This is a genomic window from Anaerovorax sp. IOR16, from assembly GCF_017168145.1.
In the GTDB taxonomy this organism is placed as follows: domain Bacteria; phylum Bacillota; class Clostridia; order Peptostreptococcales; family Anaerovoracaceae; genus IOR16.
This window is the reverse complement of the sequence record NZ_JADQTL010000012.1, coordinates 1-115,343: the sequence shown is the minus strand read 5'-3', so window position 1 is coordinate 115,343 and position 115,343 is coordinate 1. Positions and strand designations below refer to the sequence as shown.

Sequence of the window (115,343 nt, the reverse complement as noted above, 5' to 3'; positions counted from 1 at the left end):
ACCAGGCTTATTTGAGGGATTCGGTTCTCCTGGTAAAACTAACGGAGAATTTGGTGAAGGCATTGGTACATTTGGCATAGGTTCTTGGGCTTTTGTTACAAAACCGAATTCGTCATAATCATTATACATTTATAATACTCCTTATATTATTTAATTAATTGAAGAATTAAATATTAATAATATATGTTTAATATTACAGAATGTGTTTTAAATCCTTTCGGGTTCGAGTCCCTTTAATTATTAAAAAGAAAAACACACCTTATAGGTGTGTTTCAGACTGTAGACAAAATACCTTGCTAAATTTATATTCTTATAATTTCTGCAAGGTATTTTCTATTTTTTCTATAAAGCTTTTAAAAAAAGAAAAAATAAAAGGATATCTCTATGCCATTTGATTCCTTCTTTCAGATTTATGAATCCATGTTGCTAGTTTTTTTAGATTCATGGACGCAAAAAGAAGATTCAGTTCCATTTCTATCTTCTGAATCCCTCGATATTGTGTATAACGCATATTATGTTTTTCTTTTGCATCTGCAAAGACTCGCTCAATGGTTTGACTCCGTAGTTTGTAAAGATCTCGATACTTTGGAGTATGACGAATGTCCTCACATTGCTCTATGTAGTTTTCCCATATATGACGTGTGACTACTTTTACATGGTCCTTACTTGCTGTGCATTCTGATAAGGAAGGGCAACTCTTGCAAATTTCTCCTTTACTCTTATATTCCCGATACCCTTCTCTATTTGTTGTAGTATAGTTTAACACTTGGTTTTCTGGGCATACAAAGCAATCATAGTATTCATCATAAGCATATTCGTGTTTTTTAAAATAACCATTTTTTGTCATAGGTCGTTTGTATGGTAGGATAGGAATTCGTTTATCTTTGAGTATTTCTCTAGCAATTGCAGGTGTTTTATATCCGGAATCCATTACAATATTTTTTACACCTTTATATCTTTTTACTTTTTCATAAATCTTTGGGAATGCAACTGAGTCATGTACATTTCCTGGATTTGTATGAAAAGCAAGTATGTAATTGTTTCGATCGCAAGCTACATTTGCAGCATAAGCAAATACTACCTTATGCTTTCCTTTATGAAATACACCGCAATCCGGATCTACGGTACTTTTCTTGATTACTTTTGTCTTTTCTTTGGCTTCCGTTTTTTTTTACAAGCTTGTTTTCCTCGTTCAATGCGATCTTCGTTAATTTCTTTCATTAGTTCTTTTTCATAGTATTTAACGGATTCCAAAACGGTTTCTTTTTCACTGTTATGGTTATTTGCACTTGCTTTAATATGTGTACCGTCAATGAAAATGCTTTCTGAATTAATGAATTCATATTCCATAATTTCAGCAATGACTCTTTGAAAGATTTGTTCGAATAAGTCAGTATTTTGAAACCGACGAGAGTAGTTTTTACCAAAGGTAGAAAAGTGAGGAATTTCTTCCTCTAAACTATAACCAAGATACCATCGATAAGCTACATTCGTTTGAATTTCTTTAATGGTCTGCCTCATGGATCGAATACCAAAGGTATATTGAATGAGGGTAATTTTAATTAAGACGACAGGGTCGATGCTTTCTTTTCCCACATCAGAATACAAATCTTTTACAAGGTCATAAATGAAAGAGAGATTAATCGCAGTATCTATCTTACGAATAATATGATCTTGTGGAACAAGAGAATTCAAGGTTACCATTTGAAATTGATCACGACCTAATAAATCTTTCTTACCCATCATAAAGCAAATACCTCCATGTATTTATACATATATTTTACCATAAATACAATAAAATGTATTACATTATGTAAAAAAAACTGTAGGCAAAGATAGAGATATCCTTGTCTACAGTCTGAAACACACCTTATTGGTGTGTTTTTTGGTGAGGCATGAGGGACTCGAACCCCCAACCTGCAGATTCGAAGTCTGAGACTCTATCCATTGAGCTAATGCCCCAAGTTGCTTTTCGGCTGGTGGGCAGTATTGGACTCGAACCAACGGCCTCTTGCTTGTCGAGCAAGCGCTCTAACCAGCTGAGCTAACCGCCCACAACTGTAATAATTATAACAGATTTGTCAAAAAAATCAACAGAAAATATTCTATTTTCTATCCGTTATTTATTACATTTCTGGCAGTAAATATTATATATTCTATTTTTTACAACAACAGCTTGTAGAGGATTTTAATGAATCATCTTCGAAAGTGTTATTATTAATAGTTTCAGTAATTTGATTTATTAATGAATCAATGGTTTTTTGGTAGTGAAATAAGGTGTTTTTCCAATTTAAGAGGCAAGATTTTCCTTCCTCAGTAATGGAATATATTTTTCTTTTCTGTGAGTCGTTATCTACAGAATCCCATTCAGAATTTAATAAACCGCTTGTCTCCATTTTTTTTAAGGTACGATAAAATCCTGTTGGATCAATAGAATCAATCGTATCTGGATTTCTATCCATGATACGTTTAAAAATAAGAGAACCGTATGCAGGCTCTTCATAGAGACAAAGCAAGACGGAAGGTTGAATAAATTTATCTAGAAAAGAACCTTTACAGGCACATTTTGCAGAATTCATATTAAATCTCCTTTCATTTGCCAACAATAAATTTCATTATTTTACAATAGTATAACATAAATTGATTGAAAATAGGTAGCATTGTCTGTTAACATGATTGTGAGGTGAGTATAATGAATCAACAGATAATTTCTTTTGCAACCAATGATGCAATTGATAAAGCTAGAAACTATTTTATTCAGACGTGTGGATTAAATTTTGACCAAAATAAACATGTAAGAATGATGCAAATTGCTGAGTCTATTTTAAAAGAGGGAGTTGGAGACATACATATGCAGGCTTTGATTTCTGAATTTGGAAATGAGGTACTGAAAGAAGATTCGATGACTATCGATAAAGTTGTTTTTCAGTGCAATGCTTTTTCCAGATTAGAGCATGATAAAGTATTGGCCATTTTTCCTTATATTTTAACAGTAGGTGAAGTCTTTACAAAAAGCGAAAGTATTTCAGATCAACTTTTTGCAGATATTTGGGGTACATCTTTTGTGGATACCGCTAGGGATTTATTGCAAAGAAAAATAGAAGAATATGTGAACAAAAAATGGAATCGTACAGACATTGTAGTCTCCTCATCCTTTGGACCAGGATTTTACGGAATGGATGTAACGATGATGAGAAATTTTTTTGAAGTTTTAGATGGTGATAAAATTAGTGTGCAACTTAAAGGAAATAGTCTTTTGGTTCCATTAAAATCTTGTGCGGGATTTTATGTTGCTGTAGAGGATGAGTGGGTACTTCCACCAGCAGATTGTCAAAACTGCATAGGAAATTCTGGCGGTTGTCACTTTTGTAAAAATAATCCAAAGAAGCTATCTCAAATGAATCAGGCATAAAATATATAAAAAGGGAGCAAAGTTTATTCGAGTGATGATTACTCATAGGAATAATATCTTGCTCCTTTGATATTGGATTTATTATTTTTGATGTAACTTTCTGTAATCTTTTGGTGTACAGTTTTCAAATTTTCGGAACACTTTTGTAAAATAACTTTGATCTTCAAAGCCGGATTGCAAGGAAACATCAACCATACTAAGATTTGTTTTTAATAAAAGATGCTTTGCTTTGTTTACCCGTATTTTACTCAAATATTCCGAAAAGGTCATATGCAGTTCTTGTTTAAATAACATAGACAGATAGGATGGATTTACATGAAGCTCTTCAGCAATGTTCTGAAGAGCAATTTTTTTTGTAAAGTTCTGGTTTACATATTGCAGCGATTTTAAAATTAATGCTGAGTTACCATCGTAAATAAAATTTTGAGCTTTTCTGCAGCAGAATCGAATAAAGCTGGCAGCAACTTCAACGAGTTCCTTAAAATTGTTTACATGATTCAATTCGTGCATATCCTCATAATCTAATTCAACCGTTTCATGGAAGTTTGCATCCTGCTCCGACAGGGTACGAGAAAGTACGGCATAAATTCCAAGAAATTTAGTACGAATGGCATTTAGATCACCGGATTCTAAGATTGAAATACGGTCAAGTAAAGTGCTTAAAATTTCAATTGCACCTTCAGCATCGCCGTTTTTTGTTTTTTGGATTAGTTCGTTTTCCATATCAAACGGATACTCCATTGGAGAGTTTTGTTTTTTATAATTTTGTAATTCCTGCGCAATTCGAAGCTGCTCTTTATATTGTTGATTCATTTTTGCATAGTCAGTATGCGTACCAATGGAAGCAAGTACACAATTATTTAATAGTAATGCAAGATGATTGATTTCCTTTGGTGCGTATGATTTCATTTCTTTTAAAAATAACATGAGCTTTAATGCCTGTTGTTCTTCTACCTCATTTAATTGAAGTAAGGTAGATAGTGTACTTTCGCGTAGGGTTCCCATAATGATAGGACCTGCGATAAAACAGCCAAGGGGTTTTCCTTCTACTATTAGTGATACTGCAATTTGAATCAGACCGATACGACATATGCTTATGTAAGGCTCACCTAGCTTTGCCGCAAAATTAGCGCATGAGATGAGGTTTTTACGACAAATCGTATCGGACATAGAATACAAATTGGAATAATTACAAAGTTTCCATTCCGGACAGCATTCCCATAAAATGTTACCTTCATTATTATAAAAGGTAACCGGCATTCTTGAAATTTGGCAAAAAGACGTAATGGAATCTTTCAAATAGTCAGAAAGATCGGGAAGCGTTGGTTTTGTAAGGGATGGAGCAACATAGTGTTTCAAAAAAGGCACCTCCGAACTATAATTTGTACTAAAAATTATAACTAATCTTATGTTTATTGTACGGGAAATGGAAATGGTTTTCAATAAAAAATTGACAAAATCAAAGTAAAATACCAAAACTACTTATAAAACTAATATATCTTTTATATAAAAGAATCTAGAATTAAATTGTAAGGGAATACAAAATGAAAATTTTGAATCATTTGAATCAATTAAATATGGAAAGGTTAAGGAGGTTATGTATGGGTAAGGAATTAATTTTTAAAACTCTAAGGCATGAAAAAACGGATGCAGTTCCTTGGGTTCCTTTTGCTGGGGTACACGCTGGTAAATTGAAGAACTATACTGCAGAAGAAGTTTTGAGAGATGGCGATAAGTTATTTGAAGCACTTATGGAAGTATATAAACTTTATGTGCCAGATGGAATGACAACGTTATTTGATCTTCAGGTAGAGGCTGAAATTTTAGGTTGCGATCTGCTTTGGGCAGAAAACAATCCTCCTTCAGTTAAATCACACCCTTTGAGCGGAGAAAAGGCAATTCCGTGCAAATGCAAGATTCCTAATGAAGAATCCGGAAGAATCCCAATGATTCTAGACGTTATGCGTCGAGTGAAAGCGGAAATTGGTGATGATGTTGCACTTTATGGATTGATTTGTGGACCATTTACCTTAGCTTCTCATTTAAGAGGAAGCGAAATCTTTATGGATATGATTTCCGATCCGGCATATGTTACAGAACTGCTTGAATTTTGTGGTGAAGTAGCATGCAAAATGTCGGAAATGTATATCGATGCTGGAATGGATGTAATTGCAGTTGTTGACCCGTTGGTAAGTCAGATTTCTCCAAAACATATTGAAAAGCTTTTGACACCAAGCTTTACAGCTGTATTTGATTTCGTTCGTAGCAAGGGTGCATATTCTAGCTTCTTTGTATGTGGAAATGCAACAAAGCAGATTGAAGCTATGTGCAAGATGAATCCGGATGGAGTTTCCGTTGACGAAAATGTAGATATGGTAACTGCGAAAAAGGTTACAGATCAATACAACATTGCAATTGGTGGTAACATTCCACTTACCACAACAATGCTTTATGGAACTCAGCAAGATAACATGAAATGTGTAATTGATTTGATGGATAGCATGGATCATCATAACTTAATCATCAGCCCAGGCTGTGATATGCCGTATGATACACCAATTGAAAATACAATTGCAGTTGCACAGGCGGTAAAGACACCGGATGCAGTTCGTGAGATGGTTGCAAATTACGAAGGCGGCGGCTTTGATGACATAGAAATAGAAATTCCGGATTATGCTAATTTGGATAAAGTACTAATTGAGTTATTTACTTTAGATCCGGAGCAGTGTGCTGCTTGTACTTATATGGTAAATATTGTTGCAGACAACTATGATGAGATTAAAGACATTGCTGACTATGTCGTATATAAATATTGCATCAAAGAAGACATTGCAAGAACAATGAAGATGGGATTAACTAATCTTCCAACTATGTGCATTAATGGAGAGCCAAAGTATATTTCCATTATTCCAAGTAAGGAAGAGTTGATTGCAGAAGTAAAAAAGTATGCAAAAAAATAAACTAAGTTACCTATTTTAATTAAATATAAATTAAATTAGTAATCTGCCGGTTCTGGCATGTGAGCCGGCAGAAAAGGAAAAGGATTGAGGAGGAATTTATAATGAGTAAAGAAGCAGTTTTAGAAGCAGCAAAACAGTCCATCATGGAAGCGGACGAAGATTTGGCGATGCAGGCACTAAAAGATGCAGAAGCAGAAAAAATCGATGCAGTTGAGCTTTTAAGCAATGGTTACAGTGCTGGTATGAAGGAATTAGGAGATCAGTTTGGAAGAGGAGAAATCTTTTTACCTGAATTGATTTTCGCAACAGAAGTAATGAAAACAGTAACTGCAGAAATCGAATCTAAAATGGATGTAGCAGATACTCAGGCTAAGGGTGTTATGGTAATTGGTACCGTTGCTGGAGACGTACATGATATCGGAAAAGGTATTGTAGCATCTCTTGTAAAGACAAATGGTGTTGAAGTACATGACTTAGGAAGAGAAGTTCCGGCTGAAGTATTTATTGAAAAAGTAAAAGAAGTAAATGCAAATTTCGTTGGAAGCAGTGCTCTACTTACTACAACTATGACAGAACAAAAGAAAATTGAAGAACTTCTTGTAAAAGAAGGCTTAAGAGATAAAGTAAAGACAATGGTTGGCGGTGCTCCTGTAACGAAACGTTGGGCAGAAAAAATTGGTGCAGATGCTTACTGTGAAGATGCATCTGATACTGTAAACTTCATCTTGAACTGGATTGAACAGATGTAATTTATTATTCCTAATGTTTCAACAATAAAGGGAGGCTGAACGATGGGTAAATTTACTCATGAAGACGATATTTACGGGTATTGTATACTCCGTAACGAGGACTTAGATGCACTCCATGAAGCAACGTTAGATCTTATGGAAGATTATGGCTTGCAGATTCATGGGAAAGAAGCTTTAGAGATATATAGTGCTGCTGGTTGTGATGTCGATATGGCAAACGATCGTGTTAAGTTCCCTAGAAATTTAGTAAATGATAGTATAGAATCGTGTCCAGCAGAGTTTAAACTTTGTGGACGTGATCCAAAGAATGATACCTTAGTAGGTGGCAAGAACGTAGCTTATAAGAATTTCGGAACAGGTGTTTTTATTGTAGACCCTTATACAGGCAAAATTCGTGAGACTACGAAAGAAGATTTAGGAAATGTAGCAAGATTTGTAGATTCAATGGATGCTGCTGATGTATTCTCAATCGCAGTAAAAGCTGGAGATGTAGATCAGAGAGTGGCAACCTTACATGAAGCAGAAGTCGTATTCAATAATTTGACAAAAAACTTTGCTCACGATTTAGAAGGTATTAAGAATACACAAAGATTCATTGATATGGCAGCCATTATTATGGGAGGTTACGATAAGTTAAGAGAAAGACCAATCATAACAATGGGAGCTTGTCCAAACAGCCCGTTGGAAATCAATGAAAACGAGACTGACATTATTATGTTATCAGCAAGACATGGATTGCCGATTGATATTTTATCCATGGGTCTTTGCGGAGGAACTACTCCTGCTACATTAGCTGGAACCTTGGTAACAACAAATGCAGAAATTCTTGGAGGAATCGTCCTTTCCCAGATTATTAACAAAGGAAATCCGATCCTTTATGGAAGTTCCACAACAATCATGGATATGAAGTCAGCAACATCCCCTGTAGGCGCACCGGAACATGCAATGTGCGGTGCAGCTGTTGGTCAGATTGGCCACTACTATGGAATTCCTACAAATGTAGGCGGAACATAGGGCGACAGCAAATGTCTTGACGAACAGTTGGCTCATGAAAAGACCATGACTTCCATGCTACCAGCATTGACAGGGAGCAATGTTATTTACGGCATGGGAATGTTGGAAATGGGTATGACAATGAGTTACGAGCAACTTCTTATTGACCAGGAAATCGTACATATGACTCGCAGAATTTTGCAAGGAATTCCTGTTAATAAGGAAACAATCGCTTTGGATGTAATTAAAGCAGTAGGACCTTGTGGAAATTACTTATCTCAGAGACATACACTGAAATACATGAGAAAAGAATTGTCTACAACCAATTTGATCAATCGTAAGATGAGAGATAATTGGGAAAATGCCGGATCGAAAGATATGGTAGCAGTTGCAAGAGAAAAGGCAATTGATATTCTTGAAAATTACAAAGTAACTCCACTTCCAGATGATGTTAAGAAAAAGATTCACGACATCGTAGAAGAAGGAGAAGCAGAAGTAAAAGAGCTAGCAGAGTTTGAAGCAAAACAAAAATAAACTGTTATAGCCGTCTGCTTTCTTGCAGGCGGCATTTATAACATAAATAAATGAAGAAAGGAAGGATGGCATGAAAGACGAACAGAAAAAATTCATGAGTCGTATGGGCGATGGATCCATTGTTTATATGACAGAAGAAGAAATTCGTGCTGACATCGAAGCCGGTGTACAGGATGCTGTTGTTAGAGGTAAAATTGATCCTTTGACAGAAGAAGAAAAGGAACATCTATATACCATCGTTACCATGCCGGGAAGTATAGTTGGTGTTGAGCCTGGAAAGCAAATTGTTATGACAAACGATTCCGGTGCATACAAAATCAACATTAAGAGTCAGATCCCGGTTGTTAAAGAAACAGAAGTTCTGATTTATGAAAGGGTATTAGGATGCGATTCCGTTGATGTTGGTAACTCCGATTACAACTATAAGACAGTTAAGGGTGTTGCTAAACGTGAAGCAAGTGCATTAAAACAAGCTTTAAACATGAGCACAATGCCTTTATTCTATGGCGCAATGACAAATTTAGGTTTCTATACGAAGCCTGATGGTCCGGTAGATAACTGGGCAGTATTGTTGCCAGAAGGAAAGATTAAGGAAGCATTGGTGGCACAGGAGGAAGCAGTAGAGCATGCAGTAAGAGACATCGTTTACTGTGCAGAGCAAATGTATGAAGCTGGTGCTGACGGATTCCAGTTGGATACTTCCGGTGCGGCTGGTGATGCTGACTTCTTAGCAGCATTAAAAGCTACCGAAGTCATTTCTGAGAAATTCCCTGGAATGGGTGTTGAACTTGGTATGGCTGGTGAATTCGTACTTGGTATGCATGGTAAGCTAAAGTATGATGACACACGTTTGGCTGGTCTTTATCCACATAAGCAGGTTAAGCTAGTTGAAAAAGCTGGTGCAAGTATATTTGGTGCAGTAGTTAATACAAACTGTAACATGACATTCCCATGGAATATCGCAAGAGTATGTACATTCATTAAAGCTTGTACAGATGTTGCTGAAATTCCAGTACATGCAAACGTTGGAATGGGCGTATGCGGAGTTCCAATGGTTGAAATGATGCCGAGTGATATGATTTCCAGAGCGGATAAGGCTCTTGTAGAAATCGGTAAAGTAGACGGCTTCTAGGTAGGCGTAGGTGACCCTGTAGGAGCTGAAGCTACACATAACATTTCCGCTGGAATGGGCGGTGTACGTACTGCTGGAGATCTAGTTTTACGTATGCAGATTGCCGAAAAGATGAAAATCGACGAAGCGAAAGCGTATGTGGCTGAAAAATTAGGCGTAACTCTTGAAGAACTTCATGACGTTGTTACAATGACAGACAAGAGAGAAGCTTTACGTATTGGTTTAACACACGTAGAGCCATGCGCTGAAGAAAATAACGGAATGGCTGCAAAGGTTAGAATTGCAGAAGTTCTCGGAATTAAGATTAATTCAGTTGAAAGATTCAAGGAAAGAGCTGGTTTAAAATAATCTTGCAAGGAGTAAGATTATTTGAATCTAAAGTTCCACGAGTCTGAAGACAAAATAGGAATATATTAAGAATACAACAAGAACACAACAAGAAATAAGATAAAATACAGCCAAGCAGCACGATTCTTCTATTATATCGGTGCTGTTTGGTTGCATAAAAGAAACGGTTAAATAAACCGCCTTATAATCTTATCAGTAAACTTTTGTTTTTTCAATATGCGAGTAGAAAATAATAAAAACGAAGATTACAAACTGGAGAATAAGGCCCTATTTCAAAAATCCAATTCAAATTTCCAAACAGAGGTTTGGTTGTATAACTTACGTGTATCGCACTTAAGAATAGGAGGAAAATATGGGTAAAAGAATTCCTTTATGGCAAATTTTAATGGTATTGGTATTTATGGTAACCTTGTTAATGTATACAATTGTAGTTGTAGAAGGTTACATACACATTGCGCTTATTATTTCCGGCGCTTTTGCGGCAATTGTGGCCATTGCAAATGGATATAAATGGTCATATCTAGAAAAAGGAATCATCAATAACATCACAAACTCAATGCAAGCACTATTGATACTTCTCACAGTAGGTATGTTGATTGGTACTTGGATTGCAGGCGGTATCATTCAAACAATGATTTATTATGGATTAATGATATTAAATCCAAACATTTTCTTGGTTGCAACAGTACTCATTTGTTGCGTAGTATCATTATCGACAGGAAGCGCTTGGACTACAGCTGGAACAGTAGGAATTGCGCTTATTGGAATTGGAACAGCACTCGACATTTCTTTACCGATGACAGCAGGCGCAATCATTTCTGGTGCGTACTTCGGAGATAAAATGTCACCACTGTCTGATTCTACTAATCTAGCTGCAGCTATGGCAGGAGCTAATTTGTTCGATCACGTAAAGCACATGGTTTACTCAGTGGTTCCATCGCTTTGTATCTCTCTAGTTATTTATGGAATTTTAAGTATGGGGCACAGTGGTTCAGCTAACGTAGACATGAGCGATGTAACCTTATTAATGAACGGACTAAAAGATAATTTTTATATTTCACCAATTCTTCTAATCCCACCACTATTCGTAATTTTAATGGTTATATTTAAAATTCCTGCAATGCCGGGTCTTTTTGCCGGTGCGTTGCTTGGAGTTGTATTTGCAGTACTATTCCAGGGTGGAGATTTGGGACAGTTGATTGGTATTACGATGTATGATGGCTATGTATCCGAAACAGGAATTGAATTCTTAGATGCCCTTCTTACTAGAGGCGGACTTTCTTCCATGTTCTATTCTTCTGTATTGGTATTATGTGCAATGGTTATCGGTGGTGTACTGGATGCCAGTGATATGTTGAAAATTATCTGTGAAAAACTGTTACGTTTCTCAAAGAGCACAGGATCTTTAGTACTTATTGTTTTATCAACATGTATTGCTTGCAATATTATTGCTGCGGATCAGTATGTTGCTATCGTACTTCCTGGAAGAATGTTCAAACAAGAATTTGAAGATCGTAGATTAAAGCATAAAAATTTATCTCGTTGCTTAGAAGATGCAGGTACTGTTACGTCAGCACTTGTTCCATGGACCACTTGCGGAGCATATATGTCTTCTACTTTAGGTGTAGCTACACTGGCTTATTTACCATATAGCTTCTTGAACTTAATGAATCCGTTTATTTCATTGTTCTATGGTTTCACTGGAATTACTATGGAAAAGATGACGGAAGAAGAATATCAAGCAATTCTTAAGCAAAGAGAATTGGATGCAGCATTAGCAGCTGCTTAATTATAAAAAATAACAGCAAGATACTTTTAATACTTTTAATACTTTATAAAGAGCGAGAGCATAGTTCTCGCTCTTCACATCTAAAAAATACAGCAGGGGCGATAGGAGGCTATGATGACTACGTTACAAAAGAATTTTCCTGTGGTTGAAGTAAATTTAAAGAAATTGCGACAAAACATTGATGAAGTGGTAAGTCGATGCAATGAAAAGGGAATCATGGTTGCAGGTGTCGTAAAAGGTTTTAATGGAATTGTAGAAGCGACACGACAGTTTGAAGAGTCAAACTGTAGTTTTATTGGAAGTTCTAGATTAGAACATTTAAAAGAAGCAAAAGATGCAGGAATGAAGGGCCCATTTATGGTTGTGCGAATTCCAATGCTCAGTGAAGTACCTGATTTAGTGAAATTTGCTGATATCAGTCTTAACAGCGAGATTGAAGTGATCAAAGAAATCAATGCAGAATGTGCTAGACAAGGAAAAAAACATAGTGTTATATTAATGGCAGATTTGGGTGACCTTAGGGAAGGCTTCTGGGATAAAGAAGCTATGGCTAAAACTGCAGTGTATATTGAAAAAAATCTTGAAAATGTAACACTTGCAGGTGTTGGTACAAATTTAGGCTGTTATGGTTCCATCAATCCAACGATAGAAAATATGAATCAGTTGATTGCCATTGCAGAAACCATTGAAAAAGAAATCGGAAGAACGTTGTCAATTATTTCCGGAGGAGGAACGACTTCTTTACCGTTAGTTTTAGATGGAACAATGCCTGAGAGAATTAACCATCTGCGTATAGGAGAAGGAATTTCTTTGGGTAAAGATTTACAGGACCTTTGGGGTTTAGATATGAGCTATCTGCATCCTGATGTATTTACAGCAAAGGCTGAAATTATTGAAGTAAAAGATAAGCCAAGTTATCCAGTTGGAGAAATCTTCGTTGATTGCTTTGGAAACAAGGGAGAATATGTTGACCGCGGCATACGTAAAAGAGCACTTTTAGGATTGGGCAAGTTGGATTTTGCTATGAGCGATATGTTGATTCCTAGAGAAAAAGGCATTGAAGTTCTTGGAGGCAGCAGCGATCACCTTATTGTAGATATTGAAGAATACCAAGGCGAATTAAAAGTAGGAGATTTTTTAGAATTTGATGTTCGTTATGCAACAATGATGTATCTTACTGCTTCAAAATATGTTCGCATTGAATGTAAATAAAATGTATTTTTGGAAAGACGAATATAATTATACAGTAGATTTACTGGACAGTATAACGAATATTCGTTATACTAATATATATGCAGACTTTTGAATCAAAAAAGGAGAACTATGATAAAATTAATTTTGTTAACCGGTTTCTTGGGAACGGGAAAAACCACTTTAATGAAATCACTGTTAAAAGCTTTCAAAGAAGAAAAGATTGGCGTGATCGTTAATGAATTCGGAGAAGTGAATATTGATGCTGTATTGATGAAACAAGATGGAATTGAAATGGCAGAGTTATCAAATGGTTCGATTTTTTGTGCCTGCATTAAAGATTATTTTTTAGATAGCTTGGTGGAAATGTCCAAGCAGGACATTTCCTATTTATTCATAGAGGCTTCTGGTTTAGCAGATCCTGCGAATATGCAGCAAATATTAAATACAATTGATGCAGATACACAAAGAACATATGATTATTTAGGCTCAATATGTGTAGTTGATGCAGAAACGTTTTTAGATCTTTATGATTTACTTCCGGCTTTGCATCATCAGATTGAATACAGCAATACTGTGATTATCAATAAAGCAGATTTGGTTGATGAAAATCGCATTGCAGAAGTAAGCAATCAGATTTCTGAAGTCAATGAAGAAGCTCAACAATGTGTTACCTCATTCTGTAAGGTAGATATAAAAGATTTGGTTAAGGATTTAAAGCCAGTATTGAAAGAAGCAAAAGAAAGCACCAATACGAGGGAAAACCGACCAAAATCCTTTGTGTTAAAGTCGGTGGAGCCTGTTTCTAAAACACAATTGCAGGAATTACTGGAGAAGCTTGCACCGTCTGCATATCGAATCAAAGGGTTTGCAATGACAGATGCTGGGATTGTTGAAGTAAGTGCTGTAAAAGAACATATTTATATCATGCCTTGGGATAACAATGCATTCAAACCAGAACTTGAAATTGTAGTTATTTCTTCAGTAGGAATTCGAATGATGAGTTTAATTACAGAAGCAATCAGTGGATCAATAAAAGGAAGTATTTTACTATAGCTTTTGAAAGTTAAGTCATTATAATAGGGGATGAAACTATGAAAATTACTTTTAAGCCATCAGGCGTAGAATATGAATTAAATGAATCGTTAAATTTACTTAAAATTGCAGAGCTTGCAGGTGTATTAATTGATGGAAGCTGTGCAGGAAAAGGCACTTGTGGTAAATGTAAGGTGCAAATTTTGCAGGGTGATACCGGAGCTTTGACGGAAGCAGAAGTCGCTGCACTGACTGACTGGGAAAAAGAAGAAGGATATCGACTGGCTTGTTGTACAAAGCCAAATTCTGATTTGGTTGTTTTTGTTCCGAGTATTCATGGTGGCTCCACTAGAAAAAAGGATATGACCTATTTACCGGAAGATTTTAAAGTAGAAAAAACCGTTGTAAAAACAGCGTTACATATAAAAAAAGCATCGCTTGAATATCAAAAAAGTGATGTTGACCGTATTTTAGAAGCGTTACAACAGAAAGAGGAGAATTTTGCAGGAGTTTCCTTAGAATTTCATAAAGATCTCTTACAGAAAGTTTCAAATATTTTAGAGGAACAAGATGGGCTCATTACTTTAGTCATTCGCGATGGGATGGTGCTTGATGTGGAGCCTGGAGACACGCAAAGTCATTGTTATGGAGTTGCATTCGATATTGGGACAACAACAGTAGTAGGGATGCTTTGGGATTTAAATAAAGGGGAGATTGTAGAAGTAGCTGCCCGAACGAATCCACAGAGTGTTTTCGGTTCTGATGTTATTTCACGTATACATTATAGCAATGCTTCCTCAGATCATATTAAGGAAATGCAGAAAAAAGTATGCAATTGCTTTAGAGATATCATTGCGGAATTTGAAGCGAGAGTTAATGTTTTACGCAGCCAAATTTATGAATTAACTGTAGTTGGTAATACTACGATGAGTCATTTGTTTTTAGGAGTTAATCCGGCATCTTTGGCAAGAGCACCTTTTGCACCTGTATTTTGCAGATCTGTGAATACCTTTGCGGAGCAGTTGGGCATTGATGTAAATCCAAAAGCAAACGTACATCTTTTACCGAATATTGCTGGACATGTTGGATCTGATATTGTGGCAGTATTATTAGCATCAAGATTAAAAGAGAAAAAAGGCTGTAATCTAGCAATTGATATTGGAACAAATGGAGAGATTCTGTTTGCTCGAGATGGTAAAATTGTTGCATGTTCTACTGCTGCAGGACCTGCTTTTGAGGGGGCAGCGATTTATCAAGGAATGCGTGCGGCAGCTGGAGCTATTGAAAGAGTAACCATTGAAGACGGAGAAGTGAAATTATCTGTTATTGATCATGAGGAGCCTGTAGGGATTTGCGGTTCAGGACTTATTGATGCCATAGCGCAAATGTTAGATGCAGGAATTTTGGATAAAAAAGGACGAGTTGTCAGTGCAGAAGCAGCAAGAAAAGCTGGTATGTCCGAAAATCTTATTGAGCGATTATACAGTGATGACGAAGGCGGCGGCTTTATTTTATATAGAAGAAAAGAAGGAGAAAACATCGTATTAACACAAAAGGATGTTCGTGAAGTACAATTAGCGAAAGGCGCTATTTTTGCAGGCATTAAAATTATGATGTGTGAATTAGGTGTTAAGCCGGAAGAACTTGATACGGTAATTTTAGCAGGTGCTTTTGGTAATTACATAAAAAAAGAAAGTGCATTAAGAATTGGTTTGTTCCCTAAAGTAGGACTTGAAAATGTAATTTCGATTGGAAATGCTGCTGGTGCGGGAGCTTGCATGGCACTGCTTTCAGACAAAGAGAGAGAACTTGCTGGCCGTTTTGCAAAGGAAACGGATCATATCGAGTTAGCTTCACATCCGGATTTTCAAACAGAGTTCTTAAAAGCAATGTATTTTATGAAATAAATTATGAAAGGTATAAAGGTATAATAAAATGACAGAAACATTGACCGTAACTCAAAAGCATCGTTTGACAGAGTTAAATGCAAGCCAAGAAGATTTAGATATGACTTTTGAAAATACAGGTCAAAGGGATGCATTTTATAAGGAAAAAGAAAAATTCTACGTAAAAATAAATCGTGATAAAATCTTGGATTGTATCCATAGGAAACACAAACCACTATTGATCGAAGTACAAAATAAACTAGCACAATGGCTTTGTGAAGAGGAAGGCTTTACTCAGGTAGCAACGCCTTTGATGATTACAGAGTCTATGTTGTCGAAGATGACAATTACGAAAGAGCATCCATTGACAAATCAGGTATTTTGGTTGGATCAAAAACGATGTTTGCGTCCTATGTTGGCACCAAATCTTTATGAGATGATGCGTGACATTCAAAAAGTTGCAAAAGAGCCTGTTCGTATTTTTGAAGTAGGCTCTTGCTTCCGTAAAGAAAGTCAAGGGGCACAACATTTAAATGAGTTTACTATGTTGAACTTTGTAGAACTTGCAGGTGTTAAAGAAGGCGAACAAATGGATCGTCTCAAAGATTTGGCAATTAGAGCAATGAAAACATTGGGAATTGAGGATTACGAGTTAGTAATCGAGAAATCGGAAGTATACGGCGAAACATTAGACATTATGGTTGGAGATGTTGAACTCGCTTCTGGGGCATATGGACCACACTTTTTAGACAGCAAATGGGGTATTTTTGATACTTGGGTTGGCATTGGATTTGGAATCGAACGAATCGCCATGCTCATGGGGAATTATCAAAATATCAAGCGAGTCGGAAGAGGCTTGGCATACTTGGATGGAGCTAGATTGAACGTGTAGTATAGAGGAAGGTGGTTTTGTTGAATCATGAAGAAGTAAAGAAGACCGCAGCTGAGTCTATTATTGATGCAGATGAAGCAAAGGCTTTTGGCTTGATTGATCAAATCCTAAAATTAGAAGATAAAGAATGGATTACGATTTTATGCGAGGGATTCAGTGACGGTAATCGACTGGTAGGAGAGACCTTTGAAAAAGGGAACATTTCACTTCCAGAATTGATTTATTGTAGTGAAGTAATGAAAAACGTTATGGATCGTATTATAAAAAGAGTCGATTCAATTCCCGTAGAGACCACCGGTAAAATATTAATAGCAACTGTTGAGGGAGATGTTCATGATATTGGAAAAGGTATTGTTGCATCGGCATTGAAATTAGCTGGTTTTGAGGTAATTGATCTTGGCCGTGAAGTACCGGTTCAAACAATTGTTGAGGCAGCGGAGCGTTGCGGGGCAGATATTATTGGATCAAGTGCCTTACTTACATCAACACTTTCGGAGCAGAAAAAGTTGGAGATGCTTTTGCGGGATCTAGGGATTCGCCAAAAATATAAAACAATGGTTGGCGGAGCACCTTGTACTGCAAGATGGGCAAAAAAAATCGGTGCAGATGCTTACAGTGAAGATGCAATTGAAGCAGTAAGAATAGCAAAGGAGCTGCTGAAAAAGAAATGAGTAATGAAAAGAAACGATACTATCGGAAGTATGTAGAGTTATATCCTCTAATCAATAAAATGAAGCTTTGGCCTTCCAGAAGCGGCAGATTGCACGGTGTAAGACAAGTGGAGCTTAAAGGAGATTTCATTGAGATTACAACTCATTGCGGCAAATTCTTTCGAGTATATAATTCAAAAACTTCGAGAGCAGCGCGCTGGATTCGAAATAAGTGGGCTGTGGAACCATGCAAAGATTGTAAGGTTCCACAATGGAAATTAGATAAATATTCGAAAACATTTTTTTCACAACACTATGGAAAAGAGCTTAAGAAAGATGATATAATAGAGTAACACATGATTAATAAGGTGGGATGCAATATGACGCGTTTAAGAGAAGAATGGATTTGCGACATGGAAGCGACAATGGCTTCCTATGAAAAAGAATTGAAAGCAAAGATTGCCTTAGATTTTGCGGGTTTGGCTGCTGCTGCTAACGATATCTCAAAAGATGTTGTTTTAGAAACTGCCAAGGAAGAAACCGTTGCAGTGGTTCCCATTACTACTGGGATGGGTATCATTGGTACTTTTGCGGAGTCTGTGGCGGCAATCATTCGTCAGGCAGGATTTACTGTGTTCGTTACGAATGCTTGTGATGTAGATGGAATGTATGAAGCGCATCTACGTAATGCCAGCATACTTTTTATGGCAGACGATACACGTTATATTGGAATGCATTTACATAAGAATCGAATGAGTGATAATAATATTGGTACTGCGAGAGGTTATGTTAAGGCTTTAGAGCAAGCTTGTGGCTCATTAAGCGGAAAAGAAGTTTTAGTTCTCGGTTGTGGTGTTGTTGGCACAGAAATCGGGAAATGTTTACAACAAAAAGATGCAAGACCTGTTTTTTATGATTATAATGAATCATTGCTTCAAAAGGTTTCGTTTGAGCTGGGAGCCGATTTTCTCTCGGATTACAGTAAGATTAAGGAGTTTCCTTTGGTGTTGGATGCTACCTGTGAAGGAGAGTGGATTCATGAAGGAATGCTGCATGAAGAAGCATGGATTTCCACACCGGGAGTTCCTCTTTCTTTGGATGAAACGATGAAATTAAAATATAAGGCACATACCATACATGATTGGCTGCAAATTGGTACTTTAGCAATGTTGGGTGAGCTTTGTAAATAAATATGGACATGGGGGGCGGATCGTATGGATCACATAGACTCTAAATCTATGTAGCCGAGTGAGACTCTCGGGCTCCTCGCCAAGAATGTAAGCCCCTAATTTTAGGGGCTTATAAATTATATCCAAGAAGCATAAGAAAAAGAAATGAGGGTTACCATGAAAGAAATTGAGAAAGCAATTAGGGGAGAGGTATTGACCAAAGAGGAGATTGTAACACTATTATCCATTACTGATAAAAATGAGATGGAAGAGCTTTTCGCGGCTGCAAGACAGGTCAGGGAAAAAACCTTTGGAAAGAAAATTTTTATGTATGGCTTTGTCTATTTCTCAACTTGGTGTAGAAATAATTGTAATTTCTGTTATTACAGAAAATCGAATAACATTGAACGGTATCGTAAGGATCCGAAAGAAGTGGTTGAATTAGCAGTTCGTTTGGCAGAATCCGGTGTGCATCTTTTGGATTTAACGATGGGAGAAGATCCAACTTATCATAAAGAGAATTTTGCATCAGTGCTTAAGATAGCGGAAGACATTAAAAAAGAAACCGGGCTTCCAGTTATGCTTTCACCCGGTGTGATTAGCGATGAGTTGATTGATTCCTTCGCAGAATTAGGTGTAGAATGGTTTGCATTGTATCAGGAAACTCACAACCGTGAGATCTTTAAAAATTTACGTATTAATCAGGATTATGATGAGAGAATGCATGCTAAGCTTTATGCGAAAGAAAAAGGAATATTAATAGAGGAAGGCTTATTGGCAGGTATTGGTGAAAATTATGAGGATATTGCAGAATCCATTTTAGAAATGAAAAAAATTGGAGCTAGTCAGGTTCGTGTGATGAGCTTTATTCCGCAAAAAGGAAGTCCTATGGAGTCAGTTCATACACCGGGAAGAGAATTAGAATTGAAAATCATTGCTTTACTTCGTCTTGTTCATCCAAAGGCGCTGATACCAGCTTCTCTTGATGTGGATGGAATTGAAGGATTGCAATGTAGAATTGATTCCGGATCGAATGTTGTAACTTCCATAATTCCGCCTCTCACCGGATTGGCAGGTGTTGCACAAAACAGCATGGATGTTGATGAAGGTGGCAGAACCGTACAGGAAGTAAGTGCTATCTTAAGAGAAATGGGTATGGAACCGGCTACTGCGTTGGATTACCGTACTTATATAGATCAATTATTTGCAGAGAACGGAAAATAGCGTCGGAGGATTCCAATATGAAAACAGCAGTAATTATTGGAGGCAAGCTGCAAGGAGTTGAGGCTTGCTATCTAGCAAAAAAGGCAAACATTAAGACTATTTTAATTGATTTAAATCCGAGTGTGCCAGCAAGTGGAATTGCAGATGAATTTTATTGCTTGAATGTGTGTGAGAAGTCCAAGGAACTCATAGCACTATTTAAAAAGGCTGATTTTATTTTGCCTGCAATGGAAAACGATGAGGTACTTCATGCACTGCGTGAATTGAAAGAAGTAGAATCTTTGAATATTGCTTTTGATTTTCATGCTTATGAGATTTCTTCCTCAAAAGTGCGTTCCGATCAACTCATACGAGAGAATCAGATACCGGCACCTATCTATTATCCGGATTGTTTACCACCTTATATTGTAAAACCAAACTCGATGAGCGGTAGCGATGGGGTTCGATACATAGAGACGGCAGAGGAAGTAGAGTCATTTTTAGCAAGTGTTCCAAAGGGAGAGTCTTGGGTTGCACAGGAATATTTGAATGGCAAATCCTATTCCATTGAGGTGATTGGAAAACCTGGTAATTATCGTACTTTTGAAGTGACAGAGATTCATATGGATGATGCATATGATTGCAAAATGGTAACGGCACCATGTCCGATTTCAAATGCTTTAAAAGATGAATTTTCTAATATTGGGATTAAACTTGCAGAATTAGTACAGTTAAATGGAATTATGGATGTTGAGGTCATTTTGGATAAGGGGCAGCTTAAAGTACTTGAAATAGACGCCCGTATTCCAAGTCAGACACCTACAGTTGTCTATCATTCCACTGGTGTTAATTTTATGGAAGAAATTGCTCAGCTGTTTTGCAATGAAGAGATATCTCCTAGAAATTGGAAGGAAGAGTATTATACTTCTTTTGAACATTATGTAGTAAAGAAGGATAAAATAGAAGGTCTTGGTGAACACGTAATGAGCAATCGTGGACCATTGCATTGTTATAAAAATCATATGGGTGCCGATGAGGTGATCACTGATTACAGAAAAGGTGATAATTTATTGGTCGGAACTTTTATTAACTCTGCTAAAACACAGCAAGAACTAGATGAAAAACGAAATTGCATGAAAAAGATTTTGGATAAATTCTTAAAGGAAGGTAAATAGCTATGAGTACACTAACACGGAAAATGATTGAAATTCCTATTAACGAGATTAAAGGGATTGATCGTATGTTTGAGAGGCAGGCAGAAGTTGATTTAGAGAATATGCCGAAGAAATATGCTAGCTTAGTTCAGAAAACACGTGAAATTGCTTTTTCTAATTTTAGAATTAAAGGAGTTTTTGCATCGAACATGTTAGTGGAATGCAGGCAAAATGAAAATGAAGTTTTGCTGGAGAATGAGATTAAAATTTATAGCAAGATGATGCCTATTTTGTTTGAAAAATCAACAGAAGTAGTATTTTATGCAATTACTGTTTTAGGATATTTAGAAGAAGAGAAAAAAGAAAAAAACTTTATGGAGCAATTTTTCTTGGATGCATGGGCAACATCCTTTGCAGAAACGGCATCTTCTTGGTTAAGGAAACATATTTCCGATATGGTTGCCGAAGATGGTTGGTATTCCACTTCCGCTTGGAGTCCTGGGCAGCATGGTTTTTCTTTAGAAAATCAGAAATCTCTATTTCAAGTATTAAAACCGGAAGAAATTGGATTAACATTGAGTGACACGTTAATGATGCATCCACACAAATCAGTTTCCGGTGTTTTTGGAATTGGCAGAGAAAAAGATGAACGAAAAATTATTCCTTGTGATTATTGCGATTTAAGAGAATCTTGCCCATCTGCTTATCAGGCTGATGATGAATGAGTTAAAAATGGAAAAAAAGAGAATAACAAAAAAAATACAGTATCAGCCATTAAAGTTGACTAAGATGGAACGAATGAGAAAATTGTGCAGTGATAATGCATCCATTTTTTCCTGCCCAATTTGCAGGGGAAGCATTCAAATCACACAACAAGGGGATTTGCTTTGTGAAAATAACCATTGTTTTAACATAGCACGAAAAGGCTATATTAATTTTATGAATGCAACTCATGAAAGTTTTTATGATAAGGAGCTTTTTGCTTCTCGTGGACGAGTCTTTAAAAATGGATTTTATCAACCAGTAGCAGAAGAACTCGTGAAAACCATTAAATCTTATGAGGAATTATGGAATAAAGAATCCTTTAATATTTTGGATATTGGGTGCGGAGAAGGATATTACCTTGATTGGATAGGAAAGGATTTTTCATCCGCACGTTGTTTTGGAATTGATTTATCAAAGGAAGCAATTAAGGCTGCAACTTTGCATGAAAAAGAAAAAATTTTAGCGATAGCAGATTTAACAAAATTACCGTTTCGCAACAGGACTTTTCATATTTTACTTAACATACTTACACCGGCAAATTACGAAGAGTTTAGCAGAATTCAGAAAAAGCAAGGAATTTTTATTAAAGTATCACCTGGGAAGCAGTATTTGAAAGAAATCCGAGAACGTTTTTGTTATAAAGATTATAACGAGGAACGAGTAGTGGAATACTCAAAAGGGAATATGGAAATTTTGGAAGAGCGCAGAGTTTATTATAAGAAACCTTTGACAAAAGAAGATTGGAAAGACTTCTTATATATGACACCGTTGACTGCACATAAACAAGAGGAACGTATCCGTCAAATTGATTTTCCTGAGAAAGAGATTACCATTGATTTGAATTTGGTAGTAGGCCGATTGAAAGGAAGAAAAAGATGAAAATTAAAATTGAGCATGCGAATATTTTAAGAATGGTACAAGAAAAGGAAGGGGTTATAACAGGTGATCTTGCCATTGATGGGGAAGATATAGCATTCATTGGGGAAGTTCCGAACTCTTTTGTTGCGGATAAAACAATCGATGGATCTAATACCTTAGTGATTCCTGGATTAATTAATGCACATACACACACTCCAATGTCTATATTTCGTAATTATGCAAATGATTTGGAATTAATGGATTGGTTAAATACTGCTATTTTTCCGGCAGAGGATCGTATGGATGAAGAGTGCGGGTATTATGGTGCACTTTTAAGCATGATAGAATTGATTCAAAGTGGTTGTACTGCATTTGAAGAGCAGTACATGTTTGTTGATAGTATTGCAAAGGCTGCGTTAGAAAGTGGGATGCGAGCGAATATTGCAAGAGGTCTTGTGGGAGATGGAAAAGAGGAAGGCAGCTTGCGGCGTCTTCAAGAAAATATAGATTTTTATCATGAATGGCATGGAAAGGGAAGTGGACGTATCCGTGTAGACTTCGGACCACATGCACCATATACTTGTCAGGATGGTATATTAAAAAAGGTAATTGATGCAGTGGATGCGTTACCAGATTCGGGAATACACATTCATCTTTGTGAAACACAAACAGAGGTACAGGGTTCCATTGAGCAATATGGAATGACACCGATTGAACGAATGGAACGATTAGGGTTATTTGGACAACATCGTGTGGTTGCTGCACATGGAGTGTATCTGACTGAAAATGATATTGCAATATTAAAGAAATATAATGTGCACATTGTACATAACCCAAGCAGTAATTTAAAACTTGCAAGTGGATTTGCTCCGGTTGCAAAAATTATGAATGAGGGTGTAAATGTTGCACTTGGTACAGATGGTTCTTCCTCTAATAACAACGTTAATATGGTAGAGGAGCTTCATATAGCTGGAATCTTAGCGAAAGCAGTGGCAAAGGATGCAAAAGCACTCCCTGCATACGAGATTATAAAGATGGCTACGATAAATGGTGCGAAAGCTTTAGGCATTGATGATCAAGTAGGAACCATTGAAGTAGGAAAAAAGGCAGATCTTGCTATTATTGATATGAGTGGAGCACATTGGTATCCGCAAACTGATTTGATTGCGGCTGTTGCCTATTCTATGCAAGGAAGTGATGTAAGAGATGTTATTTGTAATGGAAGACTGCTTATGGAGAATCGAAAGTTATTAACAATTTCGGAAAAGAGTGTTATTTGTAAAGTGCAAAAGTTATCAGAAAAAGTTTTAAATCAAATATAAAACAGAGTAAATTGTTGGCTATTCATTAGCCAACAATTTATTTTAGTATTTCAAAAATATCGTTATTATATAAAAAAAGATAAAAATTTGCAATTATCTTGCTTATTTTTATCTTTCGTATAAAATAGTAATAGGTAATTGTAGCAGATGAAGAAATTTTTTTAATTAAATTATAAAAAATGAAAGTGAGTTAATAATATGCCTTACACATTGTTACTATACCTAGCCCTTATGGGACTGGGTATTTTTGTTGGTTCAAAAAAAATGTCAGATCAAAAAGAGTATACTTGGATTCCTAAAATTCAGTATATTGCTGTAGTTGTTTTGATTACAGCTTTAGGCATTCAAATCGGATCGGATGATAAAGTGGTATCTTCTTTAAAAGAAATTGGGGTCTCTGCATTTGTAATTTCTATTTTTTCCATGGCTGGTTCTGTAATATGTGTACATCTAGTGCGAAAATGGATTGGATTAAATAAGGAAGGGGTGCGAGAGGATGAGTAAAACAATCATACTGTCGGTAAGTGTAGGAATCTTGGCAGGGTATTTTTTTGTCCCTGATTCTTGGGTTTTCTTTTGTGAGTATCTTATTAAGGGTGGACTTTGCGTTATTTTGTTTTTGGTTGGATTGGATATCGGTCGACAAGAAAGTATTTGGAAAGAAATTAGAAAAGTAGGATTTCGGGTCTTCCTCTTCCCTTTGGCTATTATAGTAGGAACTTTAACTTTTGGTGCATTATCTGGCTTGCTATTGCCTATGACAATTCAGGAAACCGTTGGTGTTGCAGCAGGATTAGGCTGGTATTCACTTGCCCCTATGATGCTTGCAGAATACTCTGCAACTTTAAGTGCGACAGCATTTTTGGCGAATGTATTTCGTGAAATAGGAGGAATCGTTTTAGTGGCTTTGGTTGCAGATAAAGTCGGATTTATCGAATGCATCGCATTATCAGGATCTTCTGCTATGGATACATGTTTACCCGCAATTGTTAGTGCAACGAATGACCGCATTGCAATTTATGCAATTGTAAGTGGTGTTATTGTAACGATTTTCATACCATTTTTGATTCAGATAGTAATGGGATTTTAAAATGGTTTCAATATAAATGTTAATACTGTGAATGTAAAAAGGAAGCCATCTTTGATAGCTTCCTTTTGTATTATAAATAAAAATTATAAATAACGAAATACGCCTTTGACCAAACCAAGTATTTTTACATCCTTAACTAAAATTGGACTCATTGTATGATTTTCCGGCTGCAATCGAATATGATCTTTTTCACGATAAAAGGTTTTTACAGTTGCTTCACTTTCAAATCCATCAACCATTGCAACGACAATATCCCCATTGTTTGCTACATTTTGCTGTTTTACAAGAATATAGTCCCCATCAAAAATACCGGCTTCAATCATACTTTCTCCATGAACGGTAAGCATGAAATTATTCCCTTTGGATAAATATCGATTAGGAAGGGGGAACGTATCTTCGATGTTTTCTTCGGCTAAAATTGGAGTACCAGCAGCAATGCGGCCAATTACTGGAATCTCTGACACATCTAAGTGTTCGGAAGGTTGTTTTAATGTAGAAGCTATATCGTTATTTAGTATCTGGGAATCGGTAGAAATTTGATCTTCCTTTTCATTTTGATAAAGTATTTCAATTGCTCTTGGTTTTGAAGGATCTTTACGGATATATCCTTTTTTTTCTAAATTAGCAAGATCTTTATGTGCAGTGGAGGTGGATTTAATTCCTAAGAACTGGCACATTTCACGAACTGTAGGCGGATATCCCTTTGTTTTAATTTCATTTTGCATATAGGATAGAATCTGCTTTTCACGTTCTTTTAGTTGTTCCATTTTAGCCTCCTTTGATTGTTTTTAAGAAATTTATAGAAATAGAATAGCATAATACAAGCAAAAAGTAAACATGCGTTCGAATTTTAGTAAATAGTAAAGTAAGTAAATGTATAAAAAAATAAATTAATATAACAAAATATACTTGCAAATATCATCAGAAATGGTAAAATCTAAATATTAAGATAATTCTGAATGGGATATTTATTATGTTTAAAGAATATATACTAATAACAGGATATTCACATATTCAATCGGGAACAACCTCTGCTGAACAATATGGCGGTTATATCGTAGTTAGCTTAGAGGTGGAACGTAATAGTGGAGTTATCATTAATGTGGATTGTTCTCTAACAACTGAGCTGGCTCGAGATTACATTAAAAGGCTCTTAATTGGTAAGAATCTATTAGATTTTGTATCAATTGAGAAGGTTTTAAAGCAAAATTATTTTGGAGTTGCCAGAAAGCCAGTGACATATGCGTTAAGAAATTGCAAAGAAAAGTTTCTAGATATTATGGAAAAAAATGAGTAAAGATAAAATAATAAAATGACCTAATTTCTATAATTGTAAAACTACCTTTTACGAAGACTATAGAAATCAAGCAGGGGTATCCAATCGCTTGATTTTTATTGCCGTAAAAGGTTTTTTTATATTTAGAACTATTTAATATTTCTTTTTTTTTACTAAGGAGGTGAAGAATAAAAAGAAAGGGAAACAAGGAAAGTCATTTCGTGTTAATTACAATGATGGAGGGGAAAAATGACAAATCAGAATTTAAGTAAGAAGAAAAAATTTAAAATCCCACATACATATGTTATTTTATTTTTAATGATTGTAATTATGGCAATATGTACTTATATTATTCCAGCTGGTCAGTTTGAACGAGTCGAAGAGATTAATACAGGAAGAAGTGTAGTAGATCCTGCTAGTTTTCATTATGTAGAACAAAGCCCGGTTAATTTTTTTGATGTGTTTTATTCCGTACCTAGCGGTATGAAGGCAGCCGCAGAGATTATATTCCTTATATTTATTGTAGGGGGTTCTTTTCAAATAATCGCAGCAACTGGTGCGGTAGAAGCAGGTGTTTGTAAAGCTGCACTTTCATTACGGGGAAAAGAAAAAATAATTATTCCAATGTTTGTGCTGATCTTTTCCATACTTGGGGGAAGCATTGGGATGGCGGAGGAAACAATTGTATTTATACCAATTGGGATTGCATTAGCCAGAGCACTGGGCTATGATGCCTTAGTAGGATCATCAATGATTATCTTAGGTGCATGCTGTGGATTTAGTTCTGGCTTCTTAAACCCTTTTACTGTAGGAGTTGCACAAGGAATTGCAGAACTTCCTTTGTTTTCTGGAATTGGACTGCGGTTGATAGTATGGGCTGTAATGATTACAGTAACATCTATATACATTCTTCGATATGCCAAAAAGGTAAAAGAAGATCCATCTATAAGTATTGTACGTCAATTGGAAATCGATGAAGAAGACAGCAACATTGATTTAAGTAATATAAAACCAATGACGATAAATCATGTTTTAGTAATGTTAACCTTTGTTATTGGGCTTGGCGCAATGATTTATGGAATCTTCAAGCTAGGATGGTATCTAATGGAGATAAGTACAATCTTCCTTATGATCGGTATCTTTGGGGGCCTTATAGGAAAATTAGATCCAAGTGAAATGGCAAAGCAGTTTGTAATCGGTGCAAAAGAAATTGTTTTCGGAGCGTTAGTAGTGGGTGTTGCCAGAGGTATCTTAATCGTAATGCAGGATGGCATGATTATAGATAGTATTGTAAGTGCTTTAGGAAACATTATTTTAGGATTGCCTAAGACAGTCGCGGCTGTGGCAATGATGCTGGTTCAGGTTATCATTAATTTCTTTATTCCTTCAGGTTCAGGGCAGGCAGCTGCAACAATGCCAATCATGGCACCACTTGCAGATTTTATAGGATTAACACGTCAGACTGCTGTACTTGGCTACCAGTTTGGTGACGGATTTACCAACTCTATCATTCCGACTTCTGCTGCATTGATGGGTAATCTATCTATGGCAAAGATTCCTTATGAAAAATGGGTGAAATATGTAGCCCCAATTATTGGAATCTGGCTTTTTATTGGCGCTACCTTTATGATAATTGCTACAATAATGAATTATGGTCCGTTTTAAGGAGGAAATGGAAAATGTACTTTAAAGATTATTATACAAATGATGAAGTAATCTCTTTAACACAGGAATTGATTCGAATTCCAAGTCATCGTCTTGTAGAAAACAGAGAAAGCAAAGTGGCTGAATTTATTTATCGTTATTGCATAGAAAATGATCTGGATGCAACGATGGAAACAGTAGAAGGAAAAAGAAGAAATGTAATCGTAAAATTAAAGGGGAATGGTGGGGGCAGAACGCTTCTATTAAATGGTCATACGGATACAGTTCCTCCTTATGATATGAGTATTTCACCTTTTGAAGCATATATAAAAGATGGATTTTTATGGGGCAGAGGCGGAAACGATATGAAGGGTGCGTTATCATGTATGATAACGGCGATGCTTGCAATTAAAAGATCCGGCATCAAATTAAAAGGTGATATCGTTTTTGTTGCAGCTGTTGGAGAAGAGGAAAAGAGTGACGGTACGGAGCACTATATAAAACATTTATTAGAAACTGATATAAAAGTTGATGGTGCTATCGTAGGTGAACCATCCAATTATGGTTATGCTTTAGGGCATAGAGGATTAGAGTGGATTGAAATAAAAATATACGGTGTTGCAGCACATGGAGGAATACCTGAAAATGGAGTAAATGCAATTTCCAAGGCAGCTACTGTGATAAAGAGGATAGAAGAAAAATTAATGCCACTTCTCGAAACAAGAAAAAATGAATATATGGGACCTTCCGTTATGAATTTTGGCACAATTGTTGGAGGTAGCCAACCAAGTACGGTGGCTGATAATTGCAGTATTAAAATTGATCGACGATACATACCGGGTGAAACGGTGGAGTCTGTATTAAAAGAATATCAAGATATTTTGGATGAAATAGCTGCAGATGATCCAAAATTTAAGGCTGAACTAATATGTATGGATGAAAACAGGATGAATTATTTTGATCATGCTCCGCTTATTGCAGAACCGGATGCTGAAATTGTAAAATGTACTTATAAAATTTTACAAGATTTTTTGAAAAGAGAGCCAGAGATTGCACGAAGAAGAGGCTGGACCGATGCAGGAGTTATTTCAACATATGGAAGAATACCTACATTAGTTTTAGGGCCTGGGGATTTAAAATATTCACATACGAAAGATGAAAGGATTCCTTTAAGAGACCTAGTTGACTTTGTTAACCTATATGCGCAGATTGCCATTGAATTTTGCGGGGTGGAAGTATGTTAGATTTAGCCATTCGAAATGGTTTTATTGTAGATGTAAAAAATAAAAAGTTTATACAAGGTGATGTAGGGATCAAGGATGGTATCATACAATCAGTAGGAACGATTTGCACTTTAGCTAAAACGGAGATTAACGCACAGGGTATGTGCGTTTCTCCGGGATTTATTGATATCCATATGCATGAAGAGGATTTTGAATTAACACATGGAAGAACGTATGATATTTCAGAGAGAATGGCACTTATGGGTGTTACTACAGCGGTTGCAGGAAATTGCGGAAATAATCGACAGCATCCGCGGGAACTCGAAAAATTTGTGAACCATGTAGGCTCTCCAATCAATTATATGAGCTGCATAGGAAATAATTTCCTTAGAAAGCAAGTGGGTAATATAGACCCTTATGCAAAATCTACGAAGAAACAAATTGAACAGATGAGAATTCAACTTTATGAAGCAGTTGAAGAGGGTGCGGTTGGTGTAAGTTTTGGATTGGAATACTGTCCGGGGACAGATACCAATGAGGCGATTGAAATATGTAAAGAAATTCAAGGAAGAGATAATTTATTTTTGACATTTCATTACAGGAAAGATGCTATGAATGCTCCCGAATCATTAATGGAAATGGTAGATATCTCTAGAAATGTTGATATTCCTCTTCAGATTGCACATATATCAAGTCTTTCAGCATATGGGAATATGCAAAAGATTTTGAATATGTTAAGTGAATTTAGAGAAGAAGGATTGGACGTTATGGCAGATGCCTATCCTTATGCCGCTTTTAGTTCTGCAATTGGATCTGCAGTTTTTGATGAAGGCTGTTTTGAAGCTTGGGGAAAGAGTTATGATTCCATACTGCTTACAGAAGAACCGTATAAGGGTATGCTCTGTTCAAGGGATTTGTTTTATAAAGCGAGAAAAGAATATCCAAAGATGATAGCCGTAGCTATGGTTATGAATGAAGACGAAATTGTAATGGCATTGCAACATCCTTTAATAATGGTTGGAAGCGATGGATTATATCGAAATCACAGGGGTCATCCACGTGGCGCAGGGACCTTTCCGCGGATTTTAGGCAAGTATACTCGTGAGGATAAAAAATTAAATTTCTTTGATGCAATCAATAAAATGACTCTGATGCCAGCACAACGAATTGGAATCCATTCTAAAGGGCAGATAGCAGAAGGATTTGATGCAGATATTGTTATTTTTAATAAAGATACGATACTGGATCAAGCTACTTTTGAACATCCACAGAAAGCCCCCGTTGGTATACAGCATGTAATTGTAAACGGAAATCTGGCAGTGAAAAATGGAGAAATTATATCCTATAAAACCGGTAAATATTTAAAGAAGACATCAAAATAATAATGGTTTTGGAGGAGAAATGTGGAAATTGTATTTTTAATTATAGCTTTAGGTTATTTTGCTGGTGAAATTAAATTTAAAGGCATAAAATTGGGAAATTCAGCAGTACTTTTGGTTGCTTTGTTTTTTGGGCATTTTGGATTTGCGGTTCCGACTTTAATTCGAAATTTTGGTTTAGTATTTTTTGTAGCTTCCGTTGGATTGACTGCAGGACCATTGTTCTTTAAAACCATTCGCCAAAAAGCATATGCTTATTTTTTAATAGGAGTTATTATCATAGCAACAGGTGGTATAATAACTTTGTGCATATCGGTTTTCTTTAACATACCTCGCAACCTTATGGTAGGATTGTTAACCGGTGCATTAACCAGCACACCGGGTTTGGCAGCAGCTTTAAATTGTTTGGATAATCCTATGATTTCTGTAGGATATGGGATTGCATATCCGTTTGGTGTTTTAGAAGTTGTTTTATTTGTTCAACTTTTACCGCGTTTTATGCATGTTTCAGTAGAAAAAGAGTCAGAAGAGTTGGTTCAATTCATCGCAGATATGGATAGCAAGAATCATCATACCGAAAAAGCATTAAGGCAATCTTTAGAACCATTAGAGCCCACAGGTATTTTAATTTTTATATGCACGGTATTTTTGGGTACGCTATTTGGCAATTTAGAAATTCCTCTAATTGGAGAAACCTCAATTAGCCTAGGAATGTCGGGTGGACCTCTTTTTTTAGGAATTATCATAGGAAATATAAGACAAATAGCAAATAAATCAATAGAAGTACCAAAGGCAACGCTTGATGTTATGAGAGAATTTGGATTGGTTCTTTTTTTAGCAGGTGCAGGCACTCAAGCAGGAGCGGGATTTCTTCAGGTGGTAATGGAGTATGGAGTGTCACTGTTTTTGGCGGGTGCACTGATTACTCTAATCCCTATGTTGATAGGATTTTTACTTGCATATAAGATTTTTAAGTTGAATATTTTAATCTCACTAGGGAGCATATGTGGGGGAATGACAAGCACGCCGGCATTAGGTAGTTTAATTACAACTTGTAAAACAGACATGGTAGTTGCAAGCTATGCCAGTACATATCCTACAGCATTAATTTTTATTGTATTATTGGTACAATTGCTATTATAAAAAAAACTAGTTTTTATAATAAAGAGAAAAAAACAAAAATAATTTAATATATTTATCTATAAAATGATTGACACTAAAGAGTATAAATGATATTGTTATTGATGCAGGTAATAAAGAAGAAGTATTCCGCTTCTCACCTTACGGTATATGCTGTTAAGGTTAATATCACAAAATCATTTTTGTTTTATAGGTGATTTGTATGTTTTAGCGGGTACTTAGTTATCCGCTTTTTGATTTAAGTAGGAGGTGCGAGGCAATTAGCAAGGAAAATCAGATTAACGAAGAAATTCGTGAAAAGGAAGTAAGACTAATCGATACGGATGGAACCCAATTGGGAGTTGTAAGTATACAAGAGGCTATGGATAAGGCCAATGAAGCTAAGTTGGACTTAGTTAACATTGCTCCTAATGCAAAACCGCCGGTTTGTAAAATATTAGATTATGGAAAGTACAGATACGAACTTCAAAAGAAAGAAAAAGAAGCAAAGAAGAAACAGAAAATTATTCAGGTGAAGGAGATTCGTTTAAGTACTTTTATTGAGGAACATGATCTGGCAGTTAAAGCAAACAACGCTGCTAAGTTCCTGAAAGACGGAGATAAGGTAAAGGTAAGCTTACGTTTTAAGGGAAGAGAAAAGGGTTATTCCAACGTTGGACAGAGCGTAATGGAAAAGTTTTATGAAATTGTTTCTGAGATTAGTGTGCAGGAAAAGAAGCCGGAATTTGAAGGTAGAAGCTTGTATATGATTTTAGCACCGAAAACCGATAGATAATAGGAGGAATTTTGAAATGGCAAAGATGAAGTCCCATAGAGGAGCAATGAAACGATTCAAGGTAACTGGTACCGGTAAAGTAGCAAGACATAAGGCATATAAGAGCCATATTCTTACAAAGAAAAGCACGAAAAGAAAAAGAGGTTTAAGAAAGTCTACGATACTTGGAAGTGCAGATCACAAGAGAATTAAGTCTGTATTGAACGTGTAATATTAGGAGGTAAGAAATAATGGCAAGAGTAAAAAGAGGAATGAATTCCAAAAAGAGACATAAGAAGATATTAAAATTAGCAAAAGGTTTTTATGGCGCAAAGAGCAAGATCTTTAGAGCAGCAAATCCAGCAGTTATGAGATCCCTTCGTTCTGCGTATGTGGGAAGAAAAAATAAGAAAAGAGAATACAGAAGACTTTGGATCGCTAGAATCAATGCAGCTGCTAGAATGAACAACATTTCCTACAGCAAATTGATGAACGGATTAAAGGTTTCTGGCCTTGAAATCAATCGTAAGATGCTTTCTGAAATGGCAATTTATGATCCAAACGGTTTTGCACAATTAGTTGAAACTGCAAAAAAAGCAATAAAATAAGAAAGAATAAAGAAAGGTTCGACAATACCTTTTGACAAAAACACCCCCCTGAAACGAGCTATAATCGTAAAAGAGATGAGCCGGGAAGGGGGGTTTTTATATGGTCATTTACGGAGAGTATCTCTTTCTTGAGAATTTCATTACTGGATATCTTATTCTAAAGCTGACTAGTAAAATTTGCGGCTTGCAAGCCTTGAAAAGGCGTTTGCTCTTCGGCTGCAGTCTCTGTGGTATTTATTCTTTTATTCTTTTTATTGATGGAATGCCCATACTTTTCTCGATTGCATTAAAATTAATTTTCTCCATTATATTGATGTTAATCGTATTTGGGAAAAAAGAAAAAGCACAATTTCGGAAGTTGGTTTTGGTCTTTTATTTGGTTAGTTTTGCCATGGGCGGAATCACCATTGGAATGATGTATTTTATTGGAATTTCGGGTGTTACAAATAACAGTAGCCTTTACATAGAACAAATGAGCTATTTAAATATTTTGCTTGGGTGTGCAATTGCATATTTACTCATTCATATATTTGCGGATTTCATAAGGGGAAGGTGCATAGACCAGTCTGGAGTAATTGCACAAGTCGAAATTACTCTAGATGCGAAAAAAGTACTTTTGCGTGGTATGGTAGACACGGGTAATTTTTTGTCTGATCCATGTACAGGAAAACCTGTATTTTTAATTGAATTAGATGCATTTTTACCGCTTGTTACAATGGAAATTGCTGATATATTTCGTACAGAAAAAGATTCTTTAGCTCTTTATAGTAAGTTAAAGAATGAAAGATTTGTGCAGAGATTACGATTGATTCCTTATGAATGTGTCAGTGATGGAAATGGATTTCTTATTGGAGTAAAGCCGGATAAACTTATCATTTGTAGAGATGGGATGAATCCAGAATCGGAGGATGTGATTTTAGGAATTTATTATGGCTCTTTTGGTAGAAGCTGGAGCGAGGAACGCTATTCGGTGCTGCTGCACCCGATGGTAATGGAAAGGGGTATTGCTTGTCATGTTTAGTAAAATTATGGGGTTTGTAAATTGGACATTAAATCAAATATTATGGTTTTTCTTTCACCGAAAGCCAAGAAAAATATTTTATATAGGGGGAACGGATGTATTGCCACCGCCTTTATCAGCAGAAGAGGAATTGGAATTGATGGAACAGATGGAGACCAATACCGAAGCGGTACGTACTATTTTAATTGAACGAAATTTGAGACTTGTTGTTTATATTGCAAAGAAATTCGAAAATGCTGGTGTTAATATTGAAGATTTAATTTCAATCGGAACCATTGGTTTGATTAAGGCAGTGAATACTTTTAAAAGGGATAAAAATATTAAATTGGCAACTTATGCATCTAGGTGTATTGAAAATGAAATTTTGATGCATTTAAGGCGAACCAGCAAAAATCGAACTGAGGTTTCTTTTGATGAACCCCTTAATGTGGATTGGGATGGAAACGAATTATTGCTATCCGATATTTTAGGTACGGAAACAGATATTGTGTATAATCACATTGAGGAGGAGGTCAATCGTAATCTTTTAATTTATGCATTGAAACAGCTCACTCCCAGAGAACGAAAGATTATGGAAATGCGGTTTGGATTAATTAATGGGAGAGAGATGACACAAAAAGAAGTTGCAGATTTTATGGGTATTTCGCAATCTTATATTTCTAGATTAGAGAAAAAAATAATTTCTCGCCTGCAAAAGGAAATTAAGAAGCTAGGATAGAATAAAATTGCTAGCCATTGTACATAAATAATAAGGACGATGCATTATGCTTTGGGGGACAAAAAAAGAATGCGGAGGACCTTTTTTCATGGCAGGCAAAGTAGAAATTTGCGGTGTGAATACATCAAAACTTCCGGTCTATAAGGATGCGGAAATGAAGCGGATGATTGAAAAAATTAAAGGGGGGGATAAACAAACAAGAGATGAGTTTATTAGAGGGAATCTGCGATTGGTATTAAGTGTGATTCAGAGATTTAATAACCGAGGTGAGAACTCAGATGACCTGTTTCAAGTTGGGTGCATTGGATTGATTAAAGCCTTGGATAATTTTGATACGGCACATGAGGTGAAATTTTCAACGTATGCGGTGCCAATGATTATTGGAGAAATTCGACGTTATTTAAGAGACAACAATGCCATTAGGGTGAGTCGTTCCTTAAGAGATACAGCATATAAAGCGTTACAGGCAAAAGAACACCTGATGCGTATGAATCAAAGAGAGCCTACAATTATGGAAATTGCCACAGAACTGGATATACCTAGAGAGGATGTAGTTTTAGCCCTTGATTCCATACAGGAACCAATCTCTTTATTCGAGCCGGTATTCCATGATGATGGGGATGCTATCTATGTAATGGATCAGGTTCGAGATACAAAAAATACAGATGCTCATTGGGTGGAAAATCTTTCTTTATCGGAGGCAATGAAAAAGCTCTCGCTTAGAGAGCGCCATATTTTGACCATGAGGTTTTTTGATGGCAAAACACAAATGGAGGTTGCCGATGAAATCGGCATTAGTCAGGCTCAGGTTTCAAGATTAGAAAAAGGGGCCTTAGAAAAAATGCGAAGACAATTATAAGACATATAATACTATTTGAATTTTTAATAACGCTCTTACTGTAAGAGCGTTCAGACTGTAGACAAGGATATCTCTATCTTTGCCTACAGTTTTTTTTACATAATGTAATACATTTTATTGTATTTATGGTAAAATATATGTATAAATACATGGAGGTATTTGCTTTATGATGGGTAAGAAAGATTTATTAGGTCGTGATCAATTTCAAATGGTAACCTTGAATTCTCTTGTTCCACAAGATCATATTATTCGTAAGATAGATACTGCGATTAATCTCTCTTTCATTTATGACCTTGTAAAAGATTTGTATTCTGATGTGGGAAAAGAAAGCATCGATCCTGTTGTCTTAATTAAAATTACCCTCATTCAATATACCTTTGGTATTCGATCCATGAGACAGACCATTAAAGAAATTCAAACGAATGTAGCTTATCGATGGTATCTTGGTTATAGTTTAGAGGAAGAAATTCCTCACTTTTCTACCTTTGGTAAAAACTACTCTCGTCGGTTTCAAAATACTGACTTATTCGAACAAATCTTTCAAAGAGTCATTGCTGAAATCATGGAATATGAATTCATTAATTCAGAAAGCATTTTCATTGACGGTACACATATTAAAGCAAGTGCAAATAACCATAACAGTGAAAAAGAAACCGTTTTGGAATCCGTTAAATACTATGAAAAAGAACTAATGAAAGAAATTAACGAAGATCGCATTGAACGAGGAAAACAAGCTTGTAAAAAAAACGGAAGCCAAAGAAAAGACAAAAGTAATCAAGAAAAGTACCGTAGATCCGGATTGCGGTGTATTTCATAAAGGAAAGCATAAGGTAGTATTTGCTTATGCTGCAAATGTAGCTTGCGATCGAAACAATTACATACTTGCTTTTCATACAAATCCAGGAAATGTACATGACTCAGTTGCATTCCCAAAGATTTATGAAAAAGTAAAAAGATATAAAGGTGTAAAAAATATTGTAATGGATTCCGGATATAAAACACCTGCAATTGCTAGAGAAATACTCAAAGATAAACGAATTCCTATCCTACCATACAAACGACCTATGACAAAAAATGGTTATTTTAAAAAACACGAATATGCTTATGATGAATACTATGATTGCTTTGTATGCCCAGAAAACCAAGTGTTAAACTATACTACAACAAATAGAGAAGGGTATCGGGAATATAAGAGTAAAGGAGAAATTTGCAAGAGTTGCCCTTCCTTATCAGAATGCACAGCAAGTAAAGACCATGTAAAAGTAGTCACACGTCATATATGGGAAAACTACATAGAGCAATGTGAGGACATTCGTCATACTCCAAAGTATCGAGATCTTTACAAACTACGGAGTCAAACCATTGAGCGAGTCTTTGCCGATGCAAAAGAAAAACATAATATGCGTTATACACAATATCGAGGGATTCAGAAGATAGAAATGGAACTGAATCTTCTTTTTGCGTCCATGAATCTAAAAAAACTAGCAACATGGATTCATAAATCTGAAAGAAGGAATCAAATGGCATAGAGATATCCTTTTATTTTTTCTTTTTTTAAAAGCTTTATAGAAAAAATAGAAAATACCTTGCAGAAATTATAAGAATATAAATTTAGCAAGGTATTTTGTCTACAGTCTGAACGCTCTTACTGTAAGAGCGTTATTTTTATGTGACAAAATATTTTTGTTTAAATCTGATGGAATAAATAGGTTATATTTGATAAGATAAAAAGTGAAATGTATTTCTAGGAAATGATGGAGCCGTTATGTTAGAGTTTAAACAGAAATTTAGATTTTATAAACAAGAAAAAAGCTTTTACAGCAAAGCATTATTAATTGCAGTTCCGATTATTATACAGCATTTGATCAGTATTGGTTTAAATATTGTAGATACTTTGATGATTGGAAGAGTTGGAGTGCTTGAATTGGCGGCCGTTGGTGCCGCCAATCAAATTTATTTTATTTTTACAACGATATGTTATGGAATCTTTAGTGGGGCAGCTGTTTATACTGCACAATATTGGGGTGTAAAAGATATTAGAAATATTCGTAGAGTTTTGGGTATTGATTACATGGTAGCTTTTTTTATGGCTTTTTTTGTTATCTCTTGTGTAGAAATATTTGCTCCGCAAATTTTATGGCTTTTCGCCAGAGATACTTTAGTCATAGCTCTAGGCACCCAATATCTTCGAATTGCATGTCTTTCTTACTTGTTTACAGCGATGTCTTTTGCAATTAGTTATAATTGCAGATCCATTCAGAATTTAAAAGTTCCTACTATCATCAATGCAATCGCACTTAGCATAAATACAGTATTGAATTATGGATTGATCTATGGAAATTTTAATCTTCCAAAGATGGGTGTCCAAGGAGCCGCCATAGCTACCGTTATTGCAAGATCTATAGAAATTTTTGTGTTGCTCATATATATTTACAATCATAGAGAACATCCTTTAGCTGGTAAAATAACCGAACTATTTTCATTCAATCAATCCATGTTTAAAAAAGTAATGAAAACAGCAGTCCCTGTTGTTATATCTGAAGGTGGTTGGAGCATTGCGACAACAATCACTTTCATAGCCTACGGGATTTTAGGACCATCTGCTTTAGCCGTAGTTCAAGTAGCTTCTGTTGTAAATGAGTTTTTCCAATCTTTATTTTTTGGAGTAGGAAATGCTGCAGCCGTTATGTTAGGAGAAGAATTAGGGCGTAATCAATTAAAAAAAGCAGAGAGTTACAGCCAATCTTTCTTGAGAATACTATTTGTTATGAATGTAGTAATTACATTAATATTAATTTTGATTCGAGGAGGGATTGCAGAGTTATACCAATTTGATACAGTAACCACAGAGATGCTTATGAACACTCTTTTCGTGTGGGCATTGTTTTTAACCCCGAAAATGATCGTTTATGTACTTGTTTGCGGGATTTTGCGATCAGGAGGGGATACGCATTATACAATGCTGCTTGATTTAGCTGGGAATTGGCTACTTGGAATACCACTGGCTTTTTTAGGTGTTCTCGTTTTTAAACTTCCACTTCATTTTGCTGTTGGACTATCCTCTCTTAATGAAATTGTAAAAGCAGTGATATTCTGGAAGAGGTATAAAAGTAAAAGATGGATTCGAATGTTAATTGATTAGTTTTTGATTTTAGCTTTCCCGCTTATTGGGAATAAGACAAAAGCTAAAATAGGAAGACTATACATATAAAAAGCAAATGGTAAATAGCTGGCATTATGTACTCCCAACATAGAGATTGGAACAAAAGAAGCAACGCACCAAGGTATTAAACCGGAAATAATAATAGCACTATTGGAAATATCTAAAGCAAATTGATTTTGTTCTGTTTCATCATAACATGGTTTCATTATATCGTGGGTAACAATGGTAGCAATGGTTTGATTACAGCCAAAGGACGAAGAAAGTGTTCCAATGATTGCAGTTAGGCCAAATCGCCATTTTGGAGAACGATTATATTTTTGAATTTGTTTTTCTAACCCATCAAAAGCATGGATGCATTCAAAAATACCAGCAAGAGAGCAAGAAATAAACAGCATAATGTAGGTAATTAACATAGAACGAATTCCACCACTGGATAGAACGCCGGCAAGCGGACCTTCTTCAAAAGTAACACCAATTGCCATAGCCTTAATTACTGAGAAGAAATTGGCTCCTTGTGCAAAAAGGCTAAGCAGTAATGCTGATAAAATACTGAGAATCATAGAAGTCTTAACACCCACTTTTAAGACTGGTAATAAGAATAGAACCAGTGCAGGAAGGAGCATAAGAGGCGATATGACAAAGGAATCCTTCAGTGTGGAAGGAAGGGGACTGTTTGCTAACTTAAGTGGATAAAATAGAGAAAAACCTCCATAAAAAAATATGGATAGTAGCATGGGCAGAATGGATGAAATCCCCATGTTTTTTACATTGGTCATATGATCTGCTTTTGTAATCGTCGCTGTTAAGGCCGCCGCAGAAGAAACAGGGGACCCACGGTCACCGAAATAGACACCGGACATGATTGCACCCGTCATTAGTGCAAGTGGAATGTTTCCGCCTCTTGCAAGCGTAATAAGAGCAATCCCCATTGTACTTACGGCTCCAAAAGAACTGCCAATTAAAAAAGAGATAAGAGCACAAATTAAAAAAGAAAACAAAACAAACCAATTTGGTGCAATATAATTCAAGCAGTAATACATTAAAGTAGGAAGCGTTCCGGCTGTAATCCATACGCTCATGATACAGCCAATTAGAAGAAAAATTTGTAAAATAAGAAAAGAACGCTTCCCACCCTCATAGGACATTGTGATGATTTCTTTCATTGTCTTCCCTTTTCTCTTTGCAATCCATGCAAAAATAATCCAGCAAAGAAAAAGGGCATATCCTAAAAAAAGCCCTTTTTGTACAGTAATCACCAGTAAAAGAAAACAAAGTAACAACCCAATCAAAATATCCATTGGAATCACCTTTCTATTATAATGTAAGAGTATTGTTTACATCCAACGCTTCTATTAAAGTAATATCTTTGTAACGTTCCATAAAATAATTTAAGGTAAACTGATTTGCAAAGAGGATGAGTGGACGATTGTAGTGATCAAAAACTAACATGCATCTAGAGTCCAAACTTTCTTTTACGAGCTCTAATTGTTCTGGATTGATCCATCTCGCTACATTAAAGTCTAAGCTTTGCATACGTATATCTGCATTATATTCATTCTTTAAACGATATTCAAACACTTCAAATTGTAATACTCCTACAGCGCCAATAACAACTTCGTTGTATGAGTTTCGGTAGACCTGAATGGCACCTTCTTGTGCCAGTTGAGATACACCTTTTTGAAAGTGTTTTGCTTTTAATGAATTTACAGGTGTAACCAAGGAAAACAGTTCTGGTGGAAAGGTTGGAAGCGGCTCAAAGAAAAGAGGTTCCTTAGTGGTAGATAAAGTATCTCCAATTTGGTAATTACCAGTATCATAAATACCGATGACATCACCTGCATAAGCTTTATCAATGGTTTCACGTTCGTTTGCCATAAGCTGTGTTGATTGACTTAATTTAATCGGCTTTCCTGTTCTGGATAGCGTAACTGTCATTCCTCGTTCAAATACTCCCGAACAAATTCGCAAAAAAGCCAAACGATCACGATGAGCGGGATTCATATTTGCTTGGATTTTAAAGATAAATCCAGTAAAATTTTCATCGGTTGGTTCTACTTGGCCATCAATTGTTTTTCGTGCTCCGGGAGTAGGGGACAACTTGAGAAAATGATTTAAAAATGTAGTAACACCAAAATCAGCCAGCGCAGATCCAAAAAATACTGGAGAGAGTTTACCGGCTCTGATTTGTTCTTCATCGAATACATTTCCGGCACCTGTAATTAATTCGATTTCAGTTCGAAGACTTTCTAGATTAAAAGAAGTTAATATGCCTTCCAATTCAGGACCAAAGACACCTTCTTCACCTAACACAATTGTTTCTTTTTGTTTATATAAATGTACGACATTTTCTAATCGATCATATACTCCTTGGAAATTTAATCCACAACCAATCGGCCAGGTAACGGCAACCGAAGGCATACCGAGTACTTCTTCCAATTCTTCCATGGCATCCAAAGGATCTTTAGCTTCACGGTCAAATTTATTGATGAAAGTAAAGATAGGAATACCACGCATACTGCACACTTGGAAAAGTTTCTTGGTTTGCGCTTCAATACCCTTTGCACCATCAATCACCATAACTGCACTATCCACAGAAGTTAGAATACGATAAGTATCTTCACCAAAGTCGTTGTGACCGGGTGTATCCATAATAGAAATTACTTTTCCTTTATAATTAAATTGCATAACGGAGGAAGTAACCGAAATACCACGTTGTTTTTCAATTTCCATCCAGTCTGAGGTTGCAAATTTAGCATTTCTTCTTGCTTTTACACTACCTGCTTCACGGATGGCACCACCATGGAGCAGAAGTTTTTCCGTTAATGTTGTTTTACCGGCATCCGGATGAGATATAATTCCAAAGATGCGACGTTTTTGTATTTCTGCTTGTAATTGCTGATCTGCCATATTTATAAAAAATCCTTTCTGATTTAGAGTCCTATTTGAAATCCTGAAATAGACCACAAACATAATATCATATTTTAACCCAATGTAACATATCTTTATTATGGAATAGTATTATGAAATCTATATTAAAAATGTAAAAAGTAAGAAGATTAAAATAGCTAACTCAATAGGGAGGATGTTAAAATGATAAGTACACAGGACATTAAGCAAAAAGAAGTGATTAATATTTATGATGGAAAAAGCTTAGGTTTTGTAGAGGATTTAGAAGTTAATTTAGAAAAAGGAACCATTGAAGGAATTATCATACCGGTACAACGTAGCTTTTTTTCGTTTTTTGGACGTAATGACGAGCAGGTAATTAAGTGGAGGGACATTAAGAGAATAGGAGATGATGTTATATTGGTTGACGTTAGTGGGGGATTTGAGGGAGAGTTTCTTTATCGTTCTTCACAGAAGAATCAAGGAATCAATATTAATATGGAAGACTTTGAAGAAAACCCTGAAACGGAGGATTGATGAAAGAAAAACCTTGCATAAATCGATATATATCGGTAAAATCTAGATAATACATGAATCGTAGCAGGAAGGCAGTCAGTCTGTCGATAGAGGGGGAAAGACCTATGAGATGCCCATTTTGTGAAAATGCAGATACACGTGTAATCGATTCTAGACCTACGGAAGAAGGACATGCTATTCGACGTAGAAGAGAATGTGATAATTGTGGAAAACGATTTACTACTTATGAAAAGGTTGAGGCTGTTTTTTTCATGGTTGTGAAAAAAGACGGCAGTCGTGAAGCGTTTGATCGTAATAAAGTAATGAATGGAATCATAAAAGCTTGCGAGAAACGACCTGTATCCATTGCATCCATTGAAAGTATTGTCAATGAAATTGAACGAGGCTTAAATAATATGATGGAAAAAGAAATTGAAAGCAAAATCATCGGTGAAGTGATTATGGAGCACTTAAAGGATTTGGATGAGGTTGCTTATGTTCGATTTGCCTCAGTATATCGTCAGTTTAAGGATGTAAATACTTTTGTTGCTGAGATTGAAAAATTACTTAGCCATGGTAAGGATGGAAAGGAATCATAAAAAAATATGAAAAAGATATTTAAAATTGCAGTGGATGGACCATCCGGTTCCGGAAAAAGTACAATTGCAAAGAAGGTTGCGAAAGAACTTGGGATCGAGTACATTGATACAGGTGCGATGTATCGAGCCGTTGGATATAAAATGATATGCGAAGGGATTTCAAAAGACGAAATTGACCGAATAAAAGAAATGTTGGATCAAACTGATATTGATTTTAACGGGAATGATATTTATCTGGATGGAGTCTGCATTAGTGATAAAATTCGAACTGCAGAGGTCGCAAAAATGGCTTCTGCTTGTTCCGCTATCGCTGAAGTTAGAGAAAAGCTTGTGGATTTACAGAGAAAAATGGCCGAGGAAAAGAGTGTCATTATGGATGGAAGAGATATTGGAACAAATGTTTTGTCTGATGCAAAATACAAGATTTTTCTTACCGCTTCTACAAGAGAAAGAGCGTTACGCCGTTGGAAAGAATTGAAGGATAAGGGAGAAGATCTGTCACTGAAACAAGTTGAGGATGATATCATTCAAAGAGATTTTAATGACACAACCAGAAAATTAAATCCTTTACGTAAAGCACAAGATGCTTTGGAAATTGATACGACAGAAATAACAATCGAAGACGTAGTCCAAACTATTATAAATTCAATAGAATAAGATAAAAAGAGGTAAAATTTCAAATGATTTTACCTCTTTTTCTATTCATGTGAAATTGTTTACGAAATTTTGATCTTTACACACTCTAAATTTATTTATAGTTCATGCATAAATAATCCACTTCCAAGTTTTGGTTCAAACCAGGTTGATTTTGGCGGCATTACTTTTCCTTCATCCGAAACGGTCAAAAGGTCTTGAATGGAAACCGGATACAGTGCAAAAGCAACTTGCATATCCAAATGACATCTTCGTTCCAATTCTTTAAGCCCACGGATACCGCCTACAAAATCAATTCGCTTATCGGTACGAGGATCTTTGATGCCTAAGAGAGGATTTAATACATTATTTTGCAGAATCGATACATCTAAACCTTCGATAATATCGTCGGAAAGGATTGCTTTCTTTGCGATTAGTTTATACCATGTCTTGTCCAAGTACATAGAAAAAATGTGCTTGCCATCTGGTTCATAGGGGCTTTTATCAGAAGGAATTACTTCAAAGAGTCCTTCCAATTTTTCAAGAAACTCTTCTTTTGAATAGCCATTCAAATCTTTGATGACACGGTTATAGTCAAAGATTTTTAAATCTTCATCTGGGAAGATGACTGCCATATAAAAATTAAATTCTTCATTTCCTGTGTAATTTGGATTTTCTTCTCTTCGCTTTAGCCCGACCTTTACTGCAGAAGCAGAGCGGTGATGACCATCTGCAATGTAAAGAGAAGGAATTTGATGGAATTGTTTGGTGAGAGTTTCTATGATAGTATCATCATCGATTTTCCAAAGAGTATGACCAATGCCATCTTTTGTTACGAAGTCATATTCCGGATTGTGCATATTGATCCATTTACTGATGATGGTATTGATTTCTTCTTTCTTTCGATAAGTAAGGAAAACTGGTTCTGTATTGGTGTTACAGATATCAAAGTGCCGAATGCGGTCCAATTCTTTCTCTACACGAGTAAACTCATGCTTTTTTATAACGTTATTTTGATAGTCATCCACCGAAACACAAGCAACGATGCCTGTTTGAACGCGGCCGTTCATTGTTTGACGATAAATATAGAGCATTGGTTTTTCTTCGCGAATGAAGATCTCCTCTGTTAAAAGATCAGAAATGTTCTGTTTTGCTTTTTTATAAACCTCGTCACTATATGGATCACTGTTTTGAGGTAGATCTATTTCTGAACGGCAGATATGTAAGAAACTATAAGGGTTACCGGATGCCATTTCCGCCGCTTCGGACTGATTCATTACATCATAGGGAAGGGAAATTACTTGATCCGCAAATGCTGCGGAGGGACGTATTGCTTGAAAAGGTCGTATTATTGCCATTTTATCCTCCAATCATATGTTATCTTAATATTCATAATTATAGAGGTTCTTTTTTCTCATTTCAATGTAATTGTTTGCATAAGCATAAAATCTTTATACTTTGGAAAAAATTTTATATATAAGAAAGTGCAAGCGGAAGTAAGGATGAATTGAGAGAAAAAATGAAAAAAGGTTCTAATCAAAAGGACAAGAGCATAAAAAAGAAGAAAGATAATAAATGGGAAAACAAGCAGCGCAAACGGCTTATTTTTTGTATTGTTTGTTTTTATCTTTGTATATTTGGACTGGCAGTCAAACTTGCTTGGATACAGATTATAGATCGGGAAGAATACATTTCTGTTATCAATCGACAGCATAGAATCGTGATTGAAGGTGTTGATAAACGTGGAGTGATATATGATCGTAATCAAAATCCTATCACGGATGCAGTTGAAGAATATGTCTATATCATACGAAAAGAAGATATAAACACAGAAAGTAAACGATTGCTTAAAACAATCAATGCAAAGCCAATCCGAAGCAATAATTTCCGATATGATGTATACCGCTGTGGAAGTTTTCATAAAGAAGCATCCAGAAAATTGGAAAATGAGTATGGCGCTTTTATTATGAAAACACGGCAGCGTTACAGTCATGAACAGCCTGCTGTTCATTTAATTGGATATTTAAATGGTGCTGATGGAAATGGTGTTTGCGGATTGGAAAAAGATTATGAGCAGTATCTTTCGCAACAAGAAAAAAGTATCTATTCCGTAGGTGATGGAGGTGGATATATCATTCCGGGAAAAGGAATTCGTGGGACAACCGGAAAGGAAGTCGGACTTTTAACTACATTGGATTTATCCATTCAAAAAAAAGCAGAACTCATTTTAAAAGAGAATGATGTTGAAGGAACGATTGTTATTACAGATGTAAAAACGGGAGATCTTTTAGCCAGTGCCAGTACACCAATTTTTGACCCAAATGGAGTGGAAAAATACTTAGAGAGTGACGAGAAAGAATTGATGAATCAGGCAACACAAGGACAATATCCTCCTGGTTCGATTTTTAAAATCATAGTAGCTGCTGCTGCTTTGGAAAATGGTATAAAGCCAGATACCATATTTACGTGTGTTGGACATGAGGATTTGGGGGAAATTACCATTGGATGTGCAACGGGAGGAGATTTGGGGCATGGTGAGATTACTTTTGAAGATGCATTTGCAAAGTCTTGCAATGCAACCTTTATTCAAATTGGAAAGCAAATTGGCGGACAGAGTATTTTAGAGATGGCTCGTACATTTGGATTTGATAAAAAAACTTTGGAGGAATATTCTTGTGAAAAGTCAGGAATGCTTCCTAATTTACAAGATGTACAAGGAGCTGGAATTGGGAATTTGTCCATTGGACAAGGCAGCTTATTGGTTACGCCGATACAGGTTGCAAAGATGACACAAATCATTGCAAATAATGGAGTGTGCACCAATTTGAGATTGGTTCGTGGCATTGTTACGAACGGAAAGCAGGAGTTGTATCAGTTAGGACAAAAACAGCAATGCATTTCCCTGGAAACAGCAAAGATACTAAAGCAATTTATGATTGATACTGTAAAATATGGAACGGCAAATAATTTAGGAAATATATCGGCTGGTGGAAAAACGGGATCGGCACAGGCTGCTGATAATGGACAAGAGGTCGTTCATGGATGGTTTACGGGATTTATTCCGGCAGATAATCCTCAGTATACAATTACTGTATTTGTTGAAAAGGGTGGTTCTGGTCGAGCATCGGCAGTCCCAATATTTAAGGAGATGGCGGAAAATATATTAAAAGATCAGACTGCTGATAGCAGTCTGGAAAAAACGAGATAAGCTTTAAACTTATCTCGCTTTTCTCTTAAAATTCTAGTTCGTCAGAAAATGCTTCTTTTAATTTTGAAATGGCTTTTTTTTCAATGCGAGACACATAGGAGCGGGAGATACCAAGCTCTTTTGCCACTTCACGCTGGGTTTTACAGCCTTGACCGGATAAACCAAAGCGTTTAATGATGACGCTGCGTTCACGATCTTTTAAAAGTTCAGTTATCGCAGTATATAATTTCTTGACCTGTATTTTATTATCAATATCATCTAGAATTGCATCAGCATCGGTACCTAAAATATCATTAAAGCTTATTTCATTACCATCTTTGTCTGTTCCAATTGGGTCATTCAAAGAAATCTCTACCCTTGCTTTTTTGTTACTTCGAATGGACATTAATATTTCATTTTCAATACATTTTGCCGCATAAGTAGCCAGACGTACCGATCTCCCGACTTTATATGTATTTACAGCTTTGATCAATCCAATGGTACCGATCGAAATTAAGTCGTCTGGGTTTTTTCCTGTGTTGCCATATTTTTTTGCAATGTGTGCCACCAATCTGAGATTGCGTTCCACTAAAATGTTTTTTGCTTCCTTGTCTCCTGATTCATAAAGCTTTAAATAGTAAGCCTCTTCTTTATCAGTTAGGGGTTGAGGAAAGGAATTACCCATAGAAACATAGGAGGAAAGCAATACCAGGGGATTCGATAGCAACAGAGAAGTGAGAATTAACGATAGGCTCATTCTGTGATTCCCCTTTCCTAAATTGTCGGTCAATGTTAGAAGTATATGAAAGGAAATGGAAAATAGTGCCTGTCAGGATAAAGAAATGTTAGGTAAAAGTGTTTTTATCATAAAATACATCTTTAAATAGGATTCTTTCTTAGTTGTCAGCTCGGAAGTATTTTATGGTTGTTTTCTTTTATTATTTCACGTTTTTTTCACACGTTTATACCTTGTATTAAGCCATTCAAAATGCTACAATGTTATGTACGCATAGTTTGACAAAATACACAAAAAAATGATACACAATGAGGAATAAGAATGAAATCCAAGATTATTCTTGCTTCTGGCTCTCCCAGAAGAGTAGATATGATGCAAAAACATGGAATTTTTCCGGAAATAATAAAACCAGAGGTAGATGAAACACTGCCAAAGGATATTTCCGTTTGCCAATCGGTAATGTATCTTGCTTTAAAAAAAGCACTTTATGTGGAAAAGAAGTGCCAAAACGGTATTATTTTAGCTGCGGATACTTTGGTATATAAGAACGAAATTTTAGGCAAGCCAAAGGATTATGAGGACGCTGTACGTATATTAAAGTTATTACGAAATAAAAAGCATCTTGTTTTAACGGGTGTGGCAATTGTAGAAGCAAATACGACAAATCGAAGAGTGTTTTATGAATCGACGGAGGTCATTTTTAAAAATTATTCCGATCAGGATATTATAGATTATATTGAAAGCGGCGAAGTATGGGATAAGGCTGGAGCTTATGCCATTCAAGGCAGTTTTTCTAAGTATATTGATGCGTTTATAGGAGATTATGATAATGTAGTGGGATTTCCTTGGAAACGCATTCTGAAGGAATTAGATTTTCTTGGGTTTGGGGAACTATAATGACGAGAGTTTCTTTCTATAGGGAAAGGAGTCTCAAAGTGAAGCAAGAGAAACTAAAAAAAACGATTACTATAAAGGAAATGCCGTGGGAAGAACGTCCACGTGAAAAAATGATGAAATATGGTGTTTCTTCCCTGTCAAATATTGAATTACTAGCGATTTTGATTGGAAGCGGAACAAGAAACACTACTGCATTATCCTTGGCAGCAAGAATCATATCCCTTGAAAAAGATGGTATTTCTTTTTTAGGTCATTGTTTGCCACAGGATTTGTGTGCCGTTAAAGGTGTTGGCATGGCAAAATCATGCCAAATTGTTGCTGCAATTACACTTGGAAAAAGAATTGCTACAAATCCAAGAAGTAAACGTATTCGTATTAATTCACCCGACGAGATTGCGGCACTCTTTATGGAGGAATTACGTTATTTAAAAAAAGAGTTTTTTCGAGTTTTACTTTTAAATACAAAAAATGAGATTATAGGAATCGAAGATGCTTCTATAGGAAATTTAAACAGTTCGATTGTTCATCCGCGAGAGATTTTTTGCTCTGCGATTAAAAAGAGTGCTTCGTCTATGATTGTTGTACATAATCATCCAAGTGGGCATCCGAAACCAAGTCAGAATGACTTGGATGTCACTACACGTTTAGTGGAATCAGGGAAGATATTGGGAATCTCTGTGGTGGATCATTTAATCATCGGCGATGGTGTCTATGTTAGTTTTAAAGAGAAAGGATTGCTTTAATTTGCAGAGAATGCAAAGTATATAGGGGGAAAATGACATGAATTTTAGGTTTTTTTCACAGGATTTAGGAATTGATTTAGGAACTGCAAATACTTTGATTTATTCAAAGAATAAGGGAATTATATTAAATGAACCTTCGGTGATTGCGGTGGATGAAAGTACAAATCAAGTATTGGCAACTGGGCGCGAAGCAAAAGAAATGCTTGGAAGAGCTCCAAGGCACATTCGTGTGGTACGTCCATTACAGGATGGAGTAATCTCTGATTTTGTTATGACGCAAACCATGCTAAAGGAATACTTAAATAAAGCCGTAGCGCAACGCTCTGCATTTTCGCAAATTCGTGTTGTCGTAGGGGTCCCTTCCGGTGTAACCGAAGTTGAGAAACGAGCGGTGGAGGAAGTCGTGCGTCAAATGGGTGCTAAGGATGTATACATTTTAGATGAACCAATGGCAGCTGCAATTGGTTCCGGTCTTAATGTTGATGAACCAAATGGATGTATGGTAGCAGATATTGGAGGAGGTACTTCTGATATTGCCATCATTGCTTTGGGTGGAATTGTAAACAGTACGTCACTTCGATTTGCCGGTGATAAGATGGACGAGGCAATTGTAGCATATATGAGAAAGAATTTTAATCTTTTAATTGGTGAGAAAACAGCAGAAGAAATAAAAAAGACGGTGGGTTGTGTTTTCCCGGATGAAGATAGTGAAAATCTATCTATGGAGGCCAGAGGAAGAGATATTATCAGTGGTTTGCCAAAAACCATTGCTGTCACATCTGCTGACATTATGAAGGCTCTGGAAGAACCGGTAAGTACATTGATTGAGGGCATTAAAAATACTTTAGAAAAAGCGCCACCGGAATTGGCAGCTGATATTGTAAATAATGGACTTGTTTTAACTGGAGGCGGAGCATTGCTTCGTGGTATGGGTAAGCTAATAAATTATAGTACAGGTATGCATGTAACAATTGCAGAAAATGCCTTAGAAGCAGTAGCCGAAGGAACAGGGAGAAGTTTAGAAAGTATTGAAGGGGTAAAGCGACACGCATATCGAAATAGAAAGTATTAATGGAGTGAAGAATAGTGAAGTGGTTTAGAGAGCACACGAGACTTGCAACCGTGATTGGCGTGTTTTTGAGTTTGATAATCATTATTGCAGTTTCTTTTGTAAATAAAGGGAACAATTCTTGGCTTGGAAGAAAATTAGAAGGTGGAATTACCCAAGTACAGGAACCTCTTTCCGATGCCGGAAATGGAGTAAGCAATGGCTTCTCTGGAATTTTCCGATTTCGGTCTGTATTAAAAGAAAATGAGAAATTAAAGGCGGAAATTTCAAAATTAAATCAGCAAATTATTAAAAATCGATTAAGTGAATTAGAGCTGCAAGAATTACGAGAGTTATCAAGTAGTTTAAATTATGTGGGTGGAGACAGAAGTTATAATCATATCACCGCAGATGTCATTGCGTTGGATGGATCAAATTGGTTTAATCTATTTACGATTAATGCCGGAACAAAGGATGGAGTAAAGAAAGATTCCATTGTCGTAGGTGGAGATGGTTTGATTGGACGTGTGCTTGAGGTTGGTAACGATTGGGCGAAAATTATTTCGCTCATTGATGAAAACAGCAATGTTAGTTTTCAGGTTTCTCGAAATCTCCAACTTCTTGGAATTTTATCCGGAGATGGAAAAGGAAGTTTAAAAGGTTATATGTTGGATCCGGAAGCTTCGGTAGGAGAAGGGGATATGCTCCTTACTTCCGGCATTGGCATTTATCCTCAAGGTATTCCGATTGGAAAGGTAAGCAGCGTTACATTAGATACAGATTCTCTTTTAAAAACGTTGACAATTGAACCGGTGGTTTACTTTAAGAACATTCAAAAAGTTACCGTTATTATTCCAGATTAATAAATAAAGAGGGGCGAAAAGGTGAAATACTGGCATTCTTTTTTACTCTTTCTGGGTGCGTTCTTGCTACAGTCTACCGTATTAAATCATTTAAGCTTTTTTGGTGTTACACCAAATTTAGTCTTAAGTCTTGTGATTGTACTAACATTCTTATACGATGGCTACCATGGTGTTGTAGGTGGAATATTTTTTGGACTGATACAAGATTTGTGCTTTGGAGAGATATTAGGTATTGCTTCCTTTGGATATTTTATCATTGGGTTGAGCATTTTATATGTTAAAAATTTATTGTATCAAGATAATGTATTGTCCATGTTGTTTGTAACCATAAGCAGTACATTAAGTTTTCATTTGATATATTGGGCTGTTTTTTTTATATTTAAAGGACATTATCATTTTCTGTTTATGGCAAAGACATTGCCGATTTCTATAATTTACAATAGTATCTTTACGATTTCTTATTATTTAATCATTGGTAAAAGATTGGAAAAAAATCCAAAAGATCGGTATGTTTAACGGGGATTTTCTATGAATCATTGGATCAAATCAAGAAACAATCAAATATTACTGGCCACTTGCATACTAATGAGTATGCTTATGGCACGTCTTTTTTTTCTCACAGTGGTACAGGGCAGTGATTGGTCAGAGACTGCGAGAAATATAAGCGTTAAGAAGCTTTATACGGTTGCACCTCGTGGTCAAATTTATGACCGATATGGCAGGGTGTTAGCTGGAAATAAACCTAGCTTTACGGTCCATTTTAGTGCCGGAGAGTTAAGTGATGAGGAAATTAATCGAGAAGCTTTGCAATTAATTGGGATTTTAGAAGAAAATGGAGACTTATATCGAGATAACTTCCCAATTGTTATGGATGGAAATGGCGGATTCTATTATACCTTTAATCGAACCATTCAAGATTGGTTGGCTGCGCAGGGAATGCCGGCAACTTTTACTGCAGAGCAGTCGTTCAATGAAATACGACGAAGAAATAATATTGATGAGGGTATGGATAAATATGAGGCACAATCACAGCTTCAGACGGTATATAACATTTATCCTCCAATTTCTGTAAAGAATATGGAGTTTTTAGAAACGCTTGAATTAAATAGTTTTTTAGATCGTTATTATTTGGATCATGATTTGTCTGCAAAAGATGCTTTTTTATCTTTACGTGAACAATGTCAAATTGATCCTTCCTTACCGGATTCACAGGCTAGAAAAATTTTGATGGTAAGAAATGAGTTGGCGGCACAAGGATATCGGCGCTATATTCCGGCGACGATTGCGAAAGATGTGTCGGACCGCACTATTATTACGATTGAAGAACGTAGCTCTGATTTGCTGGGAGTTGATGTTGTAGCAGAATCTGTTCGTTATTATCCAAACGATAATACTGCGGCGCACATTCTTGGATATTTAGGTCAAATATCGGAAAGCGAAAAAGAAAGCTATATGGAAAAAGGTTATAGCGTCAGTGATATGGTTGGCAAGGATGGCATTGAAAAGAAATATGAAGAGATTTTAAAGGGCAGAGATGGAATAAAAAGTGTAGAAGTAAATGCATATGGAGAACAAACCCGTATTATTAGTGATACAAAAACAGAAAAGGGAAAAGATGTTTATCTTACTTTAGATCTAGAACTTCAAAAAACCGCAGAAGATGCTTTGGAACAGGCGCTGTTGGCCATTCAAAAAGGCGGCTCTTTTCAAAGTAAATGGGGAAATTATAAATATGGAACTGCGTATTCAAACGCAAATGTTGGAGCGGTAGTTGCATTGGATGTAAAAACAGGAGATGTTCTTGCAATGGCAAGTTATCCTGATTTTAATCCCAATTTATTTGCAACAGGAATTACAAAAGAAGACTGGCAATCATTGCAAGGAAAGAATTTGCGTGATCCTCTTTCACCAGTGCCTCTTTTTAACGTTGCAGCAAGAACCGCGGTACAGCCTGGCTCTACGTTTAAGCTTGTCACCGCAACGGCGGCATTGGAAAGTGGTCTGGATCCGCAAAGAAAGCTTCGCGACGGTGGATACGTTAAATTAGGACGGCGTACCTATGGCTGTCTCTTATGGAATCGATATAAAAGAAACCATGGACTTGTTAATTTATATGAGGCGATTGAGGTTTCTTGCAACTATTATTTTTACGATTTAGTATCAAATAAAGACTATTCAAAAGGTATATCACTTGGGCTGGATCGCAGCATGGGCATCGAAAAAATAATGGAGTATGCACAGCAATATGGTTTGGGATTGCCGACCGGTATTGAAATTGCGGAAACTGTGGCACCTGTACCTACTGCAGAAGGTAAAATGAAGAATACAAAGAGCGCATTACGAAATGTATTATTTAGTCGTGCAGAATTGTATTTTACAAAAGAAACGATTGCAAATAAAGAAAAGCTAAATAGTTATATTGATCAGATTGTAAGCTGGACAGAAGAAAATCCAAGTTATTCAGAAACCTTAAAAAGAATGAAAAACGTAGGATTAAAAGAAGATATGCAGGATACGGTTGCTGATTTATGTAAATTCTCTTATTATAATATGGCTGCCTTCACAACTGGGGACGAATTGAATATTTCCATTGGGCAAGGTGAAAATGCATATACACCTCTTCAAATGGCAAATTATATTGCAACGCTTGCAAATAAAGGTGTACTGAATCAAGTAAGTGTTGTAAAAGGTGTTGAAGGAAAAGGAGCACTTGAAAAAGTACCCGGAACGAAAATGAACATTACGGATGATTCTATTTTTGATGATCTCATAGAAGGAATGCATCGAGTGGCCTCTGGTTCAAAAGGAAGTGCAAGAGGTGTTTTTGGAAACTTTCCTGTAACTGTTGCGGCAAAGACTGGTACTGCAGAAAGAGGCGGTAAAATTAATCCTCCGGATGAAGTCGAATATGTAAAAAAATATCTTTCTCGTATTGACAGTCGATTGCGATGGAGTGATGTAGAAGAAAAAATGTATAGTCTTATGGAGGAATATCCTGAGGTGTACCAAACGAAAAATTCTGCTGTACGCCAAGCAGTTATGCTTCTGAGCAACGGGAAAGTTACTGCTGCTAAAATTGATGCATACAAAGCTGATTATGATAATTTTGCCTGGTTTGTGTGCCTCGCTCCGATTGAAGAACCACAGATTGCTATTTCTGTTTTACTTTTTCAAGGTGGATCCGGTGGATATGCTGCACCGATAGCAAGGGAAATCATTGCACAGTATATGGGGTTGGATCAAGCTTATACAGATTATGATTTAAGCACCACGATAACACAGTAAGGAGTAAAGAGAATATGAAGGAAGTCATAGTAATCGCCTCAGGAAAAGGAGGCGTAGGCAAAACTGTTTTTGCAGCGAATATGGGAGCTGTTCTAGCACAGCGAGATGCAAAAGTGTTGCTTTTGGATATGAATATGGGCTTACGAAATCTTGATCTCTGCTTAGGCATGGAAAGTCGTGTTGTATATGATGTTGCAGATGTATTATTTGGAGTATGTCGGTTAAAGCAAGCCTTGATAAGGGATCGGCGCTTTCCAGAGCTCTATCTCATGTCAGCAGCGCAAGGGAAAGAAACAGCAAGTTTGGAAATCGCTCAAGTAGAATCTCTTTATGAGAAATTAAAATCAATGTTTGATTATATCATTGTGGACGCACCTACGGGAATTGGACGTGGTTTGGAACTTGCAGCTGCGGGAGCAGATCGTGCTGTGATTGTTGCCATACCAGAATATGCATCGCTTCGTGACGCCGATATGGTAGATCGGATATTAACCGACTATGGAATTTCAAAGAGAAAATATGTAGTTAATAAGGTAAAGGCTGATCTCTTTGGACAGGGTAGTTTTCCTAGCTTAGAAGAAATGTCAGAAGTTTTGCGAATGGAGATGGCTGGAGTCATTCAATATGATGAAAACATTCACATTGCGGCAAACAATGGAGTCCCGATTGTTTATAAGAAAGGTACATACGTTTCTGACAATTTTAATCATATTGTAGATCGTATTTTACGATAAAATTTACTAAAAATGCCCAGTGTACTATCATAGATTCTAGTATACTGGGCATTTTTAGTAAATTCTCAGATAGGACAAAAAATTACTCTTTACGGAAGTTTTTATACATTGTAGGATAGTATTTTTTTGTTATAATATATAATTAAGTGAAAAATCAAATTATTCACAAAAGATAAAAGTGAAGAGAGGTGAAATATGGACACGATTAGATCTATTCACGATATTATTGATACGGAAGAGCTACAAAATATACAAGATAATTTTGCTGAATCAGTGGGAATGGCATTTATTACAGTTGATTATAAAGGAAAACCAGTAACAAAACAAAGTGGATTTACTGAGTTTTGCGCAAGAGGCAGAAAAAATCCAAATTTTAAAGATTTATGCTACCAATGTGATGCACATGGAGGATTGCATGCAGCAATAACAGGTAAACCACATATTTATATTTGCCATGCAGGACTGATTGATTTTGCAGTACCATTAATTTATGAAGATAATTATTATGGCGCAATCATGGGTGGCCAAATCAGTACAAATTATGAAAATCTTGAGGATTCTCTTCAGTTAGAAAAGGTAATTGAGAGAAAAACTAATTGGGAGGATTTACCCGAAATTGTTGAGGCGTATAACAGCGTCAATAAGATTTCGTTAAACAGAATCAAAGCAGTAGTAAATTTAATGTTTGAATATATGCAGAATTTAATGGAAAAAGGCAATCTTCAATGCGTTCAAGATGAATTAGAATTAAAGCAGCTTGAAGTTTTAGAAGAGAAAAGAATCAGACTTGATTTAGAAAAAAGAATAAAGGAAACCAAATTTCTCTCTTCCTTCGGTTTAAAGTATTCTTCCCTTTTTTCTATTTTAAGCGTGATATCAAGATTAGCTTATTTAGAAAATGCAAAAAGAACAGAGAATTCAATTTATATATTGGCTAATATGCTTCGATATACCGCAGAGAACATTAATAATCAAATAAGTACTTTAGGAGATGAAATTACTTATGTAGAAAATTATTTGAAATTACAGAGTATACGGTTAGAAAACAGATTAAAATTTAAAATAAATGTAGACGAGCAGTTTTATAATGTAAGCTGCCCGCTTATGATTATTCAACCAATTGTTGCATATGCGATAGAGTTTGCAATAGAGCCAAAAAAACAAGGTGGAGAAATAAAAATAAATTGTGTTCAAAAAGAAAATGATATAATTGTTTCGATTGAAGATAACGGTATTGGAATACCGGTAGATACTATTGAAAATATAATGAATGAAGATTCCATAATGAATTTGGAAATGGATCGTTTTGAATTATACAAAATTAATAAGTGTTTGGTGGGGTTATTTGGTAAGAAATATAAATTAATGATTAAAAAGTTAACCGATGAAGTAGGCACTATGGTGAATTTAAGATTACCTATCAATAGTATATAGTAAATTGAGTTTACGAATTAAACTTTTGGAGGAAAAAAAATGTGTAATGTGCTTATTGTAGATAATGATAAAATTGAAAGATATGTTACAAAAGATGTTTTAAAACATCATTTCGATAATGTAAATAATATTTTTGAGGCAGAGAATAGTGAAGAGGCATATAAATTATTAGATGTAAGTGTTATCGATTTGCTTATTTCTAATCTTTCCAATTCGGGTCTGAATCTAATGAATCTTGTTAAATTTACAAAGCAGAAAAATCCAAATGCCTCTGTAATTTTAACTACGTCAAAGAGTGAAAAAGAAGTAGCTCATGCCGTTTTGAAATTAAAAGCCGATGGCTATTTGCTAAAGCCATTCAGCCCAGATTTATTATTATCCATTGCGAAACCATATATTGAAAAGAACGAATTATTAAATACGGATTTTGCATTTTCTAAGATTGAAGAGTCATTAAAACAGCTGAAATCTGGAATAAGAGAACATCTTTATAAAAAATGTATTATTTATGCGAAATCATTTTTAAATGATGTATATAATGAAGAGTTGGATACCAATCAAAGATGTGAAATGGTAGTAGGATATCTTCAAGGAATTACAGAAATTGCAGAAGAGTATAATTTAGATAATATAGACATTTTTAAAACCATAACAAAAGAAGTGAAACTAAAGTTTGAGAAATATGGTTTACGGTATAATTCCTATTTATTAGTTACAGATATGCTTACGCAAATGTTTGATGAACTAGATAAAGATTACTATTATTCTGATGAAATCACTAAGGTTTTAAACTATATTGATCGAAATATTAAATTTGGAATTACTTTGGAAGAAGCCGCAGATTATGTAAATATGAGTTCTTGTTACTTTAGTAAATTATTTAAGAAGGTAACGAAGAATAACTTTATTACATATATTACAAACAGTAAGATTGAACTGGCAAAAGAAATGCTACGTTATACGGAGATGCCAATTATTAATATTGCATATGAATTATCTTATAATGAAACCAATTATTTCAGTAAGGCATTTAAAAAGAATGTAGGATTTACTCCTTCTGAATATCGAGATAAGTATTTAAAGATAAATTAAAATTAAATCATTTAATAAAATTCTATCCGCTTATAGTGAAAAATTGCACTGTAAGCGGATTTTTTATTGTTTTCTTCATATAAAAATTTAATTCTAAGTTTATCGAATGAAATATTTTTTCCTTAAAGAACAAAAAAACACATCACTAATAAGTGCATGTTAAAAAATTTCTCTATAAAATAGGATTTCTTTTCAGCAATTTAATGCATTATATCACCAAGAAAATCCATCGTACTTTTTATTTTGCTTTTATATAATACCAAGCATAAAAACTATTTTACAAAAATTCAGAAAAAGGAGGTTCCATTACCAGCAAACTTAAAAAGATATTCAATGAATCATTGAATAAAAAATCTAATGTGAATCTAATATGGAGGTATTTTAGATGAAAGATGAATTAATGAGCAAAATTCTGGAAGAAGTGATGAAGAAGGTTGACAGCAACGAACAAACAAAAGAGCAACCTGCTTCACAATCTTGTGCAGTTGGTAGTTGCGGACTAACCGAATTTGTTGGTACCGCTGCCGGAAATACAATTGGGTTAGTAATTGCAAACGTAGACCACCAAATTCATGAAAAGATGGGTATTGACAAAAAATATCGATCAATCGGTATTGTAGGTGGAAGAACCGGAGCAGGCCCTCAGATTTTTGCTGCAGATGAAGCGGTAAAGGCTACAAATAGTGACATCCTATCGATTGAATTGCCAAGAGATACTGAAGGCGGTGCAGGGCATGGTTCCTTAATTATTTTTGGGGCAGAAGACGTATCCGATGTGCGAAGAGCCGTTGAAGTATGCTTAAAAGATTTAGATAGAACGTTTGGTGATGTATACGGAACTCCGGCAGGTCATCTTGAGTTTCAATATACAGCGAGAGCAAGCTTTGCTTTAAATAAAGCATTTGGAGCACCAATTGGTAAATCATTTGGTATTACTGTAGGTGCACCAGCGGCAATCGGCGTAGTACTTGCAGATACAGCAGTAAAAGCTGCAACGGTTGATGTACTTGCATATTCCAGTCCGGCAAATGGCGGAACAAGCTATTCAAACGAAGTTATTTTGGCATTCTCTGGTGATTCTGGTGCTGTTAAGCAAGCAATTGTGGCAGCAAGAGATGTTGGTAAGCAGTTACTTGGTGCTTTGGATGGCAGTCCTATTAATTCAACAACAACACCTTACATACTATAAATCTGGAAAGGAGCAAGAGGATGAAAAAATCAAAACGTTTTGAAGTATTAGCAAACAGACCGGTGAACCAAGATGGTTTTGTTACCGAATGGCCGGAAGTAGGTTTGATTGCAATGAACAGTCCTTTCGACCCAAAACCGAGTATTAAAATAAAAGACGGAAAGATTGTTGAATTAGATGGAAAAGCAAGAGCAGAATTCGATATGCTTGATACTTATATTGCTGATTATGCGATTAAGGTTGAAAATGCTGAAAAAGTAATGTCTATGGATTCTTTAGAAATTGCAAGGAAAATGTGTGACATTAATGTTCCAAGAAAAGAGATTTTAGACTTAACACTATCCATGACTCCTGCAAAAATAGTTGAGGTTGTCGGCAAGATGAATGTCTTGGAAATGATGATGGCAGTTACAAAAATGAGAGCCAGATTAATTCCAAGCAACCAGTGTCATGTAACAAATGTAAAAGATTCTTTTGTTCAGATTGCTGCGGATGCTGCGGAAGCTGCATTAAGAGGATTTGATGAACAAGAGACTACTGTTGGTGTAGCAAGACTTGCTCCATTTAATGCCATGGGTATATTTATTGGTTCGCAAGTTGGTAGACCCGGAATTCTTACTCAATGTGCGGTAGAAGAAGCGACTGAGTTAATTATGGGTATGAGAGGATTTACTACCTATGCAGAAACGGTATCTGTTTATGGTACAGAACCGGTGTTTATGGATGGAGATGATACTCCGTATTCAAAGACATTTTTAGCGTCCTGTTATGCATCCAGAGGTCTTAAGATGCGTTTTACATCTGGTACCGGTTCAGAAGTGCAAATGGGATATGCAGAAGGTAAGTCGATGCTTTATTTGGAGGCGCGTTGTTTGTATGTCACAAAAGGTGCAGGTGTTCAAGGCATTCAGAATGGTTCTGTAAGCTGCGTTGGTGTACCTGGCGGTGTTCCGGGTGGAATCAGAGCAATTTTAGCAGAAAATTTAATTGCTATGGCTCTTGACCTTGAATGTGCTTCATCAAATGACCAGACCTTTACACATTCCGATTTAAGAAGATGTGCACGTTCCTTAATGCAGATGGTTCCGGGCACTGACTTTATTTGTTCCGGTTATAGCTCGACTCCAAATTATGATAATATGTTTGCCGGTTCAAACTGGGATGCTGAAGATTATGATGATTGGAATATCATTCAAAGAGATTTAAAAATTGATGGTGGACTTCAGCCAGTTGATGAAGAAACTGTTGTAGCTGCAAGAAATAAAGCTGCAAGAGTAATGCAGGGATTGTTTAGAGAACTTGGGCTACCTGAAGTTACGGATGAAGAAGTGGAATGTGCGACTTATGCTCATGGAAGCCAAGATATGCCGGATAGAGATCAGGCAGCAGATATTAAGGCTATTGAAGAAATGATGGCGAAGAAGATTACTGGAGTAGATTTTGTTAAGGCATTGAACAAAGCAGGATTCCCGGATGTTGCGGATAGTATATTTAAGATGCTCAAACAGAGAATTGCCGGTGACTATTTACATACATCTGCAATAGTTGATGAAAATTTCCATGTAATTAGTGCTGTAAACTATCCTAATAATTATCGTGGTCCACAGACCGGATATCAAATTAGTGAAGATAGATGGGAACAGATTAAGAGTATTCATAATGCTGTTAGTCCTGAAGATGTGAAATAGGAGGTGGAAGTATGGCACTTGATGAAAAAATATTAAAAAATATCATTGAAGATGTCTTAAAGGAAATGAATTTAGATTCTATACCAAAGAAAGAAAGTATGACGTCGATATCAGAAGCTGCAAACCCAGATAGTAAACTAGTAGTTACTGAAGTAGGGGATGTTGAAAAAGGAACATTGCCAAATGAGGTCGTAATTGGTGTCGCCGCAGCTTTTGGAGTACATCAAACAAAGACGATTACTGGTATCCCGCATGATAAGGTTATTAAGGAAATTATTGCAGGGATTGAAGAGGAAGGCGTGAAATATAGAGTTGTAAAAGTTTACAGAACATCTGATGTATCGTTTGTTGCGCATGATTCTGCAAAGATTAGTGGTTCCGGAATCGGCATAGGCATTCAGTCAAAGGGTACAACTGTCATTCATCAGAAGGATTTGTTCCCACTTGCCAATCTTGAACTTTTCTCGCAGGCACCACTTATTGATCTTGATACATACAGAAAAATAGGAAAAAATGCAGCAAAATATGCAAAGGGTGAGTCTCCTGCACCGGTTCCTGTTAAAAATGACCAAATGGCAAGACCGAAATATCAAGCAATAGCTGCGCTTCTTCATATCAAAGAAACGGAACACGTCGATATGAATAAAAAGCCACAATTGCTAAAAGTAGATTTCAAATAGGAGGGTGAAACATGAATCAGGAACTATTGATGAAACAAATAGTAGAAGAAGTTATGAAAGCTATGTCAGGTAATTCATCAATCACAACCAAAGATGATAATTGCAAACTGCAAAAGATTACTGCTGATAATTATCCATTGGGAGATAAAATGGCAGATAATATTTTTACACCGACAGGGAAAAAACTTTCCGATATGACTCTTCAGCAAGTATTAGATGGTCAATTGACAGCGGAAGATATGAGAATTTCACCTGAGACATTAGAACTACAAGCTCAGGTTGCAGAATCTGTAGACAGAGATGCTCTTGCCGCTAATCTTAGAAGAGCTGCCGAACTGATTGCGGTACCTGATGATAGACTTCTTGAAATATACAATGCACTCAGACCTTATCGCTCAACTAAGGAAGAGCTTTATGAGATCGCAGAGGAATTAGAAAAAACTTATGGCTGTTCCATTAATGCAACATTTGTTAAAGAAGCAGCAGAAGTATATAGCAAAAGAGGTAGATTAAGAAGAGATTAATTAGTATTAGATGGATGGAGGGCCTTATGAAAATTATTGCGGGCATAGATATAGGAAATGCTACTACAGAAACAGCGATTGGAAAAATTATGAATAATAAAGTTGAATTTCTTGGTAGTAGTATTGTTTCTACAACCGGAATAAAAGGAACCTCAGCTAATATTAGTGGATTGTTTAAATCACTTACAAAAGCCTTGGAACAATCGGGATTGAGTTTGGATGATCTGGATGAAATTAGGGTCAATGAAGCAGCTCCGGTCATCGGAGATGTAGCCATGGAAACCATTACAGAAACGATTATTACAGAATCAACTATGATTGGTCATAATCCCGGAACACCCGGAGGGATTGGTGTAGGAGTTGGTGAGACGATATTGCTAACCGATTTAGACAACGTAGAAGAAGATAAAAACTATATAGTTGTGATTCCGACTTCTGTAGATTTTGAAATTGCTGCAGAAGCAATAAACAAATTGTCTGAGAAGAAAAATATTACAGCTGCTATTGCTAAAAAAGACGACGGAGTCTTAATCAACAATAGATTAAAGAAAAAATTACCTATTGTTGATGAGGTTGAACTCATTGATAAAGTTCCACTTGGAATGCTATGTGCAGTTGAAGTCGCCGGTGTAGGCGGTGTTGTGGAAGTTTTATCAAACCCATATGGAATAGCAACGATGTTTGGTTTAAGCTCTGAGGAAACAAAACAAGTAGTACCGATAGCGAGGGCTTTGATTGGTAATCGATCTGCTGTAGTTATTAAAACACCTAAGGGCGATATAAAGGAAAAGAAAATTCCGGCTGGAGCTATAGAAATCATGAGTAGTTCAAAATCATTCAAAGTGAATGTGGATGAAGGCTCTGAAAAAATTATGGATTCGGTAAATGCAGCCTTAGATATTGAGGACGTAAAAGGTGAACCAGGGACAAATGCGGGTGGTATGCTCGAAAGAGTACGTCAGGTTATGTCAAAATTAACTGGACAGCATCCAAAGGAAATAAAAATCCGTGATTTGCTTGCTGTTGATACTTATACGCCTCAAAAAGTACAAGGTGGCTTAGCAAACGAATTTTCCCAAGAAAGCGCTGTAGGAATCGCAGCGATGGTAAAAGCAAATAAGCTGCAGATGGAGCTCATTGCGACTGAACTTACAGAAAAAATAAAGGTTCCTGTTCAGGTAGGGGGCGTTGAGGCGGATATGGCGATTCTAGGTGCTCTTACAACTCCAGGAACGAACAAGCCACTTGCAATATTGGATATGGGAGCGGGATCAACCGATGCTTCTATTATTACTCCAAGTGGAGCAATCAAATCCATTCATTTAGCAGGAGCCGGTAATATGGTAACCATGTTGATTCAGTCGGAGTTGGGATTAAAGGACTTTAATATGGCTGAGGATATAAAAAAGTATCCTCTTGCAAAAGTCGAAAGCTTATTTCATATCAGACATGAGAATGGAACAGTGGAATTTTTCGAAAAACCTTTAGATGCAAATGCATTTGCTAAGGTCGTAATTTTAAAAGATGGTGAAATGATACCGCTTGAAGGAGATTACTCCATAGAAAAAATTAAATTAATAAGAAAGACTGCAAAGGAAAAGGTTTTTGTGACGAATGCAATCAGAGCACTCAGAAAAGTTAGTCCTACAAGTAATGTAAGAGACATCCAATTTGTAGTTCTGGTTGGAGGTTCTGCTTTGGATTTTGAAATACCTCAGCTTGTAACCAATGCTCTTGCACAATACAGAGTTGTTTCAGGGCGAGCAAATATCAGAGGTGTTGAAGGACCAAGGAATGCAGTTGCTACAGGCTTGGTTTTGTCTGTAGTAGAGAAAGATGGTTAATTATGTTGTTAAATGAAGAGTCAAAACCGACAATTATTATTCATGCAAATAAGGATTTTGGTGGTGGAGATATCCTTAATCAGATATGCTACGGCATTGAAGAGGAAGGAATTCCTTATGAAGTAATACTGGTAGGGGAATGCAGTAATCATGTCAAAATGGCATACGATGCTTGTCAACAATCAAGACTTGGAGTTGGAATAGGAGTATCAGATGGATATGTGGCTTTACACTATGAAAAATTAAGAGAAGATTCACCCTTATTCAATGTTTCAACACACGAAGGTATTGAGAAGATTAGAGCAATCGGACAAAACAGCGCTCGATTAGTAAAAAGAATGCCATTTAATATATTTCATGAATAAGTAAACTGCAGGTTTGTATGAGGAGGTGAGTTTGTAATGCTGAAAAGCCTTGGTTTAATTGAAGCGATCGGTTTAACAGCGGCTATTACAGCAGCTGATGCAGCAGTAAAATCTGCCAATGTTACATTAGTAGGGTATGAATTGGTGAAAGGCTCTGGAAGAACTGTAATTAAGGTAGAAGGCGATGTCGGTGCTGTAAAGGCAGCTATAGAAGCAGCCAGTGCAGCTGCGTTAACGGTTGGAAGAGTAGCTGGAGTAAAAGTGATTGCCAGACCATCCGATGGTCTTGAATCTATGATACGAAATCGTCAGACGGTTGGTTATCATCTTGCTCCTGTTCTTCACAAGAAAGAAACTGTCTCTTTGGATAAGCCGGCTGAAATTCAAGCTTCTCAAGCTAAATCAGAGATTCTAAGCGATTCTGAAGTCAGCCAGCTAGAGAATTTAACTGATTCCAATGGAAATTTGTTGGGAAATAAGGAAACAAATTCCAATAAAATTTTAGAGAATGAGGATTCGAAAGAAATAATTGCAGAACAAAAAAATCCGGAAAGGAAACTTTCGAATAAAGAAGAGAATAAAAAATCAGAAACAAAACCAAAGAGCTCACAAAAAAAGACCACCAAGAAAAGTGGGACAAAAGTGACTAAATAAAATTTAATCTAATAGTTTATTTGTTAAATAAAAAAATGTTTAATAGGAGGATTTTATTATGAACGAAGCATTAGGAATGATTGAAACAAAAGGTTTAGTAGGTGCGATTGAAGCAGCAGATGCTATGACAAAGTCTGCTAACGTTAAGTTAATTGGATATGAAAAGATCGGTTCTGGATTGGTTACTGTTATGGTTCGAGGAGATGTCGGAGCTGTTAAGGCAGCCGTTGATGCTGGCGCATGTGCAGCTGCTAAAGTTGGAGAAATCGTATCTCAGCACGTTATTCCAAGACCTCATACAGATGTTGAAAACCTTCTTCCGAAGGCACTTTAAGTAATTGGAGTCAATCATGAGTACCTTGAATATAACCAATGAAGAAGAATTAGTAAGGGTAGTTACAAAATTGGTCATTGAGGCACTCTCTAACAAGAGCATAACGATTCCCGTAGGAGTATCCAATCGACATGTACATCTCTGTAGGAGCGATATGGATATTCTGTTCGGGAAAGGCTCACAGCTTACTAAAATAAAAGAATTGAGGCAGCCGGGACAGTTCGCAGCTGAAGAGATAGTGACTTTGATAGGTCCTAAAGGCCAATTTGAAAAAGTTAGAGTTTTAGGACCTTTAAGGGCACAAACTCAGGTAGAACTATCATTGAGTGATACTTATGCTCTTGGTGTGAAAGCACCGGTAAGAGAATCCGGTAAGTTAGAGGGTACACCCGGTATTGAGATCATTGGCCCGAAGGGTGGAATTATAAAATCCCAAGGGACGATTGTAGCATCTAGGCACATACATATGCCTCCTAGTGTTGCATCAAAGCTTGGATTAAAAGACAGAGATTTTGTTGACGTTGAGATTGGAACGGAGAGAGGAGCCATTTTAAAAAATGTTCTTCTCAGAGTTTCCGATCAAGATGCTTTGGAAATGCATCTTGATATGGATGAAGCCAATGCCGTTAATGTAAAAAATAATGAAAATGTTAGGATTATAAAATAGGTGATACTGTGGAATTTGATTTAACAAAATGCAATGAATTATTAGATGAATTTGCGAGGGTTGTTCGTAATAAAACCTTTAATCCCTATGTAGGAAAATTAAAGTGTGGTGTTGATTTAGGTACAGCAAATATCGTGTTATCTGTTGTAGACGAACAGAATAGACCCATTGCGGGGGCAATGCATAATTCCACAGTCGTAAGAGATGGTATTGTTGTTGATTATATTGGAGCTTGTAAAGCTGTTGAAATTTTAAAGTGCCAGGTTGAACAAATGCTGGGTGTCACTTTGCAAACAGCGGCTACAGCGATCCCACCGGGGATAATCGATGGTAATGTGAAGGTGATTGCAAACGTCGTAGAGGCTGCAGGCTTTCAAGTAACAAATATCATTGATGAACCTACCGCAGCAGCTACTGTCATTGGATTAAAGGATGGTGCAGTAGTTGATGTGGGAGGTGGGACAACCGGAATCAGTATACTGAAAGATGGTAAAGTCATTTATACAAATGATGAAGCAACCGGGGGAACGCATATGACTCTTGTACTTGCTGGATTCAACAAAAGTACCATTGAAGAAGCCGAATCTTTGAAAAAGGATCATTTTCAGGAAAAAGATATTTTTCCGGTTGTGAAGCCGGTCGTTGAAAAAATGGCATCCATCATTAAAAACTATATCGATGGGTTTGATGTAAAGCAAATTTATGTGGTTGGCGGTGCTTGTTGCTTCAGCGATTTTGAAAAGGTATTTGAGAAATTCATTGGTATTCCGACAGTAAAACCCATAGAACCTTTATTGGTTACGCCACTCGGAATAGCAATGAATAGTATCATTTAGATGGTGGTATTATGTCAAAAGAAAATTTAGAAAAAATAATTGAAGAGGTTCTTGTTGCATACATAGCTGAAAGAGTAATAGAAAAAATATCGAATCGGAATAAAAAAGCGCTGGTTGTTTTTACGGGCTCACCTATGAATTTTGATGAAGCTTTGAATCATTTATCTAAGTTGAGAGAAAAAGGATTCACCTTCCATGTTTTTCTATCAGACAGTGCCAAGTTTCTTTTAGATTTCACGAGAATTGAACAAAGATTGCATCCGATTTTCATTGATGATGATCGTTGTGGAATGCCCGAACTCCTTGTGAAGGAGTTTGAAACGGTAATCGTTCCGACAATGACTAGAAACACAGCGGCAAAAATAGCCTGTGGCATTGCAGATAGCCCTGCTTCTAGGTTTATATCAAATGCATTGATGAAAAGTAAAAAAGTAATTATTGCGATAGACGGATGCTGTCCGGATAATAACGAAAATATTAAAAATGGCTACAGAATGACCGAAACATTAAAAGTACAGTTAAGAGATAATATGAAAAAAATAGCCTCTTATGGAGCCTATCTAACGACTGTGGATCATTTGTATGATAGTACTGTAAGGAAAGTACTTCAAGAAAAGCCAACAAACAAGGAATTGGTTGAAAATACTGCAAGCGGTAAAGAAGCAGAGTATACAGTGCTTTCTAATAAAGTGATTGGAAACTCAGATATTTTAATTAATTCTGCATTCCCCAAAATAATCATAGGCAAAAATGCACTTGTAACCAAATTGGCAGAAGATACAGCTAAAAAAAATAAGATACAGTTAATTAGAGAATGAATAGGTGGTTAATATGTATTTAGCAAAAGTAGTCGGAACGGTTGTTTCGACACGAAAGGATGATAATTTGGTAGGAAACAAGATGTTGCTTATAAAAAAATTATCAGACGAAATGGAGGTAGTCGGCAGAACCGAAATCGCAGTCGATACCGTAGGAGCCGGTACTGGTGAAATCGTTATTATTTCAATGGGAAGTTCCGCTAAGTATGCCCTTGGAAATCCCAAATCACCGGTAGACGCGACCATTGTAGGTATTGTAGATTCTGTAGAATTAAATATATAGGATGTGATGTATTGGCAAACTTATATACAAAAATGGGTGATAAAGGTCAAACCGGCCTGGTTGGTGGGTCAAGAGTTTCGAAGGATAGCTCAAGGGTAAGATGCTACGGAACGATTGATGAAGCAAATTCTATGTTGGGATTTGCTTATTCATTAACAGAACACTCTTACATAAAGGAATGTATCAATTGCATACAAAAGAAGCTCTTTATACTTGGTGCAGAATTAGCTAGTGATGAAAAGGGGATAAATCTTTTAAAATCTAAAATTACTGCAAATGATGTAGCTGATTTAGAAAACATTGTTGATACATGTACGGAGAAGACTGGAAAACAGACGCAATTTGTAGTTCCCGGAATCAATAGTGCATCAGCGACAATGCATGTTGCAAGAACAATCATACGAAGAAGTGAAAGAGTGATTATTACTGCTGCACGTGAAGAAAAAATCAGAGAAGTTTTGATTCAGTATGTGAATCGATTATCAGATGCAATCTATGCATTGGCAAGGCTTGAAGAAACTTATGCAAAAGAAGCAGAAATGAGAGTGAAGGTTGAAAAGCTAGTAAGAGAGACTATGAAGAAAGCTGGAATTATAAAGGATACCAAAGAAAATAAAGCTTACAATCTGCAAACGATAAAACGGATGGCGCAGTATGCAGAGGAAAAAGCGAAAGAGAAGAATGTGCCAATTGTGTTTTCGGCAGTTGATTCGGGAGGTAATTTAATCTTACTTCACAGGATGGAAGAGTCTCTTTTAGTCAGCATTCAGGTTTCAGTAAATAAGGCATATACGGCAAACGCATTAAAAATGCCTACCAACGAATTGGCGGATTTGGTATTGCCAGGTTCGGAATTCTATGGACTTCAAAATCTTGATTGTGGAAAAATTATTACGTTTGGAGGAGGAGTTCCATGCATTATAGATGAGAAGGTGGTAGGCGCTATCGGTGTCAGTGGTGGCAGTGCACAAGAAGATACCGCAATTGCACAATTTGCTTTAAATCAAGTCTTAGGAGGTTAGTATGAATATAGACGTAAAAATGGTAGAGGAATTAGTTAAAAAAGTAATCGATAGTGTAGGTGAAAATGACTCGATACGAAATGATGACTATTGTTATGGAATTTTTGAAAATATGAGTGATGCTGTGGAAGCTGCTGCAATTGCTCAAAAAAAGTATTTGAACTGCAAAATGTCTGATAGAGCAAATTATGTAGAAGTCATTCGTAATGTAGTACTTAAAAAAGAAAATTTAGAATTGATTTCTCAGATGACCGTGGAAGAGACCGGCATGGGAATGTATGAACATAAACTAGTTAAGAATACATTGGCAGCTAAAAAATCTCCGGGAATTGAAGATTTAACTACGGAAGCGATGACAGGAGATGATGGATTGACGATTGTCGAGTATTCACCGTTTGGAGTAATCGGTGCGATTGCACCGACAACAAATCCAACTGAAACGATTATTTGTAATTCAATCGGAATGCTTGCAGCAGGAAATTCTGTAGTATTTAGTCCACATCCAAGAGCAAAAAATGTATCTTTAACATTGATTAAATTGATTAATAAAGGGTTAGAAAAAGCGGGTGCTCCAAAAAATTTAATTGTTACAGTAAAAGAGCCATCAATCGAAAATACGAACTTAATGATGGAAAATCCTAAAGTTAGAATGCTTGTTGCTACGGGTGGTCCAGCTATTGTAAAAACGGTATTGTCAAGCGGAAAAAAAGCCATCGGTGCTGGTGCTGGTAATCCGCCGGTTGTAGTAGATGAGACCGCTGACATTGAAAAAGCAGCAGACGATATTGTAAAAGGATGCAGCTTTGATAACAATCTTCCTTGTATTGCGGAAAAGGAAGTACTCGCAGTTGATTCTATAGCCGATTATCTGATCTTTAATATGAAAAAATCAGGTGCCTATGAAGTAAAAGATTCAACTGTAATAAGGAAATTAGAAGAGTTGGTTATCAATGAAAAGGGTGGACCAAAAACAAGTTTCGTTGGCAAAAGTGCAAAGCATATTCTTTCAGAGGTTGGAATTGAAGTTGGGTCGGAAATAAAAGTAATAATAATGGAAACTTCTATTCAACATCCCTTTGTACAAACGGAATTAATGATGCCGATTCTGCCAATTGTACGTGTGAAGGATGTTGATGAGGCTATCGATCTTGCAATTGAAGTAGAGCACGGGAATAGACATACTGCAATTATGCATTCAAAGAATGTCGATAAACTGACGAAGATGGCGAAACTGATTCAAACCACTATCTTTGTCAAGAATGGGCCGTCTTATGCCGGCATTGGAGTTGGTGGAGAGGGCTATACCACATTTACTATTGCAGGTCCAACCGGTGAAGGTCTTACATCTGCAAAATCTTTCGCAAGAAAGAGAAGATGTGTCCTTGTTGGTGGATTGGATGTACGGTAAATGAGGTGGTAGCATGGAAAAAAGTTTAACAGCTTTAGTAGAACAAGCAGGTATAGTAGGTGCAGGAGGTGCTGGATTTCCCAGTCATGTAAAATACAATGCAAAAGCCGAATATGTCATTATAAACGGAGCAGAATGCGAGCCTCTTTTAAGAGTGGATCAACAGTTAATGGCTTATGAAGCAAACAAGATTCTGCAAGCATTGCAGCTGATTGTCGATCATGTTGGAGCAAGAGCTGGTTACATTGCATTGAAAAGAAAATATCATGATGCGGAAGAGGCTTTCTATAAACATATAAATAATTATCCAAAATGCAAACTTCATTTTTTGGATAACTTCTATCCTGCCGGTGACGAGCAAGTCATTGTATATGAAGTGACAAAAAGAATTGTACCTGAAGGTGGATTGCCATTAAACGTTGGTGTAATCGTATTAAATGTTGAGACTGCTCTTAATGTTTATAAAGCATACATAGATAAAATGCCTGTAACAGAGAAATATTTAACGGTTACCGGTGAGGTATCAAATCAAATAACTGTAAAAGTACCGTTGGGAATTACGGTAAAAGAAGCAATTGATTTAGCTGGAGGAGCAACAGTAAATGACTATAAGGTCATTAATGGCGGTCCGATGATGGGGAAATTAATTTCTACCGAGGATGTGATTACAAAGACGGTAAAAGGATTGATTGTATTGCCTGAAAACCATTCTTTGATAACCAGTTTAACAAAGGATGTTTCTAGTATGATGAGAGAAGCCAAAACCGCTTGTATGCATTGTAGTCTTTGTACAGAAGTATGTCCGAGAGGTTTGTTGGGCCATAGAATTGAACCGCATAAATTGATACGAATTCCGAGTTACGGAAACGTATGTGACTCAAACACAAATGCGATAAATGCTTTTTTGTGTTGTGGATGTCGTTTATGTGAATATGCTTGCATACAAAATTTGCAACCTTGGAAAATGAATGCAATTCTCAAGAATGAATTATTAAATCAAGGTATACGAAATAATCTGAATTTACAGCCTGATAAAGCAGCAATGTTTCGAGAGTATAAAAAATATCCTGTAAATAAACTGATTTCGAAACTAGGGCTAACCAAATATGATAAGCCTGCACCTATGATTGTTTCAGAAAAGACTTTTAACAAGGTAACACTTCCTTTAAGACAGCATGTTGGTGCTACATCTGATCCAGTTATAAAGGAAGGCGACACCGTAAATAAAGGTGATTTAATTGCAAAGATTTCTGAAGGAAAGTTAGGAAGTAATATCCATGCTAGTATTTCCGGTACGGTTATATCGGTAACATCCGAAAATATTAGAATTCAAATGTAGTGAAATAAATTTGAGAGAAGGAAGGAACAGCTTATGGATAATTTACAATGGTTACTGGTTATAGCAGCTTTTGGCGGAGGAGTAATTGGTGCATATATCGGTGCACTTCCGGCATTTATTTTAACAGGTATAATTGCGATAGCAGGAGGAACTGCTACATTGGCTGGAGCAGCTGATTTAACAGTTGGATATGTAGCATTTGGTGCATATTTGGGACCTCATGTTGCGTTTGCGGGAGGAGTTGCTGCAGCGGGCTATGCATATAAAACAAAGCAATTAAAGAGTGGAACCGATATCCTGTCTTCTTTATATGGAACCGGGGATCCTATGACTTTGATTGTAGGTGGTATCTTTGGTCTGATAGGTATGATTATTTTTCAACTTTTGGCAGCAGTCAATTTTCCATCGGATTTACCGGGAACTACCGTTGTAATTCTTGCAGTTGTAACACGTTTGATGTTTGGAACAAGCGGAATTATAGGAAAATATGAGGGAGAAGGAAAAAGAGAGTTTTATACTGGAGGAAAAGGTTTTTTCTGTAATGTTGTACTTGGATTGGGAATTGGAGTAACGATTTCTTTTATTGCACAGCAAATGGTTAATACAGGTGTCGATGAAACTGTTATGGGTGCCTTTCCGGTTGTTTGCTTTGGTATTGCAGCAACCTCTTTAATCTTTACTCAGACAGGCTTTGCATGTCCTGCAACTCATCATATTGCATATCCTGCAGCTTGTGCTGCCGTATGGTCCGGAAATCCGGTTATGGGAATTATTTTTGGAATTCTAGGCTCTGTTATTGGTGATTTTATTGCAAAAACCTTTAATAGTCATTGTGATACACACATTGACCCTCCTGCAACAACAATTATGATTTTATTATTTGTCATTACAATCGTATTCGTTTAAATATTATGAAAGTAGAGGTGGCCCATGGGACAATCATTAGGATTATTGGAATTAAAAAGCATTCCCGTAGGTATAGAAACGGCTGACGAAATGCTTAAGGCTGCGCATGTTGATTTGCTGTTGGCTACACCGATTTGTCCTGGAAAGTATGTAATTATCATATCCGGTAATGTTGGTGCTGTAAAAAGTTCGATGAATGCAGGGATTCTTAAAGCAGATATCTTTTTAGTGGGTAATCATATTATAAATAATGTAAGTGAATCATTGCCTGCTGCAATTTTAGGAACTTCGGAAGTAGCAACTATTTCCGCACTTGGTATTATTGAGACGATATCCGCATTAACGGCTGTGAAAGCTGGAGATATTGCGGCAAAAGCTTCCAATGTTCAGTTAATCGAAGTCAGAATAGCAAGAGGTCTTGGCGGAAAAGGTTTTCTGATATTTACAGGTGAGATATCTTCAGTAAATTCTGCTGTCAATTCTTGCTTGAATGAATTAAAAGAAACGGGAGAGATTACAAGTTATAGTGTGATTTCTTCACCGCATAAGGATTTAATGAAGAGCATTTTATAGTACTAAATACATAAAAACGCCAACCACTTTATGGTTGGCGTTTCAGACTGTAGACAAAATACCTTGCTAAATTTATATTCTTATAATTTCTGCAAGGTATTTTCTATTTTTTCTATAAAGCTTTTAAAAAAAGAAAAAATAAAAGGATATCTCTATGCCATTTGATTCCTTCTTTCAGATTTATGAATCCATGTTGCTAGTTTTTTTAGATTCATGGACGCAAAAAGAAGATTCAGTTCCATTTCTATCTTCTGAATCCCTCGATATTGTGTATAACGCATATTATGTTTTTCTTTTGCATCTGCAAAGACTCGCTCAATGGTTTGACTCCGTAGTTTGTAAAGATCTCGATACTTTGGAGTATGACGAATGTCCTCACATTGCTCTATGTAGTTTTCCCATATATGACGTGTGACTACTTTTACATGGTCCTTACTTGCTGTGCATTCTGATAAGGAAGGGCAACTCTTGCAAATTTCTCCTTTACTCTTATATTCCCGATACCCTTCTCTATTTGTTGTAGTATAGTTTAACACTTGGTTTTCTGGGCATACAAAGCAATCATAGTATTCATCATAAGCATATTCGTGTTTTTTAAAATAACCATTTTTTGTCATAGGTCGTTTGTATGGTAGGATAGGAATTCGTTTATCTTTGAGTATTTCTCTAGCAATTGCAGGTGTTTTATATCCGGAATCCATTACAATATTTTTTACACCTTTATATCTTTTTACTTTTTCATAAATCTTTGGGAATGCAACTGAGTCATGTACATTTCCTGGATTTGTATGAAAAGCAAGTATGTAATTGTTTCGATCGCAAGCTACATTTGCAGCATAAGCAAATACTACCTTATGCTTTCCTTTATGAAATACACCGCAATCCGGATCTACGGTACTTTTCTTGATTACTTTTGTCTTTTCTTTGGCTTCCGTTTTTTTTTACAAGCTTGTTTTCCTCGTTCAATGCGATCTTCGTTAATTTCTTTCATTAGTTCTTTTTCATAGTATTTAACGGATTCCAAAACGGTTTCTTTTTCACTGTTATGGTTATTTGCACTTGCTTTAATATGTGTACCGTCAATGAAAATGCTTTCTGAATTAATGAATTCATATTCCATAATTTCAGCAATGACTCTTTGAAAGATTTGTTCGAATAAGTCAGTATTTTGAAACCGACGAGAGTAGTTTTTACCAAAGGTAGAAAAGTGAGGAATTTCTTCCTCTAAACTATAACCAAGATACCATCGATAAGCTACATTCGTTTGAATTTCTTTAATGGTCTGCCTCATGGATCGAATACCAAAGGTATATTGAATGAGGGTAATTTTAATTAAGACGACAGGGTCGATGCTTTCTTTTCCCACATCAGAATACAAATCTTTTACAAGGTCATAAATGAAAGAGAGATTAATCGCAGTATCTATCTTACGAATAATATGATCTTGTGGAACAAGAGAATTCAAGGTTACCATTTGAAATTGATCACGACCTAATAAATCTTTCTTACCCATCATAAAGCAAATACCTCCATGTATTTATACATATATTTTACCATAAATACAATAAAATGTATTACATTATGTAAAAAAAACTGTAGGCAAAGATAGAGATATCCTTGTCTACAGTCTGAAACGCCAACCACTTTATGGTTGGCGTTTTTTTACGTAATGGTTTAAACAAGGATTCCTTAAAATTAATTAAGGGAATTATGTTAAAAATTAATCAGTTTACTTCGCATTCCAACATTTAGAACGAGTCCAAGCGCAACCATGTTAGTTACAATAGAGCTGCCTCCATAGCTGATAAAAGGAAGTGTAATACCTGTAACCGGCATAAGCCCCATTGTCATTCCGATGTTTTCAAAGATTTGAAAGGTAAACATTGCAAAAATTCCGGTTACAATAAGGGCGCCATATAAATCCTTGGCATTGTCAATAATTCGCATAATACGATAAAGGAACAACGTATAAAGTGCAATTACAAAACCTCCTCCAAGCATTCCAAGTTCTTCAACGATTACTGAAAAGATAAAATCTGATTTTTGGACGGGTAAAAATTTTAATTCCTTTTGTGTTCCTTGAAACAATCCTTTTCCTAAAAAACCACCAGAACCAATGGCAATTTTTGATTGCCATACTTGATAATTTCCCGGAAGTGATAAATCTGATGGATTTAAAAATGCATCAATTCTGATTTTTTGATGTTCCTTCATAAGGAAATAAGCAATCGGCATGGAAGCAGCAACGCCGCCTAATACTTTTGCATAGAGTTTCCCCTCGACTCCGGCAGAAAAGATCATAATTGCTGCAATCACACAAAAAACCAATACATTTCCAAGATCAGGCTGTATCAAAATAAGGAATAAGAAGGGAGCTGCATACATTCCACACCGAACCAGTCCTTTAAATGAAAATAATTCTTCTTTATGGCGACACAAAAAATGTGCAAACATAAGAATGAAACTTATTTTTACAAGTTCGGCAGGCTGTACATTGATAGGCCCAAAGTCAAGCCATCCTCTAGCTCCTTTTTGAGAACTTCCCAGCCCGGGAATATATACACAAAGTAATAGCACAATGGAAGCAATATAGAATATTTTTTCGAATTTTTTAAATATGCTATAGTCAAAAAATAGTATAACTCCAATTGCAAAGATACCAAGCAGATAGGCAATTAATTGTATTTGCATATCTCTGCTAAAGATAAAGTGGTCTGCATAAGCAGTGCTTCCTATCATTGTAACGCTGATTGCTGCAAAAAAGAACGGAATAATCAGCAGTGTCTTATCAATATTTTTAAGTAGATTTATAAAATAGTTCATGGATTAAAACCCTCGTTTTCTTGACATTTTCTTGACATTCGTATACAAAACATTATAATATATATAGTGTGATTATATCAATATTTAATTATGTAATGCGGAATATTTAGTAAAATAAGTAATGAAAAAAAATGCATTGGCGCAGTGTGTTTTTAAATGAAAAGTAATGCGCGGAAAGATGAGGTGCATGATTATTAACCCAATTATTGTTGTGATAATTGGAATACTCGCCTTAGCTTTCGGACTTTTAGTTGGATATATATTCAGAAAAAATGTTGGTGAGCGAGCCATTGGCAGTGCCGAACAAAAAGCAAGGAATATGATCCTCGATGCGGAAAACAAATCTGAAACCATTAAAAAGGAAATTGCGTTGGAAGCAAAAGAAGAAGCTCATCGTATGAGAAGCGAAGTGGAGCGTGAGGTTCGAGAGAGAAGAGCAGAGATCCAAAGATCCGAAAAAAGACTAATTCAAAAAGAAGAATCCATCGATCGCAAGGTCGAAAATATTGAGAAAAAAGAAGAAAGCATTACACGCAAAGAGCAAATATTAATAGACAAAGAACATGAATTGGACAGCTTTATTACTAAGCAGATTGAAGAATTAGAGCGAATTTCTGGTTATACAGTGGATGAAGCAAAGCAATTGCTATTATCTAATGTTGAAAAGGAAGTTCGTTATGAGGCATCTCTTTTAATTAAAGACATCGAGTCTAAGGCTAAGGAAGAAGGCGAAAAGAGAGCCAAGGAAGTCATTACTGGAGCCATCCAAAGATGTGCTGCAGATCATGTGGCAGAAACAACAGTTTCTGTTGTACCACTTCCAAATGATGAAATGAAAGGAAGAATTATCGGTAGAGAAGGTCGAAATATTCGTGCCATTGAAACTCTTACCGGAATTGATTTAATTATCGATGATACTCCGGAAGCAGTCATCCTTTCCGGTTTTGATCCTGTCAGACGTGAAATCGCTCGTTTGTCTTTAGAAAAACTGATTGTAGATGGCCGCATACATCCTGCAAGAATTGAGGAAATGGTTGAGAAAGCAGAACGTGAAGTCAATAATATTATAAAGGAAGAAGGCGAAGCCGCAACCTTTGCAGTTGGAATTCACAATTTGCATCCGGAATTGATTAAGCTTTTAGGCCGCTTAAAATATCGCACAAGTTATGGACAAAATGTATTGAAGCATTCGATTGAAGTTGCACACTTAGCTGGATTGATGGCTGGTGAACTTGGAATGGATGTGAAATTAGCAAAGCGTGCTGGATTACTTCACGACATCGGTAAAGCGGTTGATCATGAAGTAGAAGGAACGCATGTAGATATCGGTATCGATTTGTTGAAGAAGTATAAAGAATCTGAAGCTGTTATTAATGGTATGGCTGCACATCATGGGGACTATGAACCTAAGAGTATGGAAGCCATCTTGATTGCAGCAGCGGATGCGCTTTCTGCTGCAAGACCAGGTGCAAGAAGAGAAACACTCGATACATACATCAAACGATTGCAAAAATTAGAGGAGATTGCGAACACCACACCTGGTGTAGACAAATCCTTTGCGATTCAAGCTGGACGTGAGATTCGTATTATTGCAAAGCCGGATGAGATGTCAGATGATTCGATTGTGTTCTTAGCTAGAGAAATTAGTAAAAAGATTGAAAGTGAATTGGAATACCCTGGACAAATCAAAGTAAATGTTATTAGGGAAACCAGAGCAATTGATTACGCGAAATAATTGATTAATAATGAAAATAAAGCCCACTGCTTGCACAGTGGGTTTTTTTTATATACTAGGAAATAATGATAGATTTTTATAGTATATAACAGAAAGTGGAGGGTGAGGGAAGGTACGTATTTTAATTGAATCTATAAAAAACCGCAAACGATTGTTTGCGGTTTTTTGGTTTAGTTTACTTTAACTTTTTTATAGATTACTTATCATATAAGCATTTTGATAGCTTTGTAAACATCATATCGCGATATTTGATAGCTTCTTCGTCTTTACCCTCGGAGTAGTCATAAAAACCTGCACCGTTTTTAACACCATAATGGTTGTTATCAAAACATTCTTTCAGCAATCCAAAACTATCATCTGCATTGCATAGGTCTGCAAACAGATAAGATGAAATGTTATGGAAGATATCAAGACCACCTAAATCAGCTACTTGGAATGGTCCCAGGCAAGCATAACGAAGTCCCAGGCCATATTTCATAACATCATCAATACCTTCAGTGGAAGCAATTCCTTGCTCTGCAATGTGAAGACATTCTCTCATAATAGCAAATTGAATTCGATTTAATACAAATCCAGGAGCGTCTTTTACGATTACCGGTTTCTTTTCAACTTTAATTGCTAGGTCATAAACAACCTTCGCATTTTCTTCCGTTGTTTTTTCACCTTTAATAACTTCAATCAGTGGAATGATATGTGGAGGATTGATCCAGTGCATACCAGCAAATCTTTCAGGATTTTTTACTACCTCAGCAATTTTTGTAATGCTTAGGCCAGAGGTATTGCTACATAGAACAGCATCCTCTGGAACAATTGAAGAGACTTCTTCCCAGAATTTATGTTTTATATCCAGTTTTTCAAGGATTGCTTCAACAACAAAGTCAGCATTACTGAAACAATTGACATCCGATGAATATTGGATTCTGGATAAAAGCTTGTCGGATTCTTCTTGTGTTACAATTCCTTCGGAAACTTCTGTTTGTTGATTTAAAGCAATCAAATTCTTTGCTTTTTCTAATGCTTGTGGGAAGATGTCGTAAAGAACGACATCATATCCATATTTTGCAAAGGTTTCTCCCATAGAAGACCCCATGGTTCCGGCACCTGCAATCATAATATTTTTAATTTCTCGCATGTTTTCCTCCTTGATCGATCTTCACTAATCTTCCATTGCTTTTAGATTTGGGCTGATGATTAATTCTGCTTCTGTTGCTGCTTGAACCTGCTCAATGGTATAATCAGGGTGAAGTTCGGTTAATACAAGTCCTTCTGATGTAACTTCTATTACACCCATTTCAGTTACGATTTCGTTAACAACACCAACTGCAGTTAATGGTAAGGTACATTTTTTGAGTATTTTAGGAGATCCTTTTGCGGTATGTGTCATCGCAATAATTACTCTTTTTGCACCAACTACAAGATCCATTGCACCGCCCATGCCTGGCACCATTTTTCCGGGAACAATCCAGTTTGCAAGATTGCCTTTTTCATCAACTTCTAAAGCACCAAGAATAGAAGCATCTACGTGCTTGCCTCGAATGATACCAAAGGATGTTGCACTATCGAAAAACATGCCACCCGGTAAAATTGTAACATATTGTCCTCCGGCATTAACTAAATAAGTATCCTCTTCTCCAGCATCCGGTGCAGGACCAAGACCAAGAAATCCATTTTCGGAGTGTACCGTTACATCAACACCTTCTGGAAGATAGTTTGCAACTAGCGTTGGAAGTCCGATTCCTAAGTTAAGAACATAGCCATCTTTAATTTCTTTAGCAACTCTTTTTGCAATGCGTTCTTTTATATCTGCCATGGTTTTTCACCTCCTACAATGTAATCAACAAAGATTCCAGGTGTCACCACATCGTCAGGATCAATGTCACCAGTCTTTACAATTTCCTCAGTTCCTATAATGACGTGCTCTGCTGCAGATGCCATCAAAGGATTAAAGTTCCTTGTTGTCTTTGTATAAATACTATTTCCAAATTCGTCGCATTTAAATGCACGAATTAATGCAAAATCTGCTTTCAATGGAAGTTCCAATAGATAGTCAACGCCATTTACGGTTAACGTTTCTTTACCATCTGCAACCATGGTACCAACTCCGGTCGGAGTTAATATTCCTCCAAGACCAAATCCGCCTGCACGTATTTTTTCTGCAAGAGAACCTTGCGGCACTAATTCTAATTCAAGCGTTCCCGCATTTTTTTGTTCTGCAACGATCTTCGTCATTCCAACGTGAGAAGCAATTAATTTTTTTACCATATTTGCTTCAAGCAGCTTGCAGATTCCACGTCCGGGGAGACCGCCGTCGTTCCCGATTATGGTCAAATTTTTCACACCTTTTTTTACCAAGGCATCAATTAAATTTTCTGGTGTTCCCGTTCCGAGAAAACCGCCTATCATAATGACGGCACCATCTTGAATGGCATCAACGGCTTGGGAAGCAGTTGTGATCTTTTGTTTCATGAAAATACCTCTTTTCTTTTAAACAATACCCATAGAGCCAAGAATGATAATAGCAACACAGGAGATTGCAGGAATAACTACAGTACACATACCAATGTTTGCATAGCATTCTTTGTGAGTCATACCAGTTACGTTTAATAGTGTAATTACTGCACCATTATGAGGAAGTGTATCAAGTCCGCCGCATGCAACGGAAGCGACACGGTGAAGAACTTCCGGACTGATACCAATTGCAGATGCTTTTTCAATAAACTGTTCTGAGAATGTTGCCAAAGCGATACTTAAACCACCGGAAGCAGATCCAGTAATACCGGCAAGTACGGAGGAAGAAATAGCTTCGCCAACCAATGGATTATCTGAAATACTTAACATACCGGCAGCAACTAAGCTGAATCCGGCTAACGTTTTAATTACGTTACCGTAACCTACCTCAGAAGCGGTATTCATAACGGCTAAGAAAGAACCTTGAACACCGTCTTTTAGACACTCAACAACACCTTTATCAAAACGTTTATAGTTAAATACAATAACAAGAGCAATGCCTAAAACTAAAGCCAGAATCAAACTCCAAGTTCCAGATACGGCTTTAAAAGTAGTTGCATAGTCTGTTTCAAGATAAGTAGAATCCATACTAGGTAATACCCACTTGGAGAAAACAAAATTTGCTACAATAACAACTACAATTGGAAGGATAGAAGTTGTAAAGGAAGGTAAATGTGCAGCATCCATTACCTGAAGATTTTCATTTTTATGATCTCCATAACCTTCGCCGGCAGCCTTCGCTTTTTTCTCAACACGAGTTAACCAGAACATACCGCCGAAAAGCATAATGCAAGCAGCAACAATACCTAGTATAGGTGCAGCAAATGCATCTGTTCCAAAGTAAGACATTGGAATTGCATTTTGGATTTGAGGTGTTCCTGGGATTGCTGTCATTGTAAAGGTGAAGGCACCGAGCGCAATAGCAGGAGGAAGAATTCTTTTTGGAATATCAGCTTCTCTGAATAACGCAGCACCGATTGGATAGATTGCAAATGCAGCAACAAATAGGGAAACACCACCGTAAGTAATAACTGCGCAAGATAAAACGACTGCCCAGATTTCTTTTCCTTTTCCAATTTTTGTTGTAATGAATTCTGCGATTGCGTTAGCAGAACCGGAAACGTCCATTACTTTGCCAAATACAGCACCAAGTAAGAACATAGGGAAATATGCTTTAATATAGCCTGCTAAAGCCGGCATAAATTTTTCTGTATACGTAGCTAAAAGATGGAAACTTCCGCCATCAAATAAAGCAAATGAAGCAGCTAAGCACGCTAATACAGGGGCAATTAAGATTACAGACCAACCTCTATATGCGAGGTACATTAATAAGAAAAGAGAAATAATAATACCAATAACACCTATCATACATACGCCTCCTTAAATAACTCAATGAAATTTGTTTTAACTTTGGTGAATTTGTTTCATTGCAGGGGGAATCAACCAGCTGTCCAACCACCATCGATGGTTAATGCGGAGCCAGTAATATTGTTTCCTGCATCAGAGCAGAGGAATTTTACAACTTCTGCAACCGTTGATGGTTCAAGAAGTGTTTTGACTGCTGCTTTTTGAAGCATAATTTTGCTGACAACTTCTTCTTTTGAAATTCCATGATTTTCTGCTTGCGCAGCAATTTGGTTGTCAACTAAAGGGGTACGCACATAAGCCGGACAAATGGAGTTAACAGTAATTCCACAAGCACCGCCTTCTAAAGCAGCTGTTTTTGTCAAACCGGTCAAGCCATGCTTTGCAGAGACGTAAGCCGACTTGAATTCGGAAGCAACCAAACCGTGAATTGAATTCAAATTAATGATACGACCCCAATTCTGCTCTTTCATAGATGGCCATACATACTTTGTTAGTAAGAATGGCGCTGTTAGCATAAGTGAAATCATAAAATCCCATTTGTCTTCCGGGAATTCTTCAATTGGAGAAACGGTTTGAATACCTGCAACATTGACTAAAATATCAACTTTCCCATATTTTTCCAGGGTAAAATCAACCAATGCTTTGCAGGATTCTCGTTTACTAAGATCGGCGGCATAATAGAGTTGGTTAAATTTATCAGCCGACTCCTTTAGCTTTTCCTCGTTGACATCTGCCATGACAACACTAACTCCAGATTGGGATAACATTTCTGCTACAGAAAATCCAATTCCACTTGCAGCACCTGTAACAATAGCTACTTTTTTGTTTAACATATCACATACACTCCTTTTTTTCTTTACTCATAATAAGAAAACTGTGTAAGGCCTTACGCAATTATACTACTGCAAAGAACATGCCATATTTAACGTAAAAAAGCCAAACCCAGTAATTGCAAAGGGTTTGACTTTTTTATAATTCTAAGAAATTATTATTTAATAGGGGATCTGTGAAAACAGTTGTTATTTTGTAAACATTTCCGTACAAATTGAAAAATATGGAAGGATAGGTGTAAGGAATTCCGTACATAATCAACAAAACAGCGTACGGAATTCCGGATAATTTTTAAATATACAATATTTTATTATTCAAAATTAATATTATACTTTTCTAATTTTTCATAGAGACTGGTGCGACTAATTCCGAGTTTTTTTGCAACAACTGCTTTTTTACCATTGTTTTGCATCATGGCATTCACAATGGTCAAGCGTTCTGTTTCTTCTAAAATACTTTTGAGCGTTTTACTGATTTCATCACATGGAATTCCTGTTAATTTATTATGAAGATGTTTTGTTTTTATTATAAGATCATCATCAATAAAGTTAATGGCACGTTCTAATATATTTTCAAGCTCACGAACATTACCCGGCCAGTCATAACGTTTTAAGTATTCCATCGCACGACTGGAAATACCTTGTACTAGGACCCCTTCTTTTTGTGAAAGTTTTTCAATTAAAGCATTGACTAAAAGAGGGATATCTTCTCTTCGTTCACGTAATGGTGGGATAGTTATGCTTATAACATTCAATCGATAAAATAAATCGGATCGGAATTGTTCTTGTTCAATCATTTCATAGAGATTTTTATTTGTTGCGGCAAGGATGCGTACATCAATCTTTTCTTTTACGTGAGAGCCGATTTTTTGAATTTCTTTATCCTGAAGAACACGAAGCAGTTTAACTTGCATCTGCATTGGAAGGTCACCGATTTCATCTAAAAATAAAGTTCCTCTATGTGCAGCCTGAAAGAGACCGGAACGTCCGCCTTTTTTTGCGCCGGTAAAGGATCCTTCTTCATATCCAAAGAGTTCGGACTCTAAAAGATTCTCAGGAATCGAAGCGCAATTAAGACAAATTAATGGTTGTTGACTTCGTTTGCTTGCATTATGAATGGCATGAGCAAAGAGTTCTTTTCCGGTTCCACTTTCTCCAAAAATTAAAACATTGGAATTATTTTTTGCAATTTTAATAATTGTTTCTTTTAGGGCAGTCATTGTCTCACCGTTTCCGATTAAATCATTAACGGTGTATTTGGCAGCATTGATTTTACCAAATTTATTTTTGTATAGATAAAGTTCTTGTTCTATTTCATAGATTCTCGAATATAACCCATGAAGTTCTTTTAGGTTTTTAAATAAAACTCTCCCAAAAACACCGATTACTTCACCATCTTTGATAATCGGTACACGTGTAGCAATCATATTTTGCCCGTTAATGTGCTGCATTTGTGCAATTTCAGGTTTTCGTGTTTTTAAAACAATGTGCAATCTTGTATTTTCAATTACATCACACACGTGCTTTCCGATCGCTTCATCTTTTTTTACTTTTAGAAATTCAGCGTATGAGTCACTAAGCATTTCTATGATGCCTTCTTTATTTATGACTACAATCGCTTCATTCGTGGCATTAAGAATTAAATCGAGCAAAATGCCTTCATTCATTTCCCTAAAACTGCTTTTTTCAATCATGGTATTCCTCTCACCGTCAATTGAAAAAACGAATTCTGCGACCCTTTTATCGCATACCTTTTTCAGCTTGATTGACGTTTCTAAATTCTACCTTCATTTTAATTGAAATAAAATGCAATGTCAATTTTTCATCTCACTTGCAGTTTCAATAAAAAACGGGGTATAATAAATAGAAAAATCCGAAGTGAAAGGTATAGAAATGTTTGTATATTTAGATAACAGTGCTACAACAAAGCCATATGATAAAGTAACCGAAACCATGGCAGACTGTATGAAAAATTGTTTTGGAAATCCATCGTCTCTGCATCGCCTGGGTATTGCGGCAGAAAAAGAAATGAAAGCTGCAAGAAAAGCTGTTGCAAATGTTTTGCATGTAAAAGAAGAAGAGATTTATTTTACTTCTGGCGGAACTGAAAGTGATAATACGGCAATCTTTGGTGCAGCTCAGGCTAGAAAACGAAAAGGGAAAAAGATAATCACCTCAAAAATTGAGCATCCGGCTGTTTTAGAGGCGTGTCGTTATTTAGAGCAAAAAGAAGGATTTCATGTTGTTTATATTGGTGTTGATCAAAATGGAAAACTCAATCTAGAACAATTGGCAGATGAAATGAATGAGGAAACCATTTTGGTTACCATTATGCATGTAAATAATGAGTTGGGAACAATACAGCCAATTTCCGAAATTGGTACTTTGAAACGAGAAAACACCTTATTTCATACAGATGCTGTTCAATCCTTTGGTAAAGAAAGACTAAATTTAGACAGTAGCTTTATTGATTTACTTTCTTTAAGCGGTCATAAGATTCATGGGCCGAAAGGAATTGGTGCGTTGTATGTAAATCGCGAGATACACATTCCGCCGTTTGTTTATGGAGGTGGACAAGAGAAGGGTTTTCGTTCAGGTACAGAAAATGTGCCTGCGATTGTCGGTCTTGGTAGTGCATCACAGATATCGCTTGATGATTTCGAAAGGAAAAGAACTCATGTAATGCAAATTCGAAATCATTTACTTGAGGGAATCAAAGAGGCAATACCAAACATTCGAATTAATAGCCCCGAAGGTGATGGCTGTAGTCCGTATATTTTAAATATTAGTTTTTTGGGATGTCGGGCTGAAGTACTATTGCATTCGTTAGAGCAAAAGGAAATTTATGTTTCAACCGGATCCGCTTGTTCTTCAAAAAAGAAGGGCAGTCATGTTTTAAGGGCAGTGGGTTTGTCAGATGAGGCAATGGAAGGTGCTGTTCGATTTAGTTTTAGCGAAGATAATACAATTGAACAAATGGACTATGTATTGGAAGAAATAAAAAAAGCGGTGGAAACGATGCGCAAGCTACGTGGTGCACTTGGAAGAAACCGAAGATAATAGGAGGAGTCATGTCAGAAGAAAGAAATACGTATATTGTACGCTGTGGAGAAGTTGCGTTAAAGGGAATGAACAAACCTTACTTTGAACGAATGTTGGTTGATCGAATTCGAAAAGTAATGAAAAAATTTCAGAACATCGAAGTACGGAGAGAGGAAGGCCTTATCTTTGTAAAGACTCCGATTGATTTAAACAAAGATATTGTTACAAGAGAAATATCCAGAGTGTTTGGTGTGGCTTCGATTAGTCCTGCTGTCGAAATTGATATTTCTGAGGGAGATGCAGAAGAAGTCTTAGATAAGATTGGACAGGCTGCTGTTTCTTATATGCTTGGACTCATCGAAGAAAAGGGAGTTCAAACATTTAAGGTGGATGCAAAAAGAGCAAATAAGGCTTTCCCAATAGAATCTCCGCAAATCGGTCGAATTATTGGAGCAAAGATTTTAATTGGGTGCAAGGTTTTAAAGGTAGATGTTCACAATCCAGATTGTAAATTATTTGTTTCGGTAAGAAGAGAAAAGGCATACGTCTTTGAACAAAAGGTTTCCGGTTTCGGAGGTCTCCCTCTGGGAACCAATGGAAAGGGATTAGTATTGCTTTCCGGCGGAATCGATAGTCCGGTGGCTGCATTTATGATGGCTAAGAGAGGTATGATGATTGAAGCTATACATTTTCATTCTTATCCATATACCAGTGAAAGGGCATGGGATAAGGTTCAAGATTTAGCTCGCATTGTGGCCGGATACTGTGGAAGAATTCGAATTCATAGTATCAATTTATTACCAATTCAGGAAGAAATCGTACAACACTGTCCGGAAGAAGAAATTACAATTTTAGTACGACGTTTTATGATGCGTTTGGCTGAGGATGTTGCAAAGGAAACCGGATGTTTAATGTTAATAACGGGAGAAAACATTGGTCAAGTTGCAAGTCAGACTGCTGAAGCTCTGGTTGTGACGGATGCATCCGTTCAGATGCCGGTAATGCGTCCTTTAATTGCTATGGATAAAGTAGATATTATGGATATTGCCAAGCAGATTGGTACCTATGAAACTTCAATTTTGCCATATGAGGATTGCTGTACGGTATTTTTGCCAAAGCATCCTGCGACAAAACCAAAGCTGGATAAAATTTTGGAATCAGAAAGCCATTTGGATGTGGAACAATTAATCAAGGCAGCATTGGAGAGTAAAGAAACGGTCATGATTTACGGAGAAGAGTAGATCGCTGAAAGAAAAGGAGCAAAGATTATTGAAGCTTGTAATCGCGGAAAAGCCCAGCGTGGCAAAAGAAATTGCAGGAGTCATTGGGGCCTCTAAGAAGGAAAATGGTTTTTTTTCAGGAGGAGATTATTTGGTTTCGTGGTGTGTTGGGCATTTGGTTGAAACCGTAATGCCGGAAGCGTATAATGCAGCATATCAGAAATGGAATATCTTTGATTTGCCGATTATTCCGAAAAAATGGCAGTATAAAGTAACAGAAGGCACCAGAAGTCAATTTGCCATTATTAAAAATTTAATGGATCGTGAGGATGTAACAGAAATTATTTGTGCAACGGATGCTGGAAGAGAAGGAGAATTGATCTTTCGTCTCGTTTATCATCAAGCAGAATGTACGAAACCATTCCAGAGACTTTGGATCAGTTCTATGGAAACGAAAGCCATAAAAGAGGGATTTGCAAAACTAAAAGCAGGGATACAATATGATCGCTTATATCAAGCAGCTTTGGCAAGAATGCAAGCTGATTGGCTTGTTGGTATTAATTTTTCAAGACTTTTTGGCTGTCTTTCTTATACCAATTTGAATGTAGGAAGGGTACAGACTCCTACCATAAATCTTATGGTAGAACGTCAAAGAGCCATTGATCAATTTGATGCAAAGCCCTATTACATATTAACCGCAGATTGTAAGGATTTTTCTGCAACAAATCGGGTTGAAACAGAGAATGAGAGTAAGCGTATTATAGAAAAATGCAATGGGAAAGATGCGTTTGTGACCTCAATGAAGCAGTCACCCATGAAGGAAAATCCACCGGCATTATATGATTTAACGACACTGCAGAGAGATGCGAATAAATTACTTGGTTTTTCGGCACAAAAAACATTGGACTTTACTCAAAATCTTTATGAAAAAAAATTGGTGACTTATCCGAGAACAGATAGCCGCTATTTAACTTCTGATATGAAAGAAACAATGCAGCAAATTGTAAAAGGAATTTTGCAGGCTACTTATTTGAAGGAAGAAACCAAATCTGCATATCATAATGTGAATCCAGATTTGGAACGATTAATTAATGATAAAAAAGTAACTGACCATCATGCAATTTTGCCAACAATAGAAGCATCCGCAGTTAAGGTAAAATTGACACCGGAGGAGGGCAGTATTTTTCTTTTAATTGTTTATCGTTTGCTGGAATCGGTATATTTATCGCATGAGTACATTAGAACGGAAATTGTTCTATCCATAGAAGGAGAAGAATTTAAAGCATCTGGACGACAAATCACAGAAAATGGGTTTAAACAAATACATAAACAATTAACGGAAACTTTACAAGAAAGAACAAAAAAGAAAAAGAAGAAAACGGAAAAGGAAGATCAAATTTTTCCTCAATTATCGGAAGGTGACTGTATACCTAACGTGAAGATTACTTCTAAGGAAAACAAGACAAGTCCTCCAAAGCCTTATACGGAAGATACCCTTCTTTCTGCAATGGAAAATGCAATGAAGACTTTAGAGGACGAAGATTTAAAGAAAGAAGTATCTGGTGCAGGTCTTGGTACTCCGGCTACCAGAGCAGGAATTATTGAAAAAATAATAAAAACACAATTTATTGAAAGAAAAGGAAAGAATCTAATCCCGACAGAAAAAGCGTATCGCTTGGTAGAGGCAGTTCCGGAAAAAGTAAAAAGTGCACAACTTACTGCAGAATGGGAACAAAAACTAGAATGGATTTATAAAGGTGATTTACAGGCGGAGGTATTTCTTTCCGAGATTGAATCATTTGTGGAAGGATTAATCAGTGCATATCAATCAAAAGTAGATGAAAAAGGTCGTGAAATCATCGGTAAATGTCCGCGATGTGGAAAAAATATCTATGAAGGAAGAACAAACTACTATTGTGAAGCAGGAAGAGATTGCAATTTTGTTATTTGGAAAAAAGAGCGTTTCTTTGAAGAAAGAAAGAAGCCTTTGACAAAGCCTATGGTAGAAGCTTTTCTTAAGAAGGGGCGTATTAAGGCAGCAAATCTTTACTCACAAAAGAAGGATTGCTATTATACGGCATACATTATTATGGTAGATACGGGACAATATGTAAACTTTCGATTGTACTTTCCGCATTAATTCGACAAAAATACAAAGCAACCCCCTTTTTCTCTTAAGGACAAGCTGAAAAATCAGCGGTATAATCTAGAAGGGAGGGGGTTTTTTTATGAAAATAACATCAGAAATAACGAAAAACAGCTTGATTGTTCGATTAGAAGGAGAACTCGATCATCATTCTGCAGCGGAAGTCAGAGAAAAGATTGATCAGACGATTGGCACCTCAGAAAGAAAGAATCTCATTTTTTCTTTTCAGGGTGTCAGCTTTATGGATAGCGCAGGTATTGGTGTGGTTATGGGTCGATATAACAAAATGAAAGAAATGGGTGGAATTGTTATAGTTTCAGAATGTAATGATTATGCAAAGCGTATATTGGAAATGTCGGGCATTTTTACCATTGCACCCTATTGTGACACAGTAGAACAAGCAATGAAAATTTGTAGTGAAACATGGTCTCATGAAGAGTAGAAGGGAGTGACGGACGGATGAAATATAAGAATGAAATTAAAATACAATTTCCTAGCCATTCGGAAAATGAAGCCTTTTCTCGTACGGCAGTAGCCGCTTTTGCAGCGCAATTAGATCCTACGGTTGAGGAATTAACGGAAATTAAAACGGCAATTTCAGAAGCGGTTAGTAATGCCATTATTCATGCATATGACGAAGCACAAAATGGTATTGTTACCGTTGAGGTAAAAAGTACGGAGGATCGTAAGATAGTTATGATTGTTTCGGATGAAGGAATTGGGATAGGAGATATTGAAAAAGCAAAGGAGCCACTTTATACATCGAAAGCTGGGGAAGAACGATCCGGTATGGGCTTTACGGTAATGGAGAGCTTTACCGACCGTTTGGAAATAACATCAAAGCCGGGAGAGGGGACGAAGGTGACGATGATTAAACAATTGGACTTATTGGTATGAGTGCCGAGAATGCTTATTCCTGCAAAGAAGATACATATGAATTGATTGCGCGGGCCCAACGTGGTGAGGAAGATGCAAAAGAAGATCTTATTTATCAAAATACGGGACTTGTAAAGAGCATAGCATTGAAGTTTATAGGATCAGGTTATGAATTGGATGATTTGCTCCAGCTGGGATACATTGGTCTGCTGAAGGCTGTGGATCGCTTTGATGCGAGTTATGGTGTCATGTTTTCCACGTATGCAGTCCCTATGATACTGGGTGAAATCAAACGTTACTTGCGTGATGATGGTCGGATTAAAATAGGACGACAAGTAAAGCTTGATATTAAGCGCATGAAAAGAATTCAAGAAGAATTTTGCCAAAAAAGCGGCCGATACCCCAAGGTAAGCGAATTGGCAGAAAAAATGGAGATGGACACGGAACAAATTCTTTCACTTATGGAAGCTATGGATGCGATGACAAAATTAGAAAGTCTGGATGATCCGGACCGTTGCCAGCAAGAATGTTCGGATAATTATCGCGATGTAGAAGAAAAACAAGTGAATATGATCCAATTAAAAGGTATAATTTGTCATTTGGCCGAGCAGGAACGGCAGGTTGTAATATTACGTTATTTTAAAGATATGACACAACAGCAAATTGCAACAAGGCTTGGAATTTCACAGGTTCAAGTTTCTCGTATTGAGAAGAGAGTGCTTGCTTTTCTACGGAAAGAAATGGAGTTTTAGGCAAATATCGACGGCATTTTATCAAAAGTAGCAAAAGATTTTTATAAAAATATTGACAAAAATACAACAAAGAGTTGCAAATTGATGAGAAATGTAGTTTACTAGTATTGTACGCTGTTAATTATGTAACAAATAGATGAAACAGCATATAAACCTGCAAAAAGGTGGACCTGTTAAATAATAATAAGGAGGCATAGACATGAACTTTCAATTAACGAAAGAACAAGAGTTTGTAAGAAAAATGGTAAGAGAGTTTGCTGTTAATGAAGTGGAACCACTCGCTGCTGAAATCGATGCAGAGCATAGATTCCCTGTAGAAACAGTAAAAAAGATGGCTGACTACGGCATGCTGGGAGTACCATTCCCGAAAGAATACGGTGGTGCAGGAAGTGATCACATCGCTTATGCAATCACAGTTGAAGAGCTTTCTAGAGTGTGCGCTTCTACAGGCGTTGTTTGCTCCGCTCACACTTCTCTTTGCGGATGGCCAATCTGGAACTATGGTACAGAAGAACAAAAACAAAAGTATTTAGTACCTCTTTCTAAGGGTGAAACTCTTGGTGCATTTGGTTTAACTGAACCAAACGCTGGTACTGACGCTGCTGGACAGCAGACAAAAGCGGTTGACATGGGCGACCACTGGTTATTAAACGGAAGTAAAGTATTCATTACAAATGGTGGATTTGCTGATACATTTATCGTAATGGCTATGACTGATAAGTCTAAGGGAACTAGAGGCGGTATTTCTGCATTTATCGTAGAAAAAGGATTCAAAGGATTCTCTATCGGTAAAACAGAAGACAAGATGGGTATCTGTGCTTCTTCTACAACAGAATTAATCTTTGAAGATTGCATCGTTCCAAAGGAAAACTTACTTGGTGAAATTGGTGACGGTTTCAAAATTGCAATGGCTACTCTGGATGGCGGACGTATTGGTATCGCTTCCCAGGCTCTTGGTATTGCACAGGGAGCATTTGATGTAACTGTTGAATATATGAAGGCTAGAAAGCAGTTTGGAAAGAGCCTTTCCAAGATGCAGGCACTTCAGTTCGAAATGGCTGAAATGAAGACAAGAATCGAAGCTTCTAGACTTCTGATTTATAAGGCAGCTAACATGAAAGACAAGCACTTAAAGTACAGTTCTGCTGCTGCTATGGCTAAGTTATATGCTGCAGAAACTGCTATGTATGTAACAACAAAGTGTGTACAGTTCCACGGTGGTTATGGATATACCAAGGATTATCCAGTAGAACGTATGATGAGAGACGCTAAGATTACTGAAATCTATGAAGGTACTTCCGAAGTACAGAAGATGGTAATCGCTGGCGAAGTCTTTAAGTAAATAAATCAGAGGGAGGATATTTAGAATGAGAATTATTGTTTGCGCAAAGCAAGTTCCGGATACGAGTGAAGTAAGAATCGACCCGGTTAAGAAAACTATCATTAGAGACGGCGTTCCAAGCATTTTAAATCCAGATGATGCAAATGCATTGGAAGAAGCTTTAAAAATTAAGGATAACAATCCAGATGTTACTGTATCCGTAGTAACAATGGGACCTCCACAGGCAAAAGACATGCTAATCGAATGTTTAGCAATGGGTGCTGATGAAGGTGTTTTAATTAGTGACAGAGCAGTAGGTGGTTCTGATACTTGGGCTACTTCCAATGTATTATCTGCTACCATTGCAAAGATGGGTCCTTTCGATATGATTTTTGCTGGTCGTCAGGCAATCGACGGAGATACTGCTCAGGTAGGACCACAGATTGCTGAAAAATTAGATTTACCTCAGGTTACTTATGTAACTGAGTTTGAAATTGCAAAGAATTTAAAGGACATCAAAGTTAAGAGACAGTTGGAAGATGGATACGAAGAAATCGAAATCCAGACTCCTTGTATGTTAACTGCAATTAAAGAATTAAACTCTCCTAGATACATGTCAATTGGCGGTATCGTAGATGCTTGCGGCGCAGATGCAGACATCAAGGTTTGGAATGCAAAGGATATCGAAGTAGATTTGACTACTGTAGGTCTTGAAGCATCCCCAACAAACGTATACCGTTCCTTCACACCAGCTCCAAAGGGCAAGGGTATGATGATCGAAGCCGATGGCGAAAAAGAACAGGCAAAAGTGCTTTTAACTAACTTGAAAGCAAAGCATGTTATCTAATTAAAGAAGGAGGAAAAATAAAATGGCAATTAAAGTTTTAAAGGACCTTTGCAGAGGATGCAAAATGTGTATCAAAGCATGTCCGTTCCAAGCAATTGATATGGATGGAAAGATTGCTGTCATTAACGAAAAATGTACAGCATGCGGCGCTTGTATTAGTGCATGTCCGTTCAAGGCAATTGAAAAGACTGTAGACGAAGATGTAGTAGATTTATCTGCTTATAAGCATATTTGGGTATACGCTGAGCAAAGACATGGCGAATTGATGGGCGTTGCTCGTGAATTACTTGGAGAAGGCCACAGACTTTCCAGAGAAATCAGCGATGATACTCAGGTTTGTGCAGTTTTAGTTGGTAACAAAATCGATCACTTAGCAAAAGAATGCTATGAATATGGTGCTGACAAAGTTTATCTGTTAGAAGATGAAAAGCTAGAAAACTTCACAACAGATGGTTATACAAAAGTAATCGTTGACGCAATCAATGAATACAAGCCGGAAATCGTTATCTACGGTGCAACTCACATCGGTAGAGACTTAGCTCCACGTGTAGCAGCTAGATTAAACACTGGTTTGACTGCTGACTGTACAAAGCTTGATGTTAAGGTTTCCAGCTACATTGACTACTGCAACAAGAATACTACTTTAGATACATCCTCTTTGGATGCTAACGATCCTGATACTGGATTAAAGCAGACTCGTCCTGCATTTGGTGGTAACTTGATGGCTACAATCATCTGCCCTAAGACAAGACCTCAGATGTCTACTGTAAGACCTGGCGTAATGTCTAAGAGAGAAAGAAATCCTCAGGCTACTGGTGAGTTAGTAAAGGTTGATGTTAAGGTTGCTGATTCCGATATCAGAACAAAGATTATCAATATTGTTAAGGAAGCAAAAGAAAGAGTATCCTTAACCGATGCTGAAATCATCTGCTCCGGCGGACGTGGTCTTGGCGCTCCAGAAGGTTTTGAACTAATTAAGAAGTTTGCTGATAAGGTTGACGGAGTCGTTGGTTCTTCCCGTGCTTGTGTAGATAATGGTTGGATTGATCATTCTCACCAGGTAGGACAGACTGGTACTACTGTAAAGCCTAGAATTTACTTTGCTTGCGGTATTTCCGGAGCTATTCAGCATTTAGCTGGTATGCAGTCTTCTGACATCATTGTTGCAATCAACAAGGATCCAGATGCTCCAATTTTCAGTGTTGCTGACTATGGTATCGTAGGAGACCTTTACAAGGTAATTCCTCAGATTATTGAAGAGTGGGATAATGCAGAAGCATTATTCGAAGCTTCTCAGAAATAAGATTGGATTTTAAATCTAATAATAAAACAGAGCGCTTTGCGCTCTGTTTTTGTTTTTAAAAAAATATAATGTTTTATTCTTCTGGTTCAATATAATTCGATGCTTTTTCTTCCCCTTTTAAGATACGGAGTGCACCAAGAGCAAGAGATTCCATTTCGTCCTCTCCTGGAACAATTTCAACTGGAGCGATGAATTCCACTCGCTTTGCAATCAAACCAGTTAAAAGCTTAGAATAGGCTGCACCACCGGTAAGTATGATATAGTCAATGTTACCTTCTAAAACTGTTGACATTTCTCCAATGCTTTTTGCTGCTTGATAGGCCATTGCATGGTAGACCAATTCTGCATATTCATTACCGTCTGCAATCATTTTTTCAACTTCTCGACAATCCTTTGTATTTAAAAGTGCTTGAAGACCTCCCATGCCACGAATTTTACGAGTCATTTCACGTTTCGTATATTTACCGGAATAACACATATCAATAACATAAAGTGGAACACTGCCGGAACGTTCCGGTGAAAAGGCACCGGCGTCGTCACGGACACAATCGACAATGTCCATTTTCATGTGCCCCAATTGAAAAACCGCCGCCAAGGTGTGCAACAACTAAATTTAATTCATCATTATACTTTTTATCATATTTTTCTGCAACTTTACGTCCGATTGCTTTTTGATTTAAAACGTGACAAAGACTTTCTCTTTTATATCAGGTACACCAGTTATACGAGCGATATCTTTAAATTCATCGGATCCAACACAATCATAGATATAGGCAGGTATATTTAATGGCGCAGCAATTGCTTCCGCAATGATGGCACCTAGGTTTGATGCATGCTCGGAAATAGGACCTTCAATGATACGCTTTTTCATCGTCTCATTACGAGATAACCGCCGGCATGTACATATGGAAGCAAACCTCCTCTGCCGACGACTGCATTTAGTTCATTTAGTTTTACGTCATTTTTTTTCATCATGTCTAAAACAATTTGAGTGCGAAAATCAAGTTGATCTGGAATTTCATCAAAATCAGCCAAATCATTGGCAGAATGATTAAGGGACTCCACAATAAACAGGTTTCATCTTCAAAAAGTGCTACTTTTGTGGAGGTTGACCCAGGATTAATGGTTAAAATTTTATATCCCATTCTGTTTTCGTCTCCTTCTTATTTTTTTGCATGATACATGCAAGTGCCAAAGAGTTTAATTTTCCCTCTGCATTTTCTGCACGAGAAGTCATAACAATTGGATTTGTTGCACCTAGAATCACTCCGGCCATTTTTGCTCCGCAGTAGTACATAAGTGCTTTGGTAATCATATTTCCTGCTTCGATATTTGGAGTCAGAAATAAATCAACATCTCCAGAAACTTCACTTTTAATTTTTTTGTGATGTGCAGCTTCTGTTGAAAGAGCGACGTCTAGTGCAATTGGCCCTTCAACTACAGCTTTCGGAAGCTTTCCTGCCTGCGAAAGCTCTACTAGTTTCGCGGCATCTACGGTTGCAGGCATTTTGGGATTTACTATTCATTTGCTGTTAAAAGAGCAACGTTTGGACATGGGGTTCCCAGTGCATGAAGCGCTTCAATTCCATTGGTTAAAATTTGTTTTTTTGCTTCTAAATCCGGGGCTGTATTCATGCCTCCATCTGTAAAATAAGATAATTTTTCACATCCTGGAATTTCTAAAACGGCCAAATGTGATAGAAGTTTGCCGGTTCTTAAGCCAACTTCTTCGTTTAAAACAGCTTTAAGAAAAATACTGCTGTTTACGAGTCCTTTCATGAGTATGTTGGCTTTACCGTCATGTACACATTTCGTTGCAGAAAGGGCAGCTTCTTTTTCATCTTTTGCATCGATAATTTCTACCTCTTGGGAAAATCCGATTTGATTCTTGATTGCTTTTATTTTTCTGCATCACCTACTAAAATGGCTTCAGCAATGCGGTGATCATAGGCTTGTTTGATTGTTTCCAGAACTTCCTTATCTTCTGCAGCTGCAACTGCAATCTTTACTCTATCACCATTTTTTAAAGCATCACGAATTTCTGAATATCGATTATACATAAAAAAACTCCTTTCAAAGAAATATATTCTTATTATTTCATAGAATGAACTCATTTTCAATAAAAAGCATGACACAATCGTACATAAAATTGGAAAAATTTATTTTTAAAAATGTATGTTTATTTTTTCTTTAAAGGAAAGAATAAACAGAAAGGAAGGAGTGTTTTTTAAATTGGAGAATAAAAAAGAAAAACAAAAAAAAGAAATAAAGAAACGCCAAGCGAAGGAATATGAAAATTATGTAAAGCAGTTTACTCCTAAACCGAAATATTTTATGAACTCATTGAAAGCATTTTTCGTGGGAGGACTTATATGTATCATAGCGTTTTATGTACAGACACTTTTAATGAATCGTGGTTACTCCGAAAAAGACTCTGGAACATTTGTTATTGTATTTTTGGTTTGTAGTGCACAGCTTTTAACTGGATTAGGTGTATATGATACTATTGGAAAATTTGCGGGAGCTGGTTCAATTGTACCAATTACAGGCTTTGCAAATTCAATGGTTGCACCTGCTATTGAATATAAAAAAGAAGGAATCGTGCTTGGAGTAGGAGCCAAATTGTTTAGCCTTGCAGGACCAGTGCTGGTTTGTGGAATTTCTGCTTCTGTCGTGATTGGATTTATTTATTATATGATGAATTTATAATAGAAAGGAAAAGGAATGATGCAAATTAATAGAATTGGAAAGCAGACCTTTGTCTTTCATAATGAACCAAATATAATTGGTGCTGCAGCAGTAGTTGGAAAAAAAGAAGGACAAGGTCCGATGAAAAAATGGTTTGATGTAATATTAAAGGATGACAGCTATGGAGAAAAAACATGGGAAAAATCAGAAAGCAAAATCCTTAAAAAAGCCATTCTTTTAGCACTTGAAAATGCCGGTAAAACAAAGGAACAAATCGATGCAATATTAAGCGGTGATTTAATCAATCAATTAATGTCATCTTCTTTTATGGCGAGAGATTTACAAATTCCTTTTCTTGGACTTTATGGTGCTTGTTCCACGATGACAGAATCCCTTATTTTAGGGGCTGTTTTAATAGATGGAGGCTATGCACAAAATATTATTGCAGCAGCCTCCAGTCATTATTGTACAGCAGAGCGTCAGTTTCGTATGCCCTTAGAACATGGGAATCAGAGACCGCCTTCTGCACAGTGGACAGTAACTGGAGCAGGTAGTATGATTCTTTCAAATCAGATAAGAAGTCAACAGATGATAGCAGGGGAACCTGCAAAGAATTTGGTTGTAACACATGCAACCGTTGGGAAAATCGTCGATGCAGGGATTAAGGATGTCAATCAAATGGGGGCAGCGATGGCTCCGGCTACGGTAGATACGATTATGCAGCATTTAAAAGATACAGGAAGAGAGCCATCCTATTATGATGTTATTTTAAGTGGTGATTTGGGAATGGTTGGTAAAAAAATTGTAAAAGATTTATTGTTGAAAGAAAATATTGATGTCAGTACGGTTTATGATGATTGTGGCGCGATGATGTATGAGAAGGAGCAGGATGCGCATAGTGGCGGAAGTGGTTGTGGATGTTCTGCATCTATCTTTTCTGGTCATATTTTTAAGGAAATGCGTCAGGGAAAGATTCGAAAAGCATTATTAATTTCAACTGGTGCTTTACTTTCTACTATCAGCTCTCAACAAGGAGAATCGATTCCTGGTATTGCTCATGCCGTTGCCGTTGAAGGGAAATAGCAGGAGGGGAAAATGGAATATTTTAATGTTTTTATTACAGGTGGAATATTATGTGTGATTGGACAAGTATTAATGGATACAACAAAACTCACAGCGCCGAGAATTTTAGTTATTTTTGTTGTCAGTGGGGCGATTCTTACGGGTCTTGGATGGTATCAGCCAATTGTTGATTTCGGAAAAAGCGGAGCTACCGTTCCATTACCGGGATTTGGTTATGCATTAGCGAAAGGAGCGATTGAGGCTGCAAGAACTGGAGGTATAATGGGGGCACTGACGGGAGGTATTGTAGCAACTGCGGCAGGAGTCGCTGCAGCCATTTGTTTTGGCTATTTAATTGCTATCATTTTTTCTCCAAAATCCATAAGATAACAGAAGCCTGCAGGTAGTTCAAAAGACAAGCCTGCAGGTTATTTTTTATAAAGTCATGCTATTTTCTAAATTTGAAAAAATGTAAAATGTAATATGGGATTTCTTATATTTTTTCCATATTTTATAATGTTTAAGAAACGTCGTATTTCTTAAGAACATAATGAAAAGGCAAATATTACATCATGACGTTGCCATCTAATACAAGGAGAGCTTCCAGTTCGGGGCTTTGACCTACTAGCCCTATGGCATATACTGTATAAAACTGATTTGGGTATAAATTAATATTTGGTACAGTAAGAACCACTGTAGGGGTGCCTGCTAATCTAACTTGCAGGGTGTAATTTGATGCAGGTACTGGGATATATGGCGTTAAATTTTTAAAGGAAACATTACTAAATAAAATAGTTCCATCTGGTAATGTAATGTCTACTGCAGGCGCATTAGGAGATAGGTGATTGAAACGAACCATTGCTTTGCTAGGAGAGGTAGACACATTAGCATCAGGAATTGCAAGAAAACCTATATTACTTAACGTTCCAACGGCAGCCACTGTAAATATATCAGTATTAGTAATGGTTAACATATTTGCGCAAAAGGAACAATCTTTAGTCCCAGTTGCACAAAGACAGATTTTATAAGTTCCTTCAGGCAAAGGCATATATTTTGTATATTGACCATAGGGAAGATTTTGTATAATTAACTTATCATTAGCATATACGTCTACATTAGGCGCATCTGGAACGGCATGCAGGACACGCAAATAACCTAGAGAAATTTGCTCCATATGGTGTATTCCATGGTTTTGATTATAATTCATATTATCACCTCTAAATTTTATTAGATATTATTATAATATAGTATTCTGCAATACATATTTTAGTGAAAGTATAAAGAACAATGAATTAGTTAAAAAAGAATGGATAGAATCAGATTGTTTAAGATAAATTAAAATCATCTAAGAGTGATAGAAGATTACAATTACGAGGGAAATTATGAAAAAAAAAGTAATTATTATAGGAGCTGGAATTGGTGGGCTTGTCCAAAGCCACCGTTAGATAGTATAAAAATTGCATAATAAACGATAATAAAGGAACAAGCATAAAGAATGTATGGAGGTAATAAAATGCAATTAAATGATACAATTGAACTTTTAAAAGAATGTGATGCAGGTACAAAAATGGCAGTATCATCTATTGATGAAATATTGAATCAAGTACAAGAACAAAAGTTTAAGGAAATGCTTATTGAATTTAAAGATAAACACACTAACCTAGGAAATGAAATTCATAATTTGTTGATGCAACAGGATGAGGAAGATAAAGAGCCAACCCCTATTGCTAAGGGTATGTCATGGGTTAAAACTAATATGAAAATGATGATGGATGAAAGTGACAAGACAATAGCAGATCTAATTACGGATGGCTGCAATATGGGTGTAAAATCTCTTAATAGATATCTTAACCAGTATGTTGCAGCAGATGAAAAATCAAAGAAAATTTGTAAGGATTTAATTTCTATTGAGGAAGATTTTGCGGTAAGTATTAAATACTTTTTATAAAAAAGCTTAAAGGGAAAATGTATAGTAAATATTTTTTGATGATTAATATGAAATAAAATGCGTCAATTCAAATTATAAAATAGTAAAAAAAAAGGAGTTTGTAAATAATGGAAGAAATCTTTAACTTTTTAGAAAATAATAAATATGGTAGTTTGGCAACGTCTGCTGAAGAACAGCCTTATGTAAGACCATTTGAATATGGGTTTAAAACTGACGAAGGAATATTCTTTTATACATCAGAAGATAAAGAAGTTTATTCACAACTTCGGTCAAATCCAAGAGTATGCTTTTGTGCTACAGATAAGAATTTAACGTATGTACAGTTAACAGGAGATATAAAATTTACCGAAGAAGAAAAATACAAAGATATTGTAGATTATCAAAATAAATGACAAAGAGAGAGACCAGACGAGACGGTGAGGAAATAGGTGGGAAACCTCGAGATGACAAGGGATACACCACGATAGACAGGGAAAGAAATTCATGGACAGGTTTCTCAAGATAATTGACAAAGTGCATCAAAAGACAGCGATAAGGTTATGATATCCGAAATGCTGGTGACGGTGCTATGCAAAAACGTCACTGGTGCGACACAATGTTGATATATTGAGCGTTATAATGAAATGCATGCAAGAGGACACCCCAATAAAAGAGGTGTCCATTTTAATGGTAGATATATTTTTTATAGCGACAAATTGAATAAAATAATTTTAAAGAGCGACAACTGAGTTAAACCTAGCCATTTCAAGGCTTTCACACAAATCTTTGGGAGTATCCTAAAGTTTGTGTAAACCTCTAAACTGATGTAAGATAAATATATCAGTTTGGAGGTTTTATTTATGCCCAAAAGAAGAAAAGAATCACCCCAAAAACAAGCAATCAGAAAAATGATGCAGGAATACTTAAAAGAGAATGATATTCCTATCAAAAATGGTACAGATGTCAATTCTGTTATGCGTGATATGATGTCTGTATTACTGGAGGGTTCTCTGGAAGGAGAATTAGAAGACGAACTGGGATACTCAAAATATGACTATCGGAATAAGGAAACCGACAATAGTCGGAATGGATATTCTTCTAAAATCATGCATACAAACTATGGAGATATGAATGTTGCTATTCCTCGTGACCGTAATGGAGAATATGAACCCCAGCTTATCAAGAAATATCAAAATACCGTTACGCAAGATATGGAAGAAAGGATACTTTCCATGTATGCAAAAGGTATGACTACAAATGATATTGAATCCCATATGCGTGAGTTATATGACATTGATATTTCTGACAGTACGATTAGCCGAGTTACTGATAAAATTATACCGATTGTAAAGGAATGGCAGGAACGTCCTTTGGAAGAAGTATATGCGGTTGTTTTTATGGATGCAATTCATTTCCACGTTCGTAGTGAAGGAAGAATACGAAAAAAGGCTGTGTATATTGCTTTGGGAATTGATATGAATGGTAGAAAGGACGTTTTAGGTATGTATGTTGGTGAAAATGAAAATGCTAAATTCTGGCTTTCTATACTGAATGGGCTAAAAAATCGTGGTGTAAAAGATATCTTAATAACATGTATTGATGGACTAAGTGGATTTCCACAAGCAATTGAAGCAGTCTATCCTGAAACAGAGATACAGCAGTGCATTATTCATCAAATCCGTAACTCCACTAAATTTGTATCCTACAAAGATTTGAAAGCTCTGATGGCTGATTTGAAGCGAGTCTATACTGCCCCAACAGAAGAATTAGCCCTAAATGAATTGGAGTTGTTTCAAGAAAAATGGGATGTAAAATATCCGAAAATCTATAAATCTTGGCATGATAATTGGTCAACTTTAGCAACCTATTTTAAATATCCTGAAGCTGTTAGGCGGCTTATTTATACCACAAATGCCATTGAGGGATTTAATCGTCAACTTCGTAAAGTAACAAAAAGCAAGACAATTTTTCCTTCTGACGATAGCCTTTTAAAAATGCTATATCTGGCAACGATAGATATCACAAAAAAGTGGACAGGATATCGTAGGGACTGGGGACGGATATATTCCCAGTTAGAGATTTATTTTGAGGAAAGACTAAAAAATCTCAACTTCTAAAAAACAACTTGTTCGGCAAGTTTTATTGACATGCAAAAAAATCATTGTATAATGCAAACAAGGGTAGAATCCCAAAATTGACTCTGCCCTTAAGTAACTATTCACATATCTTATATCAGATTTTTGAGTTTACACAAAACTTGAAACTGTCCCAAATCTTTTTATAGAATATGGCTAATATCATAAGCGACAAAGCGACATGTGTTATTTTTCTTTATTTAAATATTCCTTTCGAAAATTATAAGTATATTCATGCTTGGAATAATCGCCTGGTTCGACGTCCATAGCTTTAGCCCATTCTCCATAAGGACCCCATTCTATATCACCAATCGAATTAACACCTGTAGAAGGGTCGTCATTATTAGAAAAAATAACAACGGAAACAGTGCTTGTAGGTTGCTTAGATTTTTCAGATTCTACTATGGATTTAGCAATTGTTTTCAAGTCCTCTACTGAATAAGAATCATTAACAGATATCAAATAATTCATCCTTATAAATTTTCCTAAACTCAAATCTTCTACTCGAATAATATCATATTCAGGGGCTTGTATTGGTTCTAGTTTTACAGCACCCTTATCTCCCTTTGGTATCAAACTACTTACTACACCTATTATTATTATCAGTAAGATGACAGACATACATCCTACTGAGCCAGCTTTCTGACCAGTTACATCCTTTTTATTTTGATTCATAGTATACCCTCCTTATTTAAAATGATGTAAAATCGTATCAAAATACGACAAAAAAATTAAGCATGCTTCTTCTCTCTAGTTGCTGCCTCTTCTCCATTGTGATAATTGGATGACAATCCCCTTTTATCCTGTTTTGTTTCATCGATTTTAGCTTCCATAATTCCTTCGATTTTTATTTTATCCCTGTCGCTAAGCTGTCTAAAAAGTTGTAGAATTCGTATCTCTTCGCTTGTGAGTTCTCCGAACACTGATGATACACTATCACCTTTTTCTGCCTTTGCAGATTCTTCACCAGCAAGGAGCCAATCTGTTGAAACGTTAAAAAAATCAGCGATACGTTTTAAAATCTCATAGTTAGGCTGTCTTTGGTTCTTTTCGTATTTACTTAAGTTATTAAATTCCAATATTTCCATTAATTTTCTCTGACTCAAACCCTTCTCTTTTCTCAGAAAAGCAATTCTTTCTCCTAAACTCTCCATAACAATCCTCCTATTCTATTTAAGTCAACTTGACCTCAAAAAGGAACGAAACATATTAAAATGAGGTCAAATTGTCTAAAAAAGTATTGACACGAGGTCAGATTGACCTTATAATGATATTAACGATAAGAAATCACATCATAATTTTATCACAACTCTTTAAAATTAAATAGCGAGATTTACCAAAAATTTATAATTCTCAATTCTCTGCACCTATTGAAATTTCTTGTCTTGGTGCTTGTTAAATCTCGAATAGGTGTTCCTGTCCTTATGACACCGAAACAAAAACGATTACTCAGAGCCAGCCCAGTTGGGAAACGGTAGACAGTAGGAGCCTGTATCAAAATTGGTGAGAGTGGCAGAAAAATTGAAGGAGCTGAAACAAATTGAGTAAGAAAACGTTAGAGCAAAGAATTGACGATTTAGAGAAGACTGTAAAAGTATTTAAGGAATTTCAAGAAGAATTAAATCAGTACAATCAAAGTAATTTTGACAAGGGATTAAAAGATGTTCCACTTAAAGCACTGGAAAATCTAAAAGCATTATTAGATATTTTACAAAAACAAACTAATGTAAGCACCCTTAATAAGTATGAGATTTCAAAAGAAATATTTTCACTAAATGAAATAATAGAAAAAGAAAGTCAACTAAATATATTAAAACAAATAGTTGACCTTGAAAAAAAGATAATTGAATTAATTAGAATTTAAACGTTCATGAAGTTTTTTAGACATTAAGTCTAGAACTTGACCAGCTAATTTACTAGATACAATGTCTAAGAACTCTTTTAGGATAGGATTTGTAATATAGCAACCATCTATTGAGTTTTTTGTTAGTTCTTTGTAAAGAGGATTCTTCACAATTCTTGAGTGATTTTCTAAATTTTGCAATGAAGGCTCTTGATTAAATTGCTGTATATCGTCTAAAAGAGTTTGGAATTTATTATCTGACATTTCAAACACCTCCTTCCTAGGATATTTTACCGCCGTTAGGAAGGTAGGGACAAATGAAAAAGGAGGTTGATAACTTGAAACATGGAAAAAAACCAACCAGAAGACAAAAGGAATTGATTCAAGATAAAAAACTGAATCCGAATAACTGGCTTGTGGTTAAGGACTCACAGGAGGTATTTGAAATAGTTCACAAACTATCAGGAAAGCTGAGAAGCTATTCTAAACACTAGAAAGGGGCTGTTACAATGCAAGGCAAAAATAAACCACTACCACTTAATGGTATCAAAATCAAGAAAAGACTTGTTGAATTAAACATGACTCAAAGGGAACTGGCTAATAGAGTTGGAATGAATGAGAACTATTTGACAGATGTTCTAAAGGGAAGACGTTCAGGAAAGAAATACATGGATGAAATTATGGAAGTCCTTGGTCTTGATGAAAAACACTACAGACCAATGAGGGAGGTGATATAGATGGATATGACCGTTAAACATGTAAACCTCGAAATACTTGACGAGTTTTATGACGAGGCAAAGCAGAGCCTTGGAACTTCTAAGAGCTTAAGTCTTGAGAATAACAAAAGGTTTTTAGAAATGAGAATAAAGTATCTTGATGGATACTTGGATGAATTAGAGCAACAACAGAAGCATCTTGAAGAAGAACTCATAAATGGCATACAGCAGCTTATTGCTGATAAAGGAGCAGAAATATTATCTATTAAGCAGATTATCAAATTGGCAGCAAAGGAATGCGGAGTTTGTGAAGCTAGTCTGGACACACTTAACGAACAACTTGAAAATGGGGAATTAAAGAATGCTTAAACAAAGAAAAGAGAATATTTTAAGGGCTACACAACAAAGAAAAAAAGAGTGCTTCACTTGCCAGAGACTCACTCTAAATTCTTAAAACCTTTAAAATATACTCTTTCCCCCAGTATACCAAAAATCAAATAAAAAATAAAGGGGGATAATATGGTAACTTGGTTGACTACAGCGGATGTTGCTGAATTATACGGAGTAACAGAAAGAACAATTCAAAGACGAATTACAAAAGGTACTTTTGACGGAAAAGTTAAGGAAACCATAGGAGCGAAGAACAAAAAGGCATACATGATAGACCTCTCCTCTCTCTCTTTAGACAAACAAAAGCAATATCTTCTTTCTAAAGGCGAAGAGCGAGCGGAACTTATAGAGGATGAAGTCCAAAAGGATGAAGGCAATCTTGAAGAAGAGTACACTCTGGGGGAATTAAGAGAAATACATGGAGAAGCCTTCGAGGAAAAACTTGAAGAAGCTTTAAAGAAAAAGGAAGCGGTACTCAAATTCATATCTTTAGGACATGGAGAGAAAACGTCAGGAGTAAAAGCTATCTGCAAAGAATATGGCTTCAGCCAAAGAGCTCTTTACAGATACAGAAAAACTTATGATGAATATGGCTTTGTAGGACTTATCAAAAAGCCTAGAAAGGACAAAGGCGAATCAAGGCTTCCTGATGAAGCGATTCGATTTATAAGGGGTTGTTACCTACAGCCAATGAGACCGAAGATAACTCATGTTGTGAAGATGTACAGGAAGAAAGCTGAAAAGATGGGATGGGCTCAAGTTTCTAAGGATACGATTTACAGGGAAATTGAGAAGATTCCAGAGCCTGAGAAGTGCTTAGCCTTCGAGGGTGAAAGAGCTTACAATGCTAAATACATGCCATGCATCACAAGGACTTATGATGACTTAATGGTTAACGAGTATTGGGTTGGTGATGGTCATACCCTCGCTATCTGGACACCAGAGGATGGCAAGATTAAAAGATACACTATGTCGGCATGGATGGACATGAGAACCAGAGCAATGGTCGGCTGGTGCATTGCTAGAAACAGTAATTCTCAGGTAATAGCGGCAGCATTAAGAAGCAGTATCATAAGATATGGATTGCCTGGTACTTGCTACATGGATAATGGTAAGGACTACAAAAGCGGATACCTTAATGCGGACACCAAAGAGGAATTCTTCAGAGGCTACGAAGGGATATTCAAAGCACTTGATATCAAGACCAGCTTTGCGATTCCTTTCAATGCGAAGGCAAAACCGATTGAGAGATTCTTTGAAACCTTCAGCTCGGAGCTTAGCAGATACTTAGTCGGCTTCTGTGGTGAAAGTATTGAGGAAAGACCACACAACATCAGCAAGAAGGAAATCTTGATTCAAGGACTTAGCATTCTAGATGTATCAAAATTCATAGAAGGCTACATGGAATCTTACAACAATTCCCCTCACTCTTCCCTTGGAGGAAAGACACCAATGGAAGTAATGAAGGAAGTTGACTTGATAAGACATGACATGCCTACTGAAGAAGAACTGGACATGTTGATGCTAAGAGCAGAGGTCAAAACCATTTCTTCATCAGGTATCAAGAAGTTTGGTATTTACTACTGGGACGACAAGCTTATCCCTCACTTTGGAAAAAGCTGTGTAGTTAGATATGACCCTAACAATATCGGTGAACTTTATGTTTATGTAGATGGAAAGCTTACTTGTAAGGCAGAAAATAAGAGCTAATGTCCATGAATGCAACTGAGGAAGATATGAAACGTTGGGGCAAACTCAAAGCTGAAGCTAAGAGAGCAACCAAAGAAGCGATTAAGGCTTATGAGGTACGTCAGGACGAAGTTAGAAGATACATGCTTGAAGATTATGTGGACGAGGAAACCCTTAACAACATGCTGACACCTAGAAACAAAGAGGTAGTCAATAAGGCTAAGGTTGTAAGGATGAATAAGCATACAGCCAAAGGCAAAGAGAAGAAAGAGTTTGATACTGAAATAGAAAACAATAAGGGGTTTGAGTTCTTTGAGAAACTTGGCGAAGAATTCTTACAAGCTAAATAGGAGGTTAAATGATGGAACAATTAAGAATTGATGAACTTAAAACTTTTATTATTTCACTTATAGATAGCGGAGTTACACAAACGGAAATAGGCAAAAGACTTGGTTACAGCAGGTCTCAAGTAAGTAAATTTATTGACGGTGGCAAGGTATCGGATGAATTCTTGGCAGCAGTTGAAAAGCTTAAGGAAGAGCATCCAGAACACAAAGAAGTAACGGAAGCTAAAAAGTCTGTTGAGGACTTGGATTTTATACTGACAAAGGATGCAAAGAACATCTTAGGAGTGTGCAAAGCTACAGAGAGTATTAATGGATTCAGTGTTATTTTAGGCAATGCTGGAACAGGTAAGACCGAAACGGTTAAGCAGTTTGTAAAGAGTTCAAGCAATGTAGTGTATATCAGATGCAACTGCCTTATGGCAACAAGAGACATCCTTAAGGCAATCGGCAGAGCTTGTGGAACTGTTCTTCAAGCTAATTCCAAGAGTGAAATGTTCGAGGAGCTTATTGAGTACCTCATTCATAATCCAAAGATACTTATATTTGACGAGATAGACCAGATAATGCCTGTCAAGAACATAAAAAGATTGAGACCATCAGAAACCTTCACGATATCGTCAAGGAATATGGCAACTCATTAATCATGGTTGGGTCTCTTGCTGTAGAGCACCACTTTAAAAAAAGAAGCATGAACGAGAACTATGGACAGATAGATTCAAGAATTGACTATGTATATAAAACACAGGGCTTGAGTGAAGCTGAGCTTTTGAACATATTATCTGAATTTAACATTGCAGATTCAGCAAAGATGGAGATTGTAAACTTAATCCTAAGAACCACAAAGGGTGGCATCAGATGGCTTACTAAGGTCTTGAATAAGTGCCTTGATATTGCAGAGCTTGAAGGCGGAACAATCACCAAAGACATTGTGAAAAGTGCAACCACAATCATGATGCTTTAAGATGACAGAAATTCGCACAAAGAGTGGCAAATCGAAAAATGAAGGAGGCTAACCCTATGAAAAATAACTCAGAGTTTGGGCTTAGAGATATCGTTGCTGTAGCTGTAAACAGTCTTGATGCTGGAATTGAATCTAGGAAGGATACAATAGACCGTATTTGCAACTTTGTTGAAGAAACATATATCAGGAAACAAGCGATTGAAGCTCTACCAGTGGAAGCAATGTATAACCTAAACGAATCCTATGGCATCAGTGTTGATGTCATGGCTGGTTCGATTAAAGATATAAAAATTGAAAATTCATAAGGAGGTCATAACATGGCAAGGAAAAGAATTGAAAGTGTCCCAAAGCTTAAGTCTTGGGATGATGTAGACATGAACTTGATGGAGATACTTGAGAATGAGGTCGCTATTGAAAAGCTAGAAGGCGACATGAACATGAAAATAGCTGAAATCAAGGAAGAATACAAGGACAAGATTGAGCCTCATAAGCTTAAAATCAAAGTTCTTGAGAAGGAAATGCAGGAGTTTGCTGAAGAAAACAGACACGATATGGATGGCAAGAAAAACAGAATATTTACTCATGGGACTATTGGATTCAGGAAGAGCACAAAGTTAAGCATACCAAAGAAGCTGGTTGATGAAGCCATAAGAAAGCTTAAAATGATGAAGCTTACAAACTGCATCACTGTAAAAGAAACCATCAACAAGGACGAACTGAAGAAGCAGCCAATGGAAACATTAATCAAGGTCGGTGCATCCCTTAAGACGGATGATGTCTTTGGTTATGAGACCAACAAGGAAAGTATTCCAGATTAAGGGGTGATGACTGAATGGCAGCTAAAAAAGGCAAACCTCAGATAAAAACTATCTGGGGTCTTGCTTCAGAATTAGGCTTTGATAAGGAAATGCTATACACCATATTGGAGCGAGAAACAGGAAAAGACAGTATGAGAGCTTGCACAGGAACGGAACTCAATAGAGTAATATTTGCACTAGGAAAATGAAAGACAGTTACAACGACAGCAGAAATGGAATGGCGAGCAAAGAGCAAATTTGGAAGATTAGGCAACTGGAAGAAGCTCTTGGGTGGAAGGATAACCCTGCTCGCCTTAATGGTTTCATGAAAAAGTATTATCAGACTGAAAGAGTTGAATGGCTCAAAGGCTGGCAAGCCCACAAGCTCATTGAAAGCCTCAAGAAAATGCTTCAAAAGCAGTCGGAGGTGATGTGATGGCAAAGAAAAAGTATAAGAAAATGACCCAGAAGGAAAAGAAGCTCCAAGCTGAAATACGAGCGGAGCTTCGAGAAAAAGGAATCATTCCTCCAGTAAAGCAAAGGCTCAACCGCAATAAATTTGCTGAGGAAGTTATTGAGGAATGGAACAATCATGGAGATATTTTCTATTTGCCAAGGGCATTAGGCTACATCATTCCAAGTACCGAATTTAAAACTAAGATAACACCTGAACAAATTGGAGCTTTAAAGGTCATGAAGCTTGCAATGGAATATAAGAAATTTGAAGAAGAACTCAGAGCTCGTGGGGAAACTTCTTACAATGCTGTGGAGTTTTATAAGAAGGTAGTCGCACCGATCATTAATCTATAAAGGGGGATGATTATGGCTGTACTGAAATTTAAGATTGAGATTGCAGCAGAAACAAAGGATATTCAAAAGGCTCTAAAAAACAGAGGTATCACTGTCAATAGAGCCAATACTAATAGATTTATCAAGATGATACAAAGTGGATGTTTTTCCATGAAACCAGAGCTTTATGAGGACCTTCCAAAAGACAAGGAAACCTTATTGATGCATGGGTTTACTTTTCAGAAAAACAAGGGGGAATGAAATTGAATAAAAAGAAAAATGTGAGTGATGAAATTATTGAAAACTTAAAAAAGAAAATGAAAGGGGTTCATTAACAATGTTTGAAGTAGAAAAGAAAATAATCGTTGACTTGATTCCAAGTACCAACGGAAATAGACCAGGCTACAAGATGGAACCAGAATACATAACGGTTCACGACACAGGAAACACCAATAAAGGTGCTAATGCATATATGCACAGCAGATATATAAAGAATCCGACAACAGGAGCAAGCTGGCACTTTACCGTTGATGATGAAAAGATATACCAGCACCTACCAACCAATGAGAATGGATGGCATGCTGGGGATGGAAGAAACGGAACAGGAAACAGAAAAAGCATAGGTATTGAAATTTGTATGAACTCAGATATCGACAGAGCCAAGGCTGAGAAGTTAGCAGCCGAGCTCATAACTTACCTCATGTGGAAGTTTGATATCCCTATTGGAAAGGTTGTGCAGCACAATCATTGGACTGGCAAGAATTGTCCAAGTGTGATTCGCTCAAGACAAAATGGCTGGCAGAACTTCATAAAACTTATTCAGGAATCAAATACAACCTTGACACCCATCATGGGTAAGACAGAAGCGAAGCTGGCACAGATGGTCTCTTTTGCACTAAAAGGCAATAAGTCCCCTGCTCTTCCCCGCTGTTCTACTGAAGAGCTTGCACAGATATTCATTGAAGAAGCTGAGCTTGAAGGAGTTAGAGCTGACGTGGCATGGGCTCAGAGCTTAAAAGAAACTGGATACTTCAAATATGGTGGGATTGTAGTTCCAGAGCAAAACAATTATTCAGGAATCGGAGCCTTAAACGGAAACGGAAAAGGACAGGCAGCAAGCTTTGACAATCCAAGACTTGGAGTGAGAGCTCAAATTCAACACCTTAAAGCCTATGCATCCACAGAACCATTGAAACAGGAATGTGTTGACCCAAGATTTTCCCTTGTAAAAAGAGGTAGCTCAAAATATGTGGAATGGCTTGGATACAAAAACAATCCTAATGGAGCTGGATGGGCTTATCCTGGGGATGGCTATGGACATGATATCGTTAAGCTTGTGAATTTCATTACCAAAGAGCCTATCACAGAGGAACACTGGGGAGATAAGTACATTCAGAAGATGAAAGAGCTTGGAATAATCACAGGGGAACACAAAGCACTTGACGAGCTTACTTGGGCGGAGTTTGCAGCAGTTATCGTGAAACTACTTGATATGATGATGAAAAAATAGGCGGATATGGGAGGTTACGGATGGATGAAAAATGGATAGAAGAACTTACCGTTGATATGCTCCCTGAGTTCTATCAGCAAGTAGTCTCTATTATCGGAGTCGACAACTTTCTTAACTTATGCAAAGAGATTGGTGGAACCAATATGTATATCCCGAAGCTTGACAGTGTCATCCGTCCGATTAGAGACAAAAAGATTAGGAAAGAATTCAACGGAGCGAATTACAAAGATTTGGCAATAAAATATAACTTGTGCGAACGGTGGGTTAGAGATATAATAAACCCAAAAGAATGCGAAGGGCAAATAAACCTTTTTGAAATGCAAGCAGTGAAGTAAATTATAGAAGTGCTTCATGGTGAGTATTCAGGTAAAATTTGAGAGAATACCAGTAGAGACAAACGTCTTTGCTGGTATTTTTTTATTTCAAAAAATTAAAAGGGGGATGCACAGATGCAAGAACTTCAAAGCACGCTAAACGAAACATTGATAAGCATAGGGATAGCATGCATTACACTTGCTGGAGCTTATGCGACCTTCTATCTTAGAAGGCTGACTGAAAAGCTGAAGCTTGAAACTGAAAAGATTCAAGATGACAGACAAAAGGAGCTTGTCATTGAAGCACTTTACAGGCTTGATGATGTGGCAAGTAAAACAGTGTCAGCAATCGAACAAACAGCAGCAGACATCATCAGAAAAGATATTTCTATTTCAGATGGGGACAGAAAAGAAAAGCTTCAGGAATTAGGAATCAGAGCCTACGACCAGATTATTAAAACACTTGAGCCTGAATATGTGAAAGCTCTTAATGAAAGCCTTGGAGACTTTGAGGGCTATGTAAAGAGCACTATTGAGGACAAAGTTAGACTTATGAAAGAAGAAAAGCACAAGGCTTAAGATGGTGGGATGATGAATGTGGATGCGGTAATTTTAGGACTAATACCAGGAACGGTTGTAGGCATAATTGGTTTTTTCTTGGTGAAGACCCTTAAGGACATTGAAGGCAAAATAAACAGGAATGAAGTGGCTACTGGTAACAATGAGAAAAAGCTTGAAAGTGTAGAAGAAAAGCTCACAGAAAAGATTGATAATGTAGGCAAAGAACTCTCAGAGCATAAGGAACTTGTGCAAAGAGATTTTATAACTAAACAAGAACATGCTAGAACGTATGGAGAAATAAGTAAAAAATTAGACAAAATACAAGATTATTTGATGCAACTTGTGAAAGAGAGGAGATAAAAACATGAATAAATCAATACAAGCTGTATCGGCAGCGGATTTTAAAAGAACTAATGGCATTATCATGCGAACTGTAGCCAATGTGTTTAGTACAAGGTTCTTTGAAATCTATGAGCTTGAAGCAGCACTTAAGGCAAGGAATATTGATGATGTAGAGATTAATGAAAGTCTCGATTATCTGGAAGGCAAAGGCTACATAGAAGTAAGACACATTGAAACTAAAAACACTGTAAGACTTTGCGACATGGACAGAGAGGATGTCGAGGTAAAGCTTTCTAGTGAAGGAAAACTTGTTGTCCTTTCCATAAAGCCAGATGATGGGATTGATATGTAAGGGATGATTACATGGGAAAAGAAAGGCAGAGAACGAGAATATCAAGCAAGATAGATAGGCTTCCTGAAGAAATCAAAAGCAAAATTGATGATATGCTCCTTGATACCAGTATCACCTATGAGGAGATATCAGAGTGGCTCTTCGAAGAATGTGGCGAAGAAATCAGCAAGAGCTCTGTTGGGAGATATGCACTAAGGACTAACAAGGCAACTCAAAGACTGCTTGAAATCCAACAACAAACTAATCAACTGGTTAAAGCCATCAGAGCCAATCCAGACGAAGATTATACTGGTGCAGCTACACATATGTTAATGGGTGGTTTAATAGAAAAAATGGCAAATGCTGAAGAGGAATTTAGCAACATGCCACTTGATAAAGTTGGAAGACTTGTTGTTGCAGTATCAAGAACCGAAGCATATAAAAGAAAAATCAAACATGATATGAAGAAAAAAGCCGAGCTTGCATTTGAAGAAATGGAAGAAGAGCTTATGAAGCTTATTAAGTCAGACCCAAGCCTTGCCACAGAACTTAAGGCGGTACTTGAAAAAGCAAAGACGAAGGTGACCAGCGATGATTAAATTAGATGATTATATAAGACAGCTTGAAAATACTGACGAAGACGTTGAAATAAAACAGGATAAAGAATACCAAAAGAATTTATTCGAGCAATATGTCACTAAAGGAAATGACCATAAAGAGCTTAGAGCGGAACTGCTAAAGGAGTACCGAAAAGGAGCTTCTCTCACAGGAGAAAAAGGACTAAGAAAAAGACTGGGAGCCATAGACCTTGCATACTTTGGAAGAGCCTACCTCCCCCACTACTTCATAAGAGAATCTCCTGAGTTTCATAATGAGCTGGATGAAATATGGTCTAAAGGTGTTTTAAAGGGCATGAATCCCTTTGTATCTTCTAAAAAGATATCAAGGGAAAAAGGATGCAGACGTGGGATAGCTGCTCCTCGTGGACATGCGAAGTCAACAAACTTCACATTCAAAGACACGCTTCATGCCATAGTTTACGAATACAAGCACTACCCTATTATATTATCTGATAGCTCCGATCAAGCGGAAGGGTTCCTTGCAGATATCAAAACAGAGCTTGAAGATAACAAGGCTATCCATGAGGACTTTGGAAACTTAAAAGGTAAAAAAGTATGGAAAACAGGAGTTATCCTCACATCAACAGATATCAAAGTCGAAGCTATCGGCTCAGGGAAAAAGATAAGAGGTAGAAGGCACAGAAACTGGAGACCTGACCTTATCGTCCTTGATGATGTTGAGAATGACGAAAATGTAAACACTCCAGAGCAAAGAAAGAAGCTGGAAAACTGGTTTTATAAAGCGGTGTCCAAGGCTGGGGATACATACACAGATATTGTCTATATAGGAACAATACTTCACTCAGATTCTTTACTTTCAAAGGTTTTAAGAAATCCTGAATATCACTGTGTAAAATACCGAGGGGTCATCAGCTTCGCTGAGAACCAAAACCTTTGGGATGTATGGGAAACCATATACACTGACCTTGAAAATCCAGCAAGACAGGAAGATGCCAAGGAGTTCTTTGACGCAAACAAGGAAGAAATGCTTGAGGGTACTAGCGTTTTATGGGAGGCAAAGCTTTCATATTACGACTTGATGATAGTAAGAATCTCTGAAGGTGAAGCATCCTTTAACAGTGAGATTCAGAATGACCCTATTGACCCTGATTCATGTACCTTTAACGAAGAATGGTTCGATTTTTACGAGGATAGTGACGTTGACTTTTCACTTCCTGACTTTATATTCATTGGTGCAAATGACCCTTCTCTAGGGAAAAACAAGAAAAGTGATACCTCTGCCATCATAGCTCTAGCAAAGAACCTCAAGACTGGATATATGTATGTGGTTGAGGCAAGCGTTGAAAAAAGGAAACCAGATGCAATCATTGAGGATTCAATTGAAATGCAGAAAAGACTCAAAAGAGATTTTAACAAAGGGTTCTTTAAGTTTGGAGTTGAGTCCATTCAGTTCCAGCACTTTTTCAAAGACATAATGGCTGAAAGAAGTCGTCAAGCTGGAGAAATGCTCCCTATTGAAGAAATCTACAATTTACAATCAAAGCACCTAAGAATCGAAAGTACACAGCCATTTGTCAAAAACAAATATGTTAAATTTAGCAAGAAACATAAGACTTTACTCAAGCAGATGCTTGAATACCCAATGGGCAAAAATGATGATGCTCCTGACACTTTTGAAATGGCTTTAAGAATAGCTCTACAGATAAAAGGCAGCACAAAGGTAGATTACAAGTCAGTTATCTCAAGAGCCTTAAGATTTAAAAAAGGAGCGTATTAAGGAGGTGAGGATTCTTGATAAAAAAAGCATTTAACTACATTCAAAGCAAATTCACAAAACCCATTATGGAAGAAGTTGCAGCAGTTCAGGTGCAAGACAAATACTCCACTTATCCATCAAATGGATTGACTCCTGCAAGACTGGCACAGATTTTCAGGGAGGCAGATTCAGGAGATGCACTCAGACAGATGGAGCTCTTTGAGGAAATGGAAGAGAAAGACCCTCACCTATTCTCACAGCTTCAAACTCGTAAAAATGCAGTGACAGGGCTTGACTTTGAGGTAATCCCCTTCTCTGATGATGAATATGACAAAAGGATTGCTGATTTTGTAAAGGAAGAGATTGAGAGTATTGAATCTATAGAGGATGTATTCTTAGACCTCTTGGATGCAATAGGCAAAGGAATTGCCACGAGTGAAATTATATGGGGTACAGATGGCGGAAAGTATGTCATTGATGATATTAAGTGGAGACATCAAAAGAAGTTCTTCTGGGATGAAAATGACACATTGAAAGTCATGACTGAAGAGCAGCCAATGGGAATAGAACTTCCTAAAAACAAGTTCATTATCCATAGATACAAGGCACGCTCTGGACATCCTTCTCGTGCTGGTGTGCTTCGAGTGGTGGCTTGGATGTATTTGTTCAAGAACTATGATGTCAAGGACTGGGTTTCCTTCTGTGAAGTCTTTGGGATGCCTTTAAGACTTGGGAAGTATAATCCTTCAGCATCTGAGGAAGACAAGGAAGCTTTAATGAGGGCTCTTGTGATGCTTGGCACTGATGCTGCTGGAATCATACCAGATAATACAGAGATTGAATTCAAGGAGAGCTCAAAGACAACCTCAATCAATGTCTATGAATCCCTAGCGAGATTCTGTGACGAGCAAATGTCAAAGGCGATACTCGGTCAAACACTAACCTCAGACAGTGGCGGTGGCTCCTATGCACAAAGCAAGACCCACAATGAAGTAAGACATGACCTCACTGTGGCGGACTGTAAAGCTTTAGCTTCTACCATCAGGAGAGATTTAATAAGACCTCTTGTACTTTTCAACTTTGGAGAGGATAAAAGGATTCCTTATTTAAGATTTGACTGTGAAGAAGCTGGA

General features: G+C 36.6%; 123 protein-coding genes, 2 tRNA genes and 5 pseudogenes (1 of these 130 running past the window's edge). 101 read left to right on the top strand and 29 right to left on the bottom strand.

All coding sequences use genetic code 11. From position 1 onward, the window contains the following. The 5 genes and pseudogenes from I2490_RS16010 to I2490_RS15990 form a co-directional block, all read right to left on the bottom strand. Window positions 1-129 carry the 5' portion of a hypothetical protein gene (locus I2490_RS16010; protein WP_206460754.1) on the bottom strand. Its footprint begins 429 nt before the window's first position, so the window shows 129 of its 558 coding nt (coding positions 1-129); the start codon lies at window positions 127-129; the stop codon falls past the left edge of the window. 253 nt (window positions 130-382) lie between these two features. Further along, a pseudogene (locus I2490_RS16005) lies at window positions 383-1,746 on the bottom strand (IS1182 family transposase). Window positions 1,747-1,886: 140 nt separating this feature from the next. Further along, a tRNA-Arg gene (locus tag I2490_RS16000) sits at window positions 1,887-1,962 on the bottom strand. 15 nt (window positions 1,963-1,977) lie between these two features. Further along, a tRNA-Val gene (locus tag I2490_RS15995) sits at window positions 1,978-2,054 on the bottom strand. 102 nt (window positions 2,055-2,156) lie between these two features. Continuing rightward, window positions 2,157-2,579, bottom strand: a complete 423-nt coding sequence (locus tag I2490_RS15990; protein WP_206460753.1) for a PadR family transcriptional regulator — start codon at window positions 2,577-2,579, stop codon at window positions 2,157-2,159. 113 nt (window positions 2,580-2,692) lie between these two features. Between I2490_RS15990 and I2490_RS15985 the strand changes: the two genes are divergently transcribed. After that, the gene (locus tag I2490_RS15985) at window positions 2,693-3,412 is read left to right on the top strand and encodes a hypothetical protein (RefSeq protein WP_206460752.1); all 720 of its coding nucleotides are present in this window, start codon (window positions 2,693-2,695) and stop codon (window positions 3,410-3,412) included. Window positions 3,413-3,493: 81 nt separating this feature from the next. On the opposite strand, the gene I2490_RS15980 is transcribed toward I2490_RS15985, so the two are convergent. Continuing rightward, window positions 3,494-4,771, bottom strand: coding sequence for a helix-turn-helix domain-containing protein (locus I2490_RS15980; RefSeq protein ID WP_206460751.1), 1,278 nt, complete (start codon window positions 4,769-4,771; stop codon window positions 3,494-3,496). 242 nt (window positions 4,772-5,013) lie between these two features. Here I2490_RS15980 and I2490_RS15975 point away from each other — a divergent pair, with 242 nt between their 5' ends. The 19 genes and pseudogenes from I2490_RS15975 (at window position 5,014) to I2490_RS15875 (ending at window position 25,132) form a co-directional block, all read left to right on the top strand. Further along, window positions 5,014-6,372: a uroporphyrinogen decarboxylase family protein gene (locus I2490_RS15975; RefSeq protein ID WP_206460750.1), complete on the top strand. Its 1,359-nt coding sequence runs from the start codon at window positions 5,014-5,016 to the stop codon at window positions 6,370-6,372. A gap of 101 nt (window positions 6,373-6,473) precedes the next feature. Beyond that, the gene (locus I2490_RS15970; protein ID WP_206460749.1) at window positions 6,474-7,121 is read left to right on the top strand and encodes a cobalamin B12-binding domain-containing protein; all 648 of its coding nucleotides are present in this window, start codon (window positions 6,474-6,476) and stop codon (window positions 7,119-7,121) included. A gap of 42 nt (window positions 7,122-7,163) precedes the next feature. Next, window positions 7,164-8,648 (top strand): annotated as a pseudogene (gene mttB / locus I2490_RS16765) ([trimethylamine--corrinoid protein] Co-methyltransferase). A gap of 70 nt (window positions 8,649-8,718) precedes the next feature. Next, window positions 8,719-10,128, top strand: a pseudogene (gene mtbB / locus I2490_RS15955) ([dimethylamine--corrinoid protein] Co-methyltransferase). Window positions 10,129-10,480: 352 nt separating this feature from the next. Beyond that, window positions 10,481-11,917: a Na+/H+ antiporter NhaC gene (nhaC, locus tag I2490_RS15945; RefSeq protein WP_206460745.1), complete on the top strand. Its 1,437-nt coding sequence runs from the start codon at window positions 10,481-10,483 to the stop codon at window positions 11,915-11,917. Window positions 11,918-12,031: 114 nt separating this feature from the next. Then, window positions 12,032-13,129 carry an alanine racemase gene (locus I2490_RS15940; RefSeq protein ID WP_206460744.1) on the top strand — a complete coding sequence of 366 codons (1,098 nt, stop codon included), beginning with the start codon at window positions 12,032-12,034 and terminating at the stop codon, window positions 13,127-13,129. 111 nt (window positions 13,130-13,240) lie between these two features. Beyond that, complete coding sequence (locus I2490_RS15935; protein WP_206460743.1) at window positions 13,241-14,164, top strand: CobW family GTP-binding protein; 924 nt, start codon at window positions 13,241-13,243, stop codon at window positions 14,162-14,164. A 38-nt stretch (window positions 14,165-14,202) separates the two neighbouring features. Then, entirely contained in the window at window positions 14,203-16,050 is a 1,848-nt protein-coding gene (locus I2490_RS15930) for an ASKHA domain-containing protein (protein WP_206460742.1), read from the top strand. Between the two features lie 28 nt (window positions 16,051-16,078). Beyond that, a complete protein-coding gene (gene pylSc, locus I2490_RS15925) occupies window positions 16,079-16,921 on the top strand; it encodes a pyrrolysine--tRNA(Pyl) ligase large subunit (protein WP_206460741.1) in 843 nt (280 codons plus the stop codon). Between the two features lie 20 nt (window positions 16,922-16,941). Further along, complete coding sequence (locus I2490_RS15920; RefSeq protein WP_206460740.1) at window positions 16,942-17,592, top strand: cobalamin-dependent protein; 651 nt, start codon at window positions 16,942-16,944, stop codon at window positions 17,590-17,592. Continuing rightward, entirely contained in the window at window positions 17,589-17,924 is a 336-nt protein-coding gene (gene pylSn, locus I2490_RS15915) for a pyrrolysine--tRNA(Pyl) ligase small subunit (protein ID WP_206460739.1), read from the top strand. The genes I2490_RS15920 and pylSn overlap by 4 nt, the downstream gene beginning before the upstream one ends. 27 nt (window positions 17,925-17,951) lie before the next feature. Beyond that, window positions 17,952-18,761, top strand: a complete 810-nt coding sequence (gene pylD, locus I2490_RS15910; protein ID WP_206460738.1) for a 3-methylornithyl-N6-L-lysine dehydrogenase PylD — start codon at window positions 17,952-17,954, stop codon at window positions 18,759-18,761. A 156-nt stretch (window positions 18,762-18,917) separates the two neighbouring features. Further along, window positions 18,918-19,964 (top strand): methylornithine synthase PylB, encoded by a 1,047-nt coding sequence (pylB, locus tag I2490_RS15905; protein WP_245157232.1) that lies wholly within the window; start codon window positions 18,918-18,920, stop codon window positions 19,962-19,964. Window positions 19,965-19,981: 17 nt separating this feature from the next. Then, a complete protein-coding gene (pylC, locus tag I2490_RS15900; protein WP_206460736.1) occupies window positions 19,982-21,118 on the top strand; it encodes a 3-methylornithine--L-lysine ligase PylC in 1,137 nt (378 codons plus the stop codon). A 2-nt stretch (window positions 21,119-21,120) separates the two neighbouring features. Further along, complete coding sequence (locus I2490_RS15895; protein ID WP_206460735.1) at window positions 21,121-21,822, top strand: vitamin B12 dependent-methionine synthase activation domain-containing protein; 702 nt, start codon at window positions 21,121-21,123, stop codon at window positions 21,820-21,822. Window positions 21,823-21,829: 7 nt separating this feature from the next. Continuing rightward, window positions 21,830-22,741 carry a putative RNA methyltransferase gene (locus I2490_RS15890; RefSeq protein WP_206460734.1) on the top strand — a complete coding sequence of 304 codons (912 nt, stop codon included), beginning with the start codon at window positions 21,830-21,832 and terminating at the stop codon, window positions 22,739-22,741. Then, window positions 22,738-24,042 carry an amidohydrolase gene (locus tag I2490_RS15885; RefSeq protein WP_206460733.1) on the top strand — a complete coding sequence of 435 codons (1,305 nt, stop codon included), beginning with the start codon at window positions 22,738-22,740 and terminating at the stop codon, window positions 24,040-24,042. Before I2490_RS15890 ends, I2490_RS15885 begins: the two co-directional genes overlap by 4 nt. Window positions 24,043-24,240: 198 nt before the next feature. Beyond that, window positions 24,241-24,546 carry a LysO family transporter gene (locus I2490_RS15880; RefSeq protein ID WP_206460732.1) on the top strand — a complete coding sequence of 102 codons (306 nt, stop codon included), beginning with the start codon at window positions 24,241-24,243 and terminating at the stop codon, window positions 24,544-24,546. Continuing rightward, a complete protein-coding gene (locus tag I2490_RS15875) occupies window positions 24,539-25,132 on the top strand; it encodes a lysine exporter LysO family protein (protein WP_206460731.1) in 594 nt (197 codons plus the stop codon). The genes I2490_RS15880 and I2490_RS15875 overlap by 8 nt, the downstream gene beginning before the upstream one ends. 83 nt (window positions 25,133-25,215) lie before the next feature. On the opposite strand, the gene lexA is transcribed toward I2490_RS15875, so the two are convergent. Continuing rightward, a complete protein-coding gene (gene lexA / locus I2490_RS15870) occupies window positions 25,216-25,899 on the bottom strand; it encodes a transcriptional repressor LexA (protein ID WP_206460730.1) in 684 nt (227 codons plus the stop codon). Window positions 25,900-26,105: 206 nt separating this feature from the next. Here lexA and I2490_RS15865 point away from each other — a divergent pair, with 206 nt between their 5' ends. The 13 genes and pseudogenes from I2490_RS15865 (at window position 26,106) to I2490_RS15805 (ending at window position 38,896) form a co-directional block, all read left to right on the top strand. Next, complete coding sequence (locus I2490_RS15865) at window positions 26,106-26,429, top strand: DUF3870 domain-containing protein (protein ID WP_206460729.1); 324 nt, start codon at window positions 26,106-26,108, stop codon at window positions 26,427-26,429. A gap of 228 nt (window positions 26,430-26,657) precedes the next feature. After that, a complete protein-coding gene (locus I2490_RS15860; RefSeq protein WP_206460728.1) occupies window positions 26,658-28,073 on the top strand; it encodes a YfcC family protein in 1,416 nt (471 codons plus the stop codon). A gap of 14 nt (window positions 28,074-28,087) precedes the next feature. Beyond that, window positions 28,088-29,296 carry a M20 family metallopeptidase gene (locus I2490_RS15855; protein ID WP_206460727.1) on the top strand — a complete coding sequence of 403 codons (1,209 nt, stop codon included), beginning with the start codon at window positions 28,088-28,090 and terminating at the stop codon, window positions 29,294-29,296. Continuing rightward, complete coding sequence (locus tag I2490_RS15850; protein WP_206460726.1) at window positions 29,290-30,657, top strand: N-acyl-D-amino-acid deacylase family protein; 1,368 nt, start codon at window positions 29,290-29,292, stop codon at window positions 30,655-30,657. Before I2490_RS15855 ends, I2490_RS15850 begins: the two co-directional genes overlap by 7 nt. 21 nt (window positions 30,658-30,678) lie before the next feature. Further along, window positions 30,679-31,797: a permease gene (locus I2490_RS17060; protein WP_206460725.1), complete on the top strand. Its 1,119-nt coding sequence runs from the start codon at window positions 30,679-30,681 to the stop codon at window positions 31,795-31,797. 256 nt (window positions 31,798-32,053) lie between these two features. After that, window positions 32,054-32,569, top strand: a complete 516-nt coding sequence (gene infC, locus I2490_RS15840; protein WP_206460845.1) for a translation initiation factor IF-3 — start codon at window positions 32,054-32,056, stop codon at window positions 32,567-32,569. A 16-nt stretch (window positions 32,570-32,585) separates the two neighbouring features. Then, on the top strand, window positions 32,586-32,780 hold the full coding sequence (gene rpmI / locus I2490_RS15835) for a 50S ribosomal protein L35 (protein ID WP_206460724.1): 195 nt from the start codon (window positions 32,586-32,588) through the stop codon (window positions 32,778-32,780). 19 nt (window positions 32,781-32,799) lie between these two features. Then, entirely contained in the window at window positions 32,800-33,156 is a 357-nt protein-coding gene (gene rplT / locus I2490_RS15830) for a 50S ribosomal protein L20 (RefSeq protein WP_206460723.1), read from the top strand. Between the two features lie 100 nt (window positions 33,157-33,256). Continuing rightward, window positions 33,257-34,177, top strand: a complete 921-nt coding sequence (locus I2490_RS15825) for a sigma-E processing peptidase SpoIIGA (RefSeq protein ID WP_206460722.1) — start codon at window positions 33,257-33,259, stop codon at window positions 34,175-34,177. A gap of 7 nt (window positions 34,178-34,184) precedes the next feature. Then, the gene (gene sigE, locus I2490_RS15820; protein ID WP_245157241.1) at window positions 34,185-34,895 is read left to right on the top strand and encodes an RNA polymerase sporulation sigma factor SigE; all 711 of its coding nucleotides are present in this window, start codon (window positions 34,185-34,187) and stop codon (window positions 34,893-34,895) included. An 88-nt stretch (window positions 34,896-34,983) separates the two neighbouring features. Beyond that, window positions 34,984-35,754 (top strand): RNA polymerase sporulation sigma factor SigG, encoded by a 771-nt coding sequence (gene sigG, locus I2490_RS15815; RefSeq protein WP_206460720.1) that lies wholly within the window; start codon window positions 34,984-34,986, stop codon window positions 35,752-35,754. Window positions 35,755-35,920: 166 nt separating this feature from the next. Then, a pseudogene (locus I2490_RS15810) lies at window positions 35,921-37,283 on the top strand (IS1182 family transposase). Between the two features lie 236 nt (window positions 37,284-37,519). Continuing rightward, entirely contained in the window at window positions 37,520-38,896 is a 1,377-nt protein-coding gene (locus tag I2490_RS15805) for an MATE family efflux transporter (protein WP_206460719.1), read from the top strand. On the opposite strand, the gene I2490_RS15800 is transcribed toward I2490_RS15805, so the two are convergent. Together I2490_RS15800 and I2490_RS15795 are read right to left on the bottom strand one after the other, a co-directional pair. Then, window positions 38,893-40,215 carry a Na+/H+ antiporter NhaC family protein gene (locus I2490_RS15800; RefSeq protein ID WP_206460718.1) on the bottom strand — a complete coding sequence of 441 codons (1,323 nt, stop codon included), beginning with the start codon at window positions 40,213-40,215 and terminating at the stop codon, window positions 38,893-38,895. The genes I2490_RS15805 and I2490_RS15800 overlap by 4 nt on opposite strands. Before the next feature lie 16 nt (window positions 40,216-40,231). Then, window positions 40,232-41,824, bottom strand: a complete 1,593-nt coding sequence (locus I2490_RS15795) for a peptide chain release factor 3 (RefSeq protein WP_206460717.1) — start codon at window positions 41,822-41,824, stop codon at window positions 40,232-40,234. 183 nt (window positions 41,825-42,007) lie between these two features. Here I2490_RS15795 and I2490_RS15790 point away from each other — a divergent pair, with 183 nt between their 5' ends. From I2490_RS15790 to cmk, 3 genes are all read left to right on the top strand, one after another. After that, window positions 42,008-42,340 (top strand): YlmC/YmxH family sporulation protein, encoded by a 333-nt coding sequence (locus I2490_RS15790; protein ID WP_206460716.1) that lies wholly within the window; start codon window positions 42,008-42,010, stop codon window positions 42,338-42,340. 104 nt (window positions 42,341-42,444) lie between these two features. Continuing rightward, window positions 42,445-42,918, top strand: a complete 474-nt coding sequence (nrdR, locus tag I2490_RS15785) for a transcriptional regulator NrdR (RefSeq protein ID WP_206460715.1) — start codon at window positions 42,445-42,447, stop codon at window positions 42,916-42,918. Window positions 42,919-42,924: 6 nt separating this feature from the next. Next, window positions 42,925-43,575, top strand: coding sequence for a (d)CMP kinase (gene cmk / locus I2490_RS15780; protein ID WP_206460714.1), 651 nt, complete (start codon window positions 42,925-42,927; stop codon window positions 43,573-43,575). 95 nt (window positions 43,576-43,670) lie between these two features. Here cmk and I2490_RS15775 read toward each other — a convergent pair whose 3' ends face one another. Beyond that, window positions 43,671-44,909 (bottom strand): DUF1015 domain-containing protein, encoded by a 1,239-nt coding sequence (locus I2490_RS15775; protein ID WP_206460713.1) that lies wholly within the window; start codon window positions 44,907-44,909, stop codon window positions 43,671-43,673. Window positions 44,910-45,070: 161 nt separating this feature from the next. Between I2490_RS15775 and I2490_RS15770 the strand changes: the two genes are divergently transcribed. After that, entirely contained in the window at window positions 45,071-46,759 is a 1,689-nt protein-coding gene (locus I2490_RS15770) for a peptidoglycan D,D-transpeptidase FtsI family protein (protein ID WP_206460712.1), read from the top strand. A gap of 25 nt (window positions 46,760-46,784) precedes the next feature. Here the strand turns inward: I2490_RS15770 and sigK are convergent, their stop codons facing one another. Further along, on the bottom strand, window positions 46,785-47,495 hold the full coding sequence (gene sigK / locus I2490_RS15765) for an RNA polymerase sporulation sigma factor SigK (RefSeq protein WP_206460711.1): 711 nt from the start codon (window positions 47,493-47,495) through the stop codon (window positions 46,785-46,787). 300 nt (window positions 47,496-47,795) lie between these two features. Here sigK and I2490_RS15760 point away from each other — a divergent pair, with 300 nt between their 5' ends. The 26 genes from I2490_RS15760 (at window position 47,796) to I2490_RS15635 (ending at window position 72,700) form a co-directional block, all read left to right on the top strand. Beyond that, window positions 47,796-48,371: a Maf family protein gene (locus I2490_RS15760; RefSeq protein WP_206460710.1), complete on the top strand. Its 576-nt coding sequence runs from the start codon at window positions 47,796-47,798 to the stop codon at window positions 48,369-48,371. An 80-nt stretch (window positions 48,372-48,451) separates the two neighbouring features. After that, window positions 48,452-49,114: a RadC family protein gene (radC, locus tag I2490_RS15755; protein WP_245157240.1), complete on the top strand. Its 663-nt coding sequence runs from the start codon at window positions 48,452-48,454 to the stop codon at window positions 49,112-49,114. Window positions 49,115-49,151: 37 nt separating this feature from the next. Next, window positions 49,152-50,186, top strand: coding sequence for a rod shape-determining protein (locus tag I2490_RS15750; protein ID WP_206460708.1), 1,035 nt, complete (start codon window positions 49,152-49,154; stop codon window positions 50,184-50,186). 14 nt (window positions 50,187-50,200) lie between these two features. Next, a complete protein-coding gene (gene mreC / locus I2490_RS15745; protein ID WP_206460707.1) occupies window positions 50,201-51,025 on the top strand; it encodes a rod shape-determining protein MreC in 825 nt (274 codons plus the stop codon). A 21-nt stretch (window positions 51,026-51,046) separates the two neighbouring features. Next, a complete protein-coding gene (gene mreD, locus I2490_RS15740) occupies window positions 51,047-51,541 on the top strand; it encodes a rod shape-determining protein MreD (protein ID WP_206460706.1) in 495 nt (164 codons plus the stop codon). 12 nt (window positions 51,542-51,553) lie between these two features. Next, entirely contained in the window at window positions 51,554-54,310 is a 2,757-nt protein-coding gene (locus I2490_RS15735; protein ID WP_206460705.1) for a penicillin-binding transpeptidase domain-containing protein, read from the top strand. A gap of 14 nt (window positions 54,311-54,324) precedes the next feature. Further along, complete coding sequence (minD, locus tag I2490_RS15730; protein WP_206460704.1) at window positions 54,325-55,044, top strand: septum site-determining protein MinD; 720 nt, start codon at window positions 54,325-54,327, stop codon at window positions 55,042-55,044. Between the two features lie 195 nt (window positions 55,045-55,239). Then, a complete protein-coding gene (locus I2490_RS15725; protein ID WP_206460703.1) occupies window positions 55,240-56,478 on the top strand; it encodes a PocR ligand-binding domain-containing protein in 1,239 nt (412 codons plus the stop codon). 39 nt (window positions 56,479-56,517) lie between these two features. Continuing rightward, window positions 56,518-57,570 carry a helix-turn-helix domain-containing protein gene (locus I2490_RS15720; RefSeq protein WP_206460702.1) on the top strand — a complete coding sequence of 351 codons (1,053 nt, stop codon included), beginning with the start codon at window positions 56,518-56,520 and terminating at the stop codon, window positions 57,568-57,570. A gap of 385 nt (window positions 57,571-57,955) precedes the next feature. Continuing rightward, a complete protein-coding gene (pduB, locus tag I2490_RS15715) occupies window positions 57,956-58,759 on the top strand; it encodes a propanediol utilization microcompartment protein PduB (RefSeq protein ID WP_206460701.1) in 804 nt (267 codons plus the stop codon). Between the two features lie 20 nt (window positions 58,760-58,779). Continuing rightward, window positions 58,780-60,447 carry a propanediol/glycerol family dehydratase large subunit gene (locus I2490_RS15710; protein ID WP_206460700.1) on the top strand — a complete coding sequence of 556 codons (1,668 nt, stop codon included), beginning with the start codon at window positions 58,780-58,782 and terminating at the stop codon, window positions 60,445-60,447. Between the two features lie 11 nt (window positions 60,448-60,458). Continuing rightward, the gene (locus I2490_RS15705) at window positions 60,459-61,127 is read left to right on the top strand and encodes a propanediol/glycerol family dehydratase medium subunit (protein ID WP_206460699.1); all 669 of its coding nucleotides are present in this window, start codon (window positions 60,459-60,461) and stop codon (window positions 61,125-61,127) included. 11 nt (window positions 61,128-61,138) lie between these two features. Further along, window positions 61,139-61,651 carry a diol dehydratase small subunit gene (locus I2490_RS15700; RefSeq protein WP_206460698.1) on the top strand — a complete coding sequence of 171 codons (513 nt, stop codon included), beginning with the start codon at window positions 61,139-61,141 and terminating at the stop codon, window positions 61,649-61,651. 26 nt (window positions 61,652-61,677) lie between these two features. Next, window positions 61,678-63,495 carry a diol dehydratase reactivase subunit alpha gene (locus I2490_RS15695; protein WP_206460697.1) on the top strand — a complete coding sequence of 606 codons (1,818 nt, stop codon included), beginning with the start codon at window positions 61,678-61,680 and terminating at the stop codon, window positions 63,493-63,495. A gap of 2 nt (window positions 63,496-63,497) precedes the next feature. Further along, the gene (locus tag I2490_RS15690) at window positions 63,498-63,860 is read left to right on the top strand and encodes a glycerol dehydratase reactivase beta/small subunit family protein (RefSeq protein ID WP_206460696.1); all 363 of its coding nucleotides are present in this window, start codon (window positions 63,498-63,500) and stop codon (window positions 63,858-63,860) included. A 36-nt stretch (window positions 63,861-63,896) separates the two neighbouring features. Further along, a complete protein-coding gene (locus tag I2490_RS16940) occupies window positions 63,897-64,514 on the top strand; it encodes a BMC domain-containing protein (RefSeq protein ID WP_206460695.1) in 618 nt (205 codons plus the stop codon). Between the two features lie 55 nt (window positions 64,515-64,569). Next, entirely contained in the window at window positions 64,570-64,848 is a 279-nt protein-coding gene (locus tag I2490_RS15680) for a BMC domain-containing protein (RefSeq protein WP_330634716.1), read from the top strand. A gap of 16 nt (window positions 64,849-64,864) precedes the next feature. Then, complete coding sequence (gene pduL / locus I2490_RS15675; RefSeq protein WP_206460693.1) at window positions 64,865-65,515, top strand: phosphate propanoyltransferase; 651 nt, start codon at window positions 64,865-64,867, stop codon at window positions 65,513-65,515. 8 nt (window positions 65,516-65,523) lie between these two features. After that, window positions 65,524-66,351, top strand: a complete 828-nt coding sequence (eutJ, locus tag I2490_RS15670) for an ethanolamine utilization protein EutJ (protein WP_206460692.1) — start codon at window positions 65,524-65,526, stop codon at window positions 66,349-66,351. 11 nt (window positions 66,352-66,362) lie between these two features. Next, complete coding sequence (locus tag I2490_RS15665; RefSeq protein WP_206460691.1) at window positions 66,363-67,169, top strand: flavoprotein; 807 nt, start codon at window positions 66,363-66,365, stop codon at window positions 67,167-67,169. Window positions 67,170-67,182: 13 nt separating this feature from the next. Continuing rightward, the gene (locus I2490_RS15660) at window positions 67,183-67,452 is read left to right on the top strand and encodes a EutN/CcmL family microcompartment protein (RefSeq protein WP_206460690.1); all 270 of its coding nucleotides are present in this window, start codon (window positions 67,183-67,185) and stop codon (window positions 67,450-67,452) included. An 11-nt stretch (window positions 67,453-67,463) separates the two neighbouring features. Then, window positions 67,464-68,474 carry a cob(I)yrinic acid a,c-diamide adenosyltransferase gene (locus I2490_RS15655; protein WP_206460689.1) on the top strand — a complete coding sequence of 337 codons (1,011 nt, stop codon included), beginning with the start codon at window positions 67,464-67,466 and terminating at the stop codon, window positions 68,472-68,474. A gap of 1 nt (window position 68,475) precedes the next feature. Further along, a complete protein-coding gene (locus tag I2490_RS15650) occupies window positions 68,476-69,882 on the top strand; it encodes an aldehyde dehydrogenase family protein (protein ID WP_206460688.1) in 1,407 nt (468 codons plus the stop codon). Window positions 69,883-69,895: 13 nt separating this feature from the next. Further along, window positions 69,896-71,221, top strand: coding sequence for an SLBB domain-containing protein (locus I2490_RS15645; RefSeq protein WP_206460687.1), 1,326 nt, complete (start codon window positions 69,896-69,898; stop codon window positions 71,219-71,221). 33 nt (window positions 71,222-71,254) lie between these two features. After that, entirely contained in the window at window positions 71,255-72,127 is an 873-nt protein-coding gene (locus tag I2490_RS15640) for a hypothetical protein (protein ID WP_209010630.1), read from the top strand. Between the two features lie 24 nt (window positions 72,128-72,151). Then, window positions 72,152-72,700: a BMC domain-containing protein gene (locus tag I2490_RS15635; protein ID WP_206460686.1), complete on the top strand. Its 549-nt coding sequence runs from the start codon at window positions 72,152-72,154 to the stop codon at window positions 72,698-72,700. A 152-nt stretch (window positions 72,701-72,852) separates the two neighbouring features. Here I2490_RS15635 and I2490_RS15630 read toward each other — a convergent pair. Further along, window positions 72,853-74,216 (bottom strand): annotated as a pseudogene (locus tag I2490_RS15630) (IS1182 family transposase). 197 nt (window positions 74,217-74,413) lie between these two features. Next, the gene (gene rodA, locus I2490_RS15625) at window positions 74,414-75,523 is read right to left on the bottom strand and encodes a rod shape-determining protein RodA (RefSeq protein WP_206460685.1); all 1,110 of its coding nucleotides are present in this window, start codon (window positions 75,521-75,523) and stop codon (window positions 74,414-74,416) included. A 187-nt stretch (window positions 75,524-75,710) separates the two neighbouring features. On the opposite strand from rodA, the gene rny reads away from it, so the two are divergent. Then, the gene (gene rny, locus I2490_RS15620) at window positions 75,711-77,258 is read left to right on the top strand and encodes a ribonuclease Y (protein WP_206460684.1); all 1,548 of its coding nucleotides are present in this window, start codon (window positions 75,711-75,713) and stop codon (window positions 77,256-77,258) included. A gap of 196 nt (window positions 77,259-77,454) precedes the next feature. Here rny and I2490_RS15615 read toward each other — a convergent pair whose 3' ends face one another. The 6 genes from I2490_RS15615 to I2490_RS15590 all read right to left on the bottom strand — a co-directional run bounded on the left by I2490_RS15615 (window position 77,455) and on the right by I2490_RS15590 (window position 83,658). Next, complete coding sequence (locus I2490_RS15615; RefSeq protein WP_206460683.1) at window positions 77,455-78,390, bottom strand: 3-hydroxyacyl-CoA dehydrogenase family protein; 936 nt, start codon at window positions 78,388-78,390, stop codon at window positions 77,455-77,457. Between the two features lie 24 nt (window positions 78,391-78,414). Further along, the gene (locus tag I2490_RS15610) at window positions 78,415-79,068 is read right to left on the bottom strand and encodes a 3-oxoacid CoA-transferase subunit B (RefSeq protein WP_206460682.1); all 654 of its coding nucleotides are present in this window, start codon (window positions 79,066-79,068) and stop codon (window positions 78,415-78,417) included. Continuing rightward, the gene (locus I2490_RS15605; protein WP_206460681.1) at window positions 79,056-79,724 is read right to left on the bottom strand and encodes a CoA transferase subunit A; all 669 of its coding nucleotides are present in this window, start codon (window positions 79,722-79,724) and stop codon (window positions 79,056-79,058) included. The genes I2490_RS15610 and I2490_RS15605 overlap by 13 nt, the downstream gene beginning before the upstream one ends. Window positions 79,725-79,742: 18 nt before the next feature. Next, window positions 79,743-81,134 (bottom strand): GntP family permease, encoded by a 1,392-nt coding sequence (locus I2490_RS15600; protein ID WP_206460680.1) that lies wholly within the window; start codon window positions 81,132-81,134, stop codon window positions 79,743-79,745. A 71-nt stretch (window positions 81,135-81,205) separates the two neighbouring features. Then, on the bottom strand, window positions 81,206-81,967 hold the full coding sequence (locus I2490_RS15595; RefSeq protein ID WP_206460679.1) for a 3-hydroxybutyrate dehydrogenase: 762 nt from the start codon (window positions 81,965-81,967) through the stop codon (window positions 81,206-81,208). Between the two features lie 308 nt (window positions 81,968-82,275). After that, a complete protein-coding gene (locus I2490_RS15590; RefSeq protein ID WP_206460678.1) occupies window positions 82,276-83,658 on the bottom strand; it encodes a sigma-54 interaction domain-containing protein in 1,383 nt (460 codons plus the stop codon). A 199-nt stretch (window positions 83,659-83,857) separates the two neighbouring features. Here I2490_RS15590 and I2490_RS15585 point away from each other — a divergent pair, with 199 nt between their 5' ends. The 9 genes from I2490_RS15585 to I2490_RS15545 all read left to right on the top strand — a co-directional run bounded on the left by I2490_RS15585 (window position 83,858) and on the right by I2490_RS15545 (window position 93,471). Beyond that, on the top strand, window positions 83,858-85,024 hold the full coding sequence (locus tag I2490_RS15585; RefSeq protein ID WP_206460677.1) for a cysteine desulfurase family protein: 1,167 nt from the start codon (window positions 83,858-83,860) through the stop codon (window positions 85,022-85,024). An 11-nt stretch (window positions 85,025-85,035) separates the two neighbouring features. Then, entirely contained in the window at window positions 85,036-86,247 is a 1,212-nt protein-coding gene (thiI, locus tag I2490_RS15580; RefSeq protein ID WP_206460676.1) for a tRNA uracil 4-sulfurtransferase ThiI, read from the top strand. Between the two features lie 28 nt (window positions 86,248-86,275). After that, a complete protein-coding gene (locus tag I2490_RS15575) occupies window positions 86,276-88,366 on the top strand; it encodes a DNA topoisomerase 3 (protein ID WP_206460675.1) in 2,091 nt (696 codons plus the stop codon). A gap of 88 nt (window positions 88,367-88,454) precedes the next feature. Continuing rightward, on the top strand, window positions 88,455-88,814 hold the full coding sequence (gene spoIIAA, locus I2490_RS15570; RefSeq protein ID WP_206460674.1) for an anti-sigma F factor antagonist: 360 nt from the start codon (window positions 88,455-88,457) through the stop codon (window positions 88,812-88,814). Window positions 88,815-88,831: 17 nt separating this feature from the next. Next, on the top strand, window positions 88,832-89,269 hold the full coding sequence (gene spoIIAB / locus I2490_RS15565) for an anti-sigma F factor (protein WP_206460673.1): 438 nt from the start codon (window positions 88,832-88,834) through the stop codon (window positions 89,267-89,269). After that, on the top strand, window positions 89,266-90,000 hold the full coding sequence (locus I2490_RS15560; protein ID WP_206460672.1) for a sigma-70 family RNA polymerase sigma factor: 735 nt from the start codon (window positions 89,266-89,268) through the stop codon (window positions 89,998-90,000). The genes spoIIAB and I2490_RS15560 overlap by 4 nt, the downstream gene beginning before the upstream one ends. 199 nt (window positions 90,001-90,199) lie before the next feature. After that, entirely contained in the window at window positions 90,200-91,342 is a 1,143-nt protein-coding gene (locus tag I2490_RS15555; protein WP_206460671.1) for an acyl-CoA dehydrogenase, read from the top strand. Window positions 91,343-91,367: 25 nt separating this feature from the next. Further along, on the top strand, window positions 91,368-92,168 hold the full coding sequence (locus I2490_RS15550; RefSeq protein ID WP_206460670.1) for an electron transfer flavoprotein subunit beta/FixA family protein: 801 nt from the start codon (window positions 91,368-91,370) through the stop codon (window positions 92,166-92,168). A 22-nt stretch (window positions 92,169-92,190) separates the two neighbouring features. Then, window positions 92,191-93,471 carry an electron transfer flavoprotein subunit alpha/FixB family protein gene (locus tag I2490_RS15545; RefSeq protein ID WP_206460669.1) on the top strand — a complete coding sequence of 427 codons (1,281 nt, stop codon included), beginning with the start codon at window positions 92,191-92,193 and terminating at the stop codon, window positions 93,469-93,471. 73 nt (window positions 93,472-93,544) lie between these two features. On the opposite strand, the gene I2490_RS17055 is transcribed toward I2490_RS15545, so the two are convergent. The 6 genes from I2490_RS17055 to I2490_RS16925 form a co-directional block, all read right to left on the bottom strand. Next, complete coding sequence (locus tag I2490_RS17055; RefSeq protein WP_330634699.1) at window positions 93,545-94,033, bottom strand: hypothetical protein; 489 nt, start codon at window positions 94,031-94,033, stop codon at window positions 93,545-93,547. Window positions 94,034-94,147: 114 nt separating this feature from the next. Beyond that, complete coding sequence (locus I2490_RS17050; protein ID WP_330634698.1) at window positions 94,148-94,342, bottom strand: hypothetical protein; 195 nt, start codon at window positions 94,340-94,342, stop codon at window positions 94,148-94,150. Continuing rightward, window positions 94,339-94,536 carry a hypothetical protein gene (locus I2490_RS17045; RefSeq protein ID WP_330634697.1) on the bottom strand — a complete coding sequence of 66 codons (198 nt, stop codon included), beginning with the start codon at window positions 94,534-94,536 and terminating at the stop codon, window positions 94,339-94,341. Before I2490_RS17045 ends, I2490_RS17050 begins: the two co-directional genes overlap by 4 nt. 61 nt (window positions 94,537-94,597) lie before the next feature. Beyond that, entirely contained in the window at window positions 94,598-94,978 is a 381-nt protein-coding gene (locus I2490_RS16935) for a phosphate acyltransferase (RefSeq protein WP_280634225.1), read from the bottom strand. Window positions 94,979-94,989: 11 nt separating this feature from the next. Beyond that, window positions 94,990-95,325 carry a phosphate acyltransferase gene (locus I2490_RS16930; protein ID WP_330634715.1) on the bottom strand — a complete coding sequence of 112 codons (336 nt, stop codon included), beginning with the start codon at window positions 95,323-95,325 and terminating at the stop codon, window positions 94,990-94,992. A gap of 44 nt (window positions 95,326-95,369) precedes the next feature. Further along, the gene (locus I2490_RS16925; protein WP_280634223.1) at window positions 95,370-95,531 is read right to left on the bottom strand and encodes a hypothetical protein; all 162 of its coding nucleotides are present in this window, start codon (window positions 95,529-95,531) and stop codon (window positions 95,370-95,372) included. Window positions 95,532-95,703: 172 nt separating this feature from the next. On the opposite strand from I2490_RS16925, the gene spoVAC reads away from it, so the two are divergent. The 3 genes from spoVAC to spoVAE are packed head-to-tail and all read left to right on the top strand — an operon-like array spanning window position 95,704 to window position 97,611. Continuing rightward, the gene (gene spoVAC / locus I2490_RS15530) at window positions 95,704-96,180 is read left to right on the top strand and encodes a stage V sporulation protein AC (RefSeq protein WP_245157231.1); all 477 of its coding nucleotides are present in this window, start codon (window positions 95,704-95,706) and stop codon (window positions 96,178-96,180) included. Window positions 96,181-96,195: 15 nt separating this feature from the next. After that, on the top strand, window positions 96,196-97,242 hold the full coding sequence (spoVAD, locus tag I2490_RS15525; RefSeq protein WP_330634696.1) for a stage V sporulation protein AD: 1,047 nt from the start codon (window positions 96,196-96,198) through the stop codon (window positions 97,240-97,242). A gap of 12 nt (window positions 97,243-97,254) precedes the next feature. Next, window positions 97,255-97,611, top strand: a complete 357-nt coding sequence (gene spoVAE / locus I2490_RS15520) for a stage V sporulation protein AE (RefSeq protein WP_206460667.1) — start codon at window positions 97,255-97,257, stop codon at window positions 97,609-97,611. A 175-nt stretch (window positions 97,612-97,786) separates the two neighbouring features. Here the strand turns inward: spoVAE and I2490_RS15515 are convergent, their stop codons facing one another. Then, window positions 97,787-98,428: a DUF4397 domain-containing protein gene (locus tag I2490_RS15515; protein WP_206460666.1), complete on the bottom strand. Its 642-nt coding sequence runs from the start codon at window positions 98,426-98,428 to the stop codon at window positions 97,787-97,789. Between the two features lie 306 nt (window positions 98,429-98,734). On the opposite strand from I2490_RS15515, the gene I2490_RS15510 reads away from it, so the two are divergent. From I2490_RS15510 to I2490_RS15500, 3 genes are all read left to right on the top strand, one after another. Beyond that, window positions 98,735-99,169: a hypothetical protein gene (locus I2490_RS15510; protein WP_206460665.1), complete on the top strand. Its 435-nt coding sequence runs from the start codon at window positions 98,735-98,737 to the stop codon at window positions 99,167-99,169. 107 nt (window positions 99,170-99,276) lie between these two features. Continuing rightward, the gene (locus tag I2490_RS15505; protein ID WP_206460664.1) at window positions 99,277-99,561 is read left to right on the top strand and encodes a pyridoxamine 5'-phosphate oxidase family protein; all 285 of its coding nucleotides are present in this window, start codon (window positions 99,277-99,279) and stop codon (window positions 99,559-99,561) included. 447 nt (window positions 99,562-100,008) lie between these two features. Further along, on the top strand, window positions 100,009-101,265 hold the full coding sequence (locus I2490_RS15500; protein ID WP_442859719.1) for an IS256 family transposase: 1,257 nt from the start codon (window positions 100,009-100,011) through the stop codon (window positions 101,263-101,265). 204 nt (window positions 101,266-101,469) lie between these two features. Here I2490_RS15500 and I2490_RS15495 read toward each other — a convergent pair whose 3' ends face one another. Together I2490_RS15495 and I2490_RS15490 are read right to left on the bottom strand one after the other, a co-directional pair. After that, on the bottom strand, window positions 101,470-101,958 hold the full coding sequence (locus tag I2490_RS15495; protein ID WP_206460663.1) for a hypothetical protein: 489 nt from the start codon (window positions 101,956-101,958) through the stop codon (window positions 101,470-101,472). Between the two features lie 56 nt (window positions 101,959-102,014). Further along, complete coding sequence (locus I2490_RS15490) at window positions 102,015-102,437, bottom strand: helix-turn-helix domain-containing protein (RefSeq protein WP_206460662.1); 423 nt, start codon at window positions 102,435-102,437, stop codon at window positions 102,015-102,017. Between the two features lie 386 nt (window positions 102,438-102,823). Here I2490_RS15490 and I2490_RS15485 point away from each other — a divergent pair, with 386 nt between their 5' ends. Continuing rightward, window positions 102,824-103,147, top strand: coding sequence for a hypothetical protein (locus tag I2490_RS15485; RefSeq protein ID WP_206460661.1), 324 nt, complete (start codon window positions 102,824-102,826; stop codon window positions 103,145-103,147). Here I2490_RS15485 and I2490_RS15480 read toward each other — a convergent pair. Beyond that, complete coding sequence (locus I2490_RS15480) at window positions 103,133-103,390, bottom strand: hypothetical protein (protein WP_206460660.1); 258 nt, start codon at window positions 103,388-103,390, stop codon at window positions 103,133-103,135. The genes I2490_RS15485 and I2490_RS15480 overlap by 15 nt on opposite strands. Before the next feature lie 74 nt (window positions 103,391-103,464). Here I2490_RS15480 and I2490_RS15475 point away from each other — a divergent pair, with 74 nt between their 5' ends. The 21 genes from I2490_RS15475 to I2490_RS15375 all read left to right on the top strand — a co-directional run. Beyond that, window positions 103,465-103,620 carry a DUF6906 family protein gene (locus tag I2490_RS15475; RefSeq protein WP_206458892.1) on the top strand — a complete coding sequence of 52 codons (156 nt, stop codon included), beginning with the start codon at window positions 103,465-103,467 and terminating at the stop codon, window positions 103,618-103,620. 15 nt (window positions 103,621-103,635) lie between these two features. After that, window positions 103,636-103,863: a helix-turn-helix domain-containing protein gene (locus I2490_RS15470; protein WP_206458893.1), complete on the top strand. Its 228-nt coding sequence runs from the start codon at window positions 103,636-103,638 to the stop codon at window positions 103,861-103,863. Next, complete coding sequence (locus tag I2490_RS15465) at window positions 103,864-104,211, top strand: hypothetical protein (protein WP_206458894.1); 348 nt, start codon at window positions 103,864-103,866, stop codon at window positions 104,209-104,211. Window positions 104,212-104,361: 150 nt separating this feature from the next. Further along, a complete protein-coding gene (locus I2490_RS15460) occupies window positions 104,362-105,942 on the top strand; it encodes a Mu transposase C-terminal domain-containing protein (protein ID WP_206460659.1) in 1,581 nt (526 codons plus the stop codon). Between the two features lie 5 nt (window positions 105,943-105,947). Continuing rightward, a complete protein-coding gene (locus tag I2490_RS15455) occupies window positions 105,948-106,271 on the top strand; it encodes a hypothetical protein (RefSeq protein ID WP_206460658.1) in 324 nt (107 codons plus the stop codon). A gap of 8 nt (window positions 106,272-106,279) precedes the next feature. Continuing rightward, window positions 106,280-106,909, top strand: a complete 630-nt coding sequence (locus tag I2490_RS15450) for an AAA family ATPase (RefSeq protein WP_206460657.1) — start codon at window positions 106,280-106,282, stop codon at window positions 106,907-106,909. 47 nt (window positions 106,910-106,956) lie between these two features. Then, a complete protein-coding gene (locus I2490_RS15445; RefSeq protein WP_206460656.1) occupies window positions 106,957-107,229 on the top strand; it encodes a hypothetical protein in 273 nt (90 codons plus the stop codon). A gap of 56 nt (window positions 107,230-107,285) precedes the next feature. Further along, window positions 107,286-107,534, top strand: coding sequence for a hypothetical protein (locus tag I2490_RS15440; protein ID WP_206458897.1), 249 nt, complete (start codon window positions 107,286-107,288; stop codon window positions 107,532-107,534). A gap of 12 nt (window positions 107,535-107,546) precedes the next feature. Then, window positions 107,547-108,047 carry a host-nuclease inhibitor Gam family protein gene (locus I2490_RS15435; protein ID WP_206458898.1) on the top strand — a complete coding sequence of 167 codons (501 nt, stop codon included), beginning with the start codon at window positions 107,547-107,549 and terminating at the stop codon, window positions 108,045-108,047. 14 nt (window positions 108,048-108,061) lie between these two features. Next, window positions 108,062-108,235, top strand: a complete 174-nt coding sequence (locus I2490_RS15430) for a hypothetical protein (RefSeq protein WP_206460655.1) — start codon at window positions 108,062-108,064, stop codon at window positions 108,233-108,235. Then, complete coding sequence (locus I2490_RS15425) at window positions 108,232-108,462, top strand: phage protein GemA/Gp16 family protein (protein WP_280634222.1); 231 nt, start codon at window positions 108,232-108,234, stop codon at window positions 108,460-108,462. The genes I2490_RS15430 and I2490_RS15425 overlap by 4 nt, the downstream gene beginning before the upstream one ends. Then, complete coding sequence (locus I2490_RS15420; RefSeq protein WP_206460653.1) at window positions 108,462-108,836, top strand: addiction module toxin RelE; 375 nt, start codon at window positions 108,462-108,464, stop codon at window positions 108,834-108,836. The genes I2490_RS15425 and I2490_RS15420 overlap by 1 nt, the downstream gene beginning before the upstream one ends. A 12-nt stretch (window positions 108,837-108,848) precedes the next feature. Continuing rightward, on the top strand, window positions 108,849-109,076 hold the full coding sequence (locus tag I2490_RS15415; protein ID WP_245157230.1) for a hypothetical protein: 228 nt from the start codon (window positions 108,849-108,851) through the stop codon (window positions 109,074-109,076). 76 nt (window positions 109,077-109,152) lie between these two features. Next, window positions 109,153-110,325, top strand: a complete 1,173-nt coding sequence (locus tag I2490_RS15410) for an N-acetylmuramoyl-L-alanine amidase (protein WP_245157229.1) — start codon at window positions 109,153-109,155, stop codon at window positions 110,323-110,325. 20 nt (window positions 110,326-110,345) lie between these two features. Then, window positions 110,346-110,660, top strand: coding sequence for a Mor transcription activator family protein (locus I2490_RS15405; protein ID WP_206460651.1), 315 nt, complete (start codon window positions 110,346-110,348; stop codon window positions 110,658-110,660). A gap of 114 nt (window positions 110,661-110,774) precedes the next feature. After that, window positions 110,775-111,218, top strand: coding sequence for a guanylate kinase (locus I2490_RS15400; protein ID WP_206458904.1), 444 nt, complete (start codon window positions 110,775-110,777; stop codon window positions 111,216-111,218). A gap of 9 nt (window positions 111,219-111,227) precedes the next feature. Beyond that, entirely contained in the window at window positions 111,228-111,560 is a 333-nt protein-coding gene (locus I2490_RS15395; protein ID WP_206458905.1) for a hypothetical protein, read from the top strand. Window positions 111,561-111,564: 4 nt separating this feature from the next. Beyond that, the gene (locus tag I2490_RS15390; protein ID WP_206458906.1) at window positions 111,565-111,894 is read left to right on the top strand and encodes a hypothetical protein; all 330 of its coding nucleotides are present in this window, start codon (window positions 111,565-111,567) and stop codon (window positions 111,892-111,894) included. A gap of 11 nt (window positions 111,895-111,905) precedes the next feature. Then, window positions 111,906-112,472, top strand: coding sequence for a phage protein Gp27 family protein (locus I2490_RS15385; protein ID WP_206458907.1), 567 nt, complete (start codon window positions 111,906-111,908; stop codon window positions 112,470-112,472). Then, window positions 112,465-114,231, top strand: a complete 1,767-nt coding sequence (terL, locus tag I2490_RS15380; RefSeq protein ID WP_206458908.1) for a phage terminase large subunit — start codon at window positions 112,465-112,467, stop codon at window positions 114,229-114,231. The genes I2490_RS15385 and terL overlap by 8 nt, the downstream gene beginning before the upstream one ends. Window positions 114,232-114,245: 14 nt before the next feature. Next, window positions 114,246-115,343 (top strand): DUF935 domain-containing protein (locus tag I2490_RS15375; RefSeq protein ID WP_330634694.1); only part of this gene is annotated, 1,098 nt, incomplete at its 3' end.

Excerpts from the sequence above, each read along its gene's own strand:
- I2490_RS15990 (WP_206460753.1), bottom strand. The coding sequence starts at position 2,579 with ATGAATTCTGCAAAATGTGCCTGTAAAGGTTCTTTTCTAGATAAATTT.
- I2490_RS15985 (WP_206460752.1), top strand. The coding sequence starts at position 2,693 with ATGAATCAACAGATAATTTCTTTTGCAACCAATGATGCAATTGATAAA.
- I2490_RS15975 (WP_206460750.1), top strand. The coding sequence starts at position 5,014 with ATGGGTAAGGAATTAATTTTTAAAACTCTAAGGCATGAAAAAACGGAT.
- I2490_RS15970 (WP_206460749.1), top strand. The coding sequence starts at position 6,474 with ATGAGTAAAGAAGCAGTTTTAGAAGCAGCAAAACAGTCCATCATGGAA.
- nhaC (WP_206460745.1), top strand. The coding sequence starts at position 10,481 with ATGGGTAAAAGAATTCCTTTATGGCAAATTTTAATGGTATTGGTATTT.
- I2490_RS15940 (WP_206460744.1), top strand. The coding sequence starts at position 12,032 with ATGACTACGTTACAAAAGAATTTTCCTGTGGTTGAAGTAAATTTAAAG.
- I2490_RS15935 (WP_206460743.1), top strand. The coding sequence starts at position 13,241 with ATGATAAAATTAATTTTGTTAACCGGTTTCTTGGGAACGGGAAAAACC.
- I2490_RS15930 (WP_206460742.1), top strand. The coding sequence starts at position 14,203 with ATGAAAATTACTTTTAAGCCATCAGGCGTAGAATATGAATTAAATGAA.
- pylSc (WP_206460741.1), top strand. The coding sequence starts at position 16,079 with ATGACAGAAACATTGACCGTAACTCAAAAGCATCGTTTGACAGAGTTA.
- pylSn (WP_206460739.1), top strand. The coding sequence starts at position 17,589 with ATGAGTAATGAAAAGAAACGATACTATCGGAAGTATGTAGAGTTATAT.
- pylD (WP_206460738.1), top strand. The coding sequence starts at position 17,952 with ATGACGCGTTTAAGAGAAGAATGGATTTGCGACATGGAAGCGACAATG.
- pylB (WP_245157232.1), top strand. The coding sequence starts at position 18,918 with ATGAAAGAAATTGAGAAAGCAATTAGGGGAGAGGTATTGACCAAAGAG.
- pylC (WP_206460736.1), top strand. The coding sequence starts at position 19,982 with ATGAAAACAGCAGTAATTATTGGAGGCAAGCTGCAAGGAGTTGAGGCT.
- I2490_RS15895 (WP_206460735.1), top strand. The coding sequence starts at position 21,121 with ATGAGTACACTAACACGGAAAATGATTGAAATTCCTATTAACGAGATT.
- I2490_RS15890 (WP_206460734.1), top strand. The coding sequence starts at position 21,830 with ATGGAAAAAAAGAGAATAACAAAAAAAATACAGTATCAGCCATTAAAG.
- I2490_RS15885 (WP_206460733.1), top strand. The coding sequence starts at position 22,738 with ATGAAAATTAAAATTGAGCATGCGAATATTTTAAGAATGGTACAAGAA.
- I2490_RS15880 (WP_206460732.1), top strand. The coding sequence starts at position 24,241 with ATGCCTTACACATTGTTACTATACCTAGCCCTTATGGGACTGGGTATT.
- I2490_RS15875 (WP_206460731.1), top strand. The coding sequence starts at position 24,539 with ATGAGTAAAACAATCATACTGTCGGTAAGTGTAGGAATCTTGGCAGGG.
- lexA (WP_206460730.1), bottom strand. The coding sequence starts at position 25,899 with ATGGAACAACTAAAAGAACGTGAAAAGCAGATTCTATCCTATATGCAA.
- I2490_RS15865 (WP_206460729.1), top strand. The coding sequence starts at position 26,106 with ATGTTTAAAGAATATATACTAATAACAGGATATTCACATATTCAATCG.
- I2490_RS15860 (WP_206460728.1), top strand. The coding sequence starts at position 26,658 with ATGACAAATCAGAATTTAAGTAAGAAGAAAAAATTTAAAATCCCACAT.
- I2490_RS15855 (WP_206460727.1), top strand. The coding sequence starts at position 28,088 with ATGTACTTTAAAGATTATTATACAAATGATGAAGTAATCTCTTTAACA.
- I2490_RS15850 (WP_206460726.1), top strand. The coding sequence starts at position 29,290 with ATGTTAGATTTAGCCATTCGAAATGGTTTTATTGTAGATGTAAAAAAT.
- rpmI (WP_206460724.1), top strand. The coding sequence starts at position 32,586 with ATGGCAAAGATGAAGTCCCATAGAGGAGCAATGAAACGATTCAAGGTA.
- rplT (WP_206460723.1), top strand. The coding sequence starts at position 32,800 with ATGGCAAGAGTAAAAAGAGGAATGAATTCCAAAAAGAGACATAAGAAG.
- I2490_RS15825 (WP_206460722.1), top strand. The coding sequence starts at position 33,257 with ATGGTCATTTACGGAGAGTATCTCTTTCTTGAGAATTTCATTACTGGA.
- sigE (WP_245157241.1), top strand. The coding sequence starts at position 34,185 with ATGGGGTTTGTAAATTGGACATTAAATCAAATATTATGGTTTTTCTTT.
- sigG (WP_206460720.1), top strand. The coding sequence starts at position 34,984 with ATGGCAGGCAAAGTAGAAATTTGCGGTGTGAATACATCAAAACTTCCG.
- I2490_RS15805 (WP_206460719.1), top strand. The coding sequence starts at position 37,520 with ATGTTAGAGTTTAAACAGAAATTTAGATTTTATAAACAAGAAAAAAGC.
- I2490_RS15800 (WP_206460718.1), bottom strand. The coding sequence starts at position 40,215 with ATGGATATTTTGATTGGGTTGTTACTTTGTTTTCTTTTACTGGTGATT.
- I2490_RS15795 (WP_206460717.1), bottom strand. The coding sequence starts at position 41,824 with ATGGCAGATCAGCAATTACAAGCAGAAATACAAAAACGTCGCATCTTT.
- I2490_RS15790 (WP_206460716.1), top strand. The coding sequence starts at position 42,008 with ATGATAAGTACACAGGACATTAAGCAAAAAGAAGTGATTAATATTTAT.
- nrdR (WP_206460715.1), top strand. The coding sequence starts at position 42,445 with ATGAGATGCCCATTTTGTGAAAATGCAGATACACGTGTAATCGATTCT.
- cmk (WP_206460714.1), top strand. The coding sequence starts at position 42,925 with ATGAAAAAGATATTTAAAATTGCAGTGGATGGACCATCCGGTTCCGGA.
- I2490_RS15775 (WP_206460713.1), bottom strand. The coding sequence starts at position 44,909 with ATGGCAATAATACGACCTTTTCAAGCAATACGTCCCTCCGCAGCATTT.
- I2490_RS15770 (WP_206460712.1), top strand. The coding sequence starts at position 45,071 with ATGAAAAAAGGTTCTAATCAAAAGGACAAGAGCATAAAAAAGAAGAAA.
- sigK (WP_206460711.1), bottom strand. The coding sequence starts at position 47,495 with ATGAGCCTATCGTTAATTCTCACTTCTCTGTTGCTATCGAATCCCCTG.
- I2490_RS15760 (WP_206460710.1), top strand. The coding sequence starts at position 47,796 with ATGAAATCCAAGATTATTCTTGCTTCTGGCTCTCCCAGAAGAGTAGAT.
- radC (WP_245157240.1), top strand. The coding sequence starts at position 48,452 with ATGCCGTGGGAAGAACGTCCACGTGAAAAAATGATGAAATATGGTGTT.
- I2490_RS15750 (WP_206460708.1), top strand. The coding sequence starts at position 49,152 with ATGAATTTTAGGTTTTTTTCACAGGATTTAGGAATTGATTTAGGAACT.
- I2490_RS15735 (WP_206460705.1), top strand. The coding sequence starts at position 51,554 with ATGAATCATTGGATCAAATCAAGAAACAATCAAATATTACTGGCCACT.
- minD (WP_206460704.1), top strand. The coding sequence starts at position 54,325 with ATGAAGGAAGTCATAGTAATCGCCTCAGGAAAAGGAGGCGTAGGCAAA.
- I2490_RS15725 (WP_206460703.1), top strand. The coding sequence starts at position 55,240 with ATGGACACGATTAGATCTATTCACGATATTATTGATACGGAAGAGCTA.
- I2490_RS15720 (WP_206460702.1), top strand. The coding sequence starts at position 56,518 with ATGTGTAATGTGCTTATTGTAGATAATGATAAAATTGAAAGATATGTT.
- pduB (WP_206460701.1), top strand. The coding sequence starts at position 57,956 with ATGAAAGATGAATTAATGAGCAAAATTCTGGAAGAAGTGATGAAGAAG.
- I2490_RS15710 (WP_206460700.1), top strand. The coding sequence starts at position 58,780 with ATGAAAAAATCAAAACGTTTTGAAGTATTAGCAAACAGACCGGTGAAC.
- I2490_RS15705 (WP_206460699.1), top strand. The coding sequence starts at position 60,459 with ATGGCACTTGATGAAAAAATATTAAAAAATATCATTGAAGATGTCTTA.
- I2490_RS15700 (WP_206460698.1), top strand. The coding sequence starts at position 61,139 with ATGAATCAGGAACTATTGATGAAACAAATAGTAGAAGAAGTTATGAAA.
- I2490_RS15695 (WP_206460697.1), top strand. The coding sequence starts at position 61,678 with ATGAAAATTATTGCGGGCATAGATATAGGAAATGCTACTACAGAAACA.
- I2490_RS15690 (WP_206460696.1), top strand. The coding sequence starts at position 63,498 with ATGTTGTTAAATGAAGAGTCAAAACCGACAATTATTATTCATGCAAAT.
- I2490_RS16940 (WP_206460695.1), top strand. The coding sequence starts at position 63,897 with ATGCTGAAAAGCCTTGGTTTAATTGAAGCGATCGGTTTAACAGCGGCT.
- pduL (WP_206460693.1), top strand. The coding sequence starts at position 64,865 with ATGAGTACCTTGAATATAACCAATGAAGAAGAATTAGTAAGGGTAGTT.
- I2490_RS15665 (WP_206460691.1), top strand. The coding sequence starts at position 66,363 with ATGTCAAAAGAAAATTTAGAAAAAATAATTGAAGAGGTTCTTGTTGCA.
- I2490_RS15660 (WP_206460690.1), top strand. The coding sequence starts at position 67,183 with ATGTATTTAGCAAAAGTAGTCGGAACGGTTGTTTCGACACGAAAGGAT.
- I2490_RS15650 (WP_206460688.1), top strand. The coding sequence starts at position 68,476 with ATGAATATAGACGTAAAAATGGTAGAGGAATTAGTTAAAAAAGTAATC.
- I2490_RS15645 (WP_206460687.1), top strand. The coding sequence starts at position 69,896 with ATGGAAAAAAGTTTAACAGCTTTAGTAGAACAAGCAGGTATAGTAGGT.
- I2490_RS15640 (WP_209010630.1), top strand. The coding sequence starts at position 71,255 with ATGGATAATTTACAATGGTTACTGGTTATAGCAGCTTTTGGCGGAGGA.
- I2490_RS15635 (WP_206460686.1), top strand. The coding sequence starts at position 72,152 with ATGGGACAATCATTAGGATTATTGGAATTAAAAAGCATTCCCGTAGGT.
- rodA (WP_206460685.1), bottom strand. The coding sequence starts at position 75,523 with ATGAACTATTTTATAAATCTACTTAAAAATATTGATAAGACACTGCTG.
- rny (WP_206460684.1), top strand. The coding sequence starts at position 75,711 with ATGATTATTAACCCAATTATTGTTGTGATAATTGGAATACTCGCCTTA.
- I2490_RS15615 (WP_206460683.1), bottom strand. The coding sequence starts at position 78,390 with ATGCGAGAAATTAAAAATATTATGATTGCAGGTGCCGGAACCATGGGG.
- I2490_RS15610 (WP_206460682.1), bottom strand. The coding sequence starts at position 79,068 with ATGGCAGATATAAAAGAACGCATTGCAAAAAGAGTTGCTAAAGAAATT.
- I2490_RS15605 (WP_206460681.1), bottom strand. The coding sequence starts at position 79,724 with ATGAAACAAAAGATCACAACTGCTTCCCAAGCCGTTGATGCCATTCAA.
- I2490_RS15600 (WP_206460680.1), bottom strand. The coding sequence starts at position 81,134 with ATGATAGGTGTTATTGGTATTATTATTTCTCTTTTCTTATTAATGTAC.
- I2490_RS15595 (WP_206460679.1), bottom strand. The coding sequence starts at position 81,967 with ATGTTAAACAAAAAAGTAGCTATTGTTACAGGTGCTGCAAGTGGAATT.
- I2490_RS15590 (WP_206460678.1), bottom strand. The coding sequence starts at position 83,658 with ATGATTGAAAAAAGCAGTTTTAGGGAAATGAATGAAGGCATTTTGCTC.
- I2490_RS15585 (WP_206460677.1), top strand. The coding sequence starts at position 83,858 with ATGTTTGTATATTTAGATAACAGTGCTACAACAAAGCCATATGATAAA.
- thiI (WP_206460676.1), top strand. The coding sequence starts at position 85,036 with ATGTCAGAAGAAAGAAATACGTATATTGTACGCTGTGGAGAAGTTGCG.
- spoIIAA (WP_206460674.1), top strand. The coding sequence starts at position 88,455 with ATGAAAATAACATCAGAAATAACGAAAAACAGCTTGATTGTTCGATTA.
- spoIIAB (WP_206460673.1), top strand. The coding sequence starts at position 88,832 with ATGAAATATAAGAATGAAATTAAAATACAATTTCCTAGCCATTCGGAA.
- I2490_RS15560 (WP_206460672.1), top strand. The coding sequence starts at position 89,266 with ATGAGTGCCGAGAATGCTTATTCCTGCAAAGAAGATACATATGAATTG.
- I2490_RS15555 (WP_206460671.1), top strand. The coding sequence starts at position 90,200 with ATGAACTTTCAATTAACGAAAGAACAAGAGTTTGTAAGAAAAATGGTA.
- I2490_RS15550 (WP_206460670.1), top strand. The coding sequence starts at position 91,368 with ATGAGAATTATTGTTTGCGCAAAGCAAGTTCCGGATACGAGTGAAGTA.
- I2490_RS15545 (WP_206460669.1), top strand. The coding sequence starts at position 92,191 with ATGGCAATTAAAGTTTTAAAGGACCTTTGCAGAGGATGCAAAATGTGT.
- I2490_RS17055 (WP_330634699.1), bottom strand. The coding sequence starts at position 94,033 with ATGGACATTGTCGATTGTGTCCGTGACGACGCCGGTGCCTTTTCACCG.
- I2490_RS17050 (WP_330634698.1), bottom strand. The coding sequence starts at position 94,342 with ATGAAAAAGCGTATCATTGAAGGTCCTATTTCCGAGCATGCATCAAAC.
- I2490_RS16935 (WP_280634225.1), bottom strand. The coding sequence starts at position 94,978 with ATGCCTGCAACCGTAGATGCCGCGAAACTAGTAGAGCTTTCGCAGGCA.
- I2490_RS16925 (WP_280634223.1), bottom strand. The coding sequence starts at position 95,531 with ATGTATAATCGATATTCAGAAATTCGTGATGCTTTAAAAAATGGTGAT.
- spoVAD (WP_330634696.1), top strand. The coding sequence starts at position 96,196 with ATGATGCAAATTAATAGAATTGGAAAGCAGACCTTTGTCTTTCATAAT.
- spoVAE (WP_206460667.1), top strand. The coding sequence starts at position 97,255 with ATGGAATATTTTAATGTTTTTATTACAGGTGGAATATTATGTGTGATT.
- I2490_RS15515 (WP_206460666.1), bottom strand. The coding sequence starts at position 98,428 with ATGAATTATAATCAAAACCATGGAATACACCATATGGAGCAAATTTCT.
- I2490_RS15510 (WP_206460665.1), top strand. The coding sequence starts at position 98,735 with ATGCAATTAAATGATACAATTGAACTTTTAAAAGAATGTGATGCAGGT.
- I2490_RS15505 (WP_206460664.1), top strand. The coding sequence starts at position 99,277 with ATGGAAGAAATCTTTAACTTTTTAGAAAATAATAAATATGGTAGTTTG.
- I2490_RS15500 (WP_442859719.1), top strand. The coding sequence starts at position 100,009 with ATGCCCAAAAGAAGAAAAGAATCACCCCAAAAACAAGCAATCAGAAAA.
- I2490_RS15495 (WP_206460663.1), bottom strand. The coding sequence starts at position 101,958 with ATGAATCAAAATAAAAAGGATGTAACTGGTCAGAAAGCTGGCTCAGTA.
- I2490_RS15490 (WP_206460662.1), bottom strand. The coding sequence starts at position 102,437 with ATGGAGAGTTTAGGAGAAAGAATTGCTTTTCTGAGAAAAGAGAAGGGT.
- I2490_RS15480 (WP_206460660.1), bottom strand. The coding sequence starts at position 103,390 with ATGTCAGATAATAAATTCCAAACTCTTTTAGACGATATACAGCAATTT.
- I2490_RS15470 (WP_206458893.1), top strand. The coding sequence starts at position 103,636 with ATGCAAGGCAAAAATAAACCACTACCACTTAATGGTATCAAAATCAAG.
- I2490_RS15465 (WP_206458894.1), top strand. The coding sequence starts at position 103,864 with ATGGATATGACCGTTAAACATGTAAACCTCGAAATACTTGACGAGTTT.
- I2490_RS15460 (WP_206460659.1), top strand. The coding sequence starts at position 104,362 with ATGGTAACTTGGTTGACTACAGCGGATGTTGCTGAATTATACGGAGTA.
- I2490_RS15455 (WP_206460658.1), top strand. The coding sequence starts at position 105,948 with ATGAATGCAACTGAGGAAGATATGAAACGTTGGGGCAAACTCAAAGCT.
- I2490_RS15450 (WP_206460657.1), top strand. The coding sequence starts at position 106,280 with ATGATGGAACAATTAAGAATTGATGAACTTAAAACTTTTATTATTTCA.
- I2490_RS15445 (WP_206460656.1), top strand. The coding sequence starts at position 106,957 with ATGAACGAGAACTATGGACAGATAGATTCAAGAATTGACTATGTATAT.
- I2490_RS15440 (WP_206458897.1), top strand. The coding sequence starts at position 107,286 with ATGAAAAATAACTCAGAGTTTGGGCTTAGAGATATCGTTGCTGTAGCT.
- I2490_RS15435 (WP_206458898.1), top strand. The coding sequence starts at position 107,547 with ATGGCAAGGAAAAGAATTGAAAGTGTCCCAAAGCTTAAGTCTTGGGAT.
- I2490_RS15430 (WP_206460655.1), top strand. The coding sequence starts at position 108,062 with ATGGCAGCTAAAAAAGGCAAACCTCAGATAAAAACTATCTGGGGTCTT.
- I2490_RS15425 (WP_280634222.1), top strand. The coding sequence starts at position 108,232 with ATGAAAGACAGTTACAACGACAGCAGAAATGGAATGGCGAGCAAAGAG.
- I2490_RS15420 (WP_206460653.1), top strand. The coding sequence starts at position 108,462 with ATGGCAAAGAAAAAGTATAAGAAAATGACCCAGAAGGAAAAGAAGCTC.
- I2490_RS15415 (WP_245157230.1), top strand. The coding sequence starts at position 108,849 with ATGGCTGTACTGAAATTTAAGATTGAGATTGCAGCAGAAACAAAGGAT.
- I2490_RS15410 (WP_245157229.1), top strand. The coding sequence starts at position 109,153 with ATGTTTGAAGTAGAAAAGAAAATAATCGTTGACTTGATTCCAAGTACC.
- I2490_RS15405 (WP_206460651.1), top strand. The coding sequence starts at position 110,346 with ATGGATGAAAAATGGATAGAAGAACTTACCGTTGATATGCTCCCTGAG.
- I2490_RS15400 (WP_206458904.1), top strand. The coding sequence starts at position 110,775 with ATGCAAGAACTTCAAAGCACGCTAAACGAAACATTGATAAGCATAGGG.
- I2490_RS15395 (WP_206458905.1), top strand. The coding sequence starts at position 111,228 with ATGATGAATGTGGATGCGGTAATTTTAGGACTAATACCAGGAACGGTT.
- I2490_RS15390 (WP_206458906.1), top strand. The coding sequence starts at position 111,565 with ATGAATAAATCAATACAAGCTGTATCGGCAGCGGATTTTAAAAGAACT.
- I2490_RS15385 (WP_206458907.1), top strand. The coding sequence starts at position 111,906 with ATGGGAAAAGAAAGGCAGAGAACGAGAATATCAAGCAAGATAGATAGG.
- terL (WP_206458908.1), top strand. The coding sequence starts at position 112,465 with ATGATTAAATTAGATGATTATATAAGACAGCTTGAAAATACTGACGAA.